Source organism: Corallococcus sp. Z5C101001 (assembly GCF_007352635.1).
GTDB lineage: Bacteria > Myxococcota > Myxococcia > Myxococcales > Myxococcaceae > Corallococcus > Corallococcus silvisoli.
In genome coordinates this window covers 115,343-230,685 of sequence record NZ_VKLU01000012.1, presented here as the reverse complement: position 1 = coordinate 230,685, position 115,343 = coordinate 115,343, and the positions used below count along the sequence as shown (strand labels likewise).

The window sequence follows — 115,343 nt, the reverse complement described above, 5'->3', positions numbered from 1 at the left end:
CCCCTCCGAGGACCGCTCGCACAGGTCGCGGTTCCACATCAGCGAATCCGCATGCCCGTCCGCGATGCACCACCGACGGTGCAGCTCCTTCACGTCACCCATGCCAGCAGTCTTCGCCACCGCCTCCCGCGATGACAAGCACCCCGCGAGGGAGGAACGCCTCCCTCAGGTCCAGTCCTCGCCGTCATCGCCGGACCAGAGCTCGTCCTCCAGCGGGAGGCCCGCCTCCGCCACCCCCAGGGGCCCCACGAGCGCGTCGGAGCGCACCTCCGCCACCTCGCGCAGCGCTTCGGGAGGACCATAGGGCCGCCCCTCCGAGTTCAGCAGGGCCCGCAGCGAGTCCCGCAGCTCCGCGCCCGTCTGGAAGCGCGCGGCGCGGTCGCGCCGGAGCACCCGCTGGAGCACCGCGCGCATGCCCTCCGACAGCCCCCGCGTCGCCTGCTCCACGTGCACCGGCGTCAGGCAGGCCATGCGCGCGGCCATCAGGGGCGCGGGAAGCCAGCTGGGCGTCTCCGCGCACAGCCCGCGTGCGTTGTTCAGGGGCTGGGCCTGCTGCGCGGCGCGCTCGATGTCCTCCAGGTCCAGCAGGTGCAGCCCCGTGAGCAGCTCCAGGAGCACCATTCCCAGGGAGAACAGGTCCGCCCGTCCGTCCAGGGCCTGTCCCTCCAGGGCTTCGGGCGAAGCATAGGCCACGTCCCCGCGCACGAGCCCCGGCTCGGTCACCACGCGCCCCGGCAGCCGCGACCACGCGAGCGCGAAGTCCGACAGCCGCACCCGGCCGTGTACGTCCACGCGCACGGAGCGGGGGCTGACGTCACGGTGCACCACGCCCACGGGCACGCCGCGCGCATCCTCCAGCGCGTGGGCGTGGTGGAGCGCGTCCGCCACCTCCGCGCCCACGTACGCGGCGAACGCCTCCGAGAACGGCCGCCGCCGCAGCGCCGCGAAGCTGGACAGCGACTCCAGGCAGGGGCCGTCCACGTACTCCGTGACGAGGTGGGGCGCGCCGTCGTGCACCCGCACCAGGTACACCGGGGCGATGGCCGGGTGGCTCAGCCGCATGAGCAGCTTCACCTCCTCGCGCAGCCGCGCCCGCCCCACGTCGTCCCCAACGTCGCGCAGGCGTTTGATGAGCACCAGTCCGCCCGGCGTGCGCGCGTAGTGCCGGCGGGCGAGCAGCAGCTCCCCTCCGGCGCGCGACCCCAGGTAGCGCACCAGCTCATAGGACGTGGCCCCGGTGGAGAAGAGGATGAAGGGCCGGGACGCGGACTGCGCGGGGGGATGGGTGGCCATCGTGGATGACGCTCCTTCGGAAGCGCTTCCCGGGGTGGGAAGGCATGAGGAAGACCTCACGCCCGCGTCCTACCACCCGGGTCAGACATTCCCATCCGACCTCACCGGGCATTTCCCCGACTAAAAAGGAAACGGCCCCCGCGTCGCCGCGAGAGCCGCTGCCTTCAAGTCCATCCCCTGTCCACCTGGGACGTTTCGGCGCGTGTGGCGCGGGGATTACTTGTCCAGCTTCTTCACCGGCGCGACCAGGGTGACGTCGCGGGCGACCATGTCCTTGCCGTCCATCACGTAGGAGGCGCGCACCTGCGAGCCTTCCTTGATGTCATCCAGCTTCACCGCGCGGCTGCCGCTGTCCATCAGCGCCGTCTTGTCGTTCGTCTTGATCTTCAGCTCGCGGTTGTGGGTGTCCACCAGCGTCAGCGTGTCGCCGGACTTGGACAGCAGGCGGCCATTGACGGTCGTGGCCGCGGCGGCGGCCGTCGTGCCGGCCATGCCGGAGCCACCCAGGGCCAGCTCCTCATCGCGGTTGGCCTGGGCCTCGGCCAGGTCCTTCTCCTCGTCGCGCACGTCCTCATTGGCGCTGGCGATCTTCTCGTTGGCGTCCTGGTGCGCCTCCGCGATGTCCTCGTTGGCGCTCCGCTGCGCGGACGCCATCTCCTTGTTCTCGTCCTGGCGCGCCTCGGCTGTCTCCTGCGCCGCTTCCTGGCGGGCCTCGGCGACGTCCTCGCGCTGGGCCTGGACATCGTCCTTCTTACAGCCAGTAACCATCGTCAGCCCCGCCACCGCCGTGACCGCGAACATGAGCTTCCGCATGTGACTGCCCCCTGTTTGTGTGTTCTGGATGCCGGAGGAATTGTTCCCCGGCGTTGGGCAGAAACTGGTCGCTCCCCCCGTACCTGCACAGGGGTTGTCACGGGCGTTTCCAGGGACTAGGGGCAGCCTCCTGGGAGGACGCGCCCTGGCCGTCCGCCTGCTCTCCAGGCGGAACAAAACGCATCCGGGCACGAAAAATCCGCTCCGGGGCGCTTGATGGGGGTGGTTTTCGGAGGGTGACGGTGCGTTGACAGGGCAGAACCTCCCTTGTACTGGCACCGGCGGGTCCCGTTCGTGGGGGCCGGAAGGAGCCGTGACGCCGTGAACGTGTGGGTGAACGGAGAAGCGCGAACGCTGCCGGAGGGCAGCACCCTTTCGTCCCTGCTGGCGCTGCTGGCGCTGGGCAGCGGACCCGGGGTGGCGGTGGAGGTGAACGCGGAGGTGGTGCGCCGCGCCCGTCACCCCGAGCACCGGCTCCAGGACGGAGACCGGGTGGAGATCGTCACCTTCGTGGGTGGCGGGTGAGTGCAGGCCTGGGAGAGGACACGGTCATGAGCGGCATCGCGGACAAGCCTTTCACGCTGGCGGGGGTGACGTTCACCTCGCGGCTCATCGTCGGGACGGGGCGGTACCCCAGCCACGCGGTGATGAAGCAGTGCCACGACGCATCGGGCGCGGAGCTCGTCACGGTGGCGGTGCGGCGCCTGGACCTGAAGGCCACGGGCGAGGCGTCGCTGATGAACTGGATCGACCGGAACAAGCTGCGGCTGCTGCCCAACACGGCGCTCTGCTACACGGCGGACGACGCGGTGCGCACGTGCCGGCTCGCGGAAGAGCTGGGCATGAGCAAGTGGGTGAAGCTGGAGGTCCTGGGCGACGAGAAGACGCTCTACCCGGACGTGGAGGAGACGCTGAAGGCGGCGCGCATCCTGGTGAAGGAGGGCTTCACGGTGCTGCCCTACACCAGCGACGACCCCATCACCGCGCGCAAGCTGGAGGACGCTGGCTGCGCGGCGGTGATGCCGCTGGCGGCGCCCATCGGCAGCGGCCTGGGCATCCGCAACCCGCACAACCTGCGCCTCATCCGCGAGGTGGTGAAGGTGCCCGTCATCGTGGACGCGGGCGTGGGCACGGCGTCCGACGCGGCGATCGCGATGGAGCTGGGCGTGGACGCGCTGCTCATGAACACCGCCATCGCGGGCGCGAAGGATCCGGTGCGCATGGCCGTGGCCATGAAGAAGGCGGTGGAGGCGGGCCGCGACGCGTTCCTGGCCGGGCGCATCCCGCGCAAGGCGTACGGCTCCGCGTCCAGCCCCATCGAGGGGCTCGTCGAGTAGTGCCCGGCCTGCCCCGCCTCGTCGTCATCACCGACTGGCGCCTGCCCCGAACGCGGCTGTTGTCCGCGCTCGACCGGGCGCTCGCGGCGGGGCCCGGGGTCGCCGTGCAGCACCGCCACCCGGAGGCCTCGGGGCGGCTGTTCCTGGAGGAGGCCCGGCTCGTCGCGGACCTGTGCCGGGCCCGGGGGCGGACGCTGTTCGTCAACGGGCGGCTGGACGTGGCGCTGCTAGTGGACGCGCACCTGCATCTGCCCGCCGCCGGCCCCTCGCCCCTGGACGTGCGCCCGCACCTGCCGCCGGGGCGGCTCATCAGCGTGGCGGTGCACGATGCGCACGAGGCGGAGAGTGCGGCGGGAGCGGACCTGGCGCTGGTGAGCCCGGTGTTCGCCCCCGGCTCCAAGCCGGGAGACACGCGCGCGCCCCTTGGACTCGAAGGGTTCCGGGGACTCGCTGCGCGGCTGCCCTGCCCTGCCCTGGCGCTGGGCGGGATCACGCCCGAGCGTGCGCGAGGGGTCCCTGACGCATGGGGCTTCGCCGCCATCTCGTCGGTGCTGGAGGCGGAGGATCCACGCTCGGCGGCCATGGCACTGCTGGATGCTTGTGGGGCCTCGCTCGGTTGAGCACGAGCGCGGGTCTCGCGTCGGGGGAGGCATGACCCTCGATGCGGTGGCGGAGCCTCTCGCGAGCCGCCCAGGACCTCGCTGGAGGCTCATGGGACGTCTCCCGGTTGAGCACGGGTGCGGCTCCCGCGTCGGCGGCGTCGTGCCCCTCGATGCGGTGGCCCGAGTCCCTCGCGAGCCGCCCAGGACCTCGCTGGAGGCTCACGGGACGTCTCCCGGTTGAGCACGGGTGCGGCTCCCGCGTCGGCGGCGTCGTGCCCCTCGATGCGGTGGCCCGAGTGCCTCGCGAACCGGCCAGGATCTCGCTGGAGGCTCACGGGACGTCTCCCGGTTGAGCACGAACCGTTGACGGGGCTTCGGTCATCGCTGTCAGTCCTTTGAAGCGGGAAGCTCCACGGCTCGCGCGGCGCGATGCATCCAGGGCCCCGGGAGCTGGGGGCGGCGCTATGCTGCGCGGCCGTGAAGCCCTCCCCGACCTCCGTCGAGCTGCGCCCGCTCGCCATCGGAGAACTCATCGACCGCGCCGCGACGTTCTGGCGTGCGCACCTCAAGCCCCTGTTCGTGCTCTGCCTGGGGTTCGACCTGCTCAACTACATCGCGGTCAAGGCCTTCACCGTCGCGATGACACGCATGGTGGGCGTGATGCCGGGACTCAAGGGGCCTCCCGCGAACACGGACCCAGGAGCGGCCCTGGCCCAATCCGGCATCGCCTTGGGCCTGATGAGCCTCCTGTACGTGTTCCTCGTGTGGAACTACTGGATCGCCACCACGGCGGCGGCCCGGTACGTGGTGCCCATGACCCTGGGCGAGTCGGTCCGCCCCTCGGAGGGACTGCGCCGGGCGGCGTCGCGGCTGGGCACGCTGACGACGACCTACCTCCTGTCGTTGACCTGGTCCCTGGGCGTGACGCTCCTCTTGTGCCTGCCCGGCTCCCTCGTCATGGGGTTGGGCGTGGTCGCGGCCGTCACGGGCAAGGGCGCCACTGGCGGCACGGTGGTCAGCGTGGCGCTGATCATCATCGGGGCCATCGTGCTGGGCCTGGGCGCGCTGGCGGCGGTGCTCTGGTACTTACTACGCTTCATGCTGCTGCCCCCGGTGCTGGCCATGGAGGACATCGGGGCGTGGGCGGCCTTCAAGCGCTCCGGCGCGCTGCTGTCGGGTCGCATCGAGCCAGGCTTCGTGGGCCGAGGCACCGTGCGGGCCATGGTGCTGTCCACGGTGGTGGGCGGCATCCTCATCGCGGTGAGCCTGGTGTCGGGCTTGCCCGCGTGGATCGTCCGGCTTGCCTATGGCGGCAACCTGTTGGACCCCGCGGCGCAGGCGGCCATCCCGCAGCTGCTGCTGGTGCCCGCGGAGCTGCTGCAGGTGGTGGGACAGTCCTTCTTCACGCCGCTGAGCTTCGTGGTGTCGGCGTTCTTCTACGTGGACATGCGCGTGCGCCGCGAAGGCCTGGACCTGGAGCGGCGGATGATGGCCCCGGAACCGACGACACCGTCTCCCTGACGCCCCGTGCCCACCCTGCCCCTGCTCCTCGTGCTGTCCGCCTTGTCCCCCTGCGCGGACCGCGAAGCCGTCTCGCACCGGCTCGAGGACACCGCGCGCTCCCGGCCCCAGGACCTCACCGCGGAGGTGAACCGGCTGGTGGAGTCACTGGACGGAGTACCCCTCCCGCCGGCGGGCTCCGGACAGTCGGCACCCGACCGGGCCCACCAGCTCACGGTGTACCTGGAAGCGGTGTGCCGGCTGGACGCGGAGCCGCCCGGGGTCCCAGGCGTCACGAGCGATCCCGAACGGCTGCGGGCCATTCTCGACCGGCCGGAGTTCGCGAGGGCCCGTCAGCGCAACAGCGACGTGTTGACGCGCCTGATGCGGGAGCTGGGAAACTGGCTGGAAGGCCTCTTTGAATCCAAGGGCGCCCAGGGCTTCGCGGTGGCCACGCGCGCGGTGATGCTCGGCGTGGCGCTGGCCGTGGTGCTGTTCGGCGTGCTGCGGGTGCGCTGGCGCCGGGTCCGGAAGACCGCGACGTCGCCGGGTGTCGAGGCCGAGGCAGCGCCCCTGCCCCTGGACACCCCCGGAGAGCACCTGGGCCGGGCGCGCACCGCGCTGGAGTCGCAGGACGCGCGGGAAGCCATCCGCGAAGGGCTCCTGGGCCTGCTGTCCTCCCTGGAACAGAGCAAGCTGGCGAGGCCAGATCGGGTGAAGACGAACCGCGAGCTGGCCGCGGAGCTGCCCACTCGCGGCGCCCCGGCGCGCGTCACGGGTGAAGTGGAGCGGCTGGTGGGCTGGTACGACCAGGCATTCTATTCGCTGGAGCCGGTGTCGCGGGACGAAGCCGCGCGCTTCGTGGAGTCGGTGGAGCAGTTGCACGGAAGCCTCGCGGAGGGACGACCGTGAAGAACGCCCGTGTCGCGGTCGTCCTGGGCCTGATGATCGCGGTGGCCTTGGCGGTGGGCCTGGCGTCCCATGAAGCCGTGCCGGATTCGCCCGTGCCGTCCATCACCAATCCGGGCCCCCTGGGCCTCAAGGCCCTCTTCGTGTACCTGCGCGAGCGGGGCCGGGACGTCAGCGCGCAGGAGTCCTCGCTGGAGTCGCTTCCCCAGGGCACGCGCACGCTGGTCATCGCCGCGCCCCAGGCCCAGCCGGTGACGAAGGAGGAGATCAGCGCGCTGGAGCGCTTCGTCCAGGGCGGCGGCACGCTCGTGTACCTGTCGCCGCACGGACTGGGAGCGCACCAGCCGGGAATGGAGGAGTGGCTGCGGCTGGCGTCGGGCGCGCTGCCCGGCGCGAACCACCAGGGCCTCGCCTCCGAATGGGTGGACCCCGCCGGCGTCACCGTGGACGTGTGGCTCCCCGCGGGCGCGCTGCGCGGACTGTCGCTGCTGCGCGTGGCGCGAGACCGGAGCCTGCGGATGGAACGGGCGGACGCGGTGCCGCTCGCGGGACTGGGCGCCGCGGGCGCGCTGTGGCACTGGAGCCTGGGACAAGGCGAGGTCTACGTCGTCGCGGGCCCGGACCTCGCGGAGAACCGGCGGCTGGAGCTGCTCGACAACCTGCGCTTCTGGGATGCGCTCGCCGCGCGCGGCCCCCTGCGCTTCGACGAGTTCCACCACGCCGCCGTGACCCGCCCCCCGCTGTCCCAGGGCCTGTGGGTGTTCATCGCCCAGGGCCTCGCGGTGGGCCTCGTCTACGTCGTCGCACGCGGCACGCGCTTCGGCGCGCCCCGGCCCCTCCGGGTGGAGCGGCACCGCTCGTCGCGCGAGTACGTGCGCTCCCTGGGCTGGCTCATGCGCCGCGCGAAGGTGGAGGCGGAGCTGCTGCCGGAGCTGGACACCGCCCTTCGGCGCTTGATGCAGGAGCGGCTCGGCATCGCTCCGTCTCTTCCAGACGCGGAGGCCGCGCGCCTGCTGGAGGAGACATGCGGCGTGCCCGCTCGCGACTACCTGGACGCGAAGGAGGACCTGCTGCGCACCCGTGGCCACGCGCCTGTCCGCCCCGCGGACTATGCCCGGCTCGCCCGCCGCTACGCCCTCCTGGAGCGCCGGGTGACGGGCCGCGCGGGCGACGCCCGGGAATGACGAAGGCGCGGCGCCCGGTGCCAAGAAGAGGCCCCGGACCCGCGCCTCGGGGCCGTCCGTGACCGGACCGGCGCTACAGCATCTTGCCCGCGGCGAGCATCGCCTCGCCCACGTGCTGGCGGATCTCCGCGACGCGGGCCTCCCAGCTCTCGTGGAAGATCTTCTCCGCGCGCTCGCGGTTCGGCCCCGGCTTGTCCGCCAGCGCCGCGTTCACCTGCTTCACGTAGTCCGCGGGCGTGGTGGCGATGCGGCACAGGCCCACCTTGCGGACCTCCGGCAGGTCGGACGACACCACCGGCAGACCGGACGCCAGGTACTCGCGCACCTTCAGCGGGTTGGAGTTGAGCGTCAGCTCGTTGATGACGAAGGGGTTGAGCGCCACGTCGAAGGCCTTGTTGTAGCCCGGCAGGTCCGCGTACGGCTTGCGGCCCAGCATGTGGATGTTGGGCACCGCGCGCAGCCGGCTGTCGTCGCAGTCCGGCGTCGTCTTGCCCACGATGACCACCGAGCCCTCCGGGTGCGCCTTCGCGCACGCGATGATGGCGTCCTGGTCGATCCAGTCCGCCACCAGCCCGAAGAAGCCGATGATGGGCTTGGGCAGCTTCGCGATGTCGTCCGGAATCCGCGTGGCCGGGTCGCACGCCTTCACGAAGTGCGAGAAGTCCGTGCCGTGGCGCACCAGCACCGTGCGCGGGTTGAGGCGCTTCTTGTTCTCATACAAGCGCTCCGCGGATGTGATGCACATGTCCGCGCGGCGCAGCAGGCGCTCCTCCAGCTCCGCGATGTGCTTGCCATTCGTGTCGCTGAACGCGGAGAACTCATCCACGCAGTGGTAGACGATGAAGTCCTCACCCAGCGTGCCGGACACCGGCGCTGACGCCGGCAGGAAGCTCCAGGAGATGGGCCGCTCGAACTTCAGCTGCTTCATCGCCCGCAGCACCTGGAGCCGCAGCAGGTGGCGGTTCGCCTGGCGCACCGTCTCCGAGCCATAGAAGGGAATCGCCAGCGGCGCCAGCACGTGCAGGTGGGGCTCCACCTCGCGGATGCCCTGGCTGAACGTCGTCAGTTTTTTGAGGATGCGGCGCGCGTCATGCACGTTCGCCTTGGGCGCCCGGTTGCCGATGCTGTTCACCCACAGCACGCGGTTGTCCCGCGAGAGGATCCGCATGATGTGGACCTTCGACAGGGGATCCCCATCCCAGTCGTTGGAGAACACCACCAGGTCCCGCCCGCGGAGGGCCCGCTTCGACAAATCCATCTCTTCACTGCGCCGCATCGTCGTCTCCTGAAATCAATCCCGGTCTCGCGAAACCCTTGAAGCGCCCCTCCGTCTCCGGAGGGCCCCAGCCCGTCCCCGCACCGTCACGCCGCGTTCACGGTTCCTGCAGTCGCCATGCCAGACGGCATCAGCCCCGTGTACAGGTCCAGCATCACCGGCCCCGCATCCGGGGCCACCCCCTTGGCCGGGCCCGACACCAGCGCGTCGCGAACCGCCTGCGCCAGCGCCTGCTCCTCTCCCGCCTTGAACAGCCGCGTGCCCTCCGGGCGCGCGCACACGTCGCTCGCCACGCACGGCACGCCCAGCGCCAGCGCCTCGCGCACGGAGATGGAGTCGCCGTCATGCGTGGTGGGCCGGATGAAGACGTCGCTCCGCGACAGCAGCCCCAGCGCCTGCGCGTGCTCCAGTTCGCCCAGGTCTTCCAGATGCCCCGCGACGCCCAGCTCCCGCGCGTCGCGGATGAACTCCTCGGAGCGCGTGCCCGGACCGAACAGCGCCAGGCCCACGCCGGGGTGCGTCCGCGCGATCAACCTCAGCGCGCGGAACATCGCCTTGCGCCCGTACACGGGCGACGGATGGTGCGCCATCGTCAGCAGGGGCGCGCGCCGGGCCCGGGCGGCCTCCACCTCCGGCGTCACCGGACCGGGCCGCACCTGCGACCCGAGGAAGGCCGGCTGCACCAGGACCTTCTCCTCTGGCACGCCACACGCGACCACCGCGTCGCGCACCGCCGTGGAGACGGCCACCACCCGCGCGTAGCCAGCGAGGGCCGTGCGCGCGAACACGCGCCGGGCCCGCGACTCCGCCAGGTAGTCCGGGAGCAGCCCCGAGTGCAGCGTGATGATGCGCGGCGAGCGCGCTCCGGGCATGCCGCCCACCAGCGCCGCCAGCACCCACGCCTTCGGGTTGTTGCCGCTGGTGTGCAGGTGGACCGTCCAGCCCGCGGACGTGAATCCCGCGAGCCGAAGGCCAAAGGCGGCGGCGCCGTGCACGGGGAGGACGTCCGGAGCCGGCCGGCCACCCTTCCCGATATCGAGCACCTTCGCCTCGACCCCTCGGCCGCGGAGAAATTGGTGAAGTTGTTGGACGTGGATGGCCACGCCCCCGTACGGCGGCGGGTAGTCCCCGACGAGCAGCACGCGCATGAAGGAAGTCCTCCTCTTCTCCGAAGCCGCCGCCTAGCGGATGGACGCCCGCGGGGAGGACCGGGGAACCCGGGTGAGCTTGGGCGACGTCCGCGGGGGCAGCAGGCCCATCTCGCGCTGGTAGGTGGCCAGCGGATCCGCGTCCTGGCGGATCATCCTCGCGGGCACGCCCGCCACCACCGCGCCCGCCGGCACGTCCTTGAGCACCACCGCGTTGGCGCCAATCACCGCGAAGTCGCCCACGTGGATGTTGCCCAGCACCTTGGCGCCAGCGCCGATGCGCACGTAGTCACCAATCACCGGAGCTCCCTCCAGGCCGGAGCGCCCGCCGATGGTCACCTGCTGGGAGATGAGCACATGGCGGCCCACCCTCGCGGACTTGTGGATGACCACGCCGATGCCGCCGTAGCCCAGCTGCGTGCCTTCACCCAGCTCCGCGTCCTCGGGGATGTAGGAGCTGTTCAGGTAGTAGATGGCCTTGCGAAGGACCGCCGGAAGCAGTGGAACCCCCCGCTGCTTGAGCCCGTGCGCCATCCGGTACAACGTCATCGCGTCGAATCCCATCACGCCCTCCCTCGCCCTCGCCCGAACTTCGTGACGCCTGGAAACTAAGTACCCAGGCGTGGAGAGGGAAGTCCTCCCCACGCGTCTTGTTCCCGACGACGCTCACACCGCCCGGCGGGGCCGGAGGGATTGCAAGGCGCTCCAGGGGCGAACGCCTTGCGCATACAGACCCACGACATAGCCCACGATGAAGAGCAGTCCTGCCACCGCGAGGGGAAGCACGCGCCACAGGAAGCCCGTGGGCAGGTTCATCCACGCGTCGTGCACGCCCGTGCGCAACAGGAAGATGCTCCCACCCGCCGCGACCGCCGCCAGCGACGCCTGCCCCAGCTCCCGCCACGGGATGACGTCACGAAACCCCAGCTTCCGCTGGGACGTGGACAGCGCGCGGGGCACGCGCAAGAGCAACATCCCCTTGCCCACCACCTCCGCCAGCGCCCAGGACGTGATGCCCCCCATCATCCCGAAGTGCTTCACCCCGAACCACAGCAGGGGCACCGTCACCGCCGCCTTCACCAGGTACGAGGCGAAGATGGCGCGCGTCTGGCCCCGGGCCCGCAGCGTGCCGTCCATGGGAAGGATGGACAGCACCACGCCCAGCACGCTCACCCGGAAGATGGGGACCGCGGGCAGGAACTTCTGGCCGAACATCGCCCCCACGAACTCCGGCGCCGCCGCGAAGAGGAACGCCGCGAACGGCAGGAACACGAACGCCAGCTTCCCGGCCGCCTCCCGGAAGGCCTCCACGCCCTCCTCCAGGCGGCCCTCGCGCTCCAGCTCCCCCAGGCGCACCATCAGCACCTCGCTGGTGGGCGTGTAGAGCAGGTCCACCACCGGCAACTGGAAGCACCCCACCCGGTAGAGCGCGTACACCGCGGGGGCCACCACGCCCGCCACCGCGTACATGTGCGCGTTCTGCTGGGGGATGGCCAGGCACATCGCCGCGCCGAAGGGGGCCGCGTACACCAGCTGCTCGCGGAACAGCTTCCAGTCCACCAGCGGCCCGGTGGAGCCCCTGAGCGACACCCCCCAGGTCGCCGCGTAGCGCAGGCCCGCGAAGCAGGCCACGGCGATCATCATCCCGTGCAAGGAGAAGCCCAACAGCGGCGGCAGCACCATCACCCCCGAGCGCACCGCGTCGGACACCAGGTACACCGTCGCGGACGCCTTCGTCCTGCCCTGGCTGGTGAGTGAAATCTCCAGCGGATAGCTGCCCAGGAAGAACGCCGTGTAGAGCGCCAGTGCCGCGCGGTGCTCCATCAACGCGGGGTTGTTGAAGTAGGCCGCCACGTGGCCCAGGAAGCCCCAGACCAGGCCCGCCGCCACCAGCCCCGCGCCCGTCACGAAGAGCAGCGCGTGCCCCAGGTAGGGCCGCTTCGCCTCCGCGCGGGGCAGGAAGTAGTAGAGGCTCTGCGCCACGCCGAAGGGCAGCACGTAGGAGAGCGTCGTGGCGATGAGGAACAGCTGGTAGTAGGTGCCGTACTCATCCAGGCGCAGCACCCGGGCGAGCACGAGGGGGATGGACAACGTGAGCCCGGCCGTGAACAGGCGGGCCAACACCAACGGGCCGGCGCGCCCCAGGAACGACGGGGACGCTGCCGGCTTGGGTGATGCACTCACTGGATCTCCTCCGGCTTCGCCGCCTCCGGGGCAATGGCCACGTTCGGCGCCACCACGACCTGGGCACCGGTCAGCGCCGCGGCAACCCGCGGATCCTTCACGAAGACCGGCGCTGTCACATCCACGACTTCCACCGGAGTCGCCTTCGCCAGTGACGCGTCCGGGCCTTCCAGGTCCTGGATGAGCAGCGTGTTGGACGGGCCGGAGGAGGACAGCGAGTGCGGCCGGCGCCCCAGCACCGGGTGGTTCATGCCCAGCACGCCGAAGCAGTCATCGAACTGGCACACCGTGAGCGCGGACGAGTAGTCCCCCATCATGCCCAGGCTGAAGTTCTCCCACATCACCTTGCGCTTGAGGGTGAACGGGTCGCCCCCCACGCGGTTGGGCAGGTCCTCCGTGGTGACGCCGGAGCGGAAGCCGTTCTGCGTGAGCACGCGGATGATCTCATCCGAGTACCAGCCGTTGCAGTACGCGAAGTCCTTCACCTGGATGCCCACCTCGCGCTCGATGGTGCGCTTGGACTCCAGGATCTCGTGCTCCACCACCGACGTGGGCTCCAGCGTCAGCACCGTGTGGCCCAGCGTGTGCGCGCCGAACTCGAAGCCGTCGCGAGCCATGCGGCGCACCTCCTCCCAGCTCATCACGTCCCCCTGCTCCGGGATGAGGTCCGAGCCGCCGCCCAGCTGCTGCTCCAGCGCGTCGATGATGCCCGTGAGCACACGCGTCGGGTGCTCACCGATGAAGTCGTCCAGCGACGCGGACACCGTCTTCTGCCCGGAGAGGATGGGCCCCAACAGCTCCAGCGACGGGCCCGGCATGGATTCATAGAACGGGCGGAACTTGCGCTCCTGGACCCGGCGCAGCAGGTGGAACAGCCGGTCGTGGTTGAAGCGCTTGTCCGTGTCGATGAACGCCGTGGGCAGGTAGGTGATGGCCGGCACCCCCATCTGCTTGAGCACCGGGTACGCGTGCCGGTAGACGTCCCGGTAGCCGTCGTCGAACGTCACCACGCACAGGTCCTTCTTCGCCGTGCGCCGCCCCGCCATCACGTCCACCGCGTCGCCCAGGCTCGCCAGTTCAAAACCCGCCGCGTGCGCTTCCTCCAGATGCCGCCGGAATGTCTCCTGGGAGATGAGCAGGCCCGGGATGGAGCGCTGCAACTCCCCCGTGAAGTCGCTCACCACGCGGTGGTAGCTCACGATGAGGATGCGCCGCCCTCCGGACTGTGACCGGCGGTACGCCGCCATCGCCTTGCGTGCTCCGCTGTAGTGAAGCAATCCCGCCGCCGCCGCCTTCGCCGCCCGCCGCAACACCCTGCCAGCCATCACGCCTCCCTCCAGCCCGCAATCCCGCCCGTTCCCCCCAATGGAACGGGCCCCATCGCGGTGTGTGCACGGTGGATGCCAAGGCGATAGGGTAGGGAATTCACCCTGCAAAACGCTGAATTCATGTGTTCCTGGTGGAACGAAAGTTCCCACGGAGGGCCCGGTCGTCGGCGGCAGTGGCGCTGAGCGCCCACCGGTGGGGAAAACCTTTCAGTGGCAGGGTGGCGGACAGGCGGAGCAGGCGTAAAAACTTCCCGCCCTCCCGCGGGCAGGCGCGGGCGGGCCCCCGCGGGCCAGGGGTTTCACTGGTGGACAGCGGGTTTTCCGGCTACGAAACGGCCCGCCGATGCCTCCTCCCCCCTCTGGATCAGCGCCCGCGCTCGCCCTCCATGACGTGAGCAAGCGCTATGGGCGAAGGTGGGCGGTGGCCCGGCTCACCTACGCGCTGCCCCCGGGGCGCTCGCTGCTGCTCACCGGCCACAACGGCTCCGGGAAGACGACGCTGCTGCGCCTCATCGCCACCGCGCTCGGCCCCACCGCGGGACGGGTGGAGGTGCTGGGCCGGGACGCCGTCCTGGAGCGCGAAGCGGTGCGCCGCGACGTGGCGCTCCTGTCCCACGCCAGCTTCCTTTATGAGGACCTCACCGCGCAGCAGAACCTGATGGTGCTCGCCCGCCTGCTGGGGGTGGACGCGCCGCAGGACGCCGCGGACGCGCTGCTGAACCGGGTGGGCCTCACCCGCCGCACGGACAGCCCGGTGCGGGGCTTCAGCGCGGGCATGCGCAAGCGCCTGGCCATCGCGCGCCTCCTGATGAAGGCCCCGGCGCTGGCGCTCCTGGACGAACCCTTCGGCGAGCTGGATCCCGCGGGAATCCGGGACATGGAGGGCGTCATCGCGGAGCTCAAGGCGGGCGGCACCACCGTGGTGCTGGCCACGCACCTCATTGAGCAGGGCATGAGCCTGTGCGAGGAGCGGCTGCACCTGCAGGACGGCCGGGCGGTGGCGGCATGAGGTCCACGCGCCCCCCGGGCCTCTTCCAGACGACGCTCGTCCTGCTGCGCAAGGACCTGCTCATTGAATGGCGCACCCGCGCGCGGCTCAACGCGCTGGTGTTCTTCGCCATGGCGACGCTGCTCCTCTTCTCCTTCGCGCTGGGGCCGGACACGAAGCTGCTGGAGCGCAACGCGGGCGGCTACCTGTGGCTGGCCATCCTGTTCGCCAGCGTGCTGTCCCTGGGCGAGTCCTTCCGCGTGGAGTCGGAGAACGCGTGCCTGGACGGCGTGCGCCTGGCGCCCGCGGACGCCCGGGCCATCTTCCTGTCCAAGGCCCTGGGCAACGCCCTGCTGCTCCTGGCCCTGGGCGTGCTGCTGGTGCCGGTGATGGTGGCCCTCTACGGGGTGCGGATCGTCACCGGGCTTGGAGACCTGGCGGGCATCCTGGTGCTGGGCAGCCTGGCGCTCAGCGCCCCAGGGACGGTCTACGCGGCGATTTCAAGCAACGCCCGGGCCCGGGATGTGCTTCTGCCTCTGCTATTGTTCCCGCTCGTCATCCCGGCCCTCCTCTCCGCTGCCAAGGGGACCACCCTCGTGCTCCAGGGAGATCCGATGCAGCAGCTGGGCTCATGGCAGGGGCTGCTGCTGGGGTTCAATCTGATTTACTGGGGCGTAGGCTTCGTGTTGTTTCCCCGGGTCATCGAGGACTGAAGGATGAACAAGTTCGTCAAGTTTGGCCTGCCGGCGTTGGTGCTGGGCTTGTTGGGCGTCGGCTGGTGGCTGGGGCTCGCCTGGGCGCCGCCGGACCGGGAGATGGGCGACGTGCAGCGCATCATGTACGTCCACGTGCCGCTCCAGTGGATGGCCATGATGGCCATGTTCATCAACTTCGTGGCCGCGGTGACGTACCTCCTGCGCCAGTCGTGGAAGACGGACGCCATGGCGGAGGCCTCCGCGGAGGTGGGCCTGCTCTTCGGCACGCTGGGGATGATCACCGGCTCCATCTGGGGCCGCCCCACCTGGGGCGTGTACTGGTCGTGGGACCCGCGCCTGACGTCGGAGGCCATCCTGCTGGTGTCCTACACGGGCTACCTGGTGCTGCGGCGCTTCGTGGAGGACCCGGAGAAGCGCGCGGTGTGGAGCGCGGTGGTGGCCATCATCGGGGCCATCAACCTGCCCATCGTGTGGTTCTCCGTGCGCTGGTGGCGCAGCCTCCATCAGGTGCAGTCCACCCCCAAGACGGTGGACCCGCAGATGGTGCTGCCCCTGCGCGTGTCGGCGTTCGGCATGCTGGCGCTGCTCATCCTCTTCATGGTGCACCGCTACCGCATCGCGCTCGCGGAGCGGAAGGCGGAGGTGGCGCTGCCGGATGCGCTGCCCACGGACGACCCCGCGCAGCGCGCGGCCCATTCCTCGAAGGTGGCCTGAACATGACCTCGCTGACGTCGCTGCTGGTGCTGGCCCAGGTGGGCAGTGGCCGCCTCCAGGGTGGTTGGGGGTACGTGGGCGCGTGCTACGGCATCTCCGTGGCCGCCTTCGTGCTCTACTCGGTTTCCCTCTGGGCGCGCCGTCCTCGCGCCTCCGCCGATTCGAAGGAGTGAGCCCATGACGCCCGTCAACCGCAACCGCCTCATCGCGCTGGGAGCCCTGCTCTTCGCCGGCGCCGGCCTCGGCTTCATCGCCTTCGGCAACATCGGGGAGAACCTCGTCTACTACTGGAGCCCGTCGGAGCTGCTCTCCAACGGGGACAAGGCCTACTCGGCCACCATCCGCCTGGGCGGCGTGGTGCAGCCGGGCAGCATCCACTGGAACGAGTCCCACACCACGCTGGACTTCCGCGTGGCGGACAGCGCGCACGAGGACGCCAAGAGCGTGCACGTGCGCTCGCTGGAGACGCCCCCGCAGATGTTCCGCGAGAAGATCGGCGTCGTGGTGGAGGGCACCTATGACAAGGCCGGCATCTTCACCTCCAACCGGCTGATGGTGAACCACTCCAACGAGTACCGCGCCCCCAAGGAAGGCGAGTCCCCGCGCAAGTGGCAGGACACGCTGGCCGAGGGCGCCACCACCGCCGCCGCGACGCCGCCGGGGGCGCCGTGAACGGAATGCTGGGCTATGGGCTGGTGCTGGCGGGGCTGGCCTTCGCGGCCTTCGGCGCCATCATCGGGCTGGTGGGGGGCATGCGCCGCACGGACGCGAGCTACCCCTGGGTGCTGCGCGCGGTGTGGGGCTTCGCCGCCTGCATGATTGGCAGCAACCTGGTGATGGTGGAGGCGCTGATCAACCACGACTTCAGCGTCAAGTACGTGTCCCAGGTGGGCAGCCGCGCGACGCCGCTCATCTACACCATCGTGTCGCTGTGGAGCGCGCTGGAAGGGTCCATCCTCTTCTGGGGCCTCATCATGGGCGTGTACGTGGCGGCGTTCGCCTTCGTGCACCGCCGTGAGCACGCGCGCTACATGCAGCTGGCGCTGGGCACCATGCTGGCCGTGGGCGTCTTCTTCGCCTTCCTCATCGCGGGCCCCGCCAACCCCTGGGGCGCGGTGTCGCCGGTGCCGGCGGATGGGCCCGGGCCCAACCCGCTGTTGCAGAACCACTTCCTGATGATCATCCACCCGCCCATGCTGTACGCGGGCTACGTGGGCATGACGGTGCCCTTCGGCGTCGCGGTGGCGGGCCTGCTTCGCGGGGAGATTGGCGAAGCGTGGATGGCCCCGCTGCGCCGCTGGACGCTCATCGCGTGGATGTTCCTCACGCTGGGCATCGTGCTGGGCTCCTGGTGGGCGTACGCGGTGCTGGGCTGGGGTGGCTACTGGGCGTGGGACCCGGTGGAGAACGCCAGCTTCCTGCCGTGGCTCACCGCGACGGCGTTCATGCACTCCACCATGGTGCAGGAGCGCAAGCGGATGCTGAAGCTGTGGACGCTGAGCCTCGCGCTGGCGTCGTTCGTGCTCACCATCCTGGGCACGTTCATGACCCGCTCCGGCATCTTCAACTCGGTGCACTCGTTCACCCAGTCGGACATCGGGCCCACGTTCCTGGTGTTCATCGGCGTCCTGCTGGTGGTGTGCATTGGCCTGCTGGCCACGCGCGGCCACCTGCTGGCGCCGGAGGGCCGGCTCAACTCGCTGCTGTCGCGCGAGGCGAGCATCCTGGTGAACAACCTGGTGTTCGTGGCCATCACCTTCACGGTGCTCCTGGGCACGCTCTACCCGCTGGTGTCGGAGGCCGTGCGCGGCATCCGCGTGAGCGTGGGCGAGCCGTACTTCAACAAGATGGCGGTGCCGGGCGGCATCGCGGTGCTCTTCCTCATGGGCGTGGGCCCGGTGCTGCCCTGGGGCACGCCGGACAAGGCGGCCCTGCGCCGGCAGTTCCTCATCCCCGCGGCGGTGGGCGTGGCCATCACGATCGCCTGCTACGCGGCGGGCCTGCGCGGCGTGTACCCGCTGATGACCTTCGGCATCGCGGGCTTCGTCACCCTCATCACGCTGCGCGAGCTGGCGGTGCCGGTGCGCGTGCGCATGACGGAGCGCAAGGAGGGCTTCGTCACGGCGCTGGCCACGGCGACGGGCAAGGCGCGCCGGCGCTTCGGCGGCTACGTGGTGCACCTGGGCATCGTGCTCATCATCGTCGCGGTCGCGGCCTCCAGCGCGTACGTGAAGCACACGTCCGGCACGCTGAAGAAGGACGGCACGCTGATGCTGGACGGCTACCAGCTCAAGTACGTGGGCCTGTCCTCCGGTGAGGAGCCGCACCGCACCTTCGTCGCCGCGCGCCTGGAGGTGACGGCGCCCAACGGCACGGTGAGCGAGCTGCGCCCGCGGATGAACTACTACGAGCGGAGCACGGACCCCGTGGGCACGCCCGCGGTGCGCGAATCCCCGAAGGAGGACCTCTACGTGTCGCTGATGGCCTTCAGCGAGACGACGGGCACCGCCAGCTTCAACGTCTGGGTGTTCCCGCTGGTGGGATGGATCTGGTACAGCCTGCCGCTGCTGCTGCTGGGCACGCTCATCGCCGTGTGGCCGCAGCGCCGGGCCGCGGTGCTGCACGCGGAGGCGCCGACGGTGGGCGCCGCCCCGCCCCTGCCTGGCGGTGACGCCGAGCGGGGGGCGGCATGAAGCGCTGGCGGCTTCCCCTGGTGTTCGCGGCGGTGGCCGCGGCGCTGCTCTTCGTCCTCTTCAAGGGCTTCGGGCGCGATCCCCACGAAGTGCCCTTCATGCTCAAGGGCGCTCCCGCGCCGGACTTCGTGCTCAAGCCGCTGGACGGCGGCGAGGACGTGAAGCTCGCGGACCTCAAGGGCCACCCCGTCGTCCTCAACTTCTGGGCGTCGTGGTGCGGGCCCTGCAAGTACGAGCACCCGGTGCTCGAGTGGGGCGCGCGGGAGATGGGCTCCCAGGCGGTGTTCATGGGCGTCGTCTTCGAGGACACCGAGGACAACGCGCGCGACTTCCTGCGCCGCATGGGCGTCAGCTTCCCCCAGCTGATGGACACGCGCTCGCGCATGGCGGTGGACTACGGCGTCGCGGGCGTGCCGGAGACGTACTTCATCGACGCGCAGGGCATCATCCGCGGCAAGCACGTGGGCCCCATCGATCCGCAGACGCTGGCGGCCCGCGTGAAGGAGCTGAACCAGCCGGGCCCCGCGCCCACCACCGAGGCCGCGCGGCGGAACTGAGCGGCGCCCCCCCGTTGGGAAGTCCGGCGCCTGGGACACCGGGGCCGCCTCGCGGGAGGCCTGGAATCCGTGGTACGTCCCTGCTGTCGGCGTCGTTCGAAGGGGCTTCCCCCGGCCCCTGCATTAGCGAGGTGGGCCCATGCAGTGCCCCGAGTGCGGTGAGAGCGCGGCGGACGTCCGCCTGAGTTACTGCGAGAACTGCGGCGCGAAGATGCCGGCCCGTCCGGCCGCCGCGCCCCGTCCCAGCAGCGCCCGCGGCAACCGCCCCAGCCGCCCCGCCTCCGAGCCCGCCTATGCGTCGGAGCTGATGGACGAGGAGGAGGAGATCCGTCAGCAGGGCCGGGCCTCCTCCAGCCGAGCCCCGGCGGCGGCGCCCCCTCCCGAGGTCGAGGAGGACGACGGCTACACGGGCCCCCGCTGGCTCAAGGACGTGCCGGGCCACTCGCAGAGCGTGTTGGGCGTGGGGCTGGTGGTGTTCTCGCTGGTGCTGTCCATCCTCCCCTTCTTCCCCAACGTGGGCGTGCTGGGCACGCTGCTGACGCTCGTGGGCGCGGTGGCGCTGGTCGCGCGGGAGCTGCGCCGCGACGGCAACGCGCCGGGCTGGGTGGACAGCGTGCCCCTGGTGCTGATGCGGCCGGAGGTCCCCGCCGTGTTCACGCTGCTGCTCCTGGCCCTGACGGTGCGGCTCTTGTCGGGCTTCAACCTGCTGGTGCCGCTGTGGGCGGCGGGCACGGTGTTGATCGCGCTGGAGCAGACGCGGCTGGTCATCGCGGGCCCGGACGGCGTGAGTCGCCACCTCGACGTCCGTTCGCTCGTGGGCTTTCCCCGGGTGGTGGCGCTGGCGGGCGTCGCGATGTGCGTGGTCGCGCTCTTCCTGCCCTGGGGCAAGATGACGGCGGACGGGTCGCCTCTGCCGAGCAACGTGCCCGTCCCGGGGAGCGCGCGCGCCGGGCCTCCGGAGCTGCGGGTGATTCCCACCCACCGTCCCTCGGATGATTCGCTCTACAGCCAGGGCGGTGGCATCCAGACGCGCTCGGGCTGGGACCTGCCCATGTCGGAGCTGCCGGAGCTCGCGCTGCTGGCGCTGCTCGTCATCGCGGCGCTGCGGCCGGAGGTGGAGCGCCCGGCCTTCCTGCGCTGGGTGCCCGTGGGCGCGGTGAGCGTGAGCCTGCTCTGGGCGCTGATGGGGGTGAGGCTCGCGGTGGGCCCCCTCGCGTTCCTCCTGGGTCTGGGGGCGGTGGGTTTCTATGCCGTGCGCCACGCCCTGGGTCGCGACGAGCCCGACGGCCTCCTGCCGCCGGAGGACGACCCCTACGACCCCGACCAGGACCTGGAGACGGAGCCCGACTCGGGCTCCCGCCGCTAGGTGCGCGGACATGCGCCCCAGGGCCGCCCGGGCGGCGGGCGGGCGTCCCAGGTTTCGCTGTGCAACACCCGTCAGGGGGCGGTAGGTAGGGACGGCCCCCGCTGGAGCCCTCGATGAACGCCGTCCTCCTTTCGTTGACCCTCGCCCTGGGCCTCGCCACGGGGCAGTTCGCGCCGCAGCAGGCGGGGAGTGATCCGCTCGCGCCGGCCCACGAGGCGCGGGTGCAGCAGCTGGCGAAGAAGCTGCGCTGCGCCGTGTGCCAGGGCCTGTCGGTGGCGGACAGCCCGTCGTCGATGGCGCGCGCGCAGCTCGACAAGGTGCGCGAGCTGGTCTCCGAGGGCAAGACGGACACGGAGATCGTCGACTACTTCGTGGCGCGCTATGGCGAGTGGGTGCTGCTGGAGCCGCGCGCGGAGGGCTTCAACTGGTTCGTCTGGCTGGGGCCCGTCGTGCTCGTGTTGGGTGGCCTCTTCGTCATCCTGAAACAGCGCCAGCCGCTGCCGGAGGCCGCGCCGGCCCCCTCCCCTTCCTCTCCGACGCCGTCGACCGACGACGCGGACCCCTACCTCCAGGCCGTGCGCCGGGAGCTGGAGCGCTAAGCCATGCAGCCCGAGCCCACCAACTGGTTGCCCGGAATCATCGTCCTGTCGGTCGCCTTCGTGCTGGCGGCCGCGTGGCTCCTCTACATGCGCTTCAAGACGGCCAGCGCGCCCGAGGCCACGACGAAGGCGGACGGGACCGCGGACGACCTGGCGCAGCGCGCGCAGTCGCTCATCGAGCAATTGCGCACGCTGGAGGCGGAGAAGCACCACTTCACCGCGGAGCACTACACGGCGGAGAAGGCCCGCCTGGAGAAGGAAGCCGCCGCCGCGCTGCGCGCGAAGGACGAGCACCTGAAGCGGCAGGCGGCCGGTGAGCGGACGCCCGCGCGCAACGTGCCGGCGCCCACGGGGTGGGCGTCGCGCAACCCGCAGCTGGTCGGCGCCATGTGGGGCGCGGGCGTGGTGGTCTTCTTCGGGGGCCTGGGCTACCTGCTGGTGTCCGAGCAGAAGCCGCGCGAAGAGGGGCAGATGGGCACGGGTGTGATGCCGCCGGGGATGATGGCCCAGCAGCAGCAGGAGGACATGCCCCCGCCGAACGACGAGATGGAGCAGGCTCGCCAGCGGCTGGAGTCGAACCCGGGCGACGTGGAGGCCGCGGCGATGTTGAGCCACGAGCTCATCCGTCAGCAGCAGTTCGCCGAGGCGATGAAGGTGACGCAGAAGGGCCTGGCGGTGGACCCCTTCAACGTGGAGCTGCGGGTGCACCGGGGCGTGCTGCGCGCGGCGTCGCAAGGCGACCTGCAGGGCGCGGAGCAGGAGCTGGTGGAGCTGGTGGACACGTGGCCGGACGCGCAGGAGGCGCTCATCTTCCTGGGCAGCCTGGCGCTGCGTCGCGGGGACAAGGCCGGCGCGCTGGTGCACTTCGAGCGCTTCACGGTGGAAGTGCCCAAGAACATGCAGCCCCCGCAGCTGGCCCCCGCCATCGCCCAGCTGAAGGCCGAGGTCGCGCGGCAGTAGCCAGCCGCGCCCGCGTCCCCCCACCCGCGCGACGGGCACCGCCAGTTCAGGGCCGGCTGACAGGCCCCTGGACCCGCGCGTGGGCGATGCACAGGAAGCTGGAGGCGGAGCAGAGCAGGTCTCCGTTGCTCCGGACCAGGTACCTGCGCTCCAGCTCTGCGGAGCCGACCCTGGAGACCACCTCCAGCCCTCGCTCGCGAAGGAAGCGCTCCGTGGCGTCCTCCTCGATGCCGAACGTCATCGGGTGGCCCATCTCCGCCAGCGAGCGGATCCACTGCTCGGTGCCGGGATAGCGGGGGTCTCCCCGGAGCGCCCCCTGGGCCACGTAGTCGAACGCGATGCTGCTCCCCGGCGGCGTGTTGCGCACGACGAAGCCCAGCGTCTGATCGACGCCCTCCTGCGTGAGGTACATGCTCACGCCCTCCCAGAGGAAGAAGGTCCGCGCGGAGCGCTCGAAGCCGGCGGCGGGGAGCACGTCCTCCAGCCGCTGCGTGTCGAAGTCGATGGGCACGTACCGCACCCAGTCAGGCAGGGAGCCGAAGAGCGACTGGAGCCGCTGCTGCTTCTTCACCTGCGTGGCCGGCAGGTCCACCTCGAAGACGCGCGCCTTCGACAGCCGCTCACGGAACCGGTACGCGCGGCTGTCATAGCCCGCGCCCAGCAGCACCACCTGCTCCACGCCCTCCTCGAGCGCGCTCACGAAGAGCGCGTCGAGATGGAGCGTCCGCGCGGTGGCGCAGCCATAGGCCCCCGGAAACCTGCGACCAAAGTGGCTCATGAGCCAGGAGCGCAGCGGGGCAATCGACAGGGCCGCGCGGGAGATGGGCCCCAGGAACTGGGCCGCCATGAGGTCGGGATTGCGGACGGAGGAGTCCGGCTCATGCACGCCCATGGCACGCCAGATCGCGACCCCCTCCGCCGTCCGGTCGGCACGTCGCTTGTCCCGGTTCATCCGACCCTCACATGAGCTTCGGGCTCCGGTCGCGCCGTCATCTCCAGCGACCGCGTCACGATGCGGTTCTCCTGGGTCCCCAGGTGGATGACGTCGTCCCGACTGGAGATCGAGGCACGCAGGACGTCCCCCGCCTTCAAGTAGGCGGCGGTGTTGCCCTGCTTCAAGAGGAGCTTCGCGAGCGTCTTGTCGGACAGGAAGACGCTGATGAGCTTGCCCACCTGTCGAGTCAGCTTCGACATGTTCCTGCCCGCCGCCACGCCGCTGGGAGTCCCCGTCAGCACGAGGTCTCCCGGGAACAGGTCCATGATCTCCGACAGCTCCGTCAGGGTCTCTTCCGGCGGGTAGATCATCTCCGCGGTGCTCGCGTCCTGGCGCACCTCACCGTTGACGGACAGCATGAGCCGCAAGTCCATCAGCCTCGCGGCGTCCTCCGGGCCGAGGAGATAGACATAGGGCCCCACCGGGCAGAAGGTCCGGAAGCTCTTCGCCTTGTGCCACTGCCCCTCCGCGAGCTGGAGGTCCCTGGCGGAGATGTCATTGCCCATCACGATCCCCGCGACGAACTCATGCAGCCGCGCCCGCGCCACGCGCACGGGCCCGGAGATCCTCCGGCCGATGATCAGCCCCAGCTCGATCTCGTAGTCGAGCATCCGGACCCGCGCGGGCTTGATGATGTCCGCCGTGCTCGACGCCAGCGACGACGACGCCTTGCGGAAGAACTGGTTGAAGTCCTTGGCGTCCGGGTCCTGCCCCACCTCCAGCATGTGGCTGCGGTAGTTCTGTCCCTGGCAGACCACGTTGCACGGCGACGTCACCGGGGCGAGCAGCTCGACCTCCGCCAGGGCGAGGCCCTCGCCCTCGCCTGCCGCCGCCATCACCCGCGCCCGCGCCGCGCCCTTCTCCAGGAACTCGGCGAGGGACTCGTACCGGCCCGGGATGGGGACGACCTGCTCCTGGCGGACCCATCCCCACCGGACCTCGCCTCCTGCCTTGAAGCGCGCGACATGAGTTCCCATGGCGAAAGGCTCCTTCACCGCGGCCCGGGGGCCACCGCGAGTTCATCCAGGAAGCAGGTCATCCGGTCCGCGACCTCGCGAACATGCGGGGCCTGCAGCATCGTGTAGTGATTGCCTGGCACCTGATGGAGCTGTGCCTGGAGCAGGCGCTCGCCCCAGCTCTCCACCGGTGCGGGCAACGTGTCCGACGGGTGCGCAGCCAGCTGCTCCGCCTGGAGGAAGAGCACCTTGCCGCGGTAGGGCTCGGGCCGGTAGCGGGACAAGGCCCGCGCGTTGCGCGCGAAGACGCGGAAGCGCTGCTCCAGCTCCGGAAGCTCCACTCCCGGCAGGGCGCCCAGGGCCCTGGCGTGCTCGGCCAGATAGCCCAGGCGTCCTCCCTCATCGAGCGTCTGGAGCTTCGTCGCATCGAGCTTCGCCGCCTCCGCGCCCCCCAGCAGATCCGTGGCGAACCACGCCATCAGCGCGCCGGGCTCCTCCGCCCGCTGGTAGAGGTCCGGAGACCAGGTCTCCAGCAACATGAGCAGCTCGACCTGCTCCGACCGTGCCTCCAGCTGCCGCGCCATGGCCTGCGCGACGATGCCTCCCGTGGACCAGCCCCCCAGGCGATACGGCCCCTTCGGGCGGACCCGGCGCACCTCCTCCAGGTAGCGCGCCGCCATCTCCTCGATGGAGCCCGCGTCCTGATCCGCCAGGGATTGCAGCGCGTAGAAGGGCTGACGGGGCCCGAGCTGCCTCGCCAGCGGCGCGTAGCACAGCACGTCTCCCCCCGTGGGATGCACGAAGAAGAGGGGTGGCTTGTCGCCCGTCTCCTGGATGCGCACGAGCGGATCCCGAGCGCGCGTCCCTCCGTCCTGCTGGCGCAGCAGGGCCGCGAGCTGACGGATGGTGTCCGCCTGGAACAAGAGGGAGACAGGCAGCTGCCGCCCCCACCTGGCGCGGAGCCGGGACATCAGCCGGACCGCCAGCAACGAGTGGCCCCCCAGCTGAAAGAAGCTGCTGGTGACGCCAATGGGGCGCAGGTCGAACAGCTCCTCCCAGAGCGCCGCGAGCTCCAGCTCCAGCGCGTCCCGGGGCGCGACGTAGGAAGCCGAGAGCTCCGGTGCCGGCGCGTCGGGCACCGGGAGGGCGCGGACGTCCAACTTCTTGTTCGGCGTCAACGGCAGCGCGTCGAGCCGGACGAAGTGAGCGGGAATCATCGAGGCCGGGAGCCTGTCCCGAAGGAAGCGCGACAGCGCCGAGGGCGCGACGTTCGCCGCCTCCGTGGCCGCCACGACGTAGGCCGTGAGCCCCACCTCCCCCGCGGCGTCGGCCCGCGCCACCACCACCGCCTGCCGAACCTCTGGGTGCTGGCGCAGCTCCGCCTCGATTTCACCGGGCTCGATGCGCACACCCCGGACCTTGACCTGCTGGTCCTGGCGCCCCAGGAACTCGATGCGCCCATCCGGCAGGTGACGGACCAGGTCTCCTGTCCGGTACATGCGCGTGCCGGGTTCAGCGCCAAAGGGGTCCGGGATGAAGCGCTCCGCCGTCAGCTCGGGACGGTGGAGGTAGCCCCGCGCCACCCCTTCGCCGCCGATGAACAGCTCACCGGGCACACCCACCGGAACGGGCCGCAGCCGCGCGTCCAGCACGTACATCCGGGTGTCCGCGATGGGCCTCCCGATGGCGATGACCGGCGCGGCCTCCGACACCCGCTCGAACGAGGACCAGATGGTCGCCTCGGTCGGGCCGTACATGTTGAGCACCTCGCCCCCCACCAGCGGGAGGACCTGACGCCCCAAGGCCGCGGGGAAGGCCTCGCCTCCCACCAGGAGCTTCTTGAGCGGACGCAGCGACTCGGCGCCCCCTGGCTCCAGCAACAGCATCCGCAACATCGACGGCGTGCACTGGAAGTGGGTGACGCCGTGCCGGGCGATGAGCGAGGGGATGTCCTCGGACTCCTCCTGGGGACGCGAGCACTGCTCGCGCAGGGCGTTCAAGGTCCGGAGTCCGGCCAGCGTCGAGTCGACGTCCACTCCGAAGTCGATGAGACACGCGACCTCGTCCACGCCCAGCTCGCGCAGCCGGTCGATCAACGGCAGACAGCTCTCCACGTTTCCGAACAGGCCCATCTGGTTGAAGTACCGGTCGATGGCCTTCGCGAGCAGCAGGTCGACGTCCGCCTCCGTCAGCGACTCCAGCTCGCCTCCGTGCGGCAGCGGCCCGAGGACCGAGCGCAGGAGTCCGATGGAGCTCTTCAGGTACTGGCGAAGGGGCGCGTTCACCTTCTGGCGGATGGCTTCGACGTCCTCCCCCATGAACGTGTGCAGCATGAGGGTGACGTGGCCCGGCCCCGGCCCGTGGCCCGCGGCCGTCCAGGCGTCGCGATAGATTTGAATCTTCTTCGCCAGCTCCGGGAGGTTCTGTCCGAGCAGGTGCGTGAGCACGTGGGCGCCCGACGCCCCCGCCGCGCGGAACGTCTCCGGGTTGCCCGCCGCCGTCACCCAGACCTGGACCTCCGGCTGGATCGGCCGGGGCAGGGACTGGACTGGAACGTCCTGGCCCTGCCCGTTCCGGAAGGACACCGCCTCTCCCCGCCAGAGCTTCTGGACGGTGGAGATCTGCTCGAAGAAGCGGCTGCGTGCCTCCGCGAAGCGCTCCGGCGCGAGCACGAAGTCATTGGGGTGCCACCCCGAGGCGAACGAGAGATCGACGCGTCCGTCGGAGAGGTTGTCCACGATGGACCACTCCTCCGCGACCCGGATGGGGTTGTGCAGCGGGAGCACGATGCTGCCCGCGCGGATCCGGATGTTCCGCGTGGTCGCCGCGAGGGCCGCGCTGACGACGGAGGGATTCGGATAGAGCCCACCGAAGGCGTGAAAGTGCCGCTCGGGAGTCCAGACCGCCTTGAAGCCGTGCGCGTCCGCGAACCGGGCGCCCTCCAGCAGGAGCCGGTACTTGGCCTTCGCGTGCTCTCGCTCGTCGCTGGCGAAATAGAACAGGCTGAACTCGAGCGGCTTGCCCGACACACCGGGAGGGCTCGACGTCCGGCGCGCCCCCTGCTCGCCGCGCAGGACCACCTGGAAGCCTCGGGTGAGCGAGTACAGGAGCTCCAGCACGGAGATGTCGAATGACATGCTCGTCGTCGCGAGCCACACGCCGCGCTCGCCCGCGTCCATGGCGCCGTCCATCGCGTCGAAGAAGCGCGCGACGTTGCGGTGACAGACCATGCAGCCCTTGGGGCGGCCCGTGGAGCCCGAGGTGTAGAGCGTGTACGCCACATGCTCGGCGTTCACGCCGCTGCTCGGAGGCTCCACGTCCCCGGACGCGTCCTCGCCGCCGTCGTCCATGAGCACCACCTTCGCGCCCGTCTCCGGCAAGAGCGCGCGCTGCCGCTCCTCGGCCAGCACCACCCGCGCCTGGGAGTCGGTGAGCATGTAGGCCAGCCGGTCCACGGGATAGGTCGGATCCATCGGCACGTAGGCGCCGCCGGCCTTCAGGATTCCGAGCATGCCCACCACCATGTCCGGACCTCGTGGGACGCAGAGGCCCACCCGCACCTCCGGTCCGACCCCAAGCGCCCGGAGCCGGTGCGCCAGCCGATTCGCGCGCGTGTCCAGGTCGCGGTAGCTCAGCCGCTGGCCGCCGGAGACCAGCGCGATGGACTCCGGGGACGCGAGGACCCGCGCCTCGAACAGCTCGTGGATGCACCGCGCGGGAGACGGCTCGGAGCGGGTCGCATTCCAGGTGTCGAGCACCTGCCGTCGCTCCTCTTGCGTCAGCAGGGGCAGCTCGGACAGGCGCCGCTCGGGGTCCTCGACGATTCCCTCCAGCAACGTCTCCAGATGCCCCACCATCTGGCGGACCCGCGCCGCGTCGAACAAGTCCGTGCGGTACTTCAGCACGCCGCCCAGGGACGCATCCGTCTCCGTCAACTCCAGCGAGAGATCGAACTGGCCTTCCTGCTGCGGGATGTCGAACGGCCGCAGCACGAGCCCGCCGGGCAGCGCCGGGTTCGCCTCGTCACCCTGGTAGATGTCCTCCCGGGGCGTGGGCTGGAGCATGAACGCCACCTGGAAGATGGGCGAGCGTCCTGAGTGCCGCTCCGGGTTCAGCTTCTCCACGAGCAGGTGGAAGGGAAAGTCCTGGTGCGCGAGCGCGCCGACGACCGTCTGGCGCAGCTGCCCGAGCAGGGCCCGGAACGAAGGGTCACCGGAGAGCCTCCCCCGCAGGACCATCATGTTCATGAAGTTGCCCACGACCTTCGCGAACTCGGGTTGAGTCCGTCCGAGCGTGGGGGTGCCGACGAGCAGATCCTCCTGCCCCGAATAGCGGTGCAGCAGGGTCATGAGCGCGGTCAGGAGCACCGTATACAGCGTGACGCCCTCCTGCTCGCAGAGCGCCCTCAGCCGCCGGGCCAGCGTCCCTCCCAGCGAGACGGGCACCGAAGCGCCCGCGTAGGTCTGCACCTCCGGACGGGGATGCGCGAAGGGCAGGTCCAGCACCGGCAGCGCTCCCACCAGTTGCCGGGACCAGTAGTCCCAGAGCCGCTGTCCCGCGGAGCCCGAGAGCATCTCGGCTTGCCACCGGACGTAGTCCACGTAGGTCGCCGGGGGTGGAGGCAGCGTCGCGGGAACGCCCGCCTTCTCCGCGGCGTAGAGGTGCCGCAGCAGCTCCTCCCCCAGCACCAGCAGCGACCATCCGTCGTAGACGATGTGGTGGATGGCGATGAGCAGCACGTGGTCCCGAGGCCCCCGGGAGAACAACCGCACCCGCATCAGCGGGCCCCGCTCCAGGTCGAACGGAGCCTCGGAGGCCCGCGTCACCTGCTCCCGCAGCGACTCGAGGTCGAGGCCGGGGACCTGAAGCTGCTCGAACTGGACCTCGGCCCGCTGACGCACCCTCTGGAGCGGCTGCCCCTGGTGCGCCGTGAAGGTCGTCCGCAGCGCGCCATGCCGGTCCACGAGCCGCTGGCAGGCCCGTCGCAGCGCGGCGACGTCCAGGTCGGTGACGATGCGAATCGACAGCGCCGTGTTGTACGCGGCGCTGTCAGGGGCCACCTGGGAGACGAACCAGAGCGCCTGCTGCCCATGGGAGAGCGGATGGACGGACTCCCCGTCGGCCGCGAGCCGGCGCAGGTGCTCCACCAGCGCGGCCTTGTGCGTGGCCAGCTTCGCCAGGGTCTCCGGCGAGAGCGCGCCCTTGGGGGCCCGGTACTTCAGCCGCTCCCCCTCGACCCAGAGCGTGGCGCCCTGCCGGGACAGCTCGGCGACCAGTTCGTCGGTCATCACAGCTCGCCTTCCTCCCAGTCCTGGGTCGAGGCACCCCGTCCCGGACCGCGGCCGTCGAGCTGTTCAGCGAGGCGCTGCGACAGGTGCGCGATGCTCGCGCCCTGCAACAGCTCATCGAGCTGCATCGTCACGCCTGTCTCCGCGTGGATCTTGTGCTTCAGCTCGAGCGACAGCAGGGAGTCCAGGCCCAGGGTGCTCAGGGGCTGCTCCGCGTCCAGCCGGACCACTGGCATCTTCAACAGGTTGGCGACCAGCTCTCGCAGGTAGCTGTCGAGCAGGGGGCCCCGCTGGCCGGGCTCCGAGGCGAGCAGCGCCTTCGAGAAGGTGCTCGCCGCGGTCGAGGCCTCCTGGAGCGCCTTGGCCCCGGGAGGCGGCGGCAGCGCATACGGCCCCTTCTCGACGGCGCTGTAGACGGCGTCGTACGAGACCCGCGCGCCCAGGCGCTCCAGGTTGATGCTCCGGAGGGTGTCCACGTCCAGCGACTCGTCCTTCGTCACCGTGAACAGGAGGTAGGCCGCCAGCCGACGCCGCAGCAGCTCACCCAGCATGTGGATGCCATGCAGGTGCTTCTGCGTCACCTCATCCAGGTCCCGGGTCACCCGCGCGAAGTTCTGCTCGAAGTCGGGGTCGTGGAGGAAGTTGGCGATCTCCTGGCTGGACTCGACGGCCTCGACGATGCGCAGGTGGTTGCGGGCAAGCAGCTCCGCCCACTCGGCTTGAGGCACGAAGAGCGTGGTCGACTCCGGGTGCTCGATGGGGCTGACCATGTTGGACAGCGTCTCCGCCATCACCAGGTAGCCGCCGTTGCGCAGGCTCCGGCTGATGTTCGCGAAGAGGTCCGCCTTGTTCCGGATGTGATGGATGACCTGGAACGCGATGACCAGGTCGTACGTGGACGGGAAGGGATCCCGCGAGCTGTCCTGGTAGTGGAGCTTGATGCGCCCATCCAACCCGAGCCCGCGGATGCGCTGCCGCCCCGCTTCAATCTGGTCGGGCGAGATGTTGCAGCCGTGAAGCTCCAGGTGGGGATGCGCCTTGCCCAGGTCGATGAGGTCCGCGGCGTGGCCACACCCGATGTCGAGCACGCGGGTGAACGACGGGAAGTCGAGCCCCCGGTAGAGCGTCCTCGCCATCTCGAGGTTCGACTGAAGGGCGAGGTCGTAGAACTGCTTGTAGACCGCCTCCTTCGCGGGGTCCTTCTCGGGCCGGTACATCGCGATCCACGAGAAGCCAGGCACGGGCTCGCGGAGCGTGGCGAAGCGCAACGACGGGAACTGCACCGCGGTGTTGACCTCCGCCAGCTGGACGATGGTCCGGTAGAAGGTCACGAGCACATCGGTGTTGGGGATGAGGGAGTCGACCCAGTAGCGCTCACGCTGGAAGGGATACGTGGGCAGCGGCGTGCGTCGACGCGCGTGTGCCTTGTCCAATCCCTCCCAGTCCACCTCCACGCCCCTCACGTACAGCCTCGCCATGCTCCCCAGCAGCGTCTCCCAATCGCTGCTCCCGGGCCTCAGGCTCCCCACCCACTCCGCCTCCCCCTTCCCCAGGTACCTCTTCCCCACTCCCGTCAGCGTCGGCTTCGGCCCCACCTCCACGAAGACCCGGTACCCCCTCTCGTACAACCCCTTCACTCCCTCCCAGTACCGCACCGGCTCCCTCAGGTGCCTCGCCCAGTACCCCGCCTCCTTCTCCTCTCCCCCCTTCACCGCCTTCCCGCTCACGTTCGACACCAACTCCAACCGCGCTCGCTCCATCCTCACCTTCCCCGCCGCCCTCTCGAACGCCTCCTTCATCGGCTCCATCAGCTCCGAGTGGAACGCGTGCGTCGTCTTCAACACACGGCACTCCTTCCCCTTCGCCTTCAGCCTCCCCTCCACCTCCTCCACCTCCTTCACCCTCCCCGCCAGCACCACCTCCTCTGGCCCATTCACCGCCGCCACCAACCCTCCTCCTCCCTCCCCCCTCACCTCCTCTTCACTCGCCAGCACCGCCACCATCTTCCCTTCTCCCTCCAACCCCTCCATCAACCTCCCTCTCTCCATCACCAGCTTCAGCCCCTCCTCCACGCTGAAGACTCCCGCCACGCACGCCGCCACGTACTCACCCAGGCTGTGCCCCATCACCGCCGCCGGCTTCACTCCCCACTCCGCCCACACCTGCGCCAGCGCGTACTCCACGCTGAAAAGCGCCGCCTGCGACACGCTGCTTCTCTCCAGCTGCTTCCCCTTCCCTCCGTACAGCACCTCCACCAGCGACTCCCCCAGCTCCTCCTTCACCACCCCGTCGCACTTCTTCATCACCTCCCGGAACGTCTCCTGCGTCTCGTACAGCTCCCTCCCCATCCCCTCGTGCTGCACTCCCTGCCCCGTGAAGAGCAGCACCACCTCTTCTCCTCCCGCCTTCCTCGCCTGCCCCGCCGCCCCCCTCTCCACCGCCCCTTCCCTCTCGTACCTCTCCAATTCCTCTCTCAGCTCCTCCGCCGTCCCTCCCACCACCGCCACCCGGTGCGCGAACCGCCCTCGCCCCGTGTTCGCCGTGAAGCACGCGTCCCCCAGCGCTTCTTCCTCCAGCGCCTTCGCGTACCGGCCCGCCAGCTCCCTCAGCGTCTTCTCGCTCCTCGCTGACAGCGCCAGCACGTGCTTCGGCCGCTCCTTCCCCTTCCTCCGCTCCACCTCCGGCGCCCCTTCCAGCACCACGTGCGCGTTCGTCCCGCTGGCGCCGAATGAACTCACGCCGCCCACGCGCTTTCCGTCTCGCGCCGCCCACGGTGCGTGCTGGGTGGGGATCTCCACCGGCAGCTCATTCCAGGGGATGTAGGGGTTGCCCCGCTTGAAGTGCAGATGGGCGGGGAGCTCGCCGTGCTTCAAGGCGAGCACGAGCTTGATCAACCCCGCGATGCCCGCCGCGTATTCGAGGTGGCCGATGTTCGTCTTCACCGAGCCGACCTGGAGGGCCGCGCCACCTTCCCGCTTCCCTCCGAACACGGCGCCCAGCGCGCGCAGCTCGATGGGGTCGCCCAGCGACGTGCCGGTGCCGTGCGCCTCCACGTAGCCCACCTGCGCCGGCTCCAATCCGGCATCCGCCAGCGCCTGGCGGATCACCGCCTGCTGTGCGAGCCCGTTGGGCACCGTCAAGTCACTGCTGTGCCCATCCTGATTCACCGCCGTACCGCGAATGACGGCGAGCACGTTGTCCCCGTCCTCGAGCGCGTCGGAGAGGCGCTTGAGCACGACCATGCCGCAGCCTTCGCCCCGGCCGTAGCCATCCGCCGCGGCGTCGAACGTCTTGCACCGGCCATCCACGGCGAGCATGCGCGCCTTGCAGGTGGTGATGGTGCCCTGCGGCGTCAGGATGAGGTTCACGCCCCCCACGAGCGACAGCGAGCTCTCACCCGAGCGCAGGCTCTGACACGCCAGATGGACCGCGACGAGTGACGAGGAACAGGCCGTGTCCACTCCGAGGCTCGGCCCCTGCAAGTCGAAGAAGTGGGACAGGCGCCCGGTCGCGAACGTCAGCAGACTGCCCGTCAGGTAAGTCGCGTCGATGCTGTCGGCGCCCTTGCCCTGGATGAGCTGGGTGTAGTCCCCGGTGGCGCCGCCAATGAACACCCCCGTCTTGCTGCCCGCGAGGCTCCGCGGCGCGATGCCCGCGTGCTCCAGCGCCTCCCAGGCCACCTCCAGCAGCAGCCGGTGCTGGGGGTCCAGGTTCGCCGCCGCGCGCGGAGGAATCCCGAAGAAGTACGGGTCGAAGAGGTCGACTCCCTCCAGGAACGCGCCATTCCGCGTGTACATCTTCCCGGGCTTGGATGGGTCGGCGTCGTAGTACGCGTCGATGTCCCAGCGGCTGCGCGGCACCTCGCGTACGGCATCCACGCCGTCTCGCAGCAGTCGCCAGAAGGACTCCGGGTCATTGGCGCCGCCCGGGAACCGGCAACCGATTCCGATGATGGCGATGGGCTCCGCCGTCTTCTTCTCCGGAACGCCCTCGCCCACGGAGCGAAGGAGCATCCTGGCAAGACTCACCCGCTTCTCGGGGGAGAGACCGCGCACCAACTTCTCCATGACGTCACTCATTTGAGCCCTCACCAGGGAAAGACTGTGCAAGTGATTGCAGCGCGGTCTCAGACAACCGCTCCGCTTCGCTCAGCAGTTCGAAGATGCTTTCGTCCTTCAACAGCGGATCCACCTCGGCGACGGCGGCGGCGGCGAGCGCCACCTCCGGCCGGGGAGCAACAAGCGCCGCGAGCGCGGGGACCTCCTTCGCCAGGAAGTCGGTCAGCTCCGCGACGGTCGGGTACTCGAAGGCGAGCGTGGAGGGGAGCTTGTGCCGCAGGCTCCGCTCCAGGTGGTTCTTCAGCTCGACGGACATGAGCGAGTTCATGCCCATCTGGAAGAAGCCCTGCCCTGGCGTCAGGGCCGACGGCTCCGCGCCCAGGACACGCGCGGCTTCGGCTCGCACGAACTCCTGCAACACGCCGCGGCGGCGGCCCGAGGGTGCCTCCTCCAGCCGGCTCAGCAGCTCGGAGCGGGCGGCGCCCTGCTCCGCGGGGGCCTTCGCGGCGGACGCGGCCACGGAGATGGCTTCGAGCAGGGGCCGGTGTCGCCGTGCCTCCAGCAGCGGCTTGAAGCGACTCCAGTCCACCGCCGCCACGGTCCTCTGCGTGACGCCCGCGCCCACCAGATGCCCCAGCAGCGTGAGCGCCGCTTCGGTCGGCATCGCCTCCAGCCCCACCTGCGAGAAGAAGCGCTGCGCCTGCTCCGAGCCCGCCATCCCGCCTTCACTCCAGCGGCCCCAGTTGATGCACGTCGCCGCCAGCCCCTGTGCCTTGCGGTGGTGCGCGAGCGCGTCGAGGAAGTGATTCGCCGCCGCATACGCGGCCATCCCCTGCGAACCCCACACGGAAGACGCGGAGGAGAACAGGACGAAGCAGTGGAGCGGCAGGTGGCGGGTGAGCTCGTGGAGCATCCAGGCGCCCATCGCCTTGGGATGGAAGACGGACGAGAGCACCTCCGGGCCTGTCTCCCTCAGCGCGCGGTGCGCCGACACGCCCGCCGCGTGGAAGAGGCCCACGAGCGGCACCGGCCCCTGGCCGCATGCCTCGATGAGCGCGCGCACCTGCTCCGGTTCGCCGACGTCGCACCGCAGGTAGCGCACCGTCGCCCCTTGCGACTGGAGCTCGCGGAGCGCCTTGACCCGCGACGTGAGCGGGCTGTCCGCCGGGAGCGAAGCCCATTCGCCCGGGGCCGGAAGCTCGGTGCGACCCGACAGGAGCAGGTGCCGGGCCCCACGAGCCACCAACCACCGCGCGACCTGGAGCCCCAGTCCTCCCAGTCCTCCAGTGATGAGGTACGCCCCATCGCTCCGCCAGGTGGCCTCGCCAGCGGGAGGCACCTCGCCGCGCGACAGCCGGGCCACGTGCCGCGTCCGCCCACGCAAGGCGAGCTGATCCTCTCCATCCGACGCGCACAGCTCCTCGCAGAGCGCATCGACCTCCTGCGCGTCCGAGGAAGGCGAGAGGTCCACGAGGCCACCCCACAGCTCGGGGTGCTCCAGCGCGAGCACTCGCCCCAATCCCCAGATGGGCGCCTGCGCGACGGAGACGGGAGCACCGTCGCCGACGGACTGCGCGCCCCGCGTGACCAGCCACAGCCGCGTGTTCGCGCCCGCTCCCCCGCCCAGCCGCTGCACCAGGGTCAGCAGGCTTCCGCAGCCGCTCCCCAGCGTCGCCTCTTCCAGCGCCACGTCGCCGCCGAGGTCCAGGTTCCACAGATGCACCACACCCCGGAAGGGGCCGCCTCCCTCCGAGGCCAGCCGCTCCAACACCCGCTGCCAATCCGCGGGGTCCGTCGGATTGACGTGGGCCACATCCGCTCCGGGTGTCTGGGGATCGAGCCCCGCATACAGCAGCGTGCAGCGCTCTCCCCGGGCTCGAAGCCGCGCGGCCAGCGCCTCCCCCGTGCCCGTGCGGTCGCAGAGGAGCAACCACCGGCCAGCGGCTCCGCCCTTTCGCTCCGCCTCGGGTTTCGGCGCGCGCGGCCTCTGGGGCCACTTCACCTCGTAGACCCACTCCTCGCGCACCGCGGAGTCCTCGGCGGGCGCCGCCCAGGCCCCCGCGTCCTCGAACGCGGCGAACGGGGTCAGCGCCGCGACCTTGGCGCGGTTCACCCGAGCCAGATAGGGCGCCCCCGCGTGCTCGTCCTTCTGGGCGACGAGCAGCGCGTAGCTCATCAAACCCTTGTCGAGCGCCTTGCCGAAGTTGCGCATGGCATCGAAGTTCCGCTTCACCAGCTCACTGAGCTTGAACCGCTGGGCGACGACCTCCAGGTGACGGTCGAACCCGGGGTCGTCGAGGAAGTGCGCGGCCTCGCGGCTGATGTCGACGCCCTCCACCAGACGGAAGCGGTGGCGCGCGAGCAGCTCCGCCCACTCGTCGGCGTTGACGTTGTACGACGCGGTCTCCTCGACGTTGATGGCCGAGACGCCATTGGCGATGAAGTCGGCGAGGAGCAGGAAGCCGCCGTTCTGGAGGCTCCGGGAGAGGTTCGCGAACAGCGCCGTCTTGTCCGCGACGTGGGTGGCGACCTCGAACCCGAACGCCACGTCGTACCGGTCCGGGAAGGCCTCCTTCGCGCTGTCACGCGCGAAGACCCGGACGCGGTCCTGGAGCCCGCGCGCCCGCACCCGCTCCGCGTCGATGGCCGCCTGCTCCGCGGAGATGGTGTAGCCATCCAGGCGCAGGTGCGGGAACCTCCTCGCCAGCGAGATGAGGTCGGAGGCATACCCGCATCCGAAGTCGAGCACCTTGCGCACCGAGGACCAGCGGACGCCTCGGAAGAGCACCGACCGGAGCCCGCGCTGCCCCTGCAACAACAGCTCCGTGTGCTCGGGTCGCTCCGGGAGACCGTAGACGCTCATCAGCCAGGAGAAGCCCGGGACCGGTTGACGCTGGATGCCGAAGGTCAGGTAGACCTCGTCCGGCGCGAGCACCCGCTCCCGCTCCACGGAGTCGTCGTAGAAGCGGGACGGCGTGCCGTCGGCGTGCTCGGACGTCATCGCGTCCGCATGCGCTTCCCGCGCTTCCCGGAGGGGGGCGACAGGACGTGCCACGCTCCGGGGAGCGGCCTGACGCGGCTCCAGCCAGAAGCGTGAACGCTGCCAGGGATAGCCCGGCAGGAGCGTGCTCTCACCGGCCTCCGGATACACCGCGCGCCAGTCGATGGGATGCCCCGCGGTGTAGAGGGCCCCGAGCGACTGGAGCAGGACCTCCGTCTCCCCCTCCTCCCTCCGCAACGAGGGCAGCACGACTCCCTCCGCGCGCGACGCTCGGACGATGCGCTCGATGGACTGCGTCAGGATGGGATGCGGACTGAGCTCCAGGAAGACGTGGTGCGGGCTCGCGAGCAGCTGCTCGATGACCGGAGAGAACAACACCGGCTCGCGCAGGTTGCGCAGCCAGTAGGTCGCATCCCAGTCCGTCCCATCGGTCAGGCCGCCGGTGACGGTGGAGTACACGGGCAGGTTCGCGGGCCGGGGCTGGAGCGCGCCAAGCACCTCCCGCAGCTCCGGGAGCAGCGACTCCACTTGCGGAGAGTGGGACGCGACATCCACCTTGATGCTCCGGCAGAAGACGTTGCGCGCCTGCAGTCGCGCCATGACCTCCTGCAAGGCCGTGGCGTCTCCGGCCAGCACCGTCGTCGTCGGGCCGTTGCTCGCGGCGATGGACAGCCGGTCCTCGAAGCCCGCGAGCGTGGCCCGCGCCTGGGCGAGGGAGAGCTCCACCAGCGCCATTCCGCCCTGACCGCGAATGCGCCGCAGCAGCGCGCTCCGGCGGCAGATGACCCGCGCGGCATCCTCCAGACTCAGCACGCCCGCCACATGGGCCGCGGCCACCTCGCCCATGCTGTGGCCCACCACCGCGTCGGGATGGATGCCCCAGGCGCGCCACTGGGCGGCGAGCGCCACCGCGATGGCGAACAGCATCGGCTGGATGACGCCGATGTCTTCCATCCAGGGCGCGTCGTCCACCGCCTCGAGCAACTCCAGCAGGGGCCCCACGCCATGCGCCCGCATGGCCCGGTCACACGCCTCCAGCGTGGAGCGGAACACGGGGGACACCTGAAGCAGCTCCCGCGCCATGGTGGGCCACTGGGAGCCCTGCCCGGAGAACACGAACACCACCTTCGGCCGGCGCGGCGAGGCCTCCCGAGAGGAGAGCGCCGGAAGCGGCTCTCCCCGGAGGAAGGCCCCCAGGTGCTCCACGAGCTGCTCGCGCGTGCGCCCGACGACCGACAGCCGGTGCTCGTAGTGGCTGCGTCGCGCGCTGGCCGTGTAGCAGACGTCCTCCAGCCGTGGCGGCGCGCCAGGCAGCCAGTCCCGGTAGTCGCGCGCGAGCTGCTGAAGCGCCTTCTCGTCGCGCGCCGACAGCGTCAGCAGATGGGAGGAGCGCGCGGGTGACTCCGCTGGGCGCTGGCGCGTCGGCTCCGGAGCCTCTTCGAGGATGAGGTGCGCGTTGATGCCGCTCAGGCCGAAGGAGCTGACCCCCGCCATGCGCCTGCCGGAGGTCGTGTCCCAGGGACGCAGCCGGGTGGGAATGGTGATGGGCAGCTCGCTCCAGGGAACGGCTGTCGTGGGCCGGGACAGATGGAGATGGGGAGGAAGCTCGCGATGCTGGAGCATCAGCACCACCTTCATCAGTCCCGCGATGCCGGCCGCCGCCTCCAGGTGCCCGACGTTCGTCTTGATGGAGCCCAGGCTCAGGGGCCGTGAGGACTCCCGCCCCGGAGCGAACACCTTCTGAAGCGCGCGCACCTCTATCGGATCGCCGAGCGGGGTCCCCGTTCCGTGGGCCTCGACGTAGCCCACCTGCGCCGGCTCCACGCCCGCGTTGGCGAGCGCCCTTCGGATCACCGCCTCCTGCGCGGGCCCGCTGGGCACGGTCAGTCCGCCACTGGGACCATCGTGATTGACCGCGCCGCCTCGGATGACGGCGAGCACCGGGTCCTTGTCGGCGAGCGCGTCGGAGAGCCGCTTGAGCACCACGACACCGCAGCCCTCGCCGCGCACGTAGCCGTCGGCAGCGGCATCGAAGGTCCTGCACCGCCCGGTCGGCGACTGGGAGCGGAGCCGGGACGAGACGATGTGCCCATCCGGGGCCAGGATGACGCTGACGCCGCCCGCGATGGCCATGTGGCTCTCGCGAGCGCGCAAGCTCTGACACGCCAGCTGCACCGTCACGAGCGACGAGGAACAGGCGGTGTTCACCGCCATGCTCGGGCCCTGGGCTCCCAGGATGTAGGAGATGCGACCGGCCATGAAGCTGGAGTCGTTGCCGAACGCCAGATAGGCGTCCATCAGCGCCGGGTCCGCCTGCTGCGCCTGGAGCTGGGCGTAGTCGTTGAGCATCACCCCGACGAACACCCCGGTGAGGCTGTTCGCGATGCGCTCCTGGACCTGCCCCGCGTTGGCGAGCGCCTCCCAGGTCACCTCCAACATCAACCGCTGCTGGGGATCCATGCTCGCCACTTCGCGAGGGGCGATGCCGTAGAACCGGGCATCCAGCTCGTCGAGCCGGACGCCCTTCAGGAATCCCCCCCAGCGCGTGTACATCTTCCCTTCCGCCGCGGGGTCCGGATCGTAGTAGTCGTCGATGGCCCACCGGTCGGGTGGCACCTCGACGATGGCGTCGCGGCCTTCGCGCAGAAGCTCCCAGAGCGCGTCCGGATGGTTCGCGCCCCCCGGAAAGCGACACGCCATGCCGATGATGGCGATGGGCTCGCGCTTCTCGCGTTCACTCGCCTCCAGCCTGGCTTGCATCTTCTCCAGCGCGACCAGGGCGCGAGCCAGGCGAGCACTGTTCTCGTGCGGGTCCAAGGGGCTGCTCATCTTCGTGCCTCTCTCATGAACGGCGGGGCAGGCAACGGCGGGGACTAGTCCTCACCCATCAGCTTCTCGATGGCCGCGAGCTTCTGATCGAGCAGCGACCCCAACTCCTCCTGGGGACGCTGCTCCAGCTCCGCCAACGCCGGGCCCGCGTCGTCCGTCGGCGCCAGCTCCGCGACGGGGACGAGGGGGCCCAACTCGAAGACCTCCAGGGCCAGGTGGTCGGCCAGGGATTCGATGCTGGGATGCTCGAACACCAGCGTCGCCGCCAGCGGGCGCTCCAATCCCAGACTCGACTGGAGGCGGTTCCTCAGCTCGACGGCCATCAGCGAGTCCAGGCCCGAGTCGAACAGCCGCAGCGCTCCTGACATCGGCTTGGAGGGATCCAGCCCAAGCACCTGGGCCACCTGCTGATGGACGTGCTCCAGCAGCGTCTCTTGCTGACGGCCACGAGACAGCCCCTTCAACCGCACCCGCATCGGCGACGCGGCCGCCCTGGGCATCCCCGCGCGCGCCTCGGCGAGCAGACCGCTCAGGACCTTCGGCGCGTTCCCCTCTCCGAAACGCTGGAGGTACGCGGGCCACTCGATGGGCAGCACCGCCACCTGCGCGCGTCCCGAGTCCATCGCGCGCCCCAGCAGCTCCAACCCCTGCTCCGGTTCGATCCATTCGAACCAGCGCCGCGACTCCGGCACCCCGAGGGCAGCCGCCATGCCGCTTCCACTCCAGGGGCCCCAGTTGATGCTCACCGCGCGGAGCCCCAACGCCCTCCGGTGGTGCGCGAGCGCATCCATGAACGCGTTCGCGGCGGCGTAGTTGCCCTGCCCCCCGGCCCCCAGCAGCGAAGCGGAGGACGAGAACAGCACGAAGAAGTCCAGCGGCAGCTCCCTCGTCAGCTGGTGGAGATTCCAGCTCCCCCGTTGCTTCGGTGCGAGCACGCGCTCGAAGCGGGCCCAGTCCTGGTGGAGGATCGTGCCGTCCTCCACCACGCCGGCGACATGCATCACGCCCCGCAGCGGTGGCGCGTTGCCCGCGAGGGTGGACAGCGCGCGCGCGACGTCCTCGGGGCGCGAGACGTCTCCCTGCACGGACTCGACCCGTGCCCCGGCCTCCCGAAGCAGCCGCAGCGCCGCCACCGCCTCGGCGCTCGCTTCCTTCCGCCCCATCAACACCAGATGGCGCGCACCGCGCTCCACCATCCACCGGGCCACCTGGAGGCCAATGGCACCCAGACCGCCCGTGATGAGGTAGCTCGCATCCGGCCGGAGCCGTGAGATGGAAGGCGTCGTGTTCGGTGCCACCTCGCAGCGCGCGAGGCGGGCGACGTACCTCCGTCCGTTCCGGTAGGCGACCTGCTCCCCCTCCGGCGTCTGGAGGACTTCCTCCCTCAGAGCGCGAAGCTCCTCGTCGCGCGAGCCGCCGTCGAGGTCGATGAGCGCTCCCCAGGACTCGGGGTGCTCCACCGCGAGCGTGCGGCCGAGTCCCCAGAGCGCCGCATTGGCCAACGTCGGAGGAGCCGCCTCATGGCCGGTGCGCTGCGTGCCGCGCGTCACCATCCACAGGCGAGGTGGTGTCATGCCGCCACTCCGGCCCAGCGCCTGTGCCAGATGGAGCGCCCCCATGCAGGCCAGGTCCTGGGTCGACGGCGCGTCCGGCCCGCCATCGAGCCCCCACAGGTTCAGGACCGCCCGGCAGGGCTCACCGCCCGTCGCCGAGACCTCATGGAGCAGGCGTGAGAAGTCCTCGACGCGAGCCGGGTCGAGCGTGAACGTCCGGCCGTCGCGAGCCTCGAAGGTGCTTCCCGGGCGCACCACCACACAGCGCGCCCCATGAGCCTCCAGAGACTCCGCGAGCGCATCGCCCAGGCCACCGCCATCCGCGAGCAGCACCCAGGTCCCTCGCGGTGCCATGCCCTCATGGAGCCCCTTCAAGGGGCGAAGCTCCCAGGCGAGCTCGTAGGTCCAGTCCCGCCCGGTGCCGAGCATCCGCCGCAATGCGGAGCGGCTGACCTGTTGGAAGCGAAGGCCCTCCAACTCGACGCACACCGCCCCGGTTTCATCGAGGATGCGGACATCCGCGGTCACGGTGCCGTCAGCCGCGCCAGCCGTTGACTGCATCGTGACGTGGCTCCAGCAAGCCGTGCCTGGTTCACGCCAGAAGACGAGTCGCTTCAGCGCGACGGGCAGAGCGAGCACATCGTCGATGGGGCCGACTCCCTCACCGAGAAAGAGGGCGCCACAGACCTGAAGACACGCATCGAGCAACGCAGGATGCAGCGGCGCTCCCCACGCATCCGAGGACAACACCTCGGGGCGCCGGACCCAACCCAGCGCTTCCCCCTGACCCAGGTGGATGCGCTCGACTCCCTTGAAGGCCGGGCCGTAATGGATCCCTCGTGCCTCGAAGTGTGAGGAGAGCTTCGCCGCTGGGACCTCCGTGGGGCACCGCGCCAGCAACCCCGAAAGTCCGCGCGGCTCAGGTGAGGCGACATCAGGCCGAGCCCTGGAGAGACTTCCCGACGCATGCAACGTCCAGCGCGGCTCCTTCGAGCCTCGGGCGCCTTCACCTTGCGCGCTGAAGAGCTGGAAGGCGTGCGTGTCGTCACCGCTCGGCGAGACGACGCACTGAAGGAGACGCTCACCGTCACCGCGCAGGACGAGCGCGTCGTGAAGGTTCAGGCCGTCCACTGCGTGTGCACCAGCCCCCAGGAGGTCGGCGGCCGCGGCTCGCGCCAGCTCCATGTAGACCGTGGCTGGCAGCACCGTCGCGCCGTGCACCCGGTGCTCGGCCAGGAATGGCATCCCTCCGGTGCCTACCGACGACTCGAAGACTGTCTGCTTGAGCGCGGGGGACACGATGCGTCGTCCCAGCAACCCCAGGCCCCCCGCACTCAACGCCGCGGGGCGCGAGCGCTCGCGAGGGCGCTCGACCCAGTAGCGCTCACGCTGGAAGGGATACGTGGGCAGCGGCGTGCGTCGACGCGCGTGTGCCTTGTCCAATCCCTCCCAGTCCACCTCCACGCCCCTCACGTACAGCCTCGCCATGCTCCCCAGCAGCGTCTCCCAATCGCTGCTCCCGGGCCTCAGGCTCCCCACCCACTCCGCCTCCCCCTTCCCCAGGTACCTCTTCCCCACTCCCGTCAGCGTCGGCTTCGGCCCCACCTCCACGAAGACCCGGTACCCCCTCTCGTACAGCCCCTTCACTCCCTCCCAGTACCTCACCGGCTCCCTCAGGTGCCTCGCCCAGTACCCCGCCTCCTTCTCCTCTCCTCCCTTCACCGCCCTCCCGCTCACGTTCGACACCAACTCCAACCGCGCTCGCTCCATCCTCACCTTCCCCGCCGCCCTCTCGAACGCCTCCTTCATCGGCTCCATCAGCTCCGAGTGGAACGCGTGCGTCGTCTTCAACACACGGCACTCCCTCCCCTTCGCCTTCAGCCTCCCCTCCACCTCCTCCACCTCCTTCACCCTCCCCGCCAGCACCACCTCCTCTGGCCCATTCACCGCCGCCACCAACCCTCCTCCTCCCTCCCCCCTCACCTCCTCTTCACTCGCCAGCACCGCCACCATCTTCCCTTCCCCCTCCAACCCCTCCATCAACCTCCCTCTCTCCATCACCAGCTTCAGCCCCTCCTCCACGCTGAAGACTCCCGCCACGCACGCCGCCACGTACTCACCCAGGCTGTGCCCCATCACCGCCGCCGGCTTCACTCCCCACTCCGCCCACACCTGCGCCAGCGCGTACTCCACGCTGAAAAGCGCCGCCTGCGACACGCTGCTTCTCTCCAGCTGCTTCCCCTTCCCTCCGTACAGCACCTCCACCAGCGACTCCCCCAGCTCCTCCTTCACCACCCCGTCGCACTTCTTCATCACCTCCCGGAACGTCTCCTGCGTCTCGTACAGCTCCCTCCCCATCCCCTCGTGCTGCACTCCCTGCCCCGTGAAGAGCAGCACCACCTCTTCTCCTCCCGCCTTCCTCGCCTGCCCCGCCGCCCCCCTCTCCACCGCCCCTTCCCTCTCGTACCTCTCCAATTCCTCTCTCAGCTCCTCCGCCGTCCCTCCCACCACCGCCACCCGGTGCGCGAACCGCCCTCGCCCCGTGTTCGCCGTGAAGCACGCGTCCCCCAGCTCTTCTTCCTCCAGCGCCTTCGCGTACCGGCCCGCCAGCTCCCTCAGCGTCTTCTCGCTCCTCGCTGACAGCGCCAGCACGTGCTTCGGCCGCTCCTTCCCCTTCCTCCGCTCCACCTCCGGCGCCTCTTCCAGCACCACGTGCGCGTTCGTCCCGCCGATGCCGAAGGAGCTCACCCCGGCGCGACGCGGCGTCGAAGCGGCACGCCACTCCGCGAGCCGCGTGTTCACGAAGAAGCGGCTGCGCGCGAAGTCGAGCTGCGGGTGCGGGCTCTTGAAGTTCAGGCTGGGCGGCAGGCGCCGGTGCTGGAGTGACAGCACGGTCTTGATCAACCCGGCGATGCCTGCCGCGACTTCCAGATGTCCCACGTTGGTCTTCACCGAGCCGATGGGGCAGACCCCCACCGCGTCAGCGCTGGCACCGAAGGCCTGCTGGAGCGCGGCGAACTCGATCTGATCGCCCAGCGGCGTGCCCGTCCCGTGGGTCTCGACGTAGCCGATGCTGGAGGGGCTGACGCCCGCAGCCGTCATCGCGGAGGAGATGACCGCGGCCTGGCCGTCCTGGCTCGGAGCCGTGTAGCCAATCTTCACCGAGCCGTCGTTGTTGACCGCGGAGCCGCGGATGACCGCTCGGATGCAATCGCCCTCCGCCAGCGCGTCGGAGAGGCGCTTGAGCACCACCACGCCCGCGCCACTCCCGAAGAGGGTGCCCTGGGCGTCCGCGTCGAACGCCCGGCAGTGGCCGTCCGGCGAGAGGATGCCGCCCTGCTCGTAGAGATAGCCGGACTTCTGCGGCAACCGCACGGCGACGCCCCCCGCCAGCGCCATGTCGCACTCCCGGTTGCGCAGCGCCTGACTCGCGAGGTGGACAGCCACCAACGACGAGGAGCAAGCCGTCTGGACGCTGATGCTCGGGCCCTTCAGCCCGAGCCGGTAGGAGACGTGGGTCGCGAGGTAGTCCTTGTCGTTTCCAATCAGCGTCTGCAGGTCTCGAACAGCGCCCTCACGTCCCACCGACGAGCCGAGGTGGAACAAGAGGTAGTTGCTGAGGATGGAGCCGGCATAGACCCCCACCAGGGACTTGAGCCGCTTCGGGTCGTAGCCCGCGTCCTCGATGGCCTCCCACACGCACTCCATGAAGATGCGGTGCTGCGGGTCCGTGAGCCGGGCCTGCTTCGGCATGAGCCCGAAGTGCTCGGCATCGAAGTGCTCCACGTCATCGAGCACCGCGCTGGCCGGGACGTAGCGGGGGTCATCCAGGTGCGAGGGCTCCAACACCGAGCCGCGCAGCTCCTCCTCCGTGAAGAAGGAGACCGACTCGACGCCCTCACACAGGTTCCGCCAGAACTCCGCGAGGTTCCTCGCGCCGGGGAACCGGCCGGACATGCCGACAATGGCGATGGCCGACTCCAGCGCGCGGTCTGGCTGTGCGCTCGGCACGGCCACGGCCTTCGCGCGCGGCTCCTCGCGGACGGGCTCGACCCGAGGGGGTGACGGAGGAGCGGCGGGCCGCGCCTCGGCGCTCCTCGTCGACACGTACTCCGCCAACGCGCTGACGGTCGTGTACCGGAACATCTGGGCGATGGGGAGGTCGACGTGCAGTCGCTCTCGCAGCTTCCGGTGGACCTGGACGATCTGCACCGACGTGCCGCCCAGGTCGAAGAAGTTGCGATGGACATCCACCTCGTCCAGTTGGAGCACTTCCTGAAGGATGGTGGCGAGCGAGCGCTCCACCTCCGTGCGCGGCGCACGCGCCGCGGGCAGCTGCGTCTCCGCGCGCTCGGCCGGTGCGCGCAGGGCGTCGCGGTCCACCTTGCCGTTGGACGTCAGCGGCAGTGCGTCCATCAGGACGAACGAGGTGGGAACCATGTAGTCCGGAAGCCGGGCGACCAGATGGCGCCGCAGCTCCTCGGGGAGGGACGTGGCGGCCGCCGTGCGCGCCGCGGGCCGGCTCACCGCCACCGCTGCACCGACCCCTCCCGCCAGGAAGCTGTGCAGGAGGACATGCCCCTCATCCAGCTCGAGCTGCTGGCGCAACGGCTCGAAGTCCAGGCCTCCCACCGGACACAGGCCCAGCGCGCCCCCCGCCGCCGTGCTCATCAACAGCTGGGCGATGTAGCCCGCTTCGAGCAGGCAGAAGTCCCGCGCGAGATCGCCATAGAGCGGCTGGATGGCCTTGAGCTGTCCGACCAGGAACACGGAGAGCGCCGCGTCGTCGAAGAGGGACCGGTTGCCGGGCGCGTGCTGGCCTCGGCTCAGGGTCGCGTCTGGCGTGAGCAGCACCAGCTCGTGCTGCTTCGGATGGTAGTAGTAGGTCCCGCCCTGGAGTCCGGTGACTCCCCCGGCCTTGATGTGCAGGTAGACCTGCACCGGATAGAGCCCTCCCGCCGAGGCATAGCGGTACTTGGGAAGGAGCGAGTCCTCGAGCTGGACCTGCATGAGGCAGCTCAACAGCTCGGCGAGCCGCTCGAAGGAGATGGGACCAGCGCGGAAGGACCTGTGGCTCCGCCGGTCGGTGATCTCCTGGAGCAACGCGGCGTCGAGCACCGGCCTCTGGAGCGGAACGGACTTCCGGAGCCCAACGTCCGCTCGCAGCCCGGGGCCCTTCAGCTTGAACTCGAGGCGCGCGATCGGATCGGAGATGACGCCCTGGAGCGGGCCCAGCTCATGCGCCTCATCCAGCGTCTCCTGCGCGGGCTCCTTCGCGAGGACGTTCGTCGGGATCGCGTCCGGGACGACATAGGCCACCAGACGCCGAGGCCCGCCCGGCTTCCCGAGCGCCTTGACCACGGCTCCCCGCACGGCCGGGTGCGTGTCGAGCGCGGCTTCGATCTCTCCCAGCTCGATGCGGTGCCCCTGGATCTTGACCTGGAAGTCCTCCCGGCCCAGGAACTCGATCACCCCGTCCGGAAGGAAGCGGCCCAGGTCTCCAGTGGCGTAGAGACGTTCGCCGGTTCGCGGGTGGACGATGAACCGGGCGGCGGTGCGCTCCGCGTCGCCGTAGTAGCCCAGCGCGACCCCCACGCCGCCAATGTAGAGCTGCCCCGCCACCCACTCCGGACAGGGCTCGAGCGCGTCGTCCAGCACATGGAAGCGCTGGTTCACCATGGGGTGGCCGTAGGGAATGCTCCGCCACGCCCGGTCGACCTCGCCGATCCGGTAGAGGATGGACCAGATGGACGCCTCGGTCGCACCGCCGAGGCTCACGACGTCGATGGCCGCGTGCTGGCTCCGGATCCGTCCGGGCAGCGTGACGGGAATCCAGTCACCGCTCATCAGGACCAGACGCAGGGAGTCCGGGAGGCGATGCCCGCCGCCCTCGACGAACTCGATGAGCATCTCCATCAGCGCGGGGACCGAGTTCCAGATCGTCACCCTGCCCCGCGACAGGACCGACAGCCAGTGGCTGGGGTCGCGCAGGGTGCCGGGCTCCGGCATCACGATGGCGGCCCCCGCGGCGAGCGTCCCGAAGACGTCGTAGACCGAGAGGTCGAAGCTGAGCGACGAGAGCGCGAACACCCTGTCCCCGGGGCCCACGCCGAAGCGCTCGTTCATGTCGACCAGGGTGTTCACCGCACCCCGGTGGTCGATCATCACGCCCTTGGGGCGCCCCGTCGAACCCGAGGTGTAGATGACGTAGGCGAGCCCATTGCCCAGGACGGGAAGAGGCCCCGCGTCCGCGACCTCGAGCGCTTCGTCGGCGTCCACCGCGAGCCGCCGAGGCCCTTCTGGCCAGACCAACGACGCGTCGAGGTGGGCCTGCGTGAGCACCAGCTCGACGCGCGCGTCCTTCAGAAGTTCGTGGAGCCGTTCGGTGGGCAGGCCCGGGTCCAGCGGCAGATAGGCCGCGCCAGCGCGCAGGATGGCGAGCGCGGCCAGCACCTGCTCCGGCCCCTTCTCCGCGACGATGGCCACGAGCCGCTCCGGCATCGCCCCCTGGGCGATGAGCCACGACGCGAGCCGGGCCGAGCGCCGCTCCAGCGCTTCGTACGTGAGCACGCGCTCACCGGCGATGACCGCTGGCGCTTCGGGGCGCCGCGCCGCCTGACGAAGGAACAGCGTCTCCATCCGCTCCGGCGCGACCGGCCGCTCCGTGGCGTTGTAGGCCTCCCGGCGCGCGAGCTGCTCGGCGGGGAGGGGCTGTCGCGCGGGGGCGTCCCATGCGGACGGGTCCTCGACCAACCGGCGCAGCAGCCGGCCATAGGCCTCGAAGAGCGCATCCACCAACCCCTGGGGGAACAGCGCGTCGACGGAGTCCCAGCTGAAATACAGCGCACCATTGAGCTCGAAGACCTGGTGGTCGAGCCACACCTGGGGCGTCTGGCTGACGACCTCGACGATTCGCACGCCTTCGCCCATGTGCAGCGAGCGCCCGGTCTCCGACAGCAGGCTCGTGAACACGAAGGGCATGCCCATCCCCGTGTCCAGACGGCCGAGCCGGGTCGCCTCACGCAGGACCTGCACGCTCGAGACGACGGAGTGCTCCAGGTCGTCGAAGAGCTGGCCCTGGAGTCGCCGGGCCCGCATGGCGAAGGACTCCGGCCGGGAGCCGTCCACCTCCAGCAGGATGCCCGAGGTGAAGTCGCCGATGATCTTCTCCACGTCGTCGATCAACGGCAGGCGGTTGAAGAGGGTCAGGTTGAGCGTCAGCCGCTGGCCGCGGCCGTGAGCGCGAAGCACCTCGCCATACGCCGCGGCCAGCGCCATGGACGCCGTCACCCCCGCCGCCGCGGCGCGCTCGCGGAACGTCCTCCACGCGGCGGGGTCCAGCCCGCCCTTGCGGCGCTTGAAGCGACGAGGCCCCCTGCCCTCCACGTCGGCGGCGAGCGGCAACTCCGGCGGGCCGGGCAGCGTCTTCAGCCGCTCACGCCAGTATTCGAGCGCGCGCTGATAGGCCTCCGCCCCCTGCTCACGGCGCTTCGCGGCGGCGGCGAAGTACTCCCGGAAGGTGTGCTTCAGCGGCGGCAGCGGAGCGTCCGGGTCCTGGTACAGCACGACGCACTGCTCGATGAGGAGCTGGACGCTGAGGGCATCCGCCACGAGCAGGTCGAGGCTGACGTGCACGTGGACCGGTCCCCCCGGGAGCTGGGAGGCGCGGACCTCGAAGAGCGGGAAGCGGTCGGCCGGGAGCACCTGATGTGACAGCTCGGCGCGAAGCTCCCCCAGGTGGGCGTCGACCTGCTCGGCCGAGGCCGCGCGAAGGTCGTAGGCCGTGACGCGGAACGGAGGCACGGAGGCCAGGACCACCTGCTCGCCCGTCGGGAGCACCACCATGCGCAGCATGTCGTGATGCTCGATGAGCCGCTGGAGCGCGCGCTCGAGCCGAGCGGGGTCCAGCGCATCGAACGCGAGCTCCAGGTAGCTGTGCGCCGCGACGCCGCCCGCGTCGAAGGCATCCTGTCGCCCCACCCAGTAGGCGTTCTGGATGTCGGTGAGTGGAAACGGCGAGAAGCGCGCATCCTCGGGTGGCTGGACCACCGCGGCCCGCACCTCCGCCACGCGGTGGGCGGCGCTCAGGTGCTCCACGAGCTGGCTCTTGCGCTCCCGCAGCGCCGTGCGCACCTCTTCCGTGACGTGGCCCGGGGGCGCGCGAAACCGCAGCGCATCCCCTTCCACCCACAGCTCGATGCCCTTCTGCTGGAGCTCGACGATGAACTCGGCGGCCTTCACAGCGCCCCCTCTTCCCAAGCGATGGAGCCGCCCAGCAGGCCGTGGAGGTACACGTGCGGCTCCTCCAACCGGAACGCATCCCGGACGTCGTCGAAGCGCAGCTCGCCCACCTGGCAGAGCCCCAGTTGCTGCTCGGCGGCGCGCATCTCCAGCAACTGCGAGATGAGCCCCGCCTCGAGCAGCGCGAAGTCCCGCCACTTCTCGCCGTAGAGCGGCGCGATGGCTCGCCGGTCGCAGACCAGGAAGAGCGAGAACGCCGAGCTCGCGAACAGGGGCCGGTTGGTGGGCACATGCAGGCTCGCGTCGAGCGCGCCCTTCGCCGTGAGCCGCACCAGCGCGTGACGAACCGGCTCGTGGTAGTACGCGCCCGCTTCGAGCCCCTGGACCCTCCCGGGAGCGACGTGGAGGTAGAGCTGGACGCCGTAGCTGTTTCCGGCCGAGCCGTACTGGTATTTGAAGCGCCCCCCGATATCGAACGAGCGCAGACATGACAGCAGGCGTCCCAGCGCCTGGGCCTCCACGGGCGCGGAGGAGAACGTCCGGTGGCTGGCGCGCTCCAGATGCCGGCGCCGTGCTTCGGCCTCGGCGGGTTCGGCCAGCGCGACCACCGCCGTCCCCGGGTCGAACGTGCGGACACCGTGCCGGGCGCGCTTCCAGGCCTCGCGTTGTTCGAGGTCCAGCAGCAGCCCCTCCTCGGCCTTCGGTCCCACGGCCTCGCCCGTAACCTCCTCCGCCGGCTGGCGCCGGGTGTAGTAGGCGACGATCTCCGCGGTGTTCCGCAACGTCAGGAACTCCGACATCCGGGGCCTGTTTCCAAACGCCTTCTCCAGCAGCGTCGCGAGCTTGATCAACTCCACCGACGTAGCGCCCAATTGGAGCAGCGAGGCCTCGGGCTCGACGCTGGGACGCTTCAGGACCTCCGCGACGAGCTGGGTGACCTGGGTGAAGATCTTCCCGCCGCGCGCATCCATGGGGCCCGCGCCGCGGGAGGGCTCCTCCACGGGCGTGGGCAAGGCCTTGCGGTCCACCTTGCCGTTCGCCGACTGCGGCAGCGCCTGAAGGCGCACGAAGACGCCCGGCACCATGTAGTGCGGCAACGTCCGGCCCAGGAACTCCCGCAGCGCGTCGTCCGAGGGCGACGGCTGTCCCTCCACGGGGACGACGTAGCCCACCAGCCTTCGCAGGGTGCGCTCTCCAGGAGCGGCGACCACGGCCTCGCGGATGGCCGGATGCCGCGCGAGCGCGGCTTCAATCTCGCCCAGCTCGATGCGGTGCCCGGCGACCTTGACCTGGAAGTCCTTCCGGCCCAGGAACTCGATGTCCCCTCCCGGCAGGAAGCGGCCCAGGTCGCCCGTGCGGTACAGGCGCTCGCCCGTGCCCGGGTGCGTGAAGAAGCGCGCGCGCGTCATCTCCTCGTCGCCGAAGTAGCCCCGGGCCAGCCCGACGCCTCCAATGAAGAGGTCGCCCGGCACGTGCTCCGGACGCGGAGCCAGCGCCTCATCGAGCACGTGGAAGCGCTGGTTCAGCATCGGGCGGCCGTAGGGGATGCTGCGCGCCCCGGGGTCGACCCTGGCGATGGGGTGCAGGATCGACCAGACCGCACCCTCGGTCGCCCCGCCGAGGCTGATGACCCGGACCTCGCTGGACAGCTTCCGGATGCGGTCCGGCAGCGTGACGGGGATCCAGTCACCGCTCAGCAACACCAGGCGCAGGGACTCCGGAAGGCGCTCCCCGCGCGACTCCACCACGTCCACGAGCATCTCCATCAGCGTCGGGACGGAGTTCCAGACCGTCACGCGCGCTTCACGGATCCACCGCAACCAGCTCGTGGGCTCCCACGTCGCCTCGGGCTCGGGCAGGACGAGCGTGGCGCCCGCTGCCAGGCTCCCGAAGATGTCGTAGACCGAGAGGTCGAAGCCCAGCGACGAGAGGCCGAAGACCCGGTCCTCCGGGCCGACCTTGAAGCGCGCGTTGATGTCCTGGAGGGTGTTCGCCGCGGCGCGGTGCTCGACCATCACCCCCTTGGGACGGCCCGTCGAACCGGAGGTGTAGATGCAGTACGCGAGGTCCGAGGCCGAGCGCGACGGCACCGACGGAGGCGCGCCGTGCGCGCTGTCCTGGATGCTCACCACCCGGACCGCCTCCGGCCACGCGAACCGCTCCACCTGCCCCGGCTCTGTCACCACGACCTGGACCTTCCCCTCCTGGAGCAGGACCCGGCGGCGCTCCTCCGGGAGCGTGGGGTCGATGGGGAGGTAGGCCGCCCCGGCCAGTGGGATGGCCATCGCCGCGACCACCTGCCTCCAGCCCTTCTCCAGGACGACGGCGATCAACCCGTCGGGCCGCGCGCCCAGCTCGACCAGATGGCTGGCCAGCGCCCCCGCGTGACCGCGAAGCTCCTCGTAGCTCAGCGTCCGCCCCGGGCTCACCACCGCCAGCCGGGAGGGCTCCCGCTGCGCCTGGGCCAGGAAGAGCGCATCGAGGCGCGCCTCGGGGATGGGGGACGCGGTGGCGTTGAACGCCTCCCGGCGCACGGCCTGCGACTTCGGGAGGCGCACCGGGGAGCGCTCCTCCCAGGATGCGTCGTCATCGGCGAGCCGGCCGAGCAGCTCCTCGTAGGCCGCGAAGGCGTCCTCGAGCATGCCCACCGGGAACAGCCCCTCCGGACTGTCCCAGGAGTAGCAGAGCGCGCCGTCGTCCTCCCGCACCTGATGGTCGAGCCACACCTGCGGCGTCTGGGTGATGGCGTGGACCGTCTCGCCCAGCCACCCGAAGGGAGAGCCCCCAGCCGCCTTGCTGGGCCGGTGCCCCAGGAGGCTCGTGAAGACGATGGGCATGAGCGCCCCAGGCCCCTCCCGCCGCCTTGCGCGCTCACGCATCACCCGCACGCCACTGAAGTGCAGGTGCTCGAGATCCCTCGCGAGCTGATCCCGAAGCTGGACCGCGCGATGGGTGAACGACGCGCCACGGCCGTCGACCTCGAGCAGCGCGTTCGTCGTGAAGTCGCCGACGACCTTGTCGATGGCGGGATGGATGGGCAGGCGTCTGAAGAGGGTGAGGTTGAGACAGAAGCGGGCGCTCTCACTCCAAGCCGCGAGGACCTCCGCGAACGCGGCACAGACCACGCCAGAGCGGGTCAGCCCCGCCTCCGCGGACCGCTGCTTCAAGCGCTCCCACCGCCTCGCATCGAGGCTCCCGCGCAGCCGCCGGAACGCGGGACGCACCAGCTGCTCGGGAGGCGTGGCCAGCGGAAGCACCGGTGCTTCCGGCAGGTCATCGAGGCGCGCGCGCCAATAGGCCTCGGCGCTCCGGTAGGCATTCGTATCGCGGGCGGCGATCTCCGCGAGCACATGCTCCCGGAAGGACACCGGCACCGGCTCGAGCGTCCGCTCCGGATCCACGTAGAGCTCGCGCCACTCCTCCAGGAGCGCGAGCACGGCGGCGGCATCCATCGTGATGGCATCGATGTCGAAGTGGATGCGCGTGCGGTTCCCATCGAGCAGCGTCGCGCGGAGCTCGAAGCTGGGCCACTGCCCCGGAGGCACGGAGCGGTTGGAGAGCTCCTGGCGGATCGCGGCGAGCTTCGCCTCGACCACGTCGTGCGCCTGCCCGCGCAAGTCCAGCACGGGCATGGAGAAGGCGGGCACCTGCTCCAGCACCCGCTGCTCTCCCGACGCGAGCACCACCGCGCGCAGCATCGCGTGCTGTTCGATGAGGCGCTGCCACGCGCGCGACAGCCGCGCCACGTCCAGCTCGCGGCCGTCGAGCTCATGGTACAGGTGACAGGAGATCCCCCCGACGCCGAAGTCGGTGCCGCGCCCGACCAGGTAGGCCTCTTGAATCTCGGTCAGCGGAAAGGGCGCGTGCTCCTGCTCGGAGCGGAGGTCCGCGCTCCGCCGCAGGAGCAGGGCGACCATCTCCGCCTTCCGGGCGGCGATGTGCTTCTGAAGCTCGGGAGTGATGACGTTGCGCGCGGCGCGGACGCGGAGGTGCTCGTCCTCGACCTTGAGCTCCACACCCAGACGCGTCAGCTCGGCAATGAGTTCGGTGGCATTCAAAATCGGAACTCCTCCATCGGTTCATCGAGGGCCGCTTCCGGCGGAGGCGGTACGGCATCGAGGCTTTCCAGGACGAGCTTCACGAGGTCGTCGAAGCTCAGGCCGCTCAGGAGCTTGACCGCCGGAACCGAGAGCCCCAGCGCCAGCTCCAACCTCGCCTTGAGCTTCATGCCCATCAGGGAGTCGAAGCCGAAGCGGACCAGTGGCAGGCGGCCGTCGGCCAGATCTCCAGGGAGGGCCAGCATGGAGACCACCTCGCGCCGCAGCGCGCCCTCGACCCGCCCCCGTCGCTCCTCGGGGAGCAGCCGGACCAGTTCCTGGAGCGGCGGGAGTCCCTCGGGCGCCGGGCGCGCGGCCTGGGGCTGTGAGCGGATGAAGTCGGTCAGCAGCGAGGCATGGTCCGCCGCGGGATATGCCCGTCCCCACTTCACCCAGTCGATGCGGGCGATGCCCACATGCGTCTCGGCGGTGCCGCGCAAGAGCCTCCCGAGGATGGCCACGCCGTCATCCGGCGCGAGGCTCTCCAACCCCAGGGCCTCGAGCCGCGCGCCACGGTCGGCCCGCGCCGCCGCGAGTCCGACCTCCGCCCAGGGGCCCCACGCGAGCGAGTGCGCCGGCAGTCCGCGCGACCGTCGCTCGGCGGCCAGCGCATCCAGGAAGGCATTCGCGGCGCTGTAGTTCGCCTGCCCCACCCCGCCGAGCAGCGCGGCGATGGAAGAGAACATCACGAAGAAGTCGAGCGGATCCTCCCGCGTCTGCTGGTCCAGGTGGAGGGCACCCGCGACCTTCGGCCGCAAGACACGCTCGATGCGCTCGCGCTCCTGCCGGACCAGCAACGCATCATCGAGCAGCCCCGCGGCATGGATGACGCCACGGAGCGGAGGCATGTTCGCGCGGAGCTCCGCGAGCGCACGCGCGCAGGACTCCCGCTCGCCGACGTCCGCCTGGAGCACGCGCACCGAGACGCCCTCCGAAGCGAGGGCCTGGAGCACGGCGCGGGCCTCATCCGAAGGCGGGGTGCGGCCCAGGAGCGCCAGGTTTCGCGCGCCCTCCTTCGCGAGCCACCGCGCGCACCGCAGCCCCAGCCCACCGAGGCCCCCCGTGATGAGGTACGTGGCGTCCGCGGAGACCGGCACGGGCCCGGGCTCCGGAACCACGTCCAGCGGCTGGAGCCGCTGCGCGAGCCGCACTCCGTCTCGCCAGGCGATCCGGTCCTCCCCATCCAGGACCCGCAGCTCCGAGCGCAGCGAGTGAACCGTGTCCGCGGCCGGCGCCGGGTCCAGGTCCACGAGGGTGCAGCGCAGCTCAGGGTGCTCATGGCGCAGCGTGGCCCCGAGCCCCCAGAGCGGCGCCTGGGCCAGCGCGAGCGCCTGCTGCCGCGCGTCGGTCGACTGCGCCCCCTGAGTGACGAGCCAGAACCTGGGGGGCAGGCCTCGCTCCATCCGGGTCAGGGCCTGGAGGACCCGCACCGCGCCGACCAGGACCTCGGTGGTGGCCTGCGCCTCGCTCCCCGGCTCCAGTGCGCCCACGTCCAGGGCCGCGAGGTACACCACGCCGCGGTAGGTGCGCGCGCCCAGCGCCTCTTCCAGCCGACGCTGCAGCGACGCATCCGACTCCGCGGGCTCGGGCGCGGCCATCACCTGGCAGCGGGAGCCCTCGGCGCCAAGCCGGTCCGCCAATGCGGCGCCAACGCCACCGCGATCCGTCACCAGCAGCCATGCCCCGGAGTCCCGCGCCGGAGTCGCGGCGGGGGGAGGAGTGGGTCGCCAGCGGACCTGGAACAGCCCCTGTCCGAGCGCGCGCACGCTGTCACGCGCGAAGGCCTCGCGCGGGGCGCGCTTGACGATGAGCCCTTCAATCAACGCGACCGTCGCGCCGTCCTCTCCGAAGAGGCGGAAGTCGGCGCTCAGCGTCTCACCGTCACGGCCGCCCTCGGGCCGCAGCACCGCGTGCGCCCAGAGCGTGCCGCGAGGCGGTGACAGGAAGACCACGCCTTCGATCCCCACCGGGATGTAGGGCACGCCGTCGTCGCGTCCGAGGCCCGGGATGCCGCGCAGGACATGGAAGACGGAGTCGATCAACCCGGGGTGCAGCGGCGTCCCCGGGTGCAGGTCCTCGGGTTCAGGCGCGCGCATGCGCCCCAGCGCCTCACCCTCTCCCTGCCAGAGCTGTTCGACCCAGCGGAAGCGTCGCCCGAGCGAGATGCCCTCGGCGTCCATCGTCTCGTAGATCCGGGGCATCTCGAGCAGCCGCGAACATCGCGCTCGCAGTTGCTCCAGTGATGGCGACGCGGACGTGTCGGCCCGCGGCGCATGGGACAGCACCTTGCCCTCGGCATGGAGCACCCAGCCACCGTCCCCGCCCACCTCCGGCTCCTGACTCTGGATGCGCAGCGACGCGCGCCCCCCCTGCTCCGCGCCCACCACCACCGAGACCGGACGCGGCAGCCCCTCCTCCAGGACGAGCGCCCGAGGGAAGACGATGTCGGCCAGGCGAATCGGAGAGGAGCCATGAAGCGACTGGAGCGCCGAGAGCACCATCGACACGTGCCCGGCGCCCGCCACCACCACCGCGCCGTGAAGCAGGTGCTCGCGCAGGAACGGCATCCGGTCCACCGACAGCTCCACCTCGAACAGGGTCTCCGCCAACGGAGAGCGCACCCGGCGCCCGTGCAGGGGAAGCTCCGCTTGGGGAGAGGGAGGCCGCGAGGCCGGGGCGGGATGGGCGACCCAGTAGCGCTCCTTGGCCCACGGATAGGGCGGCAGCGGCACCAGCTCGCCGCCCTCTGGGAAGAGCTGTCCCCACGCGGGGGAGACACCCGCGACGAACAGGCCTCCCAGCAGCGCGCGCAGGGTGTGGCGCTCGGACTCTCCCCGCCGCAGGGCCGACACCACCGTCACGCTCTTGCCCGCCTGCTGGAAGCACTGCTGGACCGGGCGCGACAGGACGGCGTTGGGTCCGATCTCGACGAAGAGCGAGTGGCCGTCGTTCGCGAGCTCGGCGATCGCGGGCGCGAAGCGCACCGGCTGCCGGAGATTCCGGGCCCAGTAGTCGCGGTCGAAGTCACCGCCTGCCGCGCGGCGCCCGGAGACCGAGGAGAAGATGGGGATCGTCTCGGGCCGTGGGCGCAGCCCGCCCAGCGACTGTCGCAGCGCCTCCAGGTGGGGCTCCACGGCATGGCTGTGCGAGGCATAGTCCAGGCCGAGTCGGCGGCAGGAGACACCCCGCGCGGTCAGCGCGCCAAGCACCTCCTCCATGGCGCCCGCGTCACCGGACAGCAGCACCGAGGTCGGGCTGTTGAGCGCCGCGACCGACAGTCGCGGCCCATGACTCGCGATGGCTTCGTTGGCCTCGTCCTCGGAGAGCTCGACCGCGCTCATCGCCCCCCCACCCGCGATGGCGGCGAGGATGCGGCTGCGCTCGAGGGTGATGCGCATCGCGTCCTCGACCGAGAGGACCCCGGCGGTGTGAGCCGCCGCCACCTCGCCGATGCTGGACCCCAGGACCGCGTCGGGCTCGATGCCCCAGGAGCGCAGCAACGCCACGAGCGCCGCCTGGAGCGCGAAGTGCGAGGGCTGGGAGATGTGGGCCAGCTCGAAGCGGGGCTGCTCTCGCTGAAGCTCCTCGATGACGGACCAGCCCGCGAGCTTCATCAGCACCGCATCCACGGACCGCAGGGCCTCGCGGAAGACGGGCTCCTCTTCGAGCAGCGCACGGCCCGCGCCGGACCATTGCCCTCCCTGTCCGGTGAAGAGGAAGACGACCCTGGGGGCCACGCCAGGGAGCGAATAGCCGGAACAGGCATCCGGGTGCGTCAGGCCGCGAAGGAAGGCGTCCATCGCTTCCGCCGCGCTGCTTCGGGAACGAGCCACCACGGCGAGCCGATGCTCGTGGTGACTCCGACGACAGCTCGCGGAGTAACAGAAGTCGCGCCACGCCGCGCCACCCCCTCCGGCCAGCGTCGCCGACAGGCGCCCCGCGGCCTCGCGCAGGGACTCCGCCGAACGGGCCGACAGGACCAGCAGCTCGGGTCGCTCCACGTGAGCCGGGGCCTCGGCTCGACGCCTGGCTGGAGGGGCCTCTTCGACGACGACGTGGGCATTGGTCCCGCTGAAGCCAAAGGAGCTGACCCCGGCGATCCGACGCCCCCCCTCCGGGACGCGCCACGCGCGGTGCTCGGAGATCACCTCGACGGGCAGCTCGGCCCAGGGGATGTGGGGGCTCGGCTCCTTGAAGTGGAGACTGCGTGGCAGCTCGCGGTGTCGCAGCGCGAGGATGGCCTTGATGAGGCTGGCGATTCCGGCCGCGCCCTCCAGGTGCCCCAGGTTGGTCTTGACCGAGCCGATCCCCAGCGGCGAGGTGACGGGACGCCCACGCCCGAGGACCGCCGCGAGGGCCTGCACCTCGATGGGGTCTCCGAGCGAGGTCCCCGTGCCATGCGCCTCGACATAGCCGACGTCGAGCGGGGCGACGCCCCCCTGGCGCAGCGCGCTTTCGATGACGCGCTCCTGGGCCGGTCGGCTCGGCGCGGTGAGGCCGTTCGAGCGGCCGTCCTGGTTGACGGCCGTCCCCCGGATGACCGCGAGGACCGGGTCTCCGTCCGCGAGCGCCTGGGACAGCCGCTTGAGGACCACCACCCCCGCGCCTTCTCCTCGCACATACCCGTTGGCGGCGCTGTCGAAGGCCTTGCAGGCCCCGTCCGGAGACAGCGCCTTCAGCTTCGAGAAGTAGACCGTCATGCGCGGCGAGAGCAGCAGGTTCGAGCCGCCCACGAGCGCGACGTCACACTCGCCTTCCCTCAGGCTCTGGCAGGCCAGGTGGGTGGCGACCAGGGACGAGGAGCAGGCGGTGTCGACGGCGAAGGTGGGGCCCTCCAGGCCCAGCGCGTACGCGATGCGCCCCGCCGCCACGCTCAGCACGCCCCCCGAACCCGAGTAGGCGTTGATGCCGCGCGCATCGGAGGCATTGAGCTCCAGCAGCGCGTAGTCACTCAGGCAGATGCCCAGGAACACCCCCGTGGGGCTCCCCTTCAGGCGCTCCACCGCCATCCCCGCGTTCTCCAGCGCCTCCCAGCTCAGCTCCAGCAACATCCGCTGCTGCGGATCCATCGACCGGGCTTCCGCCCCGGAGATCCCGAAGAACGAGGCGTCGAACGCGTCGACTTCGTCGAGGAAGCCACCGTGCCGCGAGTACGTCTTGCCCGGGACCTCCGGATCCGCGTCGTACCAGTCGTCGAGCGCCCACCTCGACGCGGGCACCTCGCGCACCGCGTTCACGCCATCGGCGAGCAGGCGCCAGTAGTCCTCCGGGCTCCGGACGCCACCGGGCAGCCGGCACGACATCCCCACCACGGCGATGGGCTCCGCGCCGTCCGTGGCCTCCCGGCGTGCCTTCACGGGTCGAGGTGCCGACTCGGAGGACACCGCGCCATCGGCGGTGAGCTCGCGCCCGAGGAAGTCGAAGAGCTGACCCAGGCTCGGGTGATCGAACAGCAGCGTGACGGGCAGTGGCCGACCGAGCACGGCGGCCAGACCGTTGCGCAGCTGCAAGGCCATCAGCGAGTCGAGCCCCAACTCCTGGAGAGGTCGACGGGGATCGATGGGCGACGCGGGCGACAGGCCGAGGACGTCGGCCGCCTGCGTCTGAAGCAGCGAGAGCAAGCGCGCCCGGGACTCACGGGGCGACGCGCCCGCGAACACCCCTCCGGGTGATGCGGGGCGAGGAGGCTCGGCACGACGAGGCGCCAGCACCTCGAAGAAGGGCGAGAGCGCCCCTTGCACGGCGCCCGCTCCGGCGCCCACGACCATCCCCTGCGTGAGGTCGGCGCGGAGGATGCCTTCCAATGCCGCGAGGGCAGCGCCTGGGGCGAGCATCCCCAGCCCGAAGCCAGACCACGCCTTGCCCGCGTCGGCGGGCAGTCGCGCGGCCATGCCCACCTCGGCCCAGGGCCCCCAGTTGATGCTCGTGGCCGTCAGGCCCCGGGCACGCCGTTGATGAGCCAGGGCATCGAGGAAGGCATTGGCGGCGGCGTAGCTGGTCTGCCCGGTGGTCCCGAAGACAGCGCTCACCGAAGAGAACAGGGCGAAGAAGTCGAGGCGGTCGTCGAGGGTCTCGAGGTGGAGGTTCAGCGCCCCCTGGACCTTGGGAGCGAGCACACCGGCCATCCGCGCCGCGTCCTGGAGCACCAGGAGCCCATCGTCGAGGACTCCCGCCGCATGCACCACGCCCCGAAGGGGTGGCATCGACGCGCGGCCTTCGCCCAGCACCCGCGCGACGTCCGCACGCGACGCCACATCACCCCGTCCCACGACGACCGTCGCGCCCGCGGCTCGCAGCGCGTCCAGTCGCTCCTCCGCGAGCAGCCCCGGCGCGCCGCGTCCCATCAGGATCAGGTGACGCGCGCCCCGGTCGACCATCCACCGGGCGACCTCGAGCCCCAGGCCCCCGAGCCCTCCCGTGATGAGGTACGTGGCATCCGCCCCCAGCGGGAGCGGACGGGCCGCGCGCGGAAGCCTCGTCCGCGCGAGCCGGGCCACGAGGCGCCGACCCGCACGGAAGGCGATGCGGTCCTCGTCTCCCGACAGCGCGAGCTCCTGGGCGAGCAGCGCCGCGTCCTCGACAGGCCCGGACGGATCCAGGTCGATGCGCACACAGCGCAGCTCGGGATGTTCGAGGGCCACCACGTGCCCCAGCCCCCAGAGCGGCGACTGCTCGGTGACGAGGGGTCCGTCATCCGCGCCGGTCGACTGCGCGCCCCGCGTCACCAGGACGAGACGCGGTGGAACTCCGCCCTCCCGGGTCACCAGCCGCCGCACCAGCTCGACGCCACGCTCCAAGCCTTCGAGCGGCATCGCCGTGTCGAGGCCTCGAAGGTCGACGACTCCGACGAGGGTCCGCGCCGGGCCACCGAGCGCCTCCAGGCGCTCGAACAAGCCCTGCGTGTCATCCTGGCCGGTGGAGATCACCTCCACCCGTCCACCGCGAAGTTCGAGCTGTCGGGCGAGCCCCGCGGCGACGCCACCTCGGTCCGCGAGGAGGAGCCAGGGGACGGACGCCGGCGGAGAAGACAGCGGGGCCACGGGCCGGAGCTGCCACTCGACCTGGAAGAGCAGCGCCGCCGCCGCCGTATCGCGTCGCAGGACGGCTTCCCGTGGCGCCCGGCGAATCGTCAGCCCGCGGACCTCCGCCACGACCGTGCCCGACTCGTCCAGCAAGCGCAGGTCCACCGTCGAGGCTTCGTCGACCGCGCCCTTGCCAGCGCGAAGCACGAGATGGCAGAGGCGCGGGAGTCGCGACTCGTGGAGCGTGAACCGGTCGATGCCAATGGGGACGAAGGCCAGACCTTCGATGGACGAGAACCCGGAGACCGCGCCCAGCACCTGGAAGCACGAGTCGATGAGCCCCGGATGCAGCCGATAGTCCTCGGCCCCATCCTCCGCCTCTGGAAGCCGCAGCCGCCCCAGCGCCTCGCGCTCGCCCTGGAAGACCGCCTCCAACCAGCGGAACTGTCGCCCCAGCACCAGCCCCTGCCGGTCGATGCCCTCGTAGAAACGCTCGATGGAGGGAGACTGCTCGAAGCGGGCTTCGAGCCCGGCAAGCGACTCGGGCGCGGGTGACGCATCCCCGCCCCTCTCGAGTCGCCCCGTGGCGTGCAGCGTCCAAGGTGAGGACTCCGCGTCGCCCCGGGCGGGCCGGGTCGACAGCTGGAAGTCGCCACCGGCCGCGAGGGACACCTGGAAGATGCGCTCCTCGGAGTCCTCCATCACGATGGGACTCAGGAACAGCACGTCCTGGACGCAACAGCGCTCCGTGCCCCAGAGCGACCTCGCGGCCTCGAGCAGCATGCTGACCATGCTCGCGCCCGCGATGACCACCGTCCCGTAGAGCCGGTGGTCGCTCAGCAGCCGCACGCGGTCCGCGCGAAGCGAGGACTCGAAGCGGGTCTCCCCTGGAGGCGCCTCGACTGAGCGACCCAGCAACGGATGCGCCTGGACGGGCGCGGCACCGGGCGCGACATCGAACCAGTAGCGCTCGCGCTGCCAGGCATAGGACGGCAGCGCCACCCGCCGGCCCCCCTGAGGGAAGACGCCCGTCCAAGAGGGCTCGTGCCCCAAGGTGTGGAGCGCCCCCAGCGCGGCGAGCAACGTGACGCGGGGGGGCCGGTCGCGGCGCGCGGAGAACAGCGCCGATGTCCCCTCCACCCCCGAGGCCTCGAGCGTCCGGGTCAACGGCTGCGACAGCACGGGGTGCGGCGAGACTTCGACGAAGACCCGGCAGCCGTCGGCGAGCATCGCCTGGAGGGCCGGCTCGAACAGGACCCGCTGGCGGATGTTCGCGCGCCAGTGGGCCGCATCGAGCTCCGAGGCGGAGACGCGCCCGCCGCGCACGGTCGAATACAGCGGCGTCACCAGCGCCTTCGGCGCGAGCTCCCGCGTGCAGGCGTCGAGCTCATCCAGATGCGCGTCCATCTGCGCGCTGTGGAAGGCATGGTCGACGTTCAAGAGGCGAACACGAATCCCCTGGCGCTGGAGGCTGTCCCGCAGCGACTCCAGCGACGGGCGCTCCCCCGAGACGACGATGTCCTGAGGACCATTGATCGCGGCGACCGACAGCGCGTCGCCGTGAGGCGCGAGGAGCGGCAACAGCCGTTCGAGGGTGGCCTCCACGGTGGCCATCCCGCCGCGCCCGGCCGTGCGTCCCATCAAGCGGCTGCGGCTCACGACGAGGGCCATCGCCTCATCGAGCGACAGCGCTCCCGCGAGGTGCGCGGCGCTGACCTCTCCGATGCTGTGCCCCACCACCGCGTCCGGACGGATCCCCCACGCCGCCCACAGCGCGGCGAGAGACACATGAAAGGCGAACAGCAGCGGCTGCTCCGCCTCGGTGCGCGGCGGAGGGGCCCCCTCCCGCGCGACCTCCATCGCGTCGATGAGGGATTCGCCCGTCCGCGCGCGGAACGCCAGGTCGCAGCGCTCGAACATCTCCCGGAAGCAAGGCTCCTCCTTGAACAACCGGGTGCTCTCGCCCAGGGGGAAGCCCCCCTGCCCTGACAGCACGAAGCCCACGCGCGGCGCCTCGCCCTGCCGGACCACGCCCTGGGACTGGAAGGCCCGCGGGGGTGCACCGCGCCCGAACGCCTCCAGTCCTTCGTCCAGGGCGAGCCGCGTCTGGGCCACCAACGCCAGCCGGTGCGCGTGGTGGTCGCGACGCAGGCCCGCCGTGGCGCAGAGCTCCACGAGCGAAAGCGTGGGCCTGTCGCGAAGGTGCTCGGCGACGCGAAGGGCCTGCTCCCGAAGCGCCGGCTCCGTCCTCGCCGAGAGGACGAACAGCTCCGAGGGCACGTCGCCGGAAGGAGGCACGGAGGCCTCCGGGGACACGCGCTCCCAACGAATCGCGTGGCCCGCCGCCGCGAGCGTGTCGAGCGCACGATGGAGCCCGTCCAGGTCCGGCTCGCCGCGCTGCATGCTGCCCAGGACCGAAGCCCGCGCCGCGCGGGCCTCGACGTTCTCCTCCACCGAGCGCGCGTGGATGGGATGAGGATTGACGTCGAGGAAGACCTCGTGCCCGGAGTCGAGCAGGGTCTTCACGGCGTCGGCGAACCGCACGGGCTCCCGGAAGTTGTCGGCCCAGTAGCCCGGCCCCAGCGACAGCCCTTCAACGAAGGCGCCCGACACCGTCGACACCATCGGAATGCGTCCCGGCAGCGGCCTGAGCGCCGGACAGCCCTCCAAGAAGAGGGACTTGAGGGGTTCGACCTGGGGGATATGGGCGTAGAAATCAATCTCGGCCGTGCGCGCGAAATGCCCCTCCGCCACCAGCCGCGAGGTGAAGTCCTGGAGCGCGGAGGGCTCCCCCCCGATGCCCGTGGACCGGGGGCTATTCACCGACGCGATCGCGATCCGCCCCGCGTAGGAGGCGATGCGCGCCTCCACTTCGGCGGCGGGAAGCCCCACCACGCCCATCCCCGCACCACCCGACACGCTCCGCTGGACCTGGATGTAGTGGTGTGCGAGCGCGAAGACCTCCTCCAACGTGAGGATCCCCGCCACCTGCGCCGCCGCCCATTCCCCCACGCTGTACCCGACGACCGCGCTCGGCTCGACGCCCCAGTCGCGCCACAACGCCGCGAGGGAGAGCTGGAACGCGAGGACGACCGGGAGCTGCACCTCACCCCGGTCGAAGCGCGAGCGAGGGCGAGGCGCGAGCAACGCATCGACGAGCGACCCGCCCCCGAGCCCCCGGAACACGGCGTCACAGGCCTCGAAGCGGGCACGGAAGACGGGCTGCGTGGCCAGCAGCTCCCGCCCCATGCCCCACCAGGCCGAGCCGGCGCCCGCGAAGAGGAACGCGACCTTCGGCGGCACGGGGGACACGGACGGCGGGCGGGGCACCACGAACGGAGGCCCAGCGGCCCGACGAGGCCCCGGAAGATACTCCTCGACGATGAGGTGACAGTTCGTCCCCCCAAAGCCGAAGGAGCTGATGCCCGCCAGCGAAGGCTCGTCGGCCCTGGGCCACGGAGTGAGCTCCGTCTGCATGCGCAAGCGCAGCGCATCGAACGGGATGTGCGGGTTCGGCTGCTCGAAGTGCAGGCTCGGCGGGAGCTTCCGCTTCCGGATGGAGAGCGCCACCTTGATGACGCCGGCGACGCCCGCGGCGGCTTCGAGGTGCCCGATGTTGCTCTTCACCGAGCCCACGCGCAGGGACTCCTCGGAGGACCGCGCCGGCCCCCCCAGGACCGCGCCCAGGGCTCGCGCCTCTATCGGATCGCCCAGCGGCGTTCCCGTCCCGTGCAGCTCGACGTACTGCACCCGCGCGGGGTCCACGCCCGAGGCGCCATAGGCCTCACGCAACAGCCGCTCCTGGGCCTTGGGGCTGGGGGCCGTCAGCCCATTGCTGGCGCCGTCGTTGTTCACCGCGCCGCCACGAATGAGGCAGTAGATGGAGTCCCCGTCCGCCAGGGCGCGCGACAGGGGCTTGAGGATGACGACGCCGGCCCCCTCCCCTCTCCCATAGCCATTGGCTCGCGCATCGAAGGTCTTGCACCGCCCGTCCGGCGCGAGCGCGCCGAAGGCCGAGACCGCCATCAGCGTGCGGGGAGAGAGATTGAGTTGCGCGCCGCCCGCGAGCGCCAGGGTTGACTCGCCCGCGCGCAGGCTGCGACAGGCTTCGTGGATGGCGACCAGCGACGAGGAACAGGCGGTATCGATGGCCAGACTGGGGCCCTCGAACCCAAACACATAAGAAACCCTATTGGCGACGATGCTCCCAGCGTGGCCGGTGCATGTATGAAGAGAGGGCAATGCCCCATGGAGCGTCTGGAGATCGGCATAGTCCCGCCAGACCAGCCCGGTGAAGACGCCCGTCTTCGAGCCACGAAGCGTCCGCGGCGCGATGCCCGCATCCTCGAGCGCCTCCCATGACAACTCCAACATCAAGCGCTGCTGGGGATCGAGCTGCCCCGCCTCACGGGGCGAGATTCCAAAGAAGCCCGGGTCGAAACGGTCCACGGTGTCGAGGAACGCCCCCGGAGGAGGGTGAAGCCGCTCCCGCGACTCTGGAGTTGGCGCCCGGGAGGCGGCCTCCTCCCAGCGACCCGGGGGGACCTCCGTCACACAGTCGATGCCCTCCTGGAGGACCCGCCAGAACGCCTCGGCATCGGGCGCGGAGGGGAAGCGGCACGCCAGTCCAACGATGGCGATCGGCTCGGAAGCCTCCGGGGCGGATGTGTCCCGGAGGCGATTCGACTCCGCCCCCTCCTCTGGATGCAGGAGATGGGCGGCGAGCCCCGCGGGGGTCGGATGCTCCCAGATGAGCGTGGGCGAGAGCGACCTGCCCAGCTTGTCAGAGAGTCTGGAGATCAACTTGAGCGCGACGAGCGAATCGACGCCCATCTGGAAGAACGGCGTCGCGAGCCCCACCTTGCCCGCCTCGAGCCCTAGCAACGAGGACAGCTCGACCGCGAGCCACGCACGCAGCGCGTCGACGTCGCGAACCCTCTCTTCCATTCCCTGCCTCACTGGCATCCGGGCTGTCTTCGTTTGCGCCACAAAGACACCCAAGAAACCGCAAAAGACATGCACGCCCGGGGGTCAGGCGCACCTCAACGCATACATGCGAACCAGCGACTGGCTCTGGAGTCCACTCGCCCGAACGACAGACACGACAAAGCGAAGCTCCGCCGCACCGACGCCACCTCTCTACGCCCGGAACCCAGGCAATACCAGACGAATTTCCATCCCCCCCGGAACCTATGGACTACGAGACAGTGCAGTGGAAATTTGCAGCATTCATGACGCCGGGCTCGAACCTCCATACCCAGACACGCACCAATCGCGAAGAAAGACCCACCCCAGGGCAATTCGATTTTAAGAATGTGATTATTTAAGGAGACCCGCGCCCTGGGGCGGGCTGCCGTTCGCCTGTCAGGCGTTGCCGGACGCGCGGAGGATTCGCTCGGGCCAGGTTGGGATGCCCCCCCGGGCATGGACACGCCGGGCACTCCGCCTGCGTTCCTCGCTGCGCTCGTAGCTTCGGCGCGCCAGCCACTCCATCGCGCCAATCTTCAACGCGAGCGCTGCCGTCGCGAACAGCGGATCTCCGAGCGCCGTCCAACCCCAGGGGCCCTGGGCCCCCGCGATGATCCGCTCATCCCCCCGGCCACGGGTGGGGCGCAGTTCGACGGTGTCGACGATGACGCCCTCCTCCTCCTCGCCCAGGGCGCGGAGCCGGTTCCCCAGGGCGGACACGATGGCGGACCGACCCAGGAAGCGATCCGTCCTCACCAGGAGGCCCATCGGCGAAGGCAGGGGGCTGGTCCAGGGACCGCATTGGTTGGCGAGCACCACCGGGATGCCGAAGTGCCTGGCGTAGCGCACCGGCAGCACCTCCACCTGCCGGCGCGAAGCCTCGATGAGCTCCGCGGGGAAGGTCCAGGGATTCGCGCGCGGCACGCCATAGCAGTGCGGCATGAGGTGAAGCTGTGACTGGTGGCGCTCGATATACGAGGCCATGTCCCCGAAGTGATTGTCCGCGCAGATCCCCACACTGAGGCGGCCCAGGTCGCAGTCGATCACACAGGGATCGTCAACGCTGCCCCGGAACCAATAGGCCTCATATGAGGGCGCGCGCCGCTTGCGCACCCTGTGGATCCGCCCCGAGGGAGAGGCGAGGACGAAGGCGTTGTAGAAGTCGTCCCCGTCCGCTTCCAGGATGGAGGCCCCCAGATGGACGTGCCACCGGGCGGCTTCCTCTTTCAGAAAGCAGACGGTCGGTCCGTCCAGGGACTCCGCCGCGTCCCAGATGGCGGGGCTCTGCAGGTAGCCGGAGGAATAGAACTCCGGAAGGAGCAGCAGCTGGGCTCCCTGCTCCACGGCGCGCCGGATGAAGGGACTGGCGTGCTCGAGGTTGCGTTCGACCTGACCGTTTTCAGCGCGGAGCTGGAGCGCCGCGACCCGAAGCGGACTCATGCGGATCCACGGCCGACAGCATGTTCTTTCGACCGGAATCCCATGGCATGTCCCTCCGGCTGGCTGAACCCGCCTGGAGGCAATAACCGTTGGGCCTCGGTGCCGCACCCCTTCGGCCAGAGCGGGTGTCCCGACAATCGCGTGAGGAACACTCCCCCCCGGCCGAAGGTTCCCCCCCGCCCGGCAACTCCCGTCAATGCACCGCGGCCTTCCGGCGGCGGAAGCGGCGGACCTTCTCCACCAGCGTGTCCGTCAGCACACCCTTCACCGCGTTGCGGGTCTGGCGCGCCCAGTCCTCGGAGCGGGTGAACCACGTGCCCGCGAGCCCGGAGCCGTGCACGCGCAGCGACACCGTCTGGCGCTGCCGCGTCACCCAGTCCGCCTTGTAGCTCTCCGTGCCCCGCAGGAAGTCGTACTCCGTCAGGCCCAGGTCGATGGCGTCCTTGAACGTCTCCCCCACCAGCACCAGGCCCACGCTGCGATTGCGCCAGGCAGGGTCGTAGCCGGACTGGAAGTACACGAAGGTCCGCCCATGCAGGATGCCGTACACGGACGCCACCGCCTGACCGCCCACCTTCATCGTGTACATCCGCAGCCGGCCCCGCTCCGCCAGCCATTGCGTCGCGTCCCGGTGGAACGCCTCCACCCCCGCGCCCTTGATGCCCTGCGACCCTCCATCCGAGGACCAGCGCAGCGCGTGCAACCGGAAGAAGTCCGTCATCGGCCCGGCCAGCGCGCCCGGCGCGTCCGTGCGCTCGATGCGATAGCCGTCCTGCTTCTCCAACCACTTGCGCCGCCGCAGGTAGTTGTCCCGCCGGCCCGTGCGCTTGAGGAACGCGTCGAACGGCTCGCCCGGCACCAGCGGCTCGTACGGGCACACGTAGCGCTCCGTCACGCGCACGTCGCCGAACACCTCGCGCGCCGCGCCCAGCGTCGTCGAACCCTCGCGCAGGTCCGTCAAATCCAACACATCCCACTCGTCCCGCAGGCCCTGGAGCACCTGGAAGAACGTCCGGGCCACCTCCGCCTCGCGGCCCTGGCGCGCCACCACGTCCAGGTAGTCGCTGCCCACGTGCGTCTCCCCCAGGAAGCCCAGGCGCCGCACGCGCACGCCGTTCACCCAGCGGTGCTCCAGCCCCAGCGGCAACAGGCCGGTGAGCGTGCCCAGCCGGTCTCTCGCCGTCAGCACCAGCGGCCGCACGCCGGGGGAGATGCGCCGGCACCAGGGATACAGCCACTCCCAGGCGTTGAACGGCCCGGCGGTGCTCGCGTCCAGGAGCGCGTTCCACTCCGCCCGCATCCCCGCCATCCGAGAAGCACTGCCCACCGCCGCCACATCCAGCCGCGGCGTCACCCTTGGCCCCGTCGTCAATTCTTCTTCGCGGATCACCGCGTCACCCTGATGCCTTTCCCGAAGCAATACCGCGCCCCCCCGGATGGCATCACCACCCGGGAGCCAGCCCCCACCCGCTCACCCCGTGCGCTTGCTCGGACGCCGCTCCGACTTCAGCGCGGCGCGCACCACGTCCGCCACCTCCGCCATCACCTCCGGCGACAGGTCCTGGTGGCAGGGAATCTCCAGGATCGTCCGCCGCAGCTGCGCGACCTCCGGGAACTCCGACGGGTCGCACGCGGGATGGAAGCGCTTCCAGAAGTCGATGGCGTCGATGCCGCGCTCGCGCAGCCTCGCCAGCAGCGCCTCCTTGTCCTGGACCACCATCGGGTAGAACAGGGGGCTCACGCCCGCGGGCAGCTGGTTGAAGAGCGGCGGAGACACGTCACGCAGCCGGCCCAGCAGGAGGAAGTAGTTGCGGCGGCGCGCCTCGACGATGGCCTCCAGGTCCTGCGCCAGCGCGATGCGCTTCGTCAGCGGGCTCATGCCCAGGTCCACGTGCCGCCGGTCGAAGTGCTGCGTGCCCGTGGCCACCCGTTCGATGCTCGCGGCCTTCACCGTGCCGTGCCCCACCGAACGCACCAGGCCGCGCAGGCCCCGGCCCACGGCCCCGCCGCGCAGCTCCAGGTTCTGGAGGAGCGCGGACACGGTGTGGCTGAACGTGGACGCCAGGGGCGGCGCCGGCGGCGCCGGCAGGCTGTACTGCCGGGGGCCATTGACGACCAGCGCGCCCCCATTGGGTACCGGGAGCGTCTTGTAGAGGCAGAAGATGCCCACGTCGCCCGTCGTGCCCAGCGGCGTCGCGCCGTCGGACGACAGCAGCGACAGCGCGCAGTCCTCGATCAGCGGCAGGCCGTGCTCGTCCGCCAGCTTGCGCATCGCGGCCGCCGGCCCCGGGAAGCCCGCGTAGTGGATGAGGTAGAGCGCCTTCGTCTTCGGCCCGATGCGCTTCGCCACGTCCGCCAGGTCCACGTCCCAGCGGGCGCCCACGCGGTAGAAGCGCGGCGTCGCGCCCGCGTCCACCACCGCCTCCACCTCCACGCCGTGGTGATAGGAGGGCATCAGCACCTCGCCCCCCTCCAGGCGCAGCATCTTCATCGTCAGCCAGACGGCGTTGCGCGCGAAGTAGAAGTAGCGCGCGTTGGGCGAGGAGAACGGCGGCAGCGAACCCGGGCGGGCATGGGCCAGCAACATCCCTGGCCACAGCGTGGGCAGGGACGGAACGAACAGCTTGTCGGACATCTTCACCGCTTCCATCGCGCCACCACCTCTTTCGCCGCGGGTACCCACCGGAACTTCGCCGCGCACAGGGCGCGTCCGAAGGCGGTGTCATTGAACACGTAGAGCCAGGTGTGCTTGCGGACGCGATCCGTCCAGTCGCGCTTCCACACCATGTCCGGCCCCAGGAAGTCGAACTCGGTGAGCCCCCGGTCCAGGCAGTCCCCCAGCACCTCCTCCATCAGGAGCTGCCCCGGACTGCATTCCTTGAGGTTCTCGTCGTAGCCGGGCTTGAGCAGGAAGTAGCGCCCGCCGTACTCCAGGCCGTACTGGAACGCGACCGCGCGCCCGTCCACGCGCAGGAAGTACAGCGCCAGCCGCCCGCGGTAGGCCGAGTCCCGCGCCAGCTCCGTGTAGAAGCCCCGCGTCTTCCCGTCCTGCGACATGGCCGTGCCGCGCTGGCCCTTCCAGCCGCTCTGCTCCAGCAGCAGCCCCTCCTCCAGCGTGCCCTCCAGGTCCAGGCCCCCATCGACGCGCTCGAAGGTGACCTTCCCCTTCTCCTCCAGCTTGCGCCGGCGCCTGCGGCAGTTGGCCTTGAACTTGGACGGCAGCGACGCGAAGAACGCGTCCTTCTTCGCGGGCAGCGGCACATAGGGCGACTGCAATGACTCCCACTCGCCCACCGGCAGCCCGCCCCGCCTCGCCGCGTCCAAGAGGCGAAAGCCCGCCCCGCCGTCCGGCACGTCCGTCAGCCGCAGCACGTCCCAGCCGCCCGTCTCGCGCAGGTGCGCGAGGAACGCGGCCGCCGCGGCCTCCGGCTCGCGCGCCACCACGTCGAAGCGGCAGGAGTGCGCGTTGGCCGCGGAGGTGAGCTGGCGCACGGGCACGCCGTACATGGACGTGCGCTCCTCCACCAGCGGCAGCCCGGCGGTGAGCGCCCCGTCCTCGCCGCGCAGGAGCAGCACGCGCATGCGCGCCCCCGCGGCGAAGTTGTCCAGCCACAGCCGCAGGAACTCGTGCCGGTAGAACAGCTCGTTGGAGGTGCCCTCCACGAGCAGGTTCCACTCGGCTTCCAAGGACATGAAGGCCGCCCGGTCGTTGATTTCCACGACGCGCGGCGGATCGGCACGGAGGTCTCTGGCTTCCATCATCGCGGGCCCCAAGGTGGTGACGGGTGGAGCGCGCTACAAGCCGCTGCGCGCCATCTTCAGGAGGCAGGCGGCGACCTTGCGGCTGTCGTGTCGGATCTTCGACCCCTCCTTGAGGAGGTCCGCCTGCACGGGGATCACCCCGGACGACAACAGCTCCCGCGCCTCCGCCGTCACCACGATGGACCCCTTGCGCGCATAGCGCTGGATGGAGTCATCCGCGGGCATCCGGCCGTTGACGAGGACCGCGTCCAGCACCGGCCCCACGTGGTCGATGACCGCCTGCACGTGGTCCAGGCAGTTCATGCCGTCCGTCTCACCCGGCTGGGTCATCAGGTTGGCCACCATGACCTTCAGCGCGCGCGTCTCCTTCAGCGCCTGGGCCACGCCGTCCACCAGCAGGTTGGGCAGCACGCTCGAGTACAGCGACCCCGGGCCAATGGCGATGAGGTCCGCCGAATAGATGGCCTCCAGCAGGCCGTCCACCGGGGGCGGCGAGCGCGGGCTCAGCGACACGCGGCGCACGCGGCCCTGGGCGCGGCAGATGTTGCGCTCGCCCACCACCTCCGTGTCGTCATGCATCTGCGCGACCAGTTGCACCGACGAGAGCGTGCTGGGCAACACCTGGCCCTGCGCCCCCAGGAGCTCCCCGGAAAGCCGCACCGCCTCCAGGAAGTCGCCCTTCAGCTCCGCGAGCGCGGCGATGAGCAGGTTGCCCACCGCGTGGCCAGCGAGGCCCCGCGCGCCGCCGAAGCGGTACTGGAACACGTCCTTCAGCGCGCTCTTGCCGCCCGCGAGCGCCACCAGACAGTTGCGGATGTCCCCCGGGGGCAGCGCGCCGTGCAGCCGTCGCAGGCGGCCGGAGCTTCCGCCGTCGTCGCTCATCGCCACGACCGCGGTGATGTCCACGCCGGGCTGGCCCGCGCGGGGCGTGGCGCGGCGGGCAAGGCCGCGCAACACCATGGGGAGGCCCGTGCCTCCGCCCATGGCGACGATGCGCGTCGGGCGGTCCATCGGGGCCTGCAGCAGCTCGTTGCGCTCCGCGTTCAGCCGCTTGTTGCGCGCCTCATCCTGACTCCACGACTCCGGGAACGGCGCATCCACGTCCATGCCCACCATGTTCCGACCCCCTCGCCCATCCCAATCCATTGCCCACCCTCGCCATCCCGGCCGCCCCCGACAACCAGAGACCGCGGATGGCTTCAGCGCGTGACGTTCGATGCGACTACCGGGCACCCCGCCCCAACAACACGTGCCGGACGGTGTGGAAGATAATGGCGACGTCCAGGAACAACGACCCGTTCTTCACGTAGTACAGGTCGAACTCCAGCTTATTGCGCGCGTCCTCCACCGACGCTCCGTAGGGGTAGCGGATCTGCGCCCAGCCCGTGATGCCCGGCTTCACCGCCTCGCGCACGCCGTAGAACGGGATCTGCTGCTTGAGCTGTTCGGTGAACACCGGCCGCTCCGGCCGGGGACCCACGAAGCTCATGTGGCCCAGCAGCACGTTGAAGACCTGCGGGATCTCGTCGATGCGCGTGCGGCGGATGAACTTGCCCACCCGGGTGACGCGGTCGTCGTTGGAGCGCGCCCACACCGCGCCGTTCTTCTCCGCGTCGGTGCGCATGCTGCGGAACTTCCACAGCGGGTACGCCCGGCCGCCCAGGCCCACGCGGTCCTGCCGGTAGAAGACGGGGCCCCGGGAGTCCAGCTTGATGGCCAGCGACACCAGCACCAGGAAGGGCGACGCCATCAGCAAGAGCAGCGACGCCACCGCCAGGTCGAACATCCGCTTGAAGGCCCGCCGCAGCGGCGACACCGTCATCTCATCCGCGAAGGCGAAGTCGCTGGCGCGCAGGAACTGCACCGGGATGCGGCGCAGCACGCGCTCGCAGAAGCCAGCCGCGTCGTACACCCGCCGCCCGTCCAGCCGGCAGCGCAGGAGCGAGTCCACCCAGTTGGCGCCGCGCATGTCGTCCGCGGCCTGCACCACGTAGGAGGCGTTGAACCGGGACGCCGTCGCGTCCAGCGACTCCTCCACCTTGCGCGGGTCCACCAGGGCCACCACGCGGAAGGACCCCTCGCCGCCATCTTCGATGGCGCTCGCCACCGCGCGGGCCTTGAGGCCATCCCCCACGATGAGCACCGCGTCGGGTTCGCCCACCAGGGCGCGGATGGACACGCGCACCACCAGCGTGCCGGCCAGGGCCCCCATCGCGCCGCCCAGCAGCGTCCCGGGGGGCAGCACCACCGGGAGGACCAGCGGCAAGAGCAGCATCACCACGCCCGCCACCATCGCGGTGACGCCCGCGGCCTTGAGGAAGCGGTAGCCGCGCGTGCGGTCCTCGGCCGCGATGCGCAGGTCGTAGAGGTCCAACAGGTACAGCGTGAACTGGAAGGTGACGACGAAGGCCAGCCCCAGCCCCACCAGCGTCGGCCACAGCGTGGCGAGCGGCGGGCGGGTGCCCAGGGGCGCGAAGAGGGCCGCGCACGCCGCGGCTCCCGCGACACAGGCCAAGGCGATCGCCGACGACTCAGCGAGAAAGAACGTCAACTTCTTGGCTGAAAAGTAGTGATGGAAAACGCGAAGCACGTGACTCCTCCAACCCCGACCCGCCGCCACTCCAGGCCCCCCGCCCTTCGCGCCTCATCGGCGCGAGGAGCGGGTTGGGCCACGAAACACCTTCACCGCTGCGTCACCGCGCTACTTCTTCACGTAGTTCTTCAGGTACGGGGTCGCGTTCACTTCCGCCCCGTTGAGCACGCAGCCCACCAGCGCCGCGCCCGCCAGCTGCTCCACCGCCTGGTTCACCACCTTGGAGGGGGTGACGTTGGCGCGGATGACCATCAGCACGCCGTCCATCTGGTGGCCCAGGATGGCCGCGTCCGCGAACGGCAGCGTGGGCGGCAGGTCCACGTACACCTCGTCGAAGCCCTCGCGCACCGCCTTGAGGAACTGCTTCATGCGGGCGCTGGCCAGCACCTGGGTGCTCTCCTCCGGCGTGGAGCCGGCGGGGATGACCGCCAGCTTCGTGGAGTTGAAGCGCCGCACCACGTCGCGCACGTCACACTCCCCGGCCAGCAGCTCCGCCAGGCCCTGCTTGTTGCGCATGCCCAGCGTGGGGGCCACCTGCCCCCGGCGCAGGTCCGCGTCCACCAGCAGGATGCGGCGCTCGGGGTTCGCCCGGGCGGCGGCCAGCGCCAGGTTCACGCTCGTCACCGTCTTGCCCTCGCCGGGCATCGCGGAGGTGAGCGCCACCACCTTCATCGGACGCTGCTCGCGCATCCGCTCCAGCCGGTAGTACAGCGTGCGGTATTGCTCCGCGGCCACGGAGGCAGGGGCCGTGAGCGTGACCACCCGCCGGTCCACCGCGTTCGAGGAAGCCCCGCTGTCATCCATGCGCGGCAGGAAGTTCCCGGCCCGCTCCATCGTCGAATCCATCTGGTTTTCTCCAATCCTTTCCATCTGGGGGCGGCAATTAATTCAGGGACGTGGGTGACGAGACGCTGTTCTTGCTGCCGTTCATTGGCATCAACACGCGCTTCTCCGTCTTGCCTTGCATGTTCGGGACCACCGCCAGGACGGGCAGCGTCAGGCGCTCGCGGACCTCGGAGCCGTCGCGCAGGCTGTCGTCGCGCATCTCCAGGACGGTGCCGGTGAGGACCCCCAGGGCCAGGGCCACCAGGGCGGCGATGAGCAGCCCGCTCATGCGGTCCGGGCGGGCCGGCGCGGAAGGCACCCCGGCGGGCGAGATGACGTTGAACAGGCTCTGGGCGCTCTTGGCCTCCAGCTCCTGGGCGATCTCCGCCTCCACCTTGCGGCTCACCACGCTCTGGTACTTGGTGCGGGCGATCTCGTAGTCGCGGTTCATCACGGACAGCTCCTGGGCCCAGCGGGGCGTGTTGTTCAACCGCGCCTGGTAGGCCTCCGCCTGCTTCTGCAGGTCCATGATGTCCTTCTGGATGTTGGCGACGAGCAGGGTCACGCGGGTGCGCTCGTTGCGCTCGGCGGTCATGCGGCCCTCCGCCTCCTTGCGCTGGCCGTTGATGTCTCCCAGCTCACGCTCCATGCGCTTCACTTCCGGGTGGTCCTCCGTCCACTGGGTCTTGGCCTGGGTCAGCGTGCGGGACAGCCCGCTCTCCGCCGTCTCCAGCCGGCCGGCCTCGCTGTCCGCCGCGTTGCGGGCGCGGGCCAGGTCGGAGCGGCGCGCCTCCGCGGTGCGCAGCTCCTCGGACTTGGTCTGCAGCTGGGCGCTGATGCGCTCCAGGCCGCGCATGTTCATCTCCATCTGCTCGGGCAGCTCGCCCAGGTGGTCCACCTTGAAGCGGGAGATCTTGCTCTCCCAGGAGGACACGGCCTTGCCCATGGAGATCATCTCGCCGTTGAAGAGGTCCGTGGCGCGAGCCGCCTGCGCCTGACGGATCTTCAGCGTCTCCTCGGAGAAGATGGCCGGCAGGCGGTTGGTCACCTGCGCCACCACCTGCGGGTCGCGCCCGGCGTAGGTGAGCTCGAAGGCCGTCTCACCCTCGACGCGCACGGTGATGTCCTTGCGCATCTGCTCCACCGCGGCCTCGACGCCCTTCTCGGAGACGAGCTCCGGGTAGAGGTTCATCTCCTCGATGGCCTTCTGCAGCACCGGCCGCGCCAGCAGCTCCTGGCGCACGGTGACCAGCCGCTGTTCGATGAGCTCGCTCACCGTGCGCTGGACCATCTCCTCCCCCGGGCGCTGCGGCTCCACGCGCACCACCACCGATGCCTCATAAATGCTCGGCCGGGTCACCACGATGGCCACGCCCAAGACGAAGATTGCCGCAGCGATCGCCCCCACCAGGGCCTTGCGACGCCACAGCGCCGCAAGCATCTGGTCCGCCGTCATCCCACGCTCCATGATCCGCTCCTCCATGCCTCGAACTCGAAAGTTGCCTACCAAGGTGTCATGACCAGACGGAGGGCGAACACGTTGCGTGTCAGGTCCCCCGCACCGACGACGTCCGCCGCGCCCACCTGCGCGATGCGGTCCACCGCCCCCTGCAGCGCGAGCTTCCGGCTGAGCCGGTACTCGACGCCTCCTCCCACCGCATAGCCCTGCGACACGTTCACGGTGTTCCGCCACTCCTTGTAGTTGTGTCCTGGCGCCGCCCCGTTGCGGAAGAAGCTGGCCGCGCCGAAGGCGGACAGCCGTTGGGTGAACCGGTGCGCGCCAATCAATGACGCGTAGTCCGCCCACACCGCTCCGGAGAAGCCGCTGGCCCCCACCAGGTCGTGCCCCGTCGCGAAGCCCAGGTCGGTGCGCTCACCCTCGCGCATCAGCTCCAGCGACACGCGGGGCAACCACCCACCGCGAGACGAAATCGAGGGCAGGTAGCGCACCGGCCCGGCCCGGACGGTCAGCGTGGTCGGGCGGCCCAGCCGGTAGCGCAGGGCCGCCGCCGCGCTGTGCGCCTGGCTGTAATCACCGTCGTACAGGAAGCCCTGGTAGCGGTACTCCGCGCCCAGGGACAGCCGGCGCGTGGTGCGGTACCACAGCTCCACCGAGGGGGTGTGCGCGTAGCCCGCGACCCGCCCCGGTTCGATGATGCGAGTCGCTTCGAACAGGTAGTTGCCGCGGACATCCATCCGCTCCGTCACGCGCCCCGTGAGCCCCACCCGCGTCTGCGCATAGAAGGTGGGGGACGTGGAGCGCGCCAGGCCGTCGCGCGGCAGCGACGTGGGGTCGGAGACGCGGAACACCCTCGCGCTGGCGTCCAGCCGCAGCCGGCGCGACAGCACGTCGCGGAAGCCCAATCCCAGGCGGTGATCGAAGGTCACCTTGCCGGAGCCGTGCCGGGCCAGGAGGTCCCCGGCGTAGTACGAGTCGAACGTCACCTGCTCGTTCTTCACGTCCAGGCCCAGCCGGGGGGACAGCTTCGTCATGAACTGCCCGTTGGTGCCATTGGCGCCCAGGCGCAGGTCATTGTCGAAGCGCTCCTCCGCCGTCAGGCGCAGTCGCGGCGCCAGGATGGTGGCTGCCTGCGCGGCCGGCGCGGCGATGAGACAGCCTGTAATCACTGCTCGCTTCCAGTTGCCCCTCACCGCCGCCCTCCCGTCCAAACCCACACGCCCACGCTCCCTGCCTCTGGATGTCTGTCTTTCTTTCGACCGCGCGTCCGGCCCCCGTCACGGGACGACGACGGTGTCACCCGGCCGCAGGATGACGCTCTCGCCCTTGGGGGAGACCAGGTCGCTGTAGCGCACCGGGAACTGCCCGCCGTTGCCGTCCGTGCGGATGACGACGATGCCGTCGGAGTTGGCGAAGTCGGTGAAGCCGCCCGCCAGCGCGATGGCCTGCAGCAGCGACACGCGGCCCCGCAGCGGGTAGGCGCCCGGGTGGGCCACTTCGCCCGTCACGAAGACGCGGGTGCTGTTGACCTCGCGGACGATGACCGTCACGCGCGGCTCCTGCACGAACGGCTGGAGGCCCGCCTTGAGCGCCTCGGCCAGCTCCGTGGGCGTCTTGCCCGCGGCCTGGATCTCCCCCACCATCGGAACGGAGATGTAGCCGTCCGGGCGCACCGGCACCGTGCGCGACAGCTCCTGATCCCGCCACACACTCACGTCGAGCACGTCCTCACGGCCAATGCGGTAAGGCTGATCCGCGTTGTCGACCTTCAGCGTTTGCTGGTGAGCACAACCCGACAGGAGGAGCATCCCCATCACCGTCCAGAACCCCGTGCGCCGCATTCCCATCTTCCGCTCTCCTTCGTTCACTGATGTCCGCGCGAGCCACCAATCACACGCCCCGAAGGGCCGGGCGGTGCGCTTCTGGCGGAGGCTCTTAGCAGCGCGTGTGCCAGCGGCCAGGCGGAGGGAAATCCCTTGGAATGCGGTGGGTTACGGCGTGCCACATCGTGCGCACATGGGAGCATCCGGGAAAAATTCCGGTCCCCCCCCGCTGTTCTCGGCTGTGCTTTCTGCCGTTCGGTTCCACGGGGTGGAAGAGGTTTGCCCAACGCGCCCCACGCCACTTCCACAGCGCAAAACGCTTCCTCTGGGGCCCGGGTAACAACACCCCGGCACGGGTCTTGAAGAGTGGATGTGCGTCGGACAGCGGTTGCGGTTCAGGGGTCCAATTCAGTCACCAAGGGGACAGCGGAATGGGCAAGGTGGCAGGGGCGGTGGGGGTGGTCTTCATGCTCGGGACCAGCGTGGTGGGCCTGATGGGGGCCTCGCTGGGCAACGGCGTCGAGGCGGGTGTCCTGGGCATGGTGGGCCTGGCCCTCTATGGAGGCAGCGCGCTCTTGAGCAGCAGGGCGGCGGTGCCCGCTGGCGTCGCGAAGCAGGCTTGAAGCCAGTCCTGAAGGACTGAGGGAGTCACGGGCCTTCGGGCCGGAGCGCGACGTGGGGAGCCCAGGCTTCCCTCCGCGTCCGGTCCGGGGGCCCATTTTTCTACGCGGGTGAACCCCGTCGCGTTCGAGCCTTCATGGCCAAACCGTGAGGGAACAATGCACCCACCGTGAAGCCGTCTCACGGCGGTTGAAAGAATCTCCTCCCCCGCACAGACGCCCGGCCCTCCCGTGCAGCTTGATTTCACGGCGAGGGCCGGCCTCACACGCCTCGGGGATGACGAATGATTCGCGGTACACCAGGTGAATCAAGCTCGACGAACAGCCTTCGCACGCATCCGCGCGTGCTTCGTGGACTCAGGACACTCGCTCGAATGGCGGGGATGCTCGCCGCCGTCGTCCTGCTGTCCGCATGCCCCGACGGGCGTGGCCCCGCGCAAGGCGGCCCCCGGCTCCCCGAGGGCGCGCTTCCCTCCACCACGGTGGGGCTCGACTACGAGGCTGTGTTCACGGCGTCGGGCGGCCTGCCTCCGCTTCGCTACACGCTGACGCCTCCTCCTGGCTTCTCCTTCTACTTGGGGGAAGGGAGGCTGACAGGTCAAAGCACCGAGGCTGGCGACTTCGCGCTCACCGTCAGCGTGACGGACGCGAATGGCGAAGAGGACACCCGCACCTATCCGCTGAAGGTCTGGCCCTTTCTCGAGGTCGTCAGGGCCACGCTCCCCCCTGCCATCGCAGGCGCCAGCTACGAGCAAGTCCTCGCCGCCGCGGGCGGGTGTCCTCCGCTGCGATGGTCCCTGACGGAGGGCTCGCTGCCGACCGGCGTCTCGCTCTCCGGCGATGGAGTGCTGACCGGCCTCCCGCAGGAGCAGGGCATCCATCCCCTCACCCTGCGAGTGCAGGACGCCAACGGCGCGACGTCCGAAGCGCGAATGGAGCTGGTGGTCCTCGGCCCGGACTCGCAATCCGATGGAGGGCCTGCGCCCTCGACCTTCCCGCTGTCGGTGGCCAACTGGAACATCGAGTGGTTTGGGGACACGCAGTATGGACCCAGTGACGAAACGCTTCAGCTGACCAATGCCCAGGCGGTCATCGCCGACGCGGGCGTGGACTTCTGGGGCCTGGCTGAAATCGTCGACACGGCGCACTTCAACGCGTTGAAGGCACGGCTGCCCGGCTACGACGGCTTCCTCGCGAACGACGCTTCTCGCGTGTCGTCCGGTTCGAGCCAATACTCCTCCTCCGACCAGAAGGTGGGGGTGCTCTTCAAGTCGGACGTGGTGCAGGTGCTGCGAGCGGATGTCGTCCTCACGAATTACCGCTACGAATTCGGCACGCGCCCGCCCCTGCGGGTGGACCTGCGCGTCAAGCGGGGCGACACCACCGTGGATGTGACGGCGTTCGTCATCCACATGAAGTCCGCCACCAGCCCGACGGATTACGCTCGCAGGGCAGTCGCCGCCAGGCAGCTCAAGGCCTATCTGGACCTCAACCTGCCCACGCAGCGGGCCCTGGTGGTGGGCGACTGGAATGATGACGTGGACATGTCCATCGTCACCGGCACCGACCCCAGCACCGGTAAGCCGTACGAAACGCCCTACCGCAACTTCGTCGACGACCCGGACAACTACATGTTCACCACCCAGGCCCTGTCTCAGGCTGGCGTGGGGAGCACGGCGAGCCGCAACACGTTCCTCGACCACCAGCTCGTCACCAATGAACTGTGGGCTGATTACGTGACCAACTCGACCACGGTGCTGCGCCCGAACATCTCCCAGTACCGTTACACCACGTCCGACCACTATCCCATCATCAGCCGTTTCAACCTGGGCCAGCATTTCGGGAGTGGGATTGGAGGCACGACAGCTCAGACGGATGACATTCCGGGAGCCCCCCCTCCTGCCCCTGATTCGCGGGGCGTCGAAGCCACGCCATGAGTCGCCGCTGCGTCGCCAGGAAGACCCGCTCTTGAGCACCCACCTCAGGGCTGGCGCGGCTCCGCTTCCGGAGCCGCGTCGGCCGGCGGCGCGGCGGAGGTGGGCAGGGGCGGCACCTCCTGCTCGGGCCGTGGCGGTTGTTGGGAGCCCTCTGCCTCCTGGCGGCGCAGGCGCAGCGCGCGGCTCCATAGGGCGATACCGGCCCAGACCCCCAGGAGCGCCACCGGCACGGCCACGGCGTGGGGCCAGTACAGCGCCACGCCCGCGAGCGCCAGAGGCACGACCCCCGCGCCGAAGACGACCTTGGACTCCGTGCGGCCCAGCTCGCGGTGGTTGGTGACGGCGGCGCCCACGGTGTTGCCCAGGCGCACGGCGCCCGCGGCCGCGCGGCTCATGCTGCCCCGCCGGCCAGGAGTACCCCGCCGCGCGCGAGGCAGCAGGGGCGCGGCCTTGAGGCGCCGTGCCCTTCCGTCGAGCACCACCTCGGTCGCGTGCTCCAGGTCCTCCAGGTACATGGCCTCCATCCGCTGGGCGAAGGGGCCATCCTCCACCGCGACGTCGATCTCGGAGTTGCCCAGCCAGCTCGCGGGGTTGAGGTTGGACGAGCCCACGCGTGCCCAGGTGCCATCCGCCACCGCCGTCTTGGCGTGGAGCATGGTGCCATTCCATTCATAGACACGGATGCCGGCCTCCAACAGGGGTCGGTAGCCGGCCTGCGTGAGGGGGCGCAGCGCGGGGATGTCACTGCTGCCGGGCACGAGCAGCCGCACATCCACGCCATCGCGTGACGCGGCCCGGAGCGCCTGGACATAGGCGGCGGTGCCCACGAAGTACGCGTCGGTGAGCCACAGCCGCTGGCGCGCGAGCGAGGCGATGAGCTGGTCCACGCGGAACAGGCCCGCGCTCCAGGGGACGCCGGCCACCACGCGCAGGGCCACCTCGCCCATGGGCAGCGAGGCGCGGGCGGAGAGGCAGGCCTCCTCGTCGAGCGGAGCGCCCACCGTGCTCCAGCCCTGGGCGAAGGCACGCACGAGGTCCGCCACCGCGGGGCCGCGGATCTCCAGGCCGGTGTCCCGCCACGGGGCCACGCCCCTGGCCGCGTCGCCCACCCACTTGTGGCTCACGCACAGGCCGGACACGAACCCCACCTCCCCGTCCACGGTGAGCGTCTTGCGGTGGTTGCGGCCCAGCCACGCCAGGGGCCGGTCGAACTGGAAGGGATTGAAGCAGCGCACCTCCACGCCCGCGTCGCGCAGCGTGCGCCAGAAGTGCCGGGACGCGGTGCCCTGACAGCCCAGCCAGTCGTAGAGCACGCGGACCTGCACGCCGTCCCGGGCGCGGGCCATCAGCGCGTCCGCGAAGGCGCGGCCCACGTCGTCGTCCTCGATGATGTAGTTCTCGAAGAGGATGGAGCGCTGGGCCTCGTGGATGGCGCGCAACCACGCGGGGGAGTTCTCGCGCGCGTCGCGCAGCAGGTTCACGGCGTTGCCCGGCATGAGCGGCGCGCCAGCGGCCCGGGAGAAGACCTGCTCCGCCAGCCCATGCTGCCTGCCGCGGATGCCCGAGGATTTCACGAGGGCCACGTTGTGTCTCCTCGGGCCAGCGAGGCGCCCACCCAGGTTCCAGGTGAGGTGCGCTCCATGAAGGCCCGTCGCAAGGGTCCGGGCCTGGAAGACGCCACCGCCCTCCCCCACGCAGCGGGGGCTCGCCCGGCAGGCTGTCGTCCCCGCGAAAGGGGGTCCGGGGACGGAGGGGTGCGCGGCGAGACGCTGGCTTCCATGCGCGACCTTTCCCCCGAGCGCGGTGCGCCGGGTCCCTCGGTGCGAGGCGATGCGGTTTCTCGTGGGCCACCGGTGCTGCGATCCGGTGGCTCTGCGCTTCCTATCCTTCCCACGTGCCTCGCCCCAAGGACGACTTCGGGGCGTTGGGGGATGCATGGTCAGGATTGCCAGGACAAACCCGACTCGTGATGCGCTGACTCAGCGAAGCGCATCACCCCACCCTCCACCCTGGAGCGGCGAACGCTCCCCCCTTGAGGCCCATGTCCTCCGCGATCATCACTCCCACCAACGCAGCCCGCCTGGAGCGCGTGCGCCAGCTGCGAACCTCCCGAAGCACCTCCGACAGCGGCCAGAAGCTCGCCTTCGACTCACGGGGGACCCGGTTGGTCTCGACGGCCCAGCGAGGCTCCCACGTGTGCTGGTGGGACCTGACGGACGCATCGGACGCGCCCGTCCACGGCGCGGAGCTCACCCTGACCCCCACCCTGGCCTTCATCCCCCTCACGAACCTCGTCGTGGGCGCGGGCCCGCCGGTCGCGTCCGCCGCCACGCCCTGGCGCCCCCGGCTCATGGGGCTGTCCGCGCGGGACGGCACGCTCCTGCGTGAGACCGCCATGCCCCATGTCGTTTCGAGCCTCGGGGCCTCCCGTGGGGGCCGCCTGCTGATGCTGTTTGAAGAGGGGGAGGCGCTCCTCTGGGATGCGGCGGACTGGCGGCCGGTCCGCGAGCTGCGGGGATGGCCGGAGAGCATCTCCGTGAATGCGTGCACCGTTTCACCCGATGGGCGTTTCGCGGCGGCGGTGGCCCGGTCCGATTTCGAGGATCGGGGACGGTTCTGGCTCTGGGACCTGGCGACGGACGCCCTCCCCTGGAGCCTGTCCCTGGACGCCCCCTTCCTCTGGAGCATCGCCTTCCATCCCACGGAGCCGCTGCTCGTCGTGGGCGGGAACACGAACGAAGTCGCCGTCGTGGACGCAGCCGAACGACGGGTCGTGCGGACGCTGTCCCAGTTCGACCGCTACGCCTGCAACCTCGATTTCAGTCCCGACGGCCGCCTCCTCGTCGCATCGGGCGACGGCCGTGGCTTCGTCGTCCACCGCTTCGACACTGGCGACGTGCTGTTCTTCCACGGCGACGACAACAACCCTCAAACGAGTGACGCCGTGTTCTCCCCCGACGGCCGGGGCATCGCATGGGGCCAGGGAGACGGCACCGTGGGGCTCTGGTGCGTGACTGACGAAGCACCTGCCCTGCGCTAGGGTGCGCGGCCATGGCGACTCGGCGGTACTGGTTGATCAAGAGCGAGCCCTCCGTCTACGCGTACGCGAAGCTGGAGGAGGACGGCAGCACGGCGTGGACGGGCGTGCGCAACTTCGAGGCCCGCAACAACCTCCGGGCCATGACGCCCGGGGACCTGTGCCTCTACTACCACTCCAACGAGGACAAGGCCGTCGTCGGCGTGGCGCGCGTGCTCTCGAAGCCCGGGCCCGACCCCACCGCGCCCGGCGAGGACTGGGCCTCCGTGGACATGGGCCCCGTCGTCGCCTTCACCACCCCGGTGACGCTCGCCACCATCAAGGCCACGCCCGCGCTCAAGGACTTCCCGCTGCTCACCCGCAGCCGCCTGAGCGTCACGCCCACGCCCACCGAGCACTTCGAGCTCGTCCTGAAGATGGGCAAGACGAAGCTGCCCAAGGCCCGAGCCCGCGCATGAGCGCCGCCCGCGAAGTCCGCGCCGACTTCGACCGTGCGTCCATCGTCGTGTACCAGGCCTACCCCGACGCCATCGCGGACGTCGCCGTGAAGCAGCAGCGGTTCGGCCCGCCCTTCTCCGTGGGCCGGATGACGTGGATCAAGCCCAGCTTCCTGTGGCTCATGCACCGCTCCAACTGGGGCCGCAAGAGCGGCCAGGAGCGCACCCTCGCCGTCCGCATCAAGCGCTCGGGCTGGGAGGAGGCGCTGGGCGGGGGAGTCCTCACCGGCTACGAGCCCCGCGCCCACGGCGCGCCGGACACCTGGCGCAAGGCCTTCGAAGCCGCGCCCGTCCACATCCAGTGGGATCCGGAGCGCACGCTGCGTGGCGCGGGCCTGCCCCACGACAGCATCCAGGTGGGGCTGAGCCGCGCCATCATCCAGCGCTTCGTGGAGGACTGGACCGTCTCCATCACCGACCTCACCCCCCTGGTCCAGAAGCTGCGCAAGCACCTGGACGACGGGCGCGCGGACCAGGCGACGCGCCACCTGCCGAAGGAGTCCGTCTACCCGGTGCCCCCGGAGCTCGCCCGCCGCCTGGGAATGTGACGGGGCCACCGGAGATCCCCTCGGCTCCGACGCGAGTTGTTATGTTCGGGCGATGGCGGACATCCCCAACCTGGAGACCCTGCGCACCTCCCTCGAACGCGTCGACGAGGAGATCCTCGACCTGCTCCAGCGGCGCATGGCCCTGGCGGACGACGTGGCGCGCGCCAAGCTGGTGACGGCCTGGCCCTTCCGGGACCCCCAGCGCGAGGACCTGCTCTTGCGCAAGCTGCGCGGCCGGGCAGCGGAGCGAGGCCTGGATCCGCATGAGGTGGAGCGCCTCTACCGCGTCATCCTGGACATGTCCGTCGCTCGCCAGCAGGGCCTGCTGACCCGCCTGGACACCACGCCGCTGCGGGTGGGGTATCTGGGCGTCGAGGGCTCCTACAGCCACCTCGCCGCCCGCCAGCGCTACGCCCACAGGCAGGGCGGCGTGCTCCTCACCGGCTTCGACTCCGCCCGGCAGGCGGTGGAGGCCCTCAAGCAGGGGGCGCAGGACCTGCTGCTGCTGCCCATCGAGAACACCACCGCCGGCAGCATGAACGAGACCTACGACGTGCTCGCCGCGGGCGACGCCGTCATCACCGGCGAGGTGGTGAGCCAGGTGGACCACCGGCTCCTGGGCGTGAAGGGCGCGAAGCTGGAGGACCTGCGCGAGGTGCTGTCCCACCCGCAGGCGCTGGCGCAGTGCGAGGACTTCCTGCGCACGCACGTGCCGCGGGCCCGCGCCGTGTTGGGGCCGGACACCGCCGTCGCCGCCCAGATGGTGGCGGACCGCAATGACGTGACCGTGGCCGCCATCGCCAGCGAATCCGCCGCGGCCCGCTTCGGCCTCGTGGTGCTCGCCAGCGACCTGCAACCCGGCGCCGACTTCACGCGCTTCGTGGAGGTGGGGCGCCAGCCCACGCCGCTCGCGCCGGACGTGCCCTGCAAGACGTCCCTGCTGGTGGTGCTGGAGCACCGCCCCGGCACGCTCGGCCAGGTGCTGCAGCGGCTCACGCAGCGCGGGGTGAACCTCTCCAAGCTGGAGTCGCGCCCCATCCCAGGCGCGCCGTGGAAGTACCGCTTCTACCTGGACGTGGAGGGCCACGCCGCGTCCGCGGCGGTGACGGCGGCGCTGGAGGACCTGCGCCCGCTCACCTCGTCGCTGCGCGTGCTGGGCACCTACCCGCGCGCGGAGCCCATCGATGGCTGACGCCGCCTCCCGCCGCATCGCCTTCCAGGGCGAGCTCGGCGCGTACGGCGACGAGGCCACCGGCGCCTTCTTCGGCCCGGCGGTCACGCGGGTCCCCTGCCCCACCTTCCGCGCCGTCTTCGAGGCCGTGGCCTCGGGCGCGGTGGACGGCGGCGTCGTCCCCATGGAGAGCGCGCTCGCGGGGCCCGTGGCGGAGGTCGTGGACCTGCTCCTGGAGTTCACCCCGCCCATCTCGGGGGAGCTGCGCCTGCGCGTGCGCCACTGCCTGCTCGCGCCCCCGGGCCACACGCTCGCGGGCGTCACGCGCGCGCTGTCCCATCCGCAGGCGCTGGCGCAGTGCGCGGGGTGGCTGCGCGGGCACCACCTCCAGCCCGTGCCGGAGGCGAACACCGCGGTGGCCGCCCGGCGCGTGGCGCAGGAGGCCACCCCGGGCACCGCGGCCATCGCCAGCCGCGCGGCGGGGGAGCGCTACGGGCTCACCGTGCTGGCGGAGGGCATCGAGGACTCACCGGACAACGCCACGCGCTTCCTCGCGGTGGGCCCGGCCGTCCCGCCGTCCCTGGGAGCGCGCTGGAAGACCTCCGTGGTGCTCACCCTGGACAATGGGCCCGGAGCGCTGGCGGGGGTGCTGGGGGCCTTCGCCGCGCGAGGCGTGAACGTCGCGCGGCTGGAGGCCCGGCCCGGCGGCGTCCGCGCCTGGGACTACCGCTGGTGCCTGGACGTGGACGGCGCGGAGGACTCCGCGCCGGTGAAGGCCGCCCTGGACGAGGCCCGGCGCGCCTCCACGTCGCTCCAGGTCCTCGGCAGCTACGCGCTCAACGATTGACGGTCTGCGTCCCGTCGCCGTTGCGCACGGCCTCCGTGTACGCGCCGCGCACGATGCTCGCGTAGCGCTGGAGCGCGCCCAGCTGCTCCAGGCGCAGCGCCTGCGGCCCGTCGCACAGGGCCTTCTCCGGCGTCGGGTGGAAGTCCACCAGCACCATGGACGCGCCCGCGATGAGCCCCTGGCCAATGGCGTGGAAGATGTCCGGCAGCCCGTCCGGCGGGGCCTCCGCGCGGCCAATCGCGTGCGACGGGTCCACGCACACCGGCATGCGCGTGAGCCGGCGCACCACGGGCACGTGCGCGAAGTCCACCATGTTGCGGTGCGGGTCGCCCAGGTGCGTCTTCACGCCGCGCAGGCAGAAGACGATCTTCGGGTTGCCCTCGCTCGCCACGTACTCGCACGCGTTGAGCGACTCCTCCAGCGTGATGCCCATGCCGCGCTTGAAGAGCACGGGGAAGGTGTGCTGCTGGCCAATCTGCTTGAGCAGCTCGAAGTTCTGAGCGTTGCGCGTGCCCACCTGGAGCATCACGCCCGTGGGCGTGCCCGCCTGCTTGAGCGCGTCGTTGATCTCGTCGATGTGGCGCGGGTGCGTCACCTCCATCGCGACGACCTTGATGCCGTGCTTGCCCGCCGACTCGAACACCCAGGGCAGGCACTTCGCGCCCAGGCCCTGGAACTCGTAGGGGTTGGTGCGCGGCTTGTACGCGCCCATGCGGGTGGTGGTGATGCCGCAGCGGGCGAGCGCCGCCATCATCGCGTCCACGCTCTCCAGCGAGTCCACCGCGCACAGGCCCGCGAAGAGGTTCACCGAACGGTCGTCGAAGGTGACGCCGTTGTATTCGAAGCCCGCCGTGGTGCGGTGGCCGCCGTGCCGACCGATGATCCGATACTTCTGCGACACCCGGACCACCTGGCGCACGCCGGGCAGCTGCTGGAAGGGCTCCAGCGGGACCTGCGAGGTGGAGCCCAGCAGGTACAGCTCCGTGATGGTGGACTCCGCGCCCTGCACCACGTGGGCACGGGGGGTGACGCCCTCATACTGCGAAGCGAGTTTCAGGACGGCGTTCACGACGGATTCGGGGGAATCCGGCTCGAGCATCACGATCATGCGAAGGGTTCTCCTGTGGGGGGCGACCGCTCGGCATTCAACACCGCGGGTGCTCTCTTTCCCTCCCCATTCGTACGGAAAATGACGCGGAGCGGCTCAAGAGGAGGCGGGGCGCAGCCGGGTCGCCAGCTGGGCGTAGTGCTCCCGCTGGGTAGGGTCCCCCAGGTGCTCCCAGACGTCCGCCAGGGCCTTGGCGGCCTCCACGTAGGCAGGCGAGAGCTGGAGCGCCAGCTCGAACACCTGACGGGCCAGCCGGTAGCGGGCCTTGTCCGGCCGCCGCCCCTGGGTCAGGAGCGCATTACCCAGATGGTAGACCTCGATGGCCGCCGCCTCGCGGTAGCCAGGGGTGGGGTTGAGTTGAACCGCCCGCGCCATCAGGAGGGCGGCGGCCTCCGGCTCCCCCAGCTCCAGCTGACACAGGGCGGCCTCCCGGTGGGGGTCGGCCGAGGACGGGTCCAGCTCGATGGCGCGCTGGAAGCCCTTCAGCGCCTCCTCGGTGCGCCCCAGCTGTTTGAGCGCGGAGGCCTTCGCGGTGAGCGCGGGGAAGTGGCGCGGATCCACGGCGAGGACCTGATCGAACGACTGGAGCGCGGCCTCGTGGTTGCCGGCCATGGAACGGTGGACGCCCTCGTTGAACGCCGCGTACAGCAACGACCTGGACATCGGTCCCCCATCGGACGGGTTGCGCGGGCCGCATGCCGCCACGCGGCCCGAAAGCGCAAGCCTGTCACCGGGGGACCGCGCTCCGCAAAGGCGCGCCCCTTCCCCGGCTGATGGCATCCATCGGGTTGCGCTGATGGCGCCGGCGGCCTCCCAGGAGACGGCCGTTTCAGCCGTCTGGAATTCGCCACTGTCCGGGACAGGCCTTGCGGCGCCACGCCGCTCCCAGGCGGAATCGGTCCCGAGGCCCTCATGCTCGTCTTCGAGATCGTCATCGCGCTGCTGCTGGGAGGGGCGGGGCTGGCGGCGGTGTCCCGGCGGATCGGCACCCCCTACCCGGCGCTGGTGGCGCTCGCCGGAGCGATGCTGGCGCTCATCCCGGGGAGTCCAGAGCTGGTGTTGGATCCAGAGCTGGCGCTCACCCTGTTCGTCGCCCCGGTGTTGCTGGACGCGGCCTTTGACGCGTCCCCCCGGGACCTGCGCGCGAACTGGCGTCCGGTCGCGGGCCTGGCGCTGGGGGCGGTGGCGCTCACGGTCGTCGCGGTGGCGGGGGTGGTCCGGTGGCTGGTGCCGGCCATCCCCTGGGCGGCGGCCATCGCGCTGGGAGCCATCGTCGCGCCCCCGGACGCGGCGGCGGCCACGGCGGTGCTGAAGCAGTTGCAGCCACCGCACCGGCTGCTCGTCATCCTGGAGGGCGAGAGCCTCTTCAACGACGCGAGCGCCCTGCTCATCTACCGGCTCGCCGTGGGCGCCATGGCCGCGGGTGGCGTCCTGGGCTGGAGCGCGGTGCCCCTGATGCTCGTCGTCACGGTGGGCAGCCTGCTGCTGGGGGTGGTGCTGTCGCGGTTGAGCCTGCGCATCAACAGCCACGTGGAGGACGTGTCCACGGCCGTCATCACGCAGTTCGGCAGCACGTTCGCCGTGTGGATCCTCGCCGAGCGGCTGCACCTGTCCGGCATCCTCACGACGGTCGTCTACGCGATGACCATCTCCCGGTCGGCCTCCACCCTGATTCCCGCGCGGATCCGCATCCCGTCCTACGCGGTGTGGGAGGTGGCGGTGTTCGTGTTGAACGTGCTGGCCTTCGTGCTGGTGGGCTTCCAGCTGAAGACCATCGTGGCCCGGTTCGACCACGAGACATGGCTGGAGTATTCGGCGGTCGCGGCGACTGTCACGGGCGCGGCCATCCTCGCGCGCATCACCTGGGTGATGGGAGCGGCGGCGTTCAACCGCTGGCGGAAGCTCCCAGCGACGTCCAGCGTCGCCACGCTCTCCGCGCGCGCCGCGGTGCTGGTGGGCTGGTGCGGAATGCGAGGCATCGTGACGCTCGCGGCGGCGCTGGCCCTGCCCACGGGCGGAGCGGCCTTCCCCTACCGCGACCTCATCCTCTTCACGTCCTTCGCGGTGGTGTTGGGAACGCTGGTCGTGCAAGGCCTGACGCTGCGTCCGCTGATGACGCGGCTGAAGCTGGACGACGATGGCGAGGTGGATCACGAGGTGCGGCTCGCGCGGGTGGAGACGCTGCGCGCGGGCCTGGAGGCCACCAGTGAGACCCCCGGCACGGAGCTGGCGGTCCTCGTGCGCAAGCGCTACGAGCTGCAGCTGCGCCGCGCGCGCCAGCGCCTGGAAGAGCGCTCGAGCACGGGGCCCCCGGCGCCAGGGGCCGGCTCGCCATGGGGCCCCCCCACCGCCGACGCGGACATGGTGCGGGCCGCCATGTCCGCGGGGCGCAAGCGCCTGGTGGATCTCCGGGCGAACGGCACCATCGGAGACGCGGCGTTCCAGCAGGTGGAGCAGGAGCTGGATTGGTCGGAGCTGGACCTGCAGCAGATCCTCCGGGCGGCCTCGCCCGACGAGGCGTGACGCCCGCGCGTCCCCACGGCTGCGCTCAGGGCGCCGGAGCGACCGTGGCCCCCACGGTCACGACCTGGGTCGCGGTCGCGCGCACGCCCTTGCCGTCCGTCGCGGTGAGGGTGACGGTGTAGCGCCCGGGCATGAGGAAGCGATGGGTCAGGTACCCCACCTCCGCGGTGGTGCCATCGCCGAAGTCCCACTGGAAGCGCTGGATCCAACCTCCGGGCTCCACCGTCTTCGAGCGCGTCGCGTCCAGGTAGACGTCGAAGGGCGCCTGCGAGCCAGTGAAAGGGCCGCCCGTGATGACGGGAAGGGGCCCGGACGCGGGGCTCCCCGGGTCCGTGCGTGAGAGCCGGCGCACCGTGGAGGCGCCCTGCTCCACCACCAGCACGGTGCCATCGGGCAGCCTCGCGATGCCCGTGGGCAGGCTGAAGGTGGCCCGGTCCCCCGCGCCATCCTGCGCGCCATGCGAGCCCGTGCCGGCGAAGGTCCGCACGCGGCCGTCGCTCACGGAGCGGATGCGCTCGTTGCCGGTGTCCGTCACGAGCAGCTGGCCGTCGTCCCAGGCCGCGCCCAGCAGCGGCATGAACAGCGCCGCGCGCCCCAGCCCGTCGGCGAAGCCCCCGGTGGAGTTGCCCGCGGGCGTGGTGGTGGTGAAGGCGCCGTCGAGCGCCACGCGCCGCACGGAGCGGTTCCCGGTGTCGACAATCCACAGCGCGCCCCCACCCACGGCGATGCCCGTGGGCCGCTTGAACCGCGCCAGGCTGCCGACACCGTCGGTGCTGCCAGCCCCCTTCTTCCCGATGACCGTGCTCACCCGCCCGTCCGGGCTTACGCGCGCCAGCCGGTGGTTGAAGGTGTCCACCACGTAGAGGTCCGTCCCCGCGAAGGCGAGCCCGCTGGGCGTGGAGAAGCGCGCGGCGGTCCCCACACCCTCCACGTTGCCGGAGCGCCCCTCGCGCGAACCGGTGAAGGTGCTCACCGTCCAGCGGGCATCCCGCGCGATGCGCACGACGCGGTGATTGCCCGTGTCCGCCACGTAGAGGGTGCCATCGGAGCCAACGGCGATGGCCTGCGGAGAGCGCAGCGCGGCGCTCGCGCCGGGGCCCTCGCCCACGCCAGCGACGCCGGTGCCCGCGACGGTGGACACGGTCCTCGCCGCGTCGTTGGCGATCATCCGCACCACGTGGTTGCCCGTGTCCGCGACGAACACGTTGCCCGCGCCATCCACGGCCAGACCGACGGGACGACGGAAGCGCGCGGACGCGGCCGGACCATTCTGCAGACCCTCCTGGAATGCACCGCCCGCGAACAGGGTGACGCTCGCGGCCTGCCCGGCGCGGTCCACCGGCCGGGTCTGCCCTGAGCCGAAGGTGTCTCCCGCCTCGGCCGCCAACAGCCCCGCGCGCCGGAAGATGTTGTCGGTGATGCGTTGGACACGCGCGTCGGAGTAGTTCGGATTCGACAGGGCCCGGGCCCACGCGATGCCACCCCCCGCGAAGACGAAGGCCCCCGAGGGCGCGGTGTAGAAGCCCGCGTTGTGCCAGTTGCCCTCGCCCAGGTTGCTGATGACCGGGGAGCGGGCCAGGGGCGTGAACCCCGGGGGCGCGCGGCCGTTGGTGACGGCGCGGTCCATCTCGTAGCCCACGATGGACGGCAGGGTGTCGCCTTCGCTGAGGCCGGTGCCTTCGAAGGGCCACGCCCCCGCGTTCGCCACCACGAAGGGCTGCTCGACGATCCCCCACGCATCCGACATCACGCCGATGAAGCCGTTCTCCGGCTCGCTGATGGGCGCGTCGCGCCAGCGCACGGTGGTGACGTTGGAGCCCGCGCGGGGGTCCTCCTTCATCGACAAATCCTTGTAACAGACCTGCCTGCGGTGCGGGACGCCGGTGCCAGAGGGCTCCAGCCGGATGAGCCAGAAGCTCGTGTCGCCCGCGAAGGCTGCCAGGTTCACCCCGGAAGCCAGCGCCGCCTCCACCGCCGCGCGCGCGGGCCGGGACCAGTACTCGTCGTGCCCCACCGCGATGAACAGCTTCTGCCCCAGGGCGAGCGAGGGATCGCGGTCCAGGTCCACGTTCGTCACATAGGACAAGTCGTAGCCCTTGGACTCGGCCCACAGGACGAACGAGTGGACGTAATAGAAGTACTCGCCCGCGCCGCTGCCGTCGGCGAAGGGCCGGTCGAAGGACACGATCTTCGCGTGGCCGCCCGTCAGGCCCAGCGAGTCCGTGTACAGGCTCTCACCGCCCCAGGTGTTGTACGCCTGGAAGGTGGTGAAGGGGACCTGCACCAGGGCGCTGCCCTTGCGCTCATCCGCGCGCACCACGAAGAGCACGTAGGACTGGAGCCCATCCTCGCGGATGAGCTTGAGCAGATAGACCCCGCTCGGCCAGGACGCCTGGGTCTGCACGGTGAAGGACGTGGGCCAGCGGCACTCCACCAGACCGGTGGTGCGGTCCGGCACCGGATCCGGCTGGGGGCCGACGGCCACGGGAGCGCCGGTGGCCATCTTCCGGGAGCCGAGCCCGCCGTAGTAGCCCATCCGGTAGAGCTCCCAACGCACGGTGTGGCCGCCGTCGGTTCGCGCATGGATGTCGATGGAGTCCCCGTGCTGGACGCTGGTCGCGCCCGCGTAGCCCTCGAGCTGGGACGAGACCGCGGCCCGGGTGAGCCGCCAGTCCGAGCTCCCAGGCTCGGCGTTCTCCCGGGCCATGATGCCGGGCTTCGTGGCCGAGGACAGCAGGACCGCGACAAAGACAGACATCCACATGGGCATCCCCCCGGAGGCCGCGCCTGAACCACTGCCTCCCTGCTACCCGCCCCAACGCCCGTCGGGACCAATGCATGGGAGCCACGCGACGAGGCCGGGGCATGTCCGACGGCGTGGGGGCGCGCGGCGTCCGGCATGCGGCACTGTCCGTGCTGGAGCATCCGGAACCCAACCGGGTCGTGTCAGTGAAGGGCTATGCCCCCTTCTCCTCCTCTTCCATCGCCGCGAGGAATCCCGTCGTGAAGTCCGGATGGCGAGGCGTCCACCCCAGGGCCTCCAGCTTCGCGGCGCGAATGGCCCGGTCTCCCCGCAGGGATTCATGGAGGGAGTCGAGGGGCACGCGGGGCGGCAGGGGGAGCCCCAGCCGCTGACAGAGCCAGGACGCGGTCTCCTCCTGGGTCGCGGGCCGACGGTCGGCCACGCAGTACACCTCGCCGGGAGCACCACGCTCCAGCACCACGCGCACGGCGTGCACCAGGTCATCCACGTGCACGCGAGACAGCCGTCCCCCTCCGGATTCGGGGATGCGCAGCGTACCGGCCTTGAGGCGACCGGAGGTCCCGCGCCCCGGCCCGTAGATGCCCGCGATGCGCATCACGCTCGCGCCCAGCGAGAGGAAGCGCGCCTCCGCATCCCGCCGCGCGCGGGAGGAAGCAGATGTCGTGTCGACCGGCGTGGACTCATCCACGGATCCACGCGCGGCGCCATAGACGCCGGTGGAGGACAGGTAGACGAGCCGCGAGGGACGGGCCCGCGACAGCGCTTCGGTGAAGCGGGCGTCCAGGCCGGCCTCGGGAGGAACGGAGTCGACGACGTGCGCGCCCGAAGCGCGAGCCAGCGCGTCGTCGAGCGACACCACCCGTGCACCCGAGCCGTCCAGGATCGCTCGGCGGGAGGCATCGCGAGTGGTGGCGAGCACTTCGCGGCCGGACCGGGCCTCTTCCACGGCGAACCGGGTGAGCGTGTAGCCACAGCCAAGCAGCACGAGCGGTGCGGTCATGGCCACCGCGATACCGGGCAACGCCCACCTCGCGCAAGGGCATGCCGCCCTCTGGAGAACGAACCGTCCTCCTTCCGGAGCAGGACGGCCGACGGCCAGAGCATGGCGTCCTCACGGCCCTGGCCGCGAGGCCTCCCTTCAAATGCGCGGGCCAGCAAGCAATGCGGCCAGTGGCCCGAACGTTTCCGCCACGGATGCCAGCCCGCGCATCCGCGCGACCTCCCTGGACGGACACGTGCCCACAGGCGCCCTGCACGGACGCAGGCCCGTGTACCCAGAACTCCGCGCGACCACGCATGCAAGCTCGCGCGTCCACGAGACGTCCCTGCGCGGACGCAGGCCTGCGGGCTTCCCGCACGGACGCAGGCCCACGGGCTCCGAACTCCGCGCTGCCACGGTTGCACGCCCGCGCGTCCGCGCGACCTCCCTGCGCGGACGCGGGCCCGCGGGCTCAGAACTCCGCGCTCGCACGCGGGTCGATGATGCCGCACTCCTTGATCTTGTAGAGCAGCGCCTTGTAGCTGATGCGCAGCTTCCCGGCGGCGCGGCGCTTGTTCCACGCGGTGCGCTGAAGCATCGCGAGGATGGCCTCGCGCTCGGCGAGCATCGCGGCGCGCTTGCCGATGTCCTTGAGCGACAGCTCCCCTGCCGGAGGCGGCGGGGGCGGAGGCTGCGGCGCGTCGAAGGGGTTCGCGTAACGCTGCGGCGCGACGGCGTTGAACGGCGAGGAGTCCGTCCCCAGCGACACCGGGGGCGGCGTCAGGGAGCTACCGCGCGCGGGCATCTCCAGCACCTGCACGCCCGGGTTCGTGGGCGGCGAGTGCGACGGCGGGGCCGCGAAGACGCGGGCCGCCTCGTCCATGTGGCGCGACGGCGGCGTGCTGAAGTCGTCACCTCCGCCGAAGGACGTGGGCAGCGACGGGGCGCTCGCCGGCGCACGACCACCGGCGTGGATCTCATCCAGCACCAGCGTCGGGTCCTTCAGCACGCACAGCCGGCGCACCATGTTCTCCAGCTCGCGAACGTTGCCCGGCCAGTCGTAGTCGCCGAACGCGTGCAGCACCTCCGACGGCAGCTCGGAGACGTTCGTCATGAAGCCCCGGCCATACTTCTTCAGGAAGTGGTCCGTCAGCGGCACCACGTCCTCACGGCGCTCACGCAGCGGCGGAAGGCGGATGGCCACCACGTTGAGGCGGTAGTAGAGATCCTCGCGGAAGTTGCCGAGCGCGATCTCCTTCTCCAGGTCGCGGTTCGTCGCCACCACCACGCGGCTGTCCACGCGGACGCTCTTCTTGCCGCCGACGCGGAAGAACTCCTCGTCCTGCAACACCTGGAGCAGCTTCGCCTGGAGCCGGATGGCCATCTCGCCAATCTCATCCAGGAAGATGGTGCCCTGATCCGCCAGCTCGAACTTGCCCGGCTTCTCCGCCGTGGCGCCCGTGAACGCGCCGCGCTCATGGCCGAACAGCTCGCTCTCCAGCAGCTCGCCCGGCAGCGCCGCGCAGTTCACCTTGATGAAGGGCCGGCCGTGGCGCTGGCTGCGCGCGTGGATTTCCCGGGCGATGACCTCCTTGCCCGTGCCGGACTCGCCCAAGAGCAGCACCGGCACGTCCGTGTCCGCGATGCGCTCCACCAGCGCGCGGGCGCGGCGCATGGCCGGAGAGTTGGAGATGAGCACGCGGGCCTCGGCGGCGGCCTCCGAGGGAGACAGCACCACGCGAGGCACCGGCGCGCTCGCCTGCCGCTCCGGCACCCGAGTCCCCAGCGCCCGCGCGAGCACGTCCTGCAGCTCATCGTTGCCAAAGGGCTTCGCCAGATAGTCGGACGCGCCCATCTTCAGCGCGCGCACCGCGTCATCCGCGCCCGACAACGCACTCAACACGATGACCGGGGCCGTTCCCCCCGTGCTCCGGTAGCGGCGCAGCACCTCCAGGCCGCTCATCTCCGGCATCACCACGTCCAGCAGCACCGCGTCGAACGAGCCGCCGGACAGCATCTCCAGCGCCTGCGAACCACTCGAGGCACAGCGCACCTGATACCCAGAGCTGCCCAGCAGCTCGGACAGGAACGTGCGCACCGACTCCTCGTCATCCACCACCAGCACCGCGATCCGATCCATCCCCACGCCTCCGCTCGCCCTGTGCATCAAACCCTCGTGAACTTCCTCAAACCGACAACAGCCGGGCCGGACCGGCGGCCCGCCGAATCTCGCGTGTTCGTCTCAAGGTCTGCAGCGCGGCGCCCAACAGCTGGTTGGGTCCCCCCACCGTGTCCGGGAAGCTCACCGCGCCCAGCTCCAGCGACGTGCGCACCACGCGACCTTCCATCTGGAACCGGGCGGCCTCGAACCGGGCCTCCACCCGCGCCAACACCTCCGGCACCGCCTCCTCGGGCGTGCCCGGAAGCAGCATCGCGAACTCGCTGTCTCCCACGCGCGCCACCGCGTCGGCTTCACGCACCGTCTGCCCCAGCACCACCGCGCTGTAGACCAGCAGCCGGTCGGCCATGCTCCTGCCGTGCTCCTTGCGCAGCGCGCTCCACCCGCTCACTTCCGCCGCCACCACGGAGAATGTGCCCCCGTAGCGCTCCGTGCGACGGGCCTCCAGTCCAATGAGGGCCAGCAGGAAGGGACGGTTGTAGAGCCCCGTGACCGGATCATGCAGCGCCAGCGCCGTGCCTGCCTCCTCACCCGCCGCCGCGCGCTCCACCGACTGCTTGAGGCGCATCTGCGCGTGCAGCTTCGTGGACAGCTCCGCGCCATCCACCGACCGCGGCACCACGTCCACGCACTGCCCCTTGTCCACGCAGAAGCGCCACGCATCCCGGTCGTGCGAATCCACCAGGTACATCATGGGAACCGTGCCCCGGCTCACCTGCCGCAGGCGCCGCGCCGTCTGCAACGCCGCGTAGTCCGGCGGCTGAGCGGCCAGCAACACCGCGTCCGGGCGGATCACCTCGAAGAGGGGCACCGCCGCGTCGAAGCGCGTCAGGGGAACGACTCGGAAGCCCTCTCCTCCCAACGACGCCCGGGTGCGCTCCAGATCCTCTGCTCGAGGCTCCACCACCAACACCGTGGGAGGCTGCCCCGACTTTCCGGCCCGCTTGCGCCTCACGCCCACCACCGTCCCCTCCCCTCCAGCATTTTCTGCCCCACCACCCCTCCCGACCGCCCAGATTTACAGCCCCGTCCCTCTCAAGCCCTACCTATCCCCTCGGATTTCTTAGGAAAGGGCACTCGGCTACCCATCCTGGCCCACGGTTTTAGCAATGGGTATGCCATTCATCACCTCACGGAGACGTGCCTCCAGCCCTTCGGCGTCCACGCGGTGCTTGAAGGCAGGCACGCCGTCGATGAGGACCACGGGGATGTCGTAGCGCCACGTCTCGAACAGCTCGGGGCTCTGGAGGATGTCGGTGACGTGGATTTCGAACGGCAGGCGGGCCTGGACCTGCTCCACCACGATGAGCGCTTTCTCACAGAGGGAGCACCGGGGTTTCGAGTAGATATCGACTCTCATTGCGTTGCAGGATGGGCGCTCGATGCGCGGCGTGTGTGGTGATTTTTCGACGATGCCCCTCAAGGACCTGGTCGTCCACCTCGGGAATCGCCGGGCCACCGGCACCCTGAACGTGGAGCGGGGAGACGTGCGCAAGCAGCTCTTGCTGCGCGACGGCCACGTCATCACCGCCAGCTCCAACCAGCCGCGCGAATACTTCGGTCAGTTCCTGATCAACCAGGGGCACCTGACGGAGGACCAACTGGAGCGCGCGTTCGCCACCCAGGCGGAGACGCACATCCTGCTGGGGAAGATCCTGATCATGACGGGCACGGTGTCGGAAGCCACCGTGCGCACCACGCTCTCCCACAAGTTCCGGGAGATGCTGCTGGATGCGTTCACCTGGGAGGAAGGCGGCTTCGACTTCCGCGCCACGGACGTCGCGCCGGAGCTGGAGGGCCTGGACGTCAGCGTGGACCTGCTGGACGTGCACCGCGAGGGCGAGTTCCGCGAGACGGCGTGGCAGGCCATCCGCGCGGTGTTCCCCTCCGGCTCCGTCCGGCTGGAGGTGGACGAGCGCAAGCTGACGGACCGCAAGGCGGGCAGCATGGACGAGCGCATCGTCCAGTTCGCGCGAGACGGCCTGAGCATCGACGGCATCGCGCTGGCCCTGCACGCCACCGACTTCTTCCTCTACCAGCGGCTCTACGCGCTCTACCGGCAGGACGCGCTGAAGGTGTCGGACGAGGCGCCCCTGCCCGCCCCGGATCCGGGCGCGCCCACCGTGGTGGTGGTGGAGGACGATGACGACGACCTGCCCTCGGGCGGCGTCATCGGCTCCGAGTCCTCCTCCGACGAGGTGCTCCAGGCCGCCCGGCTCTTCCTGGACGCGGGCAACCTGCGCGACGGGGAGGCCCTGGCCCGGCGGGCCCATGAAATCTCCCCGTCCGAACACACCGCGAAGCTGCTGCGGGACGCGGAGACGCGGCTGCTGGTGGAGCTGCGCAAGGCGTTGATGGAGCCGTCGCGGGTGCCGGCGCTGCGGGTGTCGCCCGCGCACCTGAAGACGCTGCCCCTGACCTCCCCGGAGCGCTACCTGCTGTCGCGCATCGACGGGCGGCGGGACGTGGCGGCCATCGTGCACGTGTCGCCGCTCCAGGAGCTGGAGGCCCTGAAGTTCTTCCAGGGCTTCGTGGACACGGAGCTGGTGAAGCTCACCCCGCGTCCGCTGTCCTGAGACAGGCGGCCGCTCAGTGCTTGCCGGCGGCGCCGGCCGGGGCCGTCACCTCGACGGGCGCGGGGACGCGCTCCAGGGCCAGCCGCAGGGCCTCGCGGCCCAGGTAGGAGCCGCGGATGCGCCACTTGGGGTCGTTGACGATGAGGGCGGCCACGGCCACGCGCGGGTGGTCCTTGGGCGCGAAGCCGACGAACCACGAATAGTCCCGGAAGGGCTCGCGGTCCGCGAGCGTGCCCGTCTTGCCCACGGCGTTCGGGACCTGGAAGCCGCGCTCGCGGAAGATGTGGCGCGCGGTGCCGTGGGTGACGGTCTCCTCCAGCATCTTCGTGAGCGCGTGCGCGGTGGTGGGCGTGAGCACGGGCTCCGGCTCCGGCAGGGGCATGAAGGGCTCGGGCTCCACCAGCACGGGGTCCACCCAGCGGCCCTCGTTGGCGGCCACCGCGGCCAGCAGCGCGCCGTGCAGCGGGGACAGGTACACGTCCCCGAAGCCCGCGCCGGTGTTGGCCAGCGCGAAGCCATCCTCAGGGATGTACGCGAGCGACACGTCCAGGGGCTGGGCGAAGGGAATCTCGCGGTTGAAGCGCAGGCGCGCGGCCATGCGCTTGAGGGCCTCCGCGCTCAGGTGCTTGCTGGTCATCTTCGCGAAGATGACGTTGGCGCTCTTGCCCATGGCCATCGCCAGCGAATAGCAGGCGCCGTCGCGTTCGGTGTCCTCCAGCTGCCGCTCCGACAGGCGGCGCTTGCCGCCGTGGAAGCACGCCTCCGTGTCGGGTGAGACGCCGGCCTCCAGCAGCGCGCTGCCGGTGACGATCTTGAAGATGCTCGCGGCGGGGTACACCGCGCGAATGGGCAGCCCGCGCAGCTCCGGCTTCGCCTGCGAGTGCTCCGCCATCGCGAGGACGCGGCCCGTGGAGGGCTCCAGCACCACCGCGGCGCCGTAGGGCACCTGGTAGTTCTCCATGATCTTCGTGAGGGACGCCTGGAGGCCGGGGTCGATGGTGAGCACCTGATCCGGAGCGTCCTTGCCGCCCTTCACCACCAGCTTGCTGTTCACCAGCTTCGCGCGGGCCACCAGGTCCTGCGCGCGAGGCAGCCCCTGCAACTTGCCGAACGGGGGCGCCTTCTCCCGCGAGGGCACCGGCAGCGGAGGCACCATCCCGGGCTCCAGCGCCGCCCCGTCCTTCGCGGCCAGCGCCTCCGCCAGCGCGCGAGCATCCACCGGGCGCGTGTCCAGCCCCGAAGCCGGCTCGCTGGGGCTCTCCCCGGCTCCCGACGGGCTCGCGGACGCGGTCTTGGGGGCGGACGGCTCCACCTCCCGCGCGCCGGGGGCCTGGGGGCCGGAGGCGGCCGAGGCTCCCGGGACGGGCGTGGCGGTCCCTGACGCGGCGCTCGCGCCTGGCGTCCCGGAGTCTGGCGACGCGGCGGCCTGGGCGGCCTCCACCTTCTCCACCAGCGCCCGGGCCCCCACCGGGCCGGCATCCGTCCCCAGCGCGTGCACCGCCGCGGCAAGCGTCTGGGCATCCGACGGAGCGGCGGCGGACGGCGCGAGGCCGGCATCCGGCCCTGGCGCGGAGGCGCCCAGGAGCAGCGTGAGGGGGAACAGCGGCAGGGCAGCGAGGAGGCGGCGAATCATCATGCTTCAGGGCTCTCCTTGGGGGGCAGGGAGCAGGCCGCGGGATCCTAGTCGCTGAGAGCGCGCTGTCCACGGCTTGCCCCCTCGGCCGCCTTCTTCGTCCAGGAGAAACCTGGGAAGAGGCCGGGAGGTCCAGTAGGGTCCTGTGCACCTTGGACGGACTCAAAGAGATGGTGGTGATCTGGGCAGCGGAGCTGCGCCGGGCCGTGCGAAGCGGCCGGGCCGTGGTGCTGCTCGGGCTCTACAGCATGTTCACCGCGCTGGTGCTGCTCGTGGTGGGGTACATCACCCGCGAGGTGCAGGGGCAGGTGAACGACAAGCTGGCCGGCGCCGACGCGGATGCGCTGCACCTCGGGGTGCTGGGGTTCCTCACCAGCAACGACACCGCGATGATGGAGGCGCTGGCGCAGGTGCCCATCGTGGTGCTCATCGTCTTCAAGATCACCCTCTTCTTCCTGCCGGCCTACATCGCGCTGATGGGCTTCGACCAGGTGAGTGGCGAGGTCGGCCCGCGCTCCATCCGCTACCTCACCGTGCGCGCGCGCCGCGCGTCGGTGCTCTTGGGCAAGTTCCTCTCCCAGGCCACGCTGCTGTTGGGGCTGGTGCTGGTCATCGACCTGGCCATCTTCATCTACGCGCGCATCCTCAACCCCGACTTCGCCTTCGGGGTGCTTGCGCTCAACCTGCTGAAGTTCTGGGGCGCCACGCTGGTCTTCTCGCTGGCGTACGTGGCCCTCACCACCCTGTGCTCCAGCCTCTTCCGCAGCCCGGCGGTGAGCCTGGTCTTCAACTTCATCCTGCTCTTCGTCTTCTGGCTGATGGACTCCGTGGGGCGCTCGGTGAGCGATGAGAGCGTGCTGCGCTACCTGCGCTACCTGTCTCCGTCCTATTACTCGGGCAACCTCCTGCACCCGCGGCTCGCGGAGTTCGCCCTCAGCGGCGCGGCCTACTCCGCCTTCGCGGCCATCTTCCTGATCGGCGCCTACGGCGTCCTGCGCACGAGGGACCTGTGAGCGACCTGGCCATCGAGCTGTCCAACGTCTCCAAGCGCTTCGGCCCCAAGGTCGCCGTCAACGCGGTGAACCTCCAGGTGCGGCAGGGCGACGTCTTCGGCCTCATCGGGCCCAACGGCGCCGGCAAGACGACCACCTTCTCCATGATGTGCGGCTACCTCTACCCGTCCGAGGGTTCGCTGCGGATCATGGGCGTGTCGCCCACCACGCCCGGCGCCCTCAAGGGCCGCGTGGGCGCGCTGCCCCAGGACGCGGTGCTGCCCCCCGGCTGGGAGGTCGGCGCGCTGCTCACGTACTGGGCCCGCCTGTCCGCCCTGCCCCAACCCGAGACCGAAGCGCGCGAGGCGCTGGAGAAGGTGGGCCTGATGGAGGCCTGGAAGGTCCAGACGCAGGCGCTCAGCCACGGCATGGCCAAGCGCGCCGCCATGGCCCAGGCCCTCATGGGCCGCCCGCCCCTGGTCCTCCTGGATGAGCCCACCGCCGGCCTGGATCCGCGCATCGCCGCGCAGGTGCGGCAGATCATCAAGGACATGAAGGGCACGCAGACGGTGGTCGTCTCCAGCCACAACCTCCAGGAGCTGGAGGAGCTGTGCGACGCAGCGGCCATCCTCGACAAGGGGTCGCTCGCGCAGGCCGGCACCATGTCCGAGCTCACCGGCCAGGGCGCGGAGTTCCGCGTCCAGATCGCCCGGGGTGACATCATCATCCCGGAGATCACCTCCCTGCCCGGCGTCACCGACGCGCGCATGGAGGGCACGGAAGTGCTGCGCGTGCGCTTCGACGGGCAGGCCCACAAGGCCGAGGAGGTCATCAGCCGCACCGTCGGCCACCTCCTCCAGCACGACGTGCTGATCCTCGGCGTCAGCCGGGGCCGCCGCCTGGAGGACCGCGTCCTGCAGCTGCTGTAGTCACATGCCCCACGAGCGCTCACCCCGCCTTGCGCACCCAGCCCACATAGTGGGTGCCCCGACGCTCCATCCGCACGAGCTCGTTCCCGGTGGCCTCGCACCACGCGGGCAGGTCCGCCTCCAGGCCGCGGTCGGTGGACACCAGCTCCACCAGGGTCCCGGGCGTCAGACGACGCATGGCCTTGGCGATCTCCAGGATGGGCACCGGGCAGAGGGCCCCGGACGTATCCACTCGCACACCGGCTTCCATGGCCGGGCATCCTCTCACGGCGACGCGCCCGCGGCAGGTGCCCCAGCGCGCATGAGAGGGAATTTTGGTCCTCCCAACGTCGTTGTCCGCCCCTTCGAGGCCTCCAGATATGTGGCGAACGCAGGCGGTCATCGCGGCTTGCGCGTCTGGAATTCCCTCTGTTAAGTACCCCGCCCCTTTCCCTACCCAGACACCCGCTTGGGGCCCGGAGTCGGACCTATGGCGCAGGAGCATTCCCAACCCATGAAGCCCAATGTCATCGTGGCCCTGTTGGTGGGCTTGGTGCTCGGGTTCGTTGGCGGCCGTGCCGCCAGCGGCTCGAAAGCCACCCCTGGTAACACCCCCACCGTCGCGCAGGGGGCCAACAAGCCCGCGGCGCGCCAGGTGGACCCCACCGTCTTCAAGGTGCCCATCGACGGCGCTCCCTCCAAGGGCAGCGTCAACGCGCTCGTCACCGTGGTGGAGTTCTCCGACTACGAGTGCCCGTTCTGCAGCCGCGCGCACAACACCGTCGTGCAGCTCCAGAAGGACTACGGCAGCAAGCTGCGCGTGGTGATGCGCCAGAACCCGCTGTCCTTCCACCCGCACGCCAAGCCCGCGGCCCTCGCGGCGCTCGCGGCCGGTGAGCAGGGCAAGTACTGGGAGATGCACGACGTCCTCTTCGCCAACCAGAAGAAGCTGGATGGGGAGAGCCTGGAGGGCTACGCCAAGCAGATCGGCCTGGATGTGGCCAAGTGGAAGGAGGACATGACCGCGCAACGTCTGTCCGACACCATCAACCAGGAGCAGGCCCTGGCCCAGCAGCTGGGCGCCAACGGCACGCCGGCCTTCTTCATCAACGGCCGCTTCCTCTCCGGCGCGCAGCCCATCGAGAACTTCAAGGCCCTCATCGACGAGGAGCTCGCCAAGGCCGAGGGCCTGGTGAAGACCGGCGTCGCCCCGTCGCAGGTGTACGCGCGCACCGTCGAGAAGGGCCTCGAGCGCGCCCCCACCCGCGCCGCCCAGGCCCCGGAGCCGGCCGCCGCCGCGAAGAAGGTCGAGATCCCCGCGGACTCGCCCGTCTTCGGCCCGGCCACCGCCAAGGTGACCATCGTCGAGTGGTCCGACTTCGAGTGCCCGTTCTGCAGCCGCGCGGTGCCGACCCTCACCAAGATCAAGGACACCTACGGCAAGGACGTGCGCGTGGTGTTCCGCCACCAGCCGCTGCCCATGCACGCGAACGCGAAGATCGCGGCGCAGGCCTCCATGGCCGCCCACGAGCAGGGCAAGTTCTGGGAGATGCACGACAAGCTCTTCGCCAACCAGCGCGCGCTGGACCGCGCCAGCCTGGAGAAGTACGCGCAGGAGCTGAAGCTGGACATGGCGAAGTTCAAGGCCGCCCTGGACAGCGACAAGTTCGCCGCCAAGCTGGACGCGGACTCCGCGGCGGGCATGGCCGTGGGCGCCAACGGCACGCCGGCCTTCTTCATCAACGGCCGCTTCCTCTCCGGCGCGCAGCCCTTCGAGGCCTTCAAGCCCCTCATCGACGAGGAGATCGCCAAGGCCGACAAGGCGCTCGCCGCCGGCACCAAGGCGGAGGACCTCTACGCCAAGCTGAACCAGGACAACGTGAACGCCGCTCCGGCCGCCCCCGCGGCGCCCGCCGAGCCGGCCGTGCAGAAGGTGGAGCTGGGCAGCGCGCCGGTGCGCGGCGCGAAGAACGCGCCCGTCACCATCGTCGCCTGGTCCGACTTCGAGTGCCCCTTCTGCGGCCGCGCCGTGCCGACCATCGAGCAGGTGGAGAAGGAGTACAAGGGCAAGGTCAAGTTCGCCTTCAAGCACCAGCCGCTGCCCTTCCACCAGCACGCGAAGATCGCGGCGCAGGCCTCCATGGCCGCGAACGAGCAGGGCAAGTTCTGGGAGATGCACGACAAGCTGTTCGCCAACCAGCGCGCGCTGGACCGCGCCAGCCTGGAGAAGTACGCGCAGGAGCTGAAGCTGGACATGGCGAAGTTCAAGGCCGCCCTGGACAGCGACAAGTTCGACAAGCAGATCGAGGCGGACATGGCGGACGGCGCCGCCAAGGGCGCCAACGGCACGCCCACCTTCTTCATCAACGGCCGCACGCTGGTGGGTGCGCAGCCCTTCGACGCCTTCAAGAAGGTCATCGACGAGGAGCTGAAGAAGGCCGGAGGAGCCGTGGCGGCCGAGGCGAAGTAGCCCTCCCGCGCAGCCTCCCCTGCTGAAGCACCGAAGGCCGTCGGCTCCCGAAGCGGGAACCGGCGGCCTTCGTGTTTCCAGCGTGCTTCCGGTGTCGCTCAGGAGACGGCGATGGCGTCGATCTCCACCTTGGAGCCGCGCGGCAGCGCGGACACCTGCACGGTGGCGCGGGCCGGGGGGGCCCCGGTGAAGGCGCGGCCGTAGACTTCGTTCACCTTCGCGAAGTCGCCCAGGTCGGTGAGGAAGATGGTGCAGCGAACGACGTGGGAGAAGTCCAGGCCGCTGGCGGCGAGCACGGCCTTCAGGTTCTCCATCACGCGCTCGGCCTGCGCGACGACGTCGCCGGGGACGATCTCCATCGTCTTCGGGTCCAGGGGAATCTGGCCGGACAGGAAGGTCAGCTTCCCGGCGTCCACCTGCACCGCCTGGGAGTAGGGGCCAATCGCCTTGGGGGCGTCGTCGGAGTGGATTGCCTTGCGCGCCATGCAGCACACCTCGCGTTGAGGCGGCCCCCCACGAGAACGGGGGACCGCGGGTCCGCCGCGCGCTGTAGCACAGGCCGGGCCTAGATTCGCTCGACGGAGTAGACGCCCGTCAACCGCTCGATGGAGCGCATCAGGTCCGTCAGCTGCTTGAGGTCGGAGATGGTGACCTCGAAGGTGTTCACCGCCCGGTCGTCGCCGGTGGCCCGGCAGTTGGCCTGGGAGATGTTGACGCTCTTCTTGGAGAACGTGTTGGTGATGTCCGCCAGCAGGCCCGGCCGGTCCGCCGTCAGGACGCGCAGCGTCACGGGCCGCTTGAAGTCGCCCTTCACGTCCCAGGACACGTCCACGCGCCGCTCGGGGTCCGTGGCCAGGGCCTTCTCACACCCCACCGTGTGCACCGTCACCCCCCGCCCCCGGGTGATGAACCCCGCGATGGGGTCCCCGGGAACGGGGTTGCAACAGCGCCCGAAGCGCACCAGCACGTCGTCCACGCCGCCAATCTGGACGCCGCTGCGGTTGTTGCGCCCCACCAGCCGCTTGGCCAGGTCCGTCATGCGCGACAGGCCCGGCAGCATGGAGCCGTTCGCCGCCGTGCCGTTGCCGTCCACGGGGCGCGGAGGGGGCTCCGCCTGCGCCAGCTTGTCCTGCGGCACGATGCGCAGCACCAACTGCTGCGGCGTCACCTTGCCATAGCCGATGGCGACCAGCAGGTCGTCCTCGACGCGGAAGCCCAGCTCCTCGGCGACCTTCTTGAGCTCGCCGTTCTTCATCTGCTTGTTGAAGTTGAGCTGGAAGCGCTTGAACTCGCGCTCCACCAGCTCGCGGCCCAGCTGCAGGCTCTTGTCGCGCTGCTGCTGCTTGATGAAGCCGCGGATGCGCTGCTGCGCGCGGCTCGTCTTGACGAAGGTGAGCCAGTCCTTGGACGGGTGCGCCTGCGGGCTGGTGAGGACCTCCACCGTGTCGCCGTTCTTCAGCTTGTAGCGCAGGGGGACGATCTTCCCGTTCACCTTCGCGCCCACGCACCGGCCGCCCACGTCCGAGTGGATGGCGTACGCGAAGTCCACCGGCGTCGCGCCGCGCGGCAGGCTGCGCACGTCGCCCTTGGGCGTGAAGACGAAGACCTCGTCGGTGAAGAGGTCCACCTTCACCGTCTCCAGGAACTCCTTGGGGTCCTTGAGGTCCTGCTGCCACTCCATCAGCTGGCGCAGCCAGGCGAACTTCTCATCATCCTTGGAGATGGGCGCGCGGCCTTCCTTGTAGGCCCAGTGCGCCGCGATGCCCTCTTCGGCGATCTTGTGCATCTCCGCGGTGCGGATCTGCACCTCCACGCGCTCGCTCAACGGACCAATCACCGTGGTGTGCAGGGACTGGTACATGTTGGGCTTGGGGATGGCGATGAAGTCCTTGAAGCGCCCCGGCACCGGCTTCCACATCTGGTGCACCATGCCCAGCGCCTCGTAGCAGGCGGGGACCGCGGGCGCGATGATGCGGAAGGCGATGATGTCGTGGATCTGATCGAAGTCGATGCCCTGCGACTTGATCTTCTTCCAGATGCTGTAGACGTGCTTGAAGCGGCCGGAGACGTCGCCCTTGAGCCCGCGCTCCTGGAGCTTGGCGCGCATCAGGTCGCACGTGTCCTCGATGTACGCCTCGCGCTCCTTCTTGCGCTTGTTGAGCTGCTCCTCCAGCGCGAAGAACTCCTGCGGCTTCACGTAGCGGAAGGACAGGTCCTCCAGCTCCGTCTTGATCCAGGAGATGCCCAGGCGGTTGGCCAGGGGCGCGTAGATGTCCAGCGTCTCCTGTCCGATGCGGGCCTGCTTCTCCTCGGACATGTGATCCAACGTCCGCATGTTGTGCGTGCGGTCCGCCAGCTTCACGAGGATGACGCGGATGTCCTGCGCCATCGCGATGATCATCTTGCGGAAGTTCTCCGCCTGCTTCTCCTCCTGGGAGAGCGTCGCGGACGCGGAGAACTTGGACAGCTTCGTCACGCCGTCCACCAGCTGGGCGACCTCCGGGCCGAACAGCTCCGTGAGCTCCTCCGCGGTGGCGAGCGTGTCCTCGATGGTGTCGTGGAGCAGGCCGGTGACGATGGACGCCTCGTCCAGCTTCAGCTCCGCCAGGATGCCCGCCACCTCCAGCGGGTGGACGAGATAGGGCTCTCCCGACTTGCGGAGTTGTCCCTGATGGACCTTGGCCGAGTAGACGTACGCCTTCTTGATGATGTCCAGGTCGGGGTCCGGGTGGTACGACGCAACCCGCTGCAGGATGTCGTTCAGGCGAATCATCGAGGCGGTGACAATCGTAACTGCCTCAAACAGCAGGGGCAACGTCGCCCTGGAACATCGCGTCTCCCCGGCGGGTCCTGGACCCTGGAATCCCCGGGGATTGGCTCAAGGCATTCGTTGACCCGGCGTTTCACGCCCTCGTAGATTGGCCCTCCGACCATGTCTCAGCTTCTGCTGTCCGCGCTCCCGGTGGTCTGCCCGAACTGTGACGGTTACAACCCGCCACGCTCGGCCACCTGCGCACTGTGCGGCCAGGCGCTGGGGGAGGCCGCCCCGGCCCCCCGCGTGGTGGCCGCGCCTCCCGCCCGGCCGGCGACCCCGCCGCCCGGCCCGGGTCGCCCCGCCGCGGTGTCCAGTTTCACGCGTCCGGGTGAGGTCCTGGCGCCGCCTACGCCGCCCCCGCCGCCCAGCGCGGTGCCCCCCGGGCTCAAGCCCTCGGCGCGCACCCCGCCGCCCACCGCCGCCGCCGGGCTGATGGTGGAGGCCCGCCGTGCGGCGGCCCCCGCATCCGGTACCCCGCCCCCCCCGCCGCGAGCGGGGTATGGGCCGGCCCTGCCGCCCGCGAACACCCGCCCGCCCCCGCCCGTGCCCGACAGCGCCCTCCCCGCCCGGGGCGGCACGGGTGGAATGGCGCCGGTAGGTGCTGGCACCACAGCCCCGGCGAACACGGGTGCCACGGCCCCGGTGGGGACTGGCTCGCCGCCCGCGACCACGGGGGCCACGGCGCCCGCGGCGCGTCCACCGCCGGTGGCTTCTCGCTTCGGACTGGCGGTGATCGCCGGGACGACGCGCGGCCAGCGCTACAAGCTCCCGGTGACGGGGTGCGTGGTGGGCCGCCAGCGCGGCGCCATCCTCTTCCCCGACGACGTCTTCGTGTCGCCGCTGCACGCCACCTTCCTGGTGAAGGACGGCGCCCTCTTCGTTCGCGACGAGTCGAGCGCGTCGGGCGTCTACGTCACCTTCGCCGGCACGGAGGCCCTGGCGCCCCGGGCGCTCTTCAGCGCGGGCCAGCGGCTGTTCCGCTTCACCGGCCGCGTGGAGGCCCCTCCGCCGGTGGTCGGCCGCCCCAACCCATACGGCTCACCGGTGCCGCTGGGGCAGGCGCTCTACGGCGTGGAGGAAGTGCACATGGGTGGCAGGGCGGGCCGCGCGGTGGTGACGGCGGCGGCGCTGCTCACCATCGGACAGGCGCACTGCGACCTCGCCTATCCGCACGATGAAGGGCTCGCCGGCCGGCACTGCGAGCTGAGCCCCACGGCGACGGGCGCCATGCTCCGCGACCTCTCCGGCGGACTGGGCACCTTCGTGCGAATCCCCCCGGCCACGGAGCGGCCCCTGCGTCCGGGCGACCGGGTCCGCCTGGGCCAGCACGTGATGCAGGTGGAAACGCTCGGCTGACGGAGGCTCCTCCGGGCCGACCCGCCGGGCCCCGCGGGGGCATGCCTCACGTGCGCCGCGGGTGGCCGTCTCACCCAAAGGTCCGAGGGTCTGGGGCACGAACACGCCCGACCGCCCGCGGTCCGGGCCCACGCGCTTCAAGCCGCGGGGCCCCACGATTCAGGGGGACGAGGGACGCGCCACGGGGCTGCCCAGCCGCAGCTCGATGTACGCACGCGCCCGCGAATCCGGCATGTCGGTCAGGTGGCGCACCCACCAGCCGCGCGCCTCATCCGTGTTCTCGCGCTGCCAGTACAGCTCGCCCAGCTTGAGCGCCAGCTCCGCCTCCGGGTTGAAGAGGAAGGCTTCCTTGTAGCTGGAGGTCGCGCGGGTCAGCTCTCCCGCGAGCACGTCGCGGTCCCCGTCCTGCGTCAGCTTGCGCGCCTTGTCCACGTTGCGCGAGGTGCTGGGGATCTGCCGCAGGTACTCGGGCTGATCCGTGCCCGCGGTGAGCTGGCGAGGGGCGTTGGGCGGCGGCTGGTACTGGTTGCCTTCGCTGCCGCTGCCCGCGCCCACGCCGAAGTAGTAGACGAAGAAGCCCACCGCCCCCAGCACCAGCACGGTGGTCAGCGCCTTGAAGAAGAGGATGATCCCCTCGCCACCGCTGGGGGTGGACGCGGACACGGCGGTGCGGCTGCCCCGCACGTCCTCGGGTGACAGCGTGGCCTCCTCCGACACCGGGGTGCGCGCGTTGGCCAGCCCCTGCACGGTGGCCTCCACCGTCACGTCGTTCCAGCCGGTGTCGTTGCGCGAGGAGTTGTGCGCGGCCTGCGACTTGCGCGGGATGGGGGCCAGCACGTTGGAGGCCTGCGGACGGCGTCCCCCGGTCTCGGCCGCCCCGCCCCGCCGGCGCTCCTTGTCGACCGCCAGCAGCTCCGTCTTGAAGGCCGCGGCGTTGGCCGGCCGGTCATCCGGGTCCTTGGACAGGACGCGGAGGATCAACCGCTCCATTCCCGGGGAGATGCGCGCGTCCGGACGGCGGCGCGTGGGGGGAGGAGGCTCCTCCGTGAGGTGCTTGGTCGCGAAGCCCACCGCCGAGTCGGACTCGAAGGGCAGCAGGCCCGTCGTCAGCTGGTAGAGGATGACGCCCACCGCGTACAGGTCCGAGCGGTGATCCAACACCGCGCCCCGCGCCTGCTCCGGCGACATGTACTCGGGGGTGCCGCACACGAAGCCCGCGCGCGTGAGGGCCGGGCCCTCGTCCTGCGAGTCGGTGATCTTCGCGATGCCGAAGTCCAGCACCTTCACGAAGTCCGGCTCGTTGCGGCGCTGCTCCACCATGATGTTCTCGGGCTTCAGGTCCCGGTGGATGACGCCCGCGCCATGCGCGTCCGACAGCGCGCTCAGGATCTGGAGGACGATGCGCACCACGCGCGCCTCGCCCAGCGGCCACTCACGGCTGAGGAGCTGGTGCAGGTCCTGCCCGGCCACGTACTCCATCGCGATGAAGAGCGCGCCGTCGTCGGCCTGGCCGAAGTCCAGCACGCTGATGGAGTTGGGGTGGTTGAGCCGGCTGGCCGCCTTGGCCTCGCGCTGGAAGCGCGCAACGGTGCGCTCGTCCGACAGCAGCGTGTGGCGCAGCACCTTCAGCACCACGACCTTGTCCAGCGCGAGCTGCCGGGCGCGGTACACCTTGCCCATGCCGCCCTCGCCAATCAGGGCCTCCACCCGGTACTTGGCGGCAATCGTCTTGCCGACGTATTCGTCGCCGCCCTCCGCCGAGCGCAGGAGCGTGGCGCCGCAGGCGGGGCAGTAGCGGGAAGAGTCTTCGGCTTCAGCGCCGCAGGAAGGGCAGTACACGTCAGCGTCCAGTGAGTGGGGTCGGGACTTCACCACGTCGCTCGGGTGGGGAGCAAGCCGCGTGCGCCAGGGCCCCACAACGCCGCGCGGGCCTGCTAGAAGGGACCCTCCCATGGACGCCGTGGACTACTGCCCCCGTTGTGACACCGAGAATTCCCGGGATGCCACCGTCTGCCGAGCCTGCGGCTCGGCGCTGCGCTCCGGAACGATGGTGATGGCCGTGGCGCACATCTCGTCGCGCCCCCAGGTGTCCATCCGCGTCGTACGGGCGGACGGGGGCCCCGAGTCCCTCGTGCGCATGCAGCGCGACACCCTCACCTGCGGCCAGCAGGCGGACATCGCGCTCAACGACGACCCCTTCATCATGCCCGTGCAGGCGCGCTTCTTCTTCTCCGGCGCGCGGCTCGCCGTGGAGGACGTGGGCGGCGCCAACGGCGTCTTCGTGCGCCTGCGCAACGAGCGAGAGCTGCCCGCCGGAGGCGAGCTGCGCCTGGGCCGCCAGCGGCTGGTGCTGGAGCCCATCCCCACCGCGGCGCTCGGTCCGGGCGGCACGCAGGTGTGGGGCTCGCCGGATCCGGGCTACCGGCTGCGGTTGATCCAACTGCTGGAGGGTGGCCTGCGCGGCGCGGCCTATCCCCTCAAGGACGGCGACAACCTGCTGGGTCGCGAGCAGGGGGACATCGCCTTCCCCACGGACGGCTTCGTGTCCGGGCGGCACGCGCTGCTCCAGGTGCGGGGGGACCGGCTGATGGTGCGGGACGTGGGCTCGTCCAACGGCACCTTCATCCGTCTGGCGGGGCCGACCTTCGTCGACAACGGCGACCACTTCCTCATCGGCCGCCAGCTGCTGCGCGTGGAGATCCAGCCCGTCGCGGCCTGACGCGGGCTCCACCGTCCGCGGCCTCCTCCCGCGAAGGGAGGGCCGCACGGGCCCGTGATGGCACCGTGCGGCCGGGAAGGTGTGACGCTCCGGCCTCAGCCGTAGGACTTCTCCTTCTTCTCCTGCTCCTCCTTGCAGCGGATGCAGAGCGTCGTCACGGGACGCGCATCCAGGCGCTTGGGGGAGATGTCCTCCTCGCACCGCTCGCAGATGCCGAAGGTGCCGTCTTCCACGCGCTTGAGCGCGCCGTCGATCTTCTGCAGAAGGAACTTCTCCCGGTCGCGCAGACGGAAGACCATGGACTGGGTGTACTCGGAAGCGGCCTGGTCGATTTCGTCAGGCAGGTCGTCCGTGTCGAAGGACGATTCCTCCACCAGGGTCTTCTTCGCGCTTTCGAGCAGGCTCGTTTTGCTGTCCTCGAGCATCTTCTTGTAACGCTTGAGATCTTTCTGGTTCACAGCCTGCGGCTCCGTTGGACGGGTAGAGGGGGCCTGACCCCGAAAAAAAGGGCCCGAAAGCTTTATTCATGCAGATTGCAGTGTCAAGCTGACCTGCTTCAAATCGTGGGTGCATGAGGGGCCCCTTGAGCGACAACACGAAGTTCGATCGAGAATTCTTGCGCTCGGCGCTTTCCCTGGCCGCCAAGAGCGACGTCGACCACTTCCTCTACATCTGCGACACGCCCATTCCTCCCGAGGACCTGCGAGGTCGTCCCGCGCGCAAGAAGCTCGTGTACGCGGTAACGCTGGACAAACTGGCGCAAGAGCTCCTCGCCAAGAAGGTCCGGGCGCTCGTGATTCCCGCCTACGACTACTCGCGCACCGAGCGGGTGAAGGTGGCGCTCGTGTCCGCCCTGTCCCAGGGGGCGTTCAAGGAGGGCGACCTGGTGCTCTGCATGACGGGCAAGGTGGGCCGGGCGCCGGACACGCTGATGCAGATGCGGATCGGCGGGTCGCTGGACGACCGGCTGGCCATCGAGGGCGTGAAGCTGGGCGAGGAGTTCAACTCGCAGGTGGTGGACGCGCTCATCCAGCTGGCGCTCCAGATTGGTCAGGAGGGCTTCGAGGGCCATCCCATCGGGACCATCATCACGATTGGCGACCACACGAGCGTGCTGGAGAAGAGCCGGCAGCTCACCATCAACCCGTTCCAGGGTCTGTCGGAGGCCGAGCGCAACGTGCTCGACCCGAAGATCCGCGACGCCATCAAGAACTTCTCCGTGCTGGACGGCGCGTTCGTCATCCGCGAGGACGGCGTGGTGCTGTCCGCCGGCCGCTACCTGTCCGCCAACGACGACACGGTGAAGATTCCCCTGGGACTGGGCGCCCGCCACGCGGCCGCCTCGGGCATCACGTCCACCACCCACTGCATCGCGCTCGTCGTGAGCCAGACGTCCGGCGCGGTGCGCCTGCTCAAGGGCGGCAGCATCGTGCTGGAGCTGCACCAGACGGCGCGGCGCACCTAGCGCGGCGGCCCTACTTCACGCGCTCCGGCGCCGCGGCGGGCCGCTGCTCCTCGCGGTAGATGTCCGCCAGGGCGTGGGCCTTCTCCACCTCGTCACGCGCCGCCTCCAGCGCCAGCACCCGGTCGAAGCGCTCCACCTGCTCGCGGAGCGCCTCGGTGACGACACCGCCCGCGGCGATGCGGACGGACGCGCTCTCGCGTTCGATGCGCAGGTCGGCCACGCGCTCGCCCAGCTCGCCGGCCGCGGTGAGCAGCAGCGCCGAGTCCTGCTCCGCCCGGCGCAGCGACTCGCGCGCGGACTCCAGCAGGCGCTCCGTCTGCACCCGGTCGCGCTCCAGAACGCCCACGCCCTTCGCGTCCCCCCGCTCCTGGGCCGTCTGGCACCGGCCGGCGATGTCGCCCAGGCGGGCGGTGTAGCGGGTCACCCCGCGGGACAGCTCCCCCTTGAGGGCCAGCAGCGTGGCGGCGGACTTGCGCACCTCGGAGGACTGGCGCTCCAGGTCCTCGATGAGCCGGTCGAACGTGGCCAGGGGATCCACGGGCGCCGGGGGCGCCTTCTTGCGTTTGAGGAAGCCGAACATGGCGCGTGCCTTGGGGCGCAGTCTACCCGAACGGACGGCAGAGCAGCCGCACCCGTTCCAGCGCGTCGCCCACCGGACGGCCTCCCGCGGCCAGCGCGGCCAGGTAGCGCGCGGGCGTGAGCCCGTAGACGGACAGCAGGTGCTGCAGCAACACCACGCTCTCCGTGGCGCGCCGGTCCGCGGACGCGAGCGACGCGGCCTCGCCCACCGCCTCCAGGATGTCCACCACCCGCGCCACGAGGTCCGGACCGGGCACCTCCGGCACGGCCGGCGGCGCGGGCGCGGCGGGGAAGAGCGCGTCGAAGGACGCCTCCACCGCCACGCTGGCTCCGGGCGTGCGTCCGGCGGCCACCGCCTCCAGCGCGTCCAGGTGCGGGGCCAGCGCCTCCAGTGCTTCCAGGGAGGCAGGCACGTCGCGCGGCAGCAGCGTGCGCCAGGGCGTGTCGAACTCCGTGCGGGCCCAGCGGATCTCCTCGTCGGAGAGCGGATGGTAGAAGGCACGGCCCCCGGCGGCGCGCTGCTCCAACACCAGGGACTTGAGGTCCGCGTTCTCCTCGCCCAGCGAGATGAAGCTCAGCGAGATGTCCAGGGCCCCCATGGGCGCGCGGGTGCGGCGGATGAGGTCCAGGTCCACGCGATCCTCGCCGTCGGTGATGAGCACCACCGTGGCGCGCGCGAGGTACGGGTCGCGCCCCTGCGCGGCCCGGATGGAGTCGAAGGCGGACAGGAGGGCCAGCGAGATGTCCGTCTGTCCCTCGGCGGGCGAGTCGCGGAAGAGCTTTTCAATCTGCCGGGTCGCCTCCGCGGCGGTGTCCACGCGGGCCAGCTCCGTGGGCACGTCGTTGAAGAAGCTGAAGTAGAGCGGGTCGAAGCTCTCCTCGCGCCTCGCCTTGACCCGCAGGTTGTTCAGCTCCGCGATGATCAACGCGTCCCGGAAGCGTGCCCGCGCACCGTGCATGGACCCGGACGCGTCGCAGACGTACACCCGCACGGCGGTGCGCTTCACCTTGCGTGGACGGGGCGGAGGCGCGTCATCCAGATAGGTCCGCACCAGCTGCCGGTGCGCGGCGAGGTCCTGGAGGAGCCGCCGGGGATCGGTGATGACGAAGTGGTGGACCTCGTCCAGGCTCCCCGTCGTGGCGAAGGACATCGTCTGCGTCGGATAGGGCACCTGCCGAGGAACGGCCCGCGCCGCGGCCGTGTCCGCTTCGACCACTTCCTCGGTCAGCGAATCCTCCACGTCGAAGTAGCGGGCGCACCCGGCCGCCAGGTCGAACGTGGCCAGCTGTTCCGGCTTCAGCGAGAACGCCAGGTCCGCCAGCTGCTCGTCCGGCGCGTCCGCGTCTTCGCGGCCGGAGTCCTCCGCCGCGTCCGACTCTCCAAGCCACTGGAGCCGCGCCTCCGACTCGGCCTCCTCCACCATCCGCGTCAGCCGGTGCTCCGGGGGCAGCAATGGCGTCAGCGCGCGCCGTGCGGCGGAGGCCAGCTCCGAGTCCCCTGCCTCCAGCGCCCGCTCGTAGAGCCCCTGCAGGGAGCGGTAGGCCCCCCGGGGGTCCTTCTTCGCGCCCTCTCGCACGTCGCGGACCAGCGCCTCCAGGGAGCGCGTGGGCGGCACCTCGCGCACACGCTCGCGCGCCTCGGCCACGTCGTTGCGCAGCGCCATGCTCCGCGCGCGGTCCGCGTCCGCCCCCAGACGCAGGAGCAGTTCATGGGCGAGGTCCAGGTCGCGCCGCTTCTGCACCAGGTCGATGACGTTCTCACGCGCGCGGGCGGCCAGCAGCTCCGCGATGGCCAGCCGAGCGTGGGTGGGGGGCTGCTCGCGGGTCGTGTCGCTGGGGCGCGCGAAGATCTCGAAGGGGGCCTCGTCCCCGGCCTGCGCCTCCAACGGCCGGCTGAAGAGGTCCGCCACTTTCACCGCGCGGGCCAGCCGCACGAAGCCCCGGTCCAGCGCGGTCAGGGCCCCCGCTGGCACCTCTCCAGCGCGGTGCGCCCGCTCCACGAGGCGAAGGCACTCATCGTACTCCTCCAGGGCCTGGCTCGCGCGAGCCCCCAGGCCCTGCGCGAGCGCCCCCGCCCTGCCCCGCTGGGTGCCCAGCGCGAGCAGCAGCCGGGCATCCGCGGCGGTGTGGACGCCCACCCGATCCAGCTCGCGGTCGAGCGCCACGAGCACTGGCAAGGTCAGGTCCTCCGGCCCCCGCAGCTTGCGGCCGAAGGGCCAGGACCACGCGGCCCCCCGCGCCGTGGCGGGCTGTCGCAGCGCATCCAGGCGCTGCCGCAAGGGGGTGAGTCGACGCGCCAGCACGTCTCAGCGCCGCCTTCCGTGCACGGCCGCCGCGCTCACGGCGCGGTCCGCCGCTCCAGCACCTGCCGGCTGAAGCGCCCGAAGTCCTCGTCGATGCCGCGAAGCTGCGCGGACAGCTTGCGCGCGCTGTCCCCCAGCTCCCCCGGAAGCGTCTCCAGCATGCCCAGGGTGGCCTTGAGCCGCACCAGCTCCCCCTCCTTCAGCGCGAGCAGGGGGAAGCGGCTGCGCACCAGCCGTTCGA

74 protein-coding genes (2 of these 74 running past the window's edge) are annotated in these 115,343 nt (G+C 70.6%); 31 read left to right on the top strand and 43 right to left on the bottom strand.

All coding sequences use genetic code 11. The annotated features are described in order from the left end of the window. The 3 genes from FOF48_RS26360 to FOF48_RS26350 form a co-directional block, all read right to left on the bottom strand. Positions 1-102, bottom strand: partial view of a dipeptidase gene (locus tag FOF48_RS26360; RefSeq protein WP_143905856.1) — the 5' end (the start) only. Its footprint begins 906 nt before the window's first position; 102 of the gene's 1,008 nt are visible here — the first part of the coding sequence; it begins with the start codon at positions 100-102; the stop codon falls past the left edge of the window. Between the two features lie 63 nt (positions 103-165). Beyond that, positions 166-1,293, bottom strand: coding sequence for a serine/threonine-protein kinase (locus tag FOF48_RS26355; protein WP_143905854.1), 1,128 nt, complete (start codon positions 1,291-1,293; stop codon positions 166-168). Positions 1,294-1,509: 216 nt separating this feature from the next. After that, positions 1,510-2,106, bottom strand: coding sequence for a hypothetical protein (locus tag FOF48_RS26350; protein ID WP_143905852.1), 597 nt, complete (start codon positions 2,104-2,106; stop codon positions 1,510-1,512). Positions 2,107-2,427: 321 nt separating this feature from the next. Between FOF48_RS26350 and thiS the strand changes: the two genes are divergently transcribed. The 6 genes from thiS to FOF48_RS26320 all read left to right on the top strand — a co-directional run bounded on the left by thiS (position 2,428) and on the right by FOF48_RS26320 (position 7,638). Then, on the top strand, positions 2,428-2,631 hold the full coding sequence (thiS, locus tag FOF48_RS26345; RefSeq protein ID WP_120559178.1) for a sulfur carrier protein ThiS: 204 nt from the start codon (positions 2,428-2,430) through the stop codon (positions 2,629-2,631). A 26-nt stretch (positions 2,632-2,657) separates the two neighbouring features. Then, the gene (locus FOF48_RS26340) at positions 2,658-3,443 is read left to right on the top strand and encodes a thiazole synthase (protein WP_143905850.1); all 786 of its coding nucleotides are present in this window, start codon (positions 2,658-2,660) and stop codon (positions 3,441-3,443) included. Beyond that, on the top strand, positions 3,443-4,063 hold the full coding sequence (locus FOF48_RS26335; RefSeq protein ID WP_143905848.1) for a thiamine phosphate synthase: 621 nt from the start codon (positions 3,443-3,445) through the stop codon (positions 4,061-4,063). Before FOF48_RS26340 ends, FOF48_RS26335 begins: the two co-directional genes overlap by 1 nt. Before the next feature lie 459 nt (positions 4,064-4,522). Then, a complete protein-coding gene (locus FOF48_RS26330) occupies positions 4,523-5,566 on the top strand; it encodes a hypothetical protein (protein ID WP_143905846.1) in 1,044 nt (347 codons plus the stop codon). 6 nt (positions 5,567-5,572) lie between these two features. Continuing rightward, positions 5,573-6,457 (top strand): DUF4129 domain-containing protein, encoded by an 885-nt coding sequence (locus FOF48_RS26325; RefSeq protein ID WP_143905844.1) that lies wholly within the window; start codon positions 5,573-5,575, stop codon positions 6,455-6,457. After that, a complete protein-coding gene (locus FOF48_RS26320; RefSeq protein WP_143905842.1) occupies positions 6,454-7,638 on the top strand; it encodes a DUF4350 domain-containing protein in 1,185 nt (394 codons plus the stop codon). The genes FOF48_RS26325 and FOF48_RS26320 overlap by 4 nt, the downstream gene beginning before the upstream one ends. A 73-nt stretch (positions 7,639-7,711) precedes the next feature. Here the strand turns inward: FOF48_RS26320 and exoP are convergent, their stop codons facing one another. The 5 genes from exoP to exoL all read right to left on the bottom strand — a co-directional run bounded on the left by exoP (position 7,712) and on the right by exoL (position 13,493). Next, positions 7,712-8,914 (bottom strand): spore coat polysaccharide biosynthesis glycosyltransferase ExoP, encoded by a 1,203-nt coding sequence (gene exoP / locus FOF48_RS26315; RefSeq protein WP_143905840.1) that lies wholly within the window; start codon positions 8,912-8,914, stop codon positions 7,712-7,714. An 86-nt stretch (positions 8,915-9,000) separates the two neighbouring features. Next, positions 9,001-10,062, bottom strand: a complete 1,062-nt coding sequence (locus FOF48_RS26310; protein ID WP_143905837.1) for a glycosyltransferase family 4 protein — start codon at positions 10,060-10,062, stop codon at positions 9,001-9,003. Positions 10,063-10,095: 33 nt separating this feature from the next. Next, positions 10,096-10,626, bottom strand: coding sequence for a serine O-acetyltransferase (locus FOF48_RS26305; RefSeq protein ID WP_143905835.1), 531 nt, complete (start codon positions 10,624-10,626; stop codon positions 10,096-10,098). Positions 10,627-10,728: 102 nt separating this feature from the next. Then, complete coding sequence (locus FOF48_RS26300) at positions 10,729-12,246, bottom strand: oligosaccharide flippase family protein (RefSeq protein WP_143905833.1); 1,518 nt, start codon at positions 12,244-12,246, stop codon at positions 10,729-10,731. Beyond that, on the bottom strand, positions 12,243-13,493 hold the full coding sequence (gene exoL, locus FOF48_RS26295; RefSeq protein ID WP_328701077.1) for a spore coat polysaccharide deacetylase ExoL: 1,251 nt from the start codon (positions 13,491-13,493) through the stop codon (positions 12,243-12,245). The genes FOF48_RS26300 and exoL overlap by 4 nt, the downstream gene beginning before the upstream one ends. A 424-nt stretch (positions 13,494-13,917) precedes the next feature. On the opposite strand from exoL, the gene ccmA reads away from it, so the two are divergent. The 10 genes from ccmA (at position 13,918) to FOF48_RS26250 (ending at position 22,167) form a co-directional block, all read left to right on the top strand. Beyond that, positions 13,918-14,583 carry a heme ABC exporter ATP-binding protein CcmA gene (gene ccmA, locus FOF48_RS26290; protein WP_143905829.1) on the top strand — a complete coding sequence of 222 codons (666 nt, stop codon included), beginning with the start codon at positions 13,918-13,920 and terminating at the stop codon, positions 14,581-14,583. Continuing rightward, entirely contained in the window at positions 14,580-15,275 is a 696-nt protein-coding gene (locus FOF48_RS26285; RefSeq protein ID WP_143905827.1) for a heme exporter protein CcmB, read from the top strand. The genes ccmA and FOF48_RS26285 overlap by 4 nt, the downstream gene beginning before the upstream one ends. Before the next feature lie 3 nt (positions 15,276-15,278). Continuing rightward, complete coding sequence (gene ccsA, locus FOF48_RS26280; RefSeq protein WP_143905825.1) at positions 15,279-15,992, top strand: cytochrome c biogenesis protein CcsA; 714 nt, start codon at positions 15,279-15,281, stop codon at positions 15,990-15,992. A gap of 2 nt (positions 15,993-15,994) precedes the next feature. After that, positions 15,995-16,165, top strand: a complete 171-nt coding sequence (locus FOF48_RS36585; RefSeq protein WP_186002079.1) for a hypothetical protein — start codon at positions 15,995-15,997, stop codon at positions 16,163-16,165. A gap of 4 nt (positions 16,166-16,169) precedes the next feature. Further along, the gene (locus FOF48_RS26275) at positions 16,170-16,664 is read left to right on the top strand and encodes a cytochrome c maturation protein CcmE (RefSeq protein WP_143905823.1); all 495 of its coding nucleotides are present in this window, start codon (positions 16,170-16,172) and stop codon (positions 16,662-16,664) included. Then, positions 16,661-18,685 (top strand): heme lyase CcmF/NrfE family subunit, encoded by a 2,025-nt coding sequence (locus FOF48_RS26270; protein ID WP_143905820.1) that lies wholly within the window; start codon positions 16,661-16,663, stop codon positions 18,683-18,685. Before FOF48_RS26275 ends, FOF48_RS26270 begins: the two co-directional genes overlap by 4 nt. Next, positions 18,682-19,242, top strand: coding sequence for a redoxin domain-containing protein (locus FOF48_RS26265; RefSeq protein WP_143905818.1), 561 nt, complete (start codon positions 18,682-18,684; stop codon positions 19,240-19,242). Before FOF48_RS26270 ends, FOF48_RS26265 begins: the two co-directional genes overlap by 4 nt. A gap of 139 nt (positions 19,243-19,381) precedes the next feature. Continuing rightward, positions 19,382-20,608: a zinc ribbon domain-containing protein gene (locus FOF48_RS26260; RefSeq protein ID WP_255442689.1), complete on the top strand. Its 1,227-nt coding sequence runs from the start codon at positions 19,382-19,384 to the stop codon at positions 20,606-20,608. Positions 20,609-20,721: 113 nt separating this feature from the next. Continuing rightward, positions 20,722-21,207 (top strand): cytochrome c-type biogenesis protein, encoded by a 486-nt coding sequence (locus FOF48_RS26255; RefSeq protein ID WP_143905816.1) that lies wholly within the window; start codon positions 20,722-20,724, stop codon positions 21,205-21,207. Positions 21,208-21,210: 3 nt separating this feature from the next. Further along, the gene (locus FOF48_RS26250) at positions 21,211-22,167 is read left to right on the top strand and encodes a tetratricopeptide repeat protein (RefSeq protein ID WP_143905813.1); all 957 of its coding nucleotides are present in this window, start codon (positions 21,211-21,213) and stop codon (positions 22,165-22,167) included. Between the two features lie 46 nt (positions 22,168-22,213). Here the strand turns inward: FOF48_RS26250 and FOF48_RS26245 are convergent, their stop codons facing one another. The 18 genes from FOF48_RS26245 to FOF48_RS26160 all read right to left on the bottom strand — a co-directional run bounded on the left by FOF48_RS26245 (position 22,214) and on the right by FOF48_RS26160 (position 77,100). Continuing rightward, on the bottom strand, positions 22,214-23,119 hold the full coding sequence (locus tag FOF48_RS26245) for an SAM-dependent methyltransferase (protein ID WP_143905811.1): 906 nt from the start codon (positions 23,117-23,119) through the stop codon (positions 22,214-22,216). Further along, entirely contained in the window at positions 23,116-24,138 is a 1,023-nt protein-coding gene (locus tag FOF48_RS26240; RefSeq protein WP_143905808.1) for a fumarylacetoacetate hydrolase family protein, read from the bottom strand. Before FOF48_RS26240 ends, FOF48_RS26245 begins: the two co-directional genes overlap by 4 nt. A gap of 14 nt (positions 24,139-24,152) precedes the next feature. Continuing rightward, a complete protein-coding gene (locus FOF48_RS26235) occupies positions 24,153-29,405 on the bottom strand; it encodes a MupA/Atu3671 family FMN-dependent luciferase-like monooxygenase (protein ID WP_255442688.1) in 5,253 nt (1,750 codons plus the stop codon). Next, the gene (locus tag FOF48_RS26230; RefSeq protein WP_143905804.1) at positions 29,405-33,484 is read right to left on the bottom strand and encodes a type I polyketide synthase; all 4,080 of its coding nucleotides are present in this window, start codon (positions 33,482-33,484) and stop codon (positions 29,405-29,407) included. Before FOF48_RS26230 ends, FOF48_RS26235 begins: the two co-directional genes overlap by 1 nt. Beyond that, a complete protein-coding gene (locus FOF48_RS26225) occupies positions 33,477-39,293 on the bottom strand; it encodes a type I polyketide synthase (RefSeq protein WP_143905802.1) in 5,817 nt (1,938 codons plus the stop codon). The genes FOF48_RS26230 and FOF48_RS26225 overlap by 8 nt, the downstream gene beginning before the upstream one ends. A 44-nt stretch (positions 39,294-39,337) precedes the next feature. After that, positions 39,338-49,087 (bottom strand): non-ribosomal peptide synthetase/type I polyketide synthase, encoded by a 9,750-nt coding sequence (locus FOF48_RS26220; protein WP_143905800.1) that lies wholly within the window; start codon positions 49,085-49,087, stop codon positions 39,338-39,340. Beyond that, complete coding sequence (locus FOF48_RS26215) at positions 49,084-53,145, bottom strand: non-ribosomal peptide synthetase (protein ID WP_143905798.1); 4,062 nt, start codon at positions 53,143-53,145, stop codon at positions 49,084-49,086. The genes FOF48_RS26220 and FOF48_RS26215 overlap by 4 nt, the downstream gene beginning before the upstream one ends. Beyond that, positions 53,142-65,153 (bottom strand): type I polyketide synthase, encoded by a 12,012-nt coding sequence (locus FOF48_RS26210; RefSeq protein ID WP_186002078.1) that lies wholly within the window; start codon positions 65,151-65,153, stop codon positions 53,142-53,144. Before FOF48_RS26210 ends, FOF48_RS26215 begins: the two co-directional genes overlap by 4 nt. Positions 65,154-65,570: 417 nt before the next feature. After that, positions 65,571-66,614 carry a carbon-nitrogen hydrolase family protein gene (locus FOF48_RS26205; protein ID WP_143905794.1) on the bottom strand — a complete coding sequence of 348 codons (1,044 nt, stop codon included), beginning with the start codon at positions 66,612-66,614 and terminating at the stop codon, positions 65,571-65,573. A 193-nt stretch (positions 66,615-66,807) separates the two neighbouring features. Then, entirely contained in the window at positions 66,808-68,004 is a 1,197-nt protein-coding gene (locus FOF48_RS26200; protein ID WP_143905792.1) for a GNAT family N-acetyltransferase, read from the bottom strand. A gap of 81 nt (positions 68,005-68,085) precedes the next feature. Next, on the bottom strand, positions 68,086-69,264 hold the full coding sequence (locus FOF48_RS26195; protein WP_186002077.1) for a DegT/DnrJ/EryC1/StrS family aminotransferase: 1,179 nt from the start codon (positions 69,262-69,264) through the stop codon (positions 68,086-68,088). Further along, the gene (locus FOF48_RS26190; RefSeq protein WP_143906053.1) at positions 69,252-70,373 is read right to left on the bottom strand and encodes a GNAT family N-acetyltransferase; all 1,122 of its coding nucleotides are present in this window, start codon (positions 70,371-70,373) and stop codon (positions 69,252-69,254) included. The genes FOF48_RS26195 and FOF48_RS26190 overlap by 13 nt, the downstream gene beginning before the upstream one ends. Before the next feature lie 36 nt (positions 70,374-70,409). Next, on the bottom strand, positions 70,410-71,492 hold the full coding sequence (gene yvcK / locus FOF48_RS26185; RefSeq protein WP_143905790.1) for a gluconeogenesis factor YvcK family protein: 1,083 nt from the start codon (positions 71,490-71,492) through the stop codon (positions 70,410-70,412). A gap of 106 nt (positions 71,493-71,598) precedes the next feature. Beyond that, positions 71,599-72,966, bottom strand: a complete 1,368-nt coding sequence (exoE, locus tag FOF48_RS26180; RefSeq protein ID WP_143905788.1) for a polyisoprenyl-phosphate hexose-1-phosphate transferase ExoE — start codon at positions 72,964-72,966, stop codon at positions 71,599-71,601. Positions 72,967-73,077: 111 nt separating this feature from the next. Beyond that, a complete protein-coding gene (locus FOF48_RS26175) occupies positions 73,078-73,815 on the bottom strand; it encodes a CpsD/CapB family tyrosine-protein kinase (protein WP_143905786.1) in 738 nt (245 codons plus the stop codon). A gap of 37 nt (positions 73,816-73,852) precedes the next feature. After that, entirely contained in the window at positions 73,853-75,262 is a 1,410-nt protein-coding gene (locus FOF48_RS26170; RefSeq protein ID WP_143905784.1) for a Wzz/FepE/Etk N-terminal domain-containing protein, read from the bottom strand. A gap of 35 nt (positions 75,263-75,297) precedes the next feature. Further along, entirely contained in the window at positions 75,298-76,446 is a 1,149-nt protein-coding gene (locus tag FOF48_RS26165; protein WP_186002076.1) for a hypothetical protein, read from the bottom strand. A gap of 84 nt (positions 76,447-76,530) precedes the next feature. Next, positions 76,531-77,100, bottom strand: a complete 570-nt coding sequence (locus FOF48_RS26160; protein ID WP_143905780.1) for a polysaccharide biosynthesis/export family protein — start codon at positions 77,098-77,100, stop codon at positions 76,531-76,533. Between the two features lie 407 nt (positions 77,101-77,507). Here FOF48_RS26160 and FOF48_RS26155 point away from each other — a divergent pair, with 407 nt between their 5' ends. Together FOF48_RS26155 and FOF48_RS26150 are read left to right on the top strand one after the other, a co-directional pair. Continuing rightward, positions 77,508-77,699, top strand: a complete 192-nt coding sequence (locus tag FOF48_RS26155) for a hypothetical protein (protein ID WP_143905778.1) — start codon at positions 77,508-77,510, stop codon at positions 77,697-77,699. 371 nt (positions 77,700-78,070) lie between these two features. Next, positions 78,071-79,633 carry a putative Ig domain-containing protein gene (locus FOF48_RS26150; RefSeq protein WP_186002075.1) on the top strand — a complete coding sequence of 521 codons (1,563 nt, stop codon included), beginning with the start codon at positions 78,071-78,073 and terminating at the stop codon, positions 79,631-79,633. 44 nt (positions 79,634-79,677) lie between these two features. Here the strand turns inward: FOF48_RS26150 and FOF48_RS26145 are convergent, their stop codons facing one another. Next, complete coding sequence (locus FOF48_RS26145) at positions 79,678-81,216, bottom strand: phosphatidylserine/phosphatidylglycerophosphate/cardiolipin synthase family protein (protein WP_143905776.1); 1,539 nt, start codon at positions 81,214-81,216, stop codon at positions 79,678-79,680. 458 nt (positions 81,217-81,674) lie between these two features. Between FOF48_RS26145 and FOF48_RS26140 the strand changes: the two genes are divergently transcribed. Genes FOF48_RS26140 through FOF48_RS26120 form a run of 5 tightly spaced genes read left to right on the top strand, consistent with a single transcriptional unit; the run spans position 81,675 to position 85,733 of the window. Beyond that, a complete protein-coding gene (locus tag FOF48_RS26140; protein ID WP_143905774.1) occupies positions 81,675-82,673 on the top strand; it encodes a WD40 repeat domain-containing protein in 999 nt (332 codons plus the stop codon). An 11-nt stretch (positions 82,674-82,684) separates the two neighbouring features. Then, a complete protein-coding gene (locus FOF48_RS26135; RefSeq protein ID WP_143905772.1) occupies positions 82,685-83,128 on the top strand; it encodes an EVE domain-containing protein in 444 nt (147 codons plus the stop codon). After that, positions 83,125-83,715, top strand: coding sequence for a DUF4291 domain-containing protein (locus tag FOF48_RS26130; protein WP_143905770.1), 591 nt, complete (start codon positions 83,125-83,127; stop codon positions 83,713-83,715). Before FOF48_RS26135 ends, FOF48_RS26130 begins: the two co-directional genes overlap by 4 nt. 52 nt (positions 83,716-83,767) lie before the next feature. Further along, entirely contained in the window at positions 83,768-84,907 is a 1,140-nt protein-coding gene (gene pheA, locus FOF48_RS26125) for a prephenate dehydratase (RefSeq protein ID WP_143905768.1), read from the top strand. Beyond that, positions 84,900-85,733: a prephenate dehydratase gene (locus FOF48_RS26120; protein ID WP_143905766.1), complete on the top strand. Its 834-nt coding sequence runs from the start codon at positions 84,900-84,902 to the stop codon at positions 85,731-85,733. Before pheA ends, FOF48_RS26120 begins: the two co-directional genes overlap by 8 nt. Here FOF48_RS26120 and FOF48_RS26115 read toward each other — a convergent pair. Beyond that, a complete protein-coding gene (locus FOF48_RS26115; RefSeq protein WP_143905764.1) occupies positions 85,723-86,841 on the bottom strand; it encodes a 3-deoxy-7-phosphoheptulonate synthase in 1,119 nt (372 codons plus the stop codon). The genes FOF48_RS26120 and FOF48_RS26115 overlap by 11 nt on opposite strands. A 96-nt stretch (positions 86,842-86,937) precedes the next feature. Continuing rightward, complete coding sequence (locus FOF48_RS26110; RefSeq protein WP_143905762.1) at positions 86,938-87,504, bottom strand: tetratricopeptide repeat protein; 567 nt, start codon at positions 87,502-87,504, stop codon at positions 86,938-86,940. Between the two features lie 249 nt (positions 87,505-87,753). Here FOF48_RS26110 and FOF48_RS26105 point away from each other — a divergent pair, with 249 nt between their 5' ends. Then, entirely contained in the window at positions 87,754-89,364 is a 1,611-nt protein-coding gene (locus FOF48_RS26105; protein ID WP_143905760.1) for a Na+/H+ antiporter, read from the top strand. Between the two features lie 25 nt (positions 89,365-89,389). Here FOF48_RS26105 and FOF48_RS26100 read toward each other — a convergent pair whose 3' ends face one another. The 5 genes from FOF48_RS26100 to FOF48_RS26080 all read right to left on the bottom strand — a co-directional run bounded on the left by FOF48_RS26100 (position 89,390) and on the right by FOF48_RS26080 (position 96,646). Beyond that, on the bottom strand, positions 89,390-92,122 hold the full coding sequence (locus tag FOF48_RS26100) for a N,N-dimethylformamidase beta subunit family domain-containing protein (protein WP_186002074.1): 2,733 nt from the start codon (positions 92,120-92,122) through the stop codon (positions 89,390-89,392). 199 nt (positions 92,123-92,321) lie between these two features. Further along, the gene (locus tag FOF48_RS26095; RefSeq protein WP_143905756.1) at positions 92,322-93,128 is read right to left on the bottom strand and encodes an NAD-dependent epimerase/dehydratase family protein; all 807 of its coding nucleotides are present in this window, start codon (positions 93,126-93,128) and stop codon (positions 92,322-92,324) included. 451 nt (positions 93,129-93,579) lie between these two features. Continuing rightward, positions 93,580-95,247: a sigma-54 dependent transcriptional regulator gene (locus FOF48_RS26090; RefSeq protein WP_143905753.1), complete on the bottom strand. Its 1,668-nt coding sequence runs from the start codon at positions 95,245-95,247 to the stop codon at positions 93,580-93,582. Positions 95,248-95,293: 46 nt separating this feature from the next. Then, positions 95,294-96,247 carry a diguanylate cyclase domain-containing protein gene (locus tag FOF48_RS26085; protein ID WP_143906052.1) on the bottom strand — a complete coding sequence of 318 codons (954 nt, stop codon included), beginning with the start codon at positions 96,245-96,247 and terminating at the stop codon, positions 95,294-95,296. A 120-nt stretch (positions 96,248-96,367) separates the two neighbouring features. Then, positions 96,368-96,646 (bottom strand): glutaredoxin family protein, encoded by a 279-nt coding sequence (locus tag FOF48_RS26080; protein WP_143905751.1) that lies wholly within the window; start codon positions 96,644-96,646, stop codon positions 96,368-96,370. Positions 96,647-96,668: 22 nt separating this feature from the next. Between FOF48_RS26080 and FOF48_RS26075 the strand changes: the two genes are divergently transcribed. Further along, on the top strand, positions 96,669-97,862 hold the full coding sequence (locus tag FOF48_RS26075) for a DUF4388 domain-containing protein (RefSeq protein WP_143905749.1): 1,194 nt from the start codon (positions 96,669-96,671) through the stop codon (positions 97,860-97,862). A 13-nt stretch (positions 97,863-97,875) separates the two neighbouring features. Here the strand turns inward: FOF48_RS26075 and FOF48_RS26070 are convergent, their stop codons facing one another. Then, on the bottom strand, positions 97,876-99,498 hold the full coding sequence (locus tag FOF48_RS26070; protein WP_143905747.1) for a penicillin-binding transpeptidase domain-containing protein: 1,623 nt from the start codon (positions 99,496-99,498) through the stop codon (positions 97,876-97,878). Positions 99,499-99,665: 167 nt separating this feature from the next. Between FOF48_RS26070 and FOF48_RS26065 the strand changes: the two genes are divergently transcribed. Together FOF48_RS26065 and FOF48_RS26060 are read left to right on the top strand one after the other, a co-directional pair. Then, on the top strand, positions 99,666-100,508 hold the full coding sequence (locus tag FOF48_RS26065; protein ID WP_143906050.1) for an ABC transporter permease: 843 nt from the start codon (positions 99,666-99,668) through the stop codon (positions 100,506-100,508). Beyond that, positions 100,505-101,416, top strand: a complete 912-nt coding sequence (locus tag FOF48_RS26060) for an ABC transporter ATP-binding protein (protein WP_143905745.1) — start codon at positions 100,505-100,507, stop codon at positions 101,414-101,416. The genes FOF48_RS26065 and FOF48_RS26060 overlap by 4 nt, the downstream gene beginning before the upstream one ends. 19 nt (positions 101,417-101,435) lie before the next feature. Here the strand turns inward: FOF48_RS26060 and FOF48_RS26055 are convergent, their stop codons facing one another. Continuing rightward, positions 101,436-101,666: a sulfurtransferase TusA family protein gene (locus FOF48_RS26055; protein ID WP_143905743.1), complete on the bottom strand. Its 231-nt coding sequence runs from the start codon at positions 101,664-101,666 to the stop codon at positions 101,436-101,438. 243 nt (positions 101,667-101,909) lie between these two features. On the opposite strand from FOF48_RS26055, the gene FOF48_RS26050 reads away from it, so the two are divergent. Continuing rightward, positions 101,910-103,865: a thioredoxin domain-containing protein gene (locus tag FOF48_RS26050; RefSeq protein ID WP_143905741.1), complete on the top strand. Its 1,956-nt coding sequence runs from the start codon at positions 101,910-101,912 to the stop codon at positions 103,863-103,865. A gap of 98 nt (positions 103,866-103,963) precedes the next feature. On the opposite strand, the gene FOF48_RS26045 is transcribed toward FOF48_RS26050, so the two are convergent. Both FOF48_RS26045 and FOF48_RS26040 read right to left on the bottom strand, forming a co-directional pair. Then, a complete protein-coding gene (locus tag FOF48_RS26045; protein ID WP_120539974.1) occupies positions 103,964-104,350 on the bottom strand; it encodes a RidA family protein in 387 nt (128 codons plus the stop codon). Between the two features lie 80 nt (positions 104,351-104,430). Beyond that, complete coding sequence (locus tag FOF48_RS26040) at positions 104,431-106,638, bottom strand: bifunctional (p)ppGpp synthetase/guanosine-3',5'-bis(diphosphate) 3'-pyrophosphohydrolase (protein WP_143905739.1); 2,208 nt, start codon at positions 106,636-106,638, stop codon at positions 104,431-104,433. 159 nt (positions 106,639-106,797) lie between these two features. Between FOF48_RS26040 and FOF48_RS26035 the strand changes: the two genes are divergently transcribed. Continuing rightward, a complete protein-coding gene (locus tag FOF48_RS26035) occupies positions 106,798-108,036 on the top strand; it encodes an FHA domain-containing protein (RefSeq protein WP_143905737.1) in 1,239 nt (412 codons plus the stop codon). A gap of 159 nt (positions 108,037-108,195) precedes the next feature. Here FOF48_RS26035 and FOF48_RS26030 read toward each other — a convergent pair whose 3' ends face one another. Beyond that, entirely contained in the window at positions 108,196-109,875 is a 1,680-nt protein-coding gene (locus FOF48_RS26030) for a serine/threonine-protein kinase (protein ID WP_143905735.1), read from the bottom strand. 112 nt (positions 109,876-109,987) lie between these two features. Between FOF48_RS26030 and FOF48_RS26025 the strand changes: the two genes are divergently transcribed. Next, positions 109,988-110,755, top strand: coding sequence for an FHA domain-containing protein (locus FOF48_RS26025; RefSeq protein ID WP_143905733.1), 768 nt, complete (start codon positions 109,988-109,990; stop codon positions 110,753-110,755). A 95-nt stretch (positions 110,756-110,850) separates the two neighbouring features. Here FOF48_RS26025 and FOF48_RS26020 read toward each other — a convergent pair whose 3' ends face one another. Then, positions 110,851-111,213: a TraR/DksA C4-type zinc finger protein gene (locus FOF48_RS26020; RefSeq protein ID WP_120564404.1), complete on the bottom strand. Its 363-nt coding sequence runs from the start codon at positions 111,211-111,213 to the stop codon at positions 110,851-110,853. Between the two features lie 125 nt (positions 111,214-111,338). Here FOF48_RS26020 and FOF48_RS26015 point away from each other — a divergent pair, with 125 nt between their 5' ends. After that, positions 111,339-112,220, top strand: coding sequence for a diadenylate cyclase (locus tag FOF48_RS26015; protein ID WP_143905731.1), 882 nt, complete (start codon positions 111,339-111,341; stop codon positions 112,218-112,220). A 10-nt stretch (positions 112,221-112,230) separates the two neighbouring features. Here FOF48_RS26015 and FOF48_RS26010 read toward each other — a convergent pair whose 3' ends face one another. The 3 genes in view from FOF48_RS26010 to FOF48_RS26000 are tightly spaced (at most 35 nt apart) and all read right to left on the bottom strand, a layout consistent with a single transcriptional unit that may run on beyond the window. Beyond that, positions 112,231-112,800, bottom strand: coding sequence for a PspA/IM30 family protein (locus FOF48_RS26010; RefSeq protein WP_143905729.1), 570 nt, complete (start codon positions 112,798-112,800; stop codon positions 112,231-112,233). A 22-nt stretch (positions 112,801-112,822) separates the two neighbouring features. After that, complete coding sequence (locus FOF48_RS26005) at positions 112,823-115,102, bottom strand: vWA domain-containing protein (RefSeq protein WP_143905727.1); 2,280 nt, start codon at positions 115,100-115,102, stop codon at positions 112,823-112,825. Between the two features lie 35 nt (positions 115,103-115,137). Next, positions 115,138-115,343, bottom strand: the end of a protein-coding gene (locus FOF48_RS26000) for an AAA family ATPase (RefSeq protein WP_143905725.1). The gene runs 2,326 nt beyond the window's last position; 206 of the gene's 2,532 nt are visible here — the last part of the coding sequence; the start codon falls outside the window, past its right edge — the gene reads right to left on this strand; its stop codon occupies positions 115,138-115,140.

What these genes read in the sequence shown, in the direction of transcription:
- FOF48_RS26355 (WP_143905854.1), bottom strand. Translation starts at nt 1,293, where the DNA reads ATGGCCACCCATCCCCCCGCGCAGTCCGCGTCCCGGCCCTTCATCCTC.
- FOF48_RS26350 (WP_143905852.1), bottom strand. Translation starts at nt 2,106, where the DNA reads ATGCGGAAGCTCATGTTCGCGGTCACGGCGGTGGCGGGGCTGACGATG.
- FOF48_RS26340 (WP_143905850.1), top strand. Translation starts at nt 2,658, where the DNA reads ATGAGCGGCATCGCGGACAAGCCTTTCACGCTGGCGGGGGTGACGTTC.
- exoP (WP_143905840.1), bottom strand. Translation starts at nt 8,914, where the DNA reads ATGCGGCGCAGTGAAGAGATGGATTTGTCGAAGCGGGCCCTCCGCGGG.
- FOF48_RS26310 (WP_143905837.1), bottom strand. Translation starts at nt 10,062, where the DNA reads ATGCGCGTGCTGCTCGTCGGGGACTACCCGCCGCCGTACGGGGGCGTG.
- FOF48_RS26305 (WP_143905835.1), bottom strand. Translation starts at nt 10,626, where the DNA reads ATGGGATTCGACGCGATGACGTTGTACCGGATGGCGCACGGGCTCAAG.
- exoL (WP_328701077.1), bottom strand. Translation starts at nt 13,493, where the DNA reads ATGGCGGCGTACCGCCGGTCACAGTCCGGAGGGCGGCGCATCCTCATC.
- ccmA (WP_143905829.1), top strand. Translation starts at nt 13,918, where the DNA reads ATGCCTCCTCCCCCCTCTGGATCAGCGCCCGCGCTCGCCCTCCATGAC.
- FOF48_RS26285 (WP_143905827.1), top strand. Translation starts at nt 14,580, where the DNA reads ATGAGGTCCACGCGCCCCCCGGGCCTCTTCCAGACGACGCTCGTCCTG.
- ccsA (WP_143905825.1), top strand. Translation starts at nt 15,279, where the DNA reads ATGAACAAGTTCGTCAAGTTTGGCCTGCCGGCGTTGGTGCTGGGCTTG.
- FOF48_RS36585 (WP_186002079.1), top strand. Translation starts at nt 15,995, where the DNA reads ATGACCTCGCTGACGTCGCTGCTGGTGCTGGCCCAGGTGGGCAGTGGC.
- FOF48_RS26275 (WP_143905823.1), top strand. Translation starts at nt 16,170, where the DNA reads ATGACGCCCGTCAACCGCAACCGCCTCATCGCGCTGGGAGCCCTGCTC.
- FOF48_RS26265 (WP_143905818.1), top strand. Translation starts at nt 18,682, where the DNA reads ATGAAGCGCTGGCGGCTTCCCCTGGTGTTCGCGGCGGTGGCCGCGGCG.
- FOF48_RS26260 (WP_255442689.1), top strand. Translation starts at nt 19,382, where the DNA reads ATGCAGTGCCCCGAGTGCGGTGAGAGCGCGGCGGACGTCCGCCTGAGT.
- FOF48_RS26255 (WP_143905816.1), top strand. Translation starts at nt 20,722, where the DNA reads ATGAACGCCGTCCTCCTTTCGTTGACCCTCGCCCTGGGCCTCGCCACG.
- FOF48_RS26250 (WP_143905813.1), top strand. Translation starts at nt 21,211, where the DNA reads ATGCAGCCCGAGCCCACCAACTGGTTGCCCGGAATCATCGTCCTGTCG.
- FOF48_RS26245 (WP_143905811.1), bottom strand. Translation starts at nt 23,119, where the DNA reads ATGAACCGGGACAAGCGACGTGCCGACCGGACGGCGGAGGGGGTCGCG.
- FOF48_RS26240 (WP_143905808.1), bottom strand. Translation starts at nt 24,138, where the DNA reads ATGGGAACTCATGTCGCGCGCTTCAAGGCAGGAGGCGAGGTCCGGTGG.
- FOF48_RS26235 (WP_255442688.1), bottom strand. Translation starts at nt 29,405, where the DNA reads ATGACCGACGAACTGGTCGCCGAGCTGTCCCGGCAGGGCGCCACGCTC.
- FOF48_RS26230 (WP_143905804.1), bottom strand. Translation starts at nt 33,484, where the DNA reads ATGAGTGACGTCATGGAGAAGTTGGTGCGCGGTCTCTCCCCCGAGAAG.
- FOF48_RS26225 (WP_143905802.1), bottom strand. Translation starts at nt 39,293, where the DNA reads ATGAGCAGCCCCTTGGACCCGCACGAGAACAGTGCTCGCCTGGCTCGC.
- FOF48_RS26210 (WP_186002078.1), bottom strand. Translation starts at nt 65,153, where the DNA reads ATGGAAGAGAGGGTTCGCGACGTCGACGCGCTGCGTGCGTGGCTCGCG.
- FOF48_RS26205 (WP_143905794.1), bottom strand. Translation starts at nt 66,614, where the DNA reads ATGAGTCCGCTTCGGGTCGCGGCGCTCCAGCTCCGCGCTGAAAACGGT.
- FOF48_RS26195 (WP_186002077.1), bottom strand. Translation starts at nt 69,264, where the DNA reads ATGGAAGCGGTGAAGATGTCCGACAAGCTGTTCGTTCCGTCCCTGCCC.
- FOF48_RS26190 (WP_143906053.1), bottom strand. Translation starts at nt 70,373, where the DNA reads ATGGAAGCCAGAGACCTCCGTGCCGATCCGCCGCGCGTCGTGGAAATC.
- yvcK (WP_143905790.1), bottom strand. Translation starts at nt 71,492, where the DNA reads ATGGTGGGCATGGACGTGGATGCGCCGTTCCCGGAGTCGTGGAGTCAG.
- FOF48_RS26175 (WP_143905786.1), bottom strand. Translation starts at nt 73,815, where the DNA reads ATGGATTCGACGATGGAGCGGGCCGGGAACTTCCTGCCGCGCATGGAT.
- FOF48_RS26170 (WP_143905784.1), bottom strand. Translation starts at nt 75,262, where the DNA reads ATGGAGCGTGGGATGACGGCGGACCAGATGCTTGCGGCGCTGTGGCGT.
- FOF48_RS26160 (WP_143905780.1), bottom strand. Translation starts at nt 77,100, where the DNA reads ATGGGAATGCGGCGCACGGGGTTCTGGACGGTGATGGGGATGCTCCTC.
- FOF48_RS26155 (WP_143905778.1), top strand. Translation starts at nt 77,508, where the DNA reads ATGGGCAAGGTGGCAGGGGCGGTGGGGGTGGTCTTCATGCTCGGGACC.
- FOF48_RS26150 (WP_186002075.1), top strand. Translation starts at nt 78,071, where the DNA reads ATGGCGGGGATGCTCGCCGCCGTCGTCCTGCTGTCCGCATGCCCCGAC.
- FOF48_RS26140 (WP_143905774.1), top strand. Translation starts at nt 81,675, where the DNA reads ATGTCCTCCGCGATCATCACTCCCACCAACGCAGCCCGCCTGGAGCGC.
- FOF48_RS26135 (WP_143905772.1), top strand. Translation starts at nt 82,685, where the DNA reads ATGGCGACTCGGCGGTACTGGTTGATCAAGAGCGAGCCCTCCGTCTAC.
- FOF48_RS26130 (WP_143905770.1), top strand. Translation starts at nt 83,125, where the DNA reads ATGAGCGCCGCCCGCGAAGTCCGCGCCGACTTCGACCGTGCGTCCATC.
- pheA (WP_143905768.1), top strand. Translation starts at nt 83,768, where the DNA reads ATGGCGGACATCCCCAACCTGGAGACCCTGCGCACCTCCCTCGAACGC.
- FOF48_RS26120 (WP_143905766.1), top strand. Translation starts at nt 84,900, where the DNA reads ATGGCTGACGCCGCCTCCCGCCGCATCGCCTTCCAGGGCGAGCTCGGC.
- FOF48_RS26115 (WP_143905764.1), bottom strand. Translation starts at nt 86,841, where the DNA reads ATGATCGTGATGCTCGAGCCGGATTCCCCCGAATCCGTCGTGAACGCC.
- FOF48_RS26110 (WP_143905762.1), bottom strand. Translation starts at nt 87,504, where the DNA reads ATGTCCAGGTCGTTGCTGTACGCGGCGTTCAACGAGGGCGTCCACCGT.
- FOF48_RS26105 (WP_143905760.1), top strand. Translation starts at nt 87,754, where the DNA reads ATGCTCGTCTTCGAGATCGTCATCGCGCTGCTGCTGGGAGGGGCGGGG.
- FOF48_RS26100 (WP_186002074.1), bottom strand. Translation starts at nt 92,122, where the DNA reads ATGTCTGTCTTTGTCGCGGTCCTGCTGTCCTCGGCCACGAAGCCCGGC.
- FOF48_RS26095 (WP_143905756.1), bottom strand. Translation starts at nt 93,128, where the DNA reads ATGACCGCACCGCTCGTGCTGCTTGGCTGTGGCTACACGCTCACCCGG.
- FOF48_RS26090 (WP_143905753.1), bottom strand. Translation starts at nt 95,247, where the DNA reads ATGGATCGGATCGCGGTGCTGGTGGTGGATGACGAGGAGTCGGTGCGC.
- FOF48_RS26080 (WP_143905751.1), bottom strand. Translation starts at nt 96,646, where the DNA reads ATGAGAGTCGATATCTACTCGAAACCCCGGTGCTCCCTCTGTGAGAAA.
- FOF48_RS26075 (WP_143905749.1), top strand. Translation starts at nt 96,669, where the DNA reads ATGCGCGGCGTGTGTGGTGATTTTTCGACGATGCCCCTCAAGGACCTG.
- FOF48_RS26070 (WP_143905747.1), bottom strand. Translation starts at nt 99,498, where the DNA reads ATGATGATTCGCCGCCTCCTCGCTGCCCTGCCGCTGTTCCCCCTCACG.
- FOF48_RS26065 (WP_143906050.1), top strand. Translation starts at nt 99,666, where the DNA reads ATGGTGGTGATCTGGGCAGCGGAGCTGCGCCGGGCCGTGCGAAGCGGC.
- FOF48_RS26055 (WP_143905743.1), bottom strand. Translation starts at nt 101,666, where the DNA reads ATGGAAGCCGGTGTGCGAGTGGATACGTCCGGGGCCCTCTGCCCGGTG.
- FOF48_RS26050 (WP_143905741.1), top strand. Translation starts at nt 101,910, where the DNA reads ATGAAGCCCAATGTCATCGTGGCCCTGTTGGTGGGCTTGGTGCTCGGG.
- FOF48_RS26045 (WP_120539974.1), bottom strand. Translation starts at nt 104,350, where the DNA reads ATGGCGCGCAAGGCAATCCACTCCGACGACGCCCCCAAGGCGATTGGC.
- FOF48_RS26040 (WP_143905739.1), bottom strand. Translation starts at nt 106,638, where the DNA reads ATGATTCGCCTGAACGACATCCTGCAGCGGGTTGCGTCGTACCACCCG.
- FOF48_RS26035 (WP_143905737.1), top strand. Translation starts at nt 106,798, where the DNA reads ATGTCTCAGCTTCTGCTGTCCGCGCTCCCGGTGGTCTGCCCGAACTGT.
- FOF48_RS26025 (WP_143905733.1), top strand. Translation starts at nt 109,988, where the DNA reads ATGGACGCCGTGGACTACTGCCCCCGTTGTGACACCGAGAATTCCCGG.
- FOF48_RS26010 (WP_143905729.1), bottom strand. Translation starts at nt 112,800, where the DNA reads ATGTTCGGCTTCCTCAAACGCAAGAAGGCGCCCCCGGCGCCCGTGGAT.